111 protein-coding genes, 2 tRNA genes, 1 pseudogene and 1 riboswitch (2 of these 115 only partly in view) are annotated in these 113,880 nt (G+C 69.2%); of the genes and pseudogenes, 57 read left to right on the top strand and 57 right to left on the bottom strand.

The annotated features are described in order from the left end of the window. The 8 genes from AB0B58_RS20905 to AB0B58_RS20870 form a co-directional block, all read right to left on the bottom strand. Positions 1 to 197, bottom strand: partial view of a hypothetical protein gene (locus AB0B58_RS20905; RefSeq protein ID WP_360225714.1) — the 5' portion only. 121 nt of this gene lie to the left of the window's left edge; only the first 197 of its 318 coding nucleotides appear in the window; its start codon is at positions 195 to 197; its stop codon lies beyond the left edge, outside the window. Next, positions 178 to 876, bottom strand: a complete 699-nt coding sequence (locus tag AB0B58_RS20900) for a hypothetical protein (RefSeq protein WP_360225711.1) — start codon at positions 874 to 876, stop codon at positions 178 to 180. Before AB0B58_RS20900 ends, AB0B58_RS20905 begins: the two co-directional genes overlap by 20 nt. A 64-nt stretch (positions 877 to 940) precedes the next feature. Further along, complete coding sequence (locus AB0B58_RS20895; RefSeq protein ID WP_360225708.1) at positions 941 to 1,387, bottom strand: hypothetical protein; 447 nt, start codon at positions 1,385 to 1,387, stop codon at positions 941 to 943. A 14-nt stretch (positions 1,388 to 1,401) separates the two neighbouring features. Next, the gene (locus tag AB0B58_RS20890; protein ID WP_360225705.1) at positions 1,402 to 2,433 is read right to left on the bottom strand and encodes a major capsid protein; all 1,032 of its coding nucleotides are present in this window, start codon (positions 2,431 to 2,433) and stop codon (positions 1,402 to 1,404) included. A 15-nt stretch (positions 2,434 to 2,448) separates the two neighbouring features. Beyond that, positions 2,449 to 2,850 carry a head decoration protein gene (locus AB0B58_RS20885; RefSeq protein WP_360225702.1) on the bottom strand — a complete coding sequence of 134 codons (402 nt, stop codon included), beginning with the start codon at positions 2,848 to 2,850 and terminating at the stop codon, positions 2,449 to 2,451. A gap of 60 nt (positions 2,851 to 2,910) precedes the next feature. Next, positions 2,911 to 3,552 (bottom strand): hypothetical protein, encoded by a 642-nt coding sequence (locus AB0B58_RS20880; protein WP_360225699.1) that lies wholly within the window; start codon positions 3,550 to 3,552, stop codon positions 2,911 to 2,913. A gap of 426 nt (positions 3,553 to 3,978) precedes the next feature. After that, positions 3,979 to 4,986, bottom strand: a complete 1,008-nt coding sequence (locus tag AB0B58_RS20875) for a hypothetical protein (protein ID WP_360225696.1) — start codon at positions 4,984 to 4,986, stop codon at positions 3,979 to 3,981. A 1-nt stretch (position 4,987) separates the two neighbouring features. Continuing rightward, positions 4,988 to 6,472 (bottom strand): phage portal protein, encoded by a 1,485-nt coding sequence (locus tag AB0B58_RS20870; RefSeq protein ID WP_360225693.1) that lies wholly within the window; start codon positions 6,470 to 6,472, stop codon positions 4,988 to 4,990. A 357-nt stretch (positions 6,473 to 6,829) separates the two neighbouring features. On the opposite strand from AB0B58_RS20870, the gene AB0B58_RS20865 reads away from it, so the two are divergent. Then, a complete protein-coding gene (locus AB0B58_RS20865; RefSeq protein ID WP_360225690.1) occupies positions 6,830 to 7,231 on the top strand; it encodes a hypothetical protein in 402 nt (133 codons plus the stop codon). Positions 7,232 to 7,379: 148 nt separating this feature from the next. Here AB0B58_RS20865 and AB0B58_RS20860 read toward each other — a convergent pair whose 3' ends face one another. The 8 genes from AB0B58_RS20860 to AB0B58_RS20825 all read right to left on the bottom strand — a co-directional run bounded on the left by AB0B58_RS20860 (position 7,380) and on the right by AB0B58_RS20825 (position 12,453). Beyond that, positions 7,380 to 9,068: a hypothetical protein gene (locus tag AB0B58_RS20860; protein WP_360225687.1), complete on the bottom strand. Its 1,689-nt coding sequence runs from the start codon at positions 9,066 to 9,068 to the stop codon at positions 7,380 to 7,382. 6 nt (positions 9,069 to 9,074) lie between these two features. Continuing rightward, entirely contained in the window at positions 9,075 to 9,479 is a 405-nt protein-coding gene (locus AB0B58_RS20855) for a hypothetical protein (RefSeq protein ID WP_360225684.1), read from the bottom strand. Between the two features lie 212 nt (positions 9,480 to 9,691). Further along, the gene (locus AB0B58_RS20850) at positions 9,692 to 10,075 is read right to left on the bottom strand and encodes a hypothetical protein (protein WP_360225681.1); all 384 of its coding nucleotides are present in this window, start codon (positions 10,073 to 10,075) and stop codon (positions 9,692 to 9,694) included. Then, positions 10,072 to 10,899 carry an N-acetylmuramoyl-L-alanine amidase gene (locus AB0B58_RS20845; RefSeq protein ID WP_360225678.1) on the bottom strand — a complete coding sequence of 276 codons (828 nt, stop codon included), beginning with the start codon at positions 10,897 to 10,899 and terminating at the stop codon, positions 10,072 to 10,074. The genes AB0B58_RS20850 and AB0B58_RS20845 overlap by 4 nt, the downstream gene beginning before the upstream one ends. Before the next feature lie 518 nt (positions 10,900 to 11,417). After that, positions 11,418 to 11,606: a hypothetical protein gene (locus AB0B58_RS20840; protein ID WP_360225675.1), complete on the bottom strand. Its 189-nt coding sequence runs from the start codon at positions 11,604 to 11,606 to the stop codon at positions 11,418 to 11,420. After that, positions 11,603 to 11,767, bottom strand: coding sequence for a hypothetical protein (locus AB0B58_RS20835; protein WP_360225672.1), 165 nt, complete (start codon positions 11,765 to 11,767; stop codon positions 11,603 to 11,605). The genes AB0B58_RS20840 and AB0B58_RS20835 overlap by 4 nt, the downstream gene beginning before the upstream one ends. 52 nt (positions 11,768 to 11,819) lie before the next feature. After that, on the bottom strand, positions 11,820 to 12,161 hold the full coding sequence (locus AB0B58_RS20830; RefSeq protein WP_360225669.1) for a hypothetical protein: 342 nt from the start codon (positions 12,159 to 12,161) through the stop codon (positions 11,820 to 11,822). Beyond that, the gene (locus AB0B58_RS20825; RefSeq protein WP_360225666.1) at positions 12,154 to 12,453 is read right to left on the bottom strand and encodes a hypothetical protein; all 300 of its coding nucleotides are present in this window, start codon (positions 12,451 to 12,453) and stop codon (positions 12,154 to 12,156) included. The genes AB0B58_RS20830 and AB0B58_RS20825 overlap by 8 nt, the downstream gene beginning before the upstream one ends. A 270-nt stretch (positions 12,454 to 12,723) precedes the next feature. Here AB0B58_RS20825 and AB0B58_RS20820 point away from each other — a divergent pair, with 270 nt between their 5' ends. The 17 genes from AB0B58_RS20820 (at position 12,724) to AB0B58_RS20740 (ending at position 32,007) form a co-directional block, all read left to right on the top strand. Further along, positions 12,724 to 13,293, top strand: a complete 570-nt coding sequence (locus AB0B58_RS20820) for a hypothetical protein (RefSeq protein ID WP_360225663.1) — start codon at positions 12,724 to 12,726, stop codon at positions 13,291 to 13,293. Positions 13,294 to 13,322: 29 nt separating this feature from the next. Then, positions 13,323 to 14,717 (top strand): hypothetical protein, encoded by a 1,395-nt coding sequence (locus AB0B58_RS20815; RefSeq protein ID WP_360225660.1) that lies wholly within the window; start codon positions 13,323 to 13,325, stop codon positions 14,715 to 14,717. A gap of 481 nt (positions 14,718 to 15,198) precedes the next feature. Beyond that, entirely contained in the window at positions 15,199 to 16,110 is a 912-nt protein-coding gene (locus tag AB0B58_RS20810) for a hypothetical protein (protein WP_360225657.1), read from the top strand. A gap of 1,003 nt (positions 16,111 to 17,113) precedes the next feature. Then, on the top strand, positions 17,114 to 17,563 hold the full coding sequence (locus tag AB0B58_RS20805; RefSeq protein WP_360225654.1) for a hypothetical protein: 450 nt from the start codon (positions 17,114 to 17,116) through the stop codon (positions 17,561 to 17,563). Positions 17,564 to 17,695: 132 nt separating this feature from the next. Beyond that, positions 17,696 to 20,665, top strand: coding sequence for a DNA polymerase III subunit beta (dnaN, locus tag AB0B58_RS20800; RefSeq protein ID WP_360225651.1), 2,970 nt, complete (start codon positions 17,696 to 17,698; stop codon positions 20,663 to 20,665). A 91-nt stretch (positions 20,666 to 20,756) separates the two neighbouring features. Next, positions 20,757 to 22,694, top strand: coding sequence for a hypothetical protein (locus tag AB0B58_RS20795; RefSeq protein WP_360225648.1), 1,938 nt, complete (start codon positions 20,757 to 20,759; stop codon positions 22,692 to 22,694). A 263-nt stretch (positions 22,695 to 22,957) separates the two neighbouring features. After that, on the top strand, positions 22,958 to 23,425 hold the full coding sequence (locus AB0B58_RS20790; protein WP_360225645.1) for a hypothetical protein: 468 nt from the start codon (positions 22,958 to 22,960) through the stop codon (positions 23,423 to 23,425). 111 nt (positions 23,426 to 23,536) lie between these two features. Beyond that, a complete protein-coding gene (locus tag AB0B58_RS20785) occupies positions 23,537 to 23,995 on the top strand; it encodes a hypothetical protein (RefSeq protein WP_360225642.1) in 459 nt (152 codons plus the stop codon). Between the two features lie 88 nt (positions 23,996 to 24,083). Beyond that, positions 24,084 to 24,551: a hypothetical protein gene (locus AB0B58_RS20780; RefSeq protein WP_360225639.1), complete on the top strand. Its 468-nt coding sequence runs from the start codon at positions 24,084 to 24,086 to the stop codon at positions 24,549 to 24,551. Positions 24,552 to 24,564: 13 nt separating this feature from the next. Continuing rightward, positions 24,565 to 25,704 (top strand): hypothetical protein, encoded by a 1,140-nt coding sequence (locus AB0B58_RS20775; RefSeq protein WP_360225636.1) that lies wholly within the window; start codon positions 24,565 to 24,567, stop codon positions 25,702 to 25,704. A gap of 107 nt (positions 25,705 to 25,811) precedes the next feature. Next, positions 25,812 to 26,063 (top strand): hypothetical protein, encoded by a 252-nt coding sequence (locus tag AB0B58_RS20770; RefSeq protein ID WP_360225634.1) that lies wholly within the window; start codon positions 25,812 to 25,814, stop codon positions 26,061 to 26,063. Between the two features lie 201 nt (positions 26,064 to 26,264). After that, positions 26,265 to 26,672, top strand: coding sequence for a hypothetical protein (locus AB0B58_RS20765; RefSeq protein WP_360225632.1), 408 nt, complete (start codon positions 26,265 to 26,267; stop codon positions 26,670 to 26,672). Further along, positions 26,669 to 26,830: a hypothetical protein gene (locus tag AB0B58_RS20760; protein WP_360225630.1), complete on the top strand. Its 162-nt coding sequence runs from the start codon at positions 26,669 to 26,671 to the stop codon at positions 26,828 to 26,830. Before AB0B58_RS20765 ends, AB0B58_RS20760 begins: the two co-directional genes overlap by 4 nt. A 154-nt stretch (positions 26,831 to 26,984) precedes the next feature. Next, complete coding sequence (locus tag AB0B58_RS20755) at positions 26,985 to 28,475, top strand: class I SAM-dependent methyltransferase (RefSeq protein WP_360225628.1); 1,491 nt, start codon at positions 26,985 to 26,987, stop codon at positions 28,473 to 28,475. Positions 28,476 to 28,742: 267 nt separating this feature from the next. Further along, the gene (locus AB0B58_RS20750; protein WP_360225626.1) at positions 28,743 to 29,276 is read left to right on the top strand and encodes a hypothetical protein; all 534 of its coding nucleotides are present in this window, start codon (positions 28,743 to 28,745) and stop codon (positions 29,274 to 29,276) included. Between the two features lie 125 nt (positions 29,277 to 29,401). Beyond that, positions 29,402 to 31,405, top strand: coding sequence for a DNA cytosine methyltransferase (locus AB0B58_RS20745; RefSeq protein WP_360225624.1), 2,004 nt, complete (start codon positions 29,402 to 29,404; stop codon positions 31,403 to 31,405). Positions 31,406 to 31,584: 179 nt separating this feature from the next. Then, a complete protein-coding gene (locus AB0B58_RS20740) occupies positions 31,585 to 32,007 on the top strand; it encodes a hypothetical protein (protein WP_360225622.1) in 423 nt (140 codons plus the stop codon). A gap of 51 nt (positions 32,008 to 32,058) precedes the next feature. Here AB0B58_RS20740 and AB0B58_RS20735 read toward each other — a convergent pair whose 3' ends face one another. Then, entirely contained in the window at positions 32,059 to 32,742 is a 684-nt protein-coding gene (locus tag AB0B58_RS20735; protein WP_360225620.1) for a TIGR02391 family protein, read from the bottom strand. Positions 32,743 to 33,046: 304 nt separating this feature from the next. Here AB0B58_RS20735 and AB0B58_RS20730 point away from each other — a divergent pair, with 304 nt between their 5' ends. From AB0B58_RS20730 to AB0B58_RS20700, 7 genes and pseudogenes are all read left to right on the top strand, one after another. Then, a complete protein-coding gene (locus AB0B58_RS20730; RefSeq protein ID WP_360225618.1) occupies positions 33,047 to 34,360 on the top strand; it encodes a DUF6884 domain-containing protein in 1,314 nt (437 codons plus the stop codon). A gap of 284 nt (positions 34,361 to 34,644) precedes the next feature. Continuing rightward, complete coding sequence (locus AB0B58_RS20725; protein WP_360225616.1) at positions 34,645 to 36,456, top strand: DUF3560 domain-containing protein; 1,812 nt, start codon at positions 34,645 to 34,647, stop codon at positions 36,454 to 36,456. Positions 36,457 to 36,535: 79 nt separating this feature from the next. Next, positions 36,536 to 36,904: a hypothetical protein gene (locus AB0B58_RS20720; RefSeq protein ID WP_360225614.1), complete on the top strand. Its 369-nt coding sequence runs from the start codon at positions 36,536 to 36,538 to the stop codon at positions 36,902 to 36,904. 133 nt (positions 36,905 to 37,037) lie between these two features. Continuing rightward, a complete protein-coding gene (locus AB0B58_RS20715; protein WP_360225612.1) occupies positions 37,038 to 37,277 on the top strand; it encodes a hypothetical protein in 240 nt (79 codons plus the stop codon). A gap of 1,159 nt (positions 37,278 to 38,436) precedes the next feature. Continuing rightward, positions 38,437 to 39,558 (top strand): hypothetical protein, encoded by a 1,122-nt coding sequence (locus AB0B58_RS20710; protein ID WP_360225610.1) that lies wholly within the window; start codon positions 38,437 to 38,439, stop codon positions 39,556 to 39,558. 384 nt (positions 39,559 to 39,942) lie between these two features. Next, positions 39,943 to 40,287, top strand: coding sequence for an Lsr2 family protein (locus AB0B58_RS20705; RefSeq protein ID WP_360225608.1), 345 nt, complete (start codon positions 39,943 to 39,945; stop codon positions 40,285 to 40,287). Between the two features lie 312 nt (positions 40,288 to 40,599). Further along, positions 40,600 to 40,707: pseudogene (locus AB0B58_RS20700) on the top strand (HAD hydrolase family protein); the annotation flags it as partial. 24 nt (positions 40,708 to 40,731) lie between these two features. Here the strand turns inward: AB0B58_RS20700 and AB0B58_RS20695 are convergent. From AB0B58_RS20695 to AB0B58_RS20685, 3 genes are read right to left on the bottom strand one after another with little or no spacing between them, the layout of a single operon-like run. After that, a complete protein-coding gene (locus tag AB0B58_RS20695; RefSeq protein WP_360225606.1) occupies positions 40,732 to 43,866 on the bottom strand; it encodes a DEAD/DEAH box helicase family protein in 3,135 nt (1,044 codons plus the stop codon). After that, on the bottom strand, positions 43,866 to 45,080 hold the full coding sequence (locus AB0B58_RS20690; protein ID WP_360225604.1) for a restriction endonuclease subunit S: 1,215 nt from the start codon (positions 45,078 to 45,080) through the stop codon (positions 43,866 to 43,868). Before AB0B58_RS20690 ends, AB0B58_RS20695 begins: the two co-directional genes overlap by 1 nt. Further along, positions 45,077 to 46,822, bottom strand: a complete 1,746-nt coding sequence (locus AB0B58_RS20685) for a class I SAM-dependent DNA methyltransferase (protein WP_360225602.1) — start codon at positions 46,820 to 46,822, stop codon at positions 45,077 to 45,079. The genes AB0B58_RS20690 and AB0B58_RS20685 overlap by 4 nt, the downstream gene beginning before the upstream one ends. A 284-nt stretch (positions 46,823 to 47,106) precedes the next feature. On the opposite strand from AB0B58_RS20685, the gene AB0B58_RS20680 reads away from it, so the two are divergent. Further along, entirely contained in the window at positions 47,107 to 47,430 is a 324-nt protein-coding gene (locus AB0B58_RS20680; RefSeq protein WP_360225600.1) for a hypothetical protein, read from the top strand. Positions 47,431 to 48,168: 738 nt separating this feature from the next. Here AB0B58_RS20680 and leuS read toward each other — a convergent pair. From leuS to AB0B58_RS20660, 4 genes are all read right to left on the bottom strand, one after another. Further along, positions 48,169 to 50,712 carry a leucine--tRNA ligase gene (leuS, locus tag AB0B58_RS20675; RefSeq protein ID WP_360225598.1) on the bottom strand — a complete coding sequence of 848 codons (2,544 nt, stop codon included), beginning with the start codon at positions 50,710 to 50,712 and terminating at the stop codon, positions 48,169 to 48,171. Between the two features lie 189 nt (positions 50,713 to 50,901). After that, a complete protein-coding gene (locus AB0B58_RS20670; RefSeq protein WP_360225596.1) occupies positions 50,902 to 51,966 on the bottom strand; it encodes a hypothetical protein in 1,065 nt (354 codons plus the stop codon). 26 nt (positions 51,967 to 51,992) lie between these two features. Beyond that, positions 51,993 to 52,733 carry a class I SAM-dependent methyltransferase gene (locus tag AB0B58_RS20665; protein ID WP_360225594.1) on the bottom strand — a complete coding sequence of 247 codons (741 nt, stop codon included), beginning with the start codon at positions 52,731 to 52,733 and terminating at the stop codon, positions 51,993 to 51,995. An 86-nt stretch (positions 52,734 to 52,819) separates the two neighbouring features. Then, positions 52,820 to 54,247 carry a radical SAM protein gene (locus AB0B58_RS20660; RefSeq protein WP_360225592.1) on the bottom strand — a complete coding sequence of 476 codons (1,428 nt, stop codon included), beginning with the start codon at positions 54,245 to 54,247 and terminating at the stop codon, positions 52,820 to 52,822. Between the two features lie 809 nt (positions 54,248 to 55,056). Between AB0B58_RS20660 and AB0B58_RS20655 the strand changes: the two genes are divergently transcribed. Beyond that, positions 55,057 to 56,445: a helix-turn-helix transcriptional regulator gene (locus AB0B58_RS20655; protein ID WP_360225590.1), complete on the top strand. Its 1,389-nt coding sequence runs from the start codon at positions 55,057 to 55,059 to the stop codon at positions 56,443 to 56,445. Between the two features lie 3 nt (positions 56,446 to 56,448). Here the strand turns inward: AB0B58_RS20655 and AB0B58_RS20650 are convergent, their stop codons facing one another. Further along, entirely contained in the window at positions 56,449 to 58,242 is a 1,794-nt protein-coding gene (locus AB0B58_RS20650; RefSeq protein WP_360225588.1) for a prolyl oligopeptidase family serine peptidase, read from the bottom strand. A gap of 839 nt (positions 58,243 to 59,081) precedes the next feature. Between AB0B58_RS20650 and AB0B58_RS20645 the strand changes: the two genes are divergently transcribed. Genes AB0B58_RS20645 through AB0B58_RS20630 form a run of 4 tightly spaced genes read left to right on the top strand, consistent with a single transcriptional unit; the run spans position 59,082 to position 62,330 of the window. Next, positions 59,082 to 60,407 carry an APC family permease gene (locus tag AB0B58_RS20645; protein ID WP_360225586.1) on the top strand — a complete coding sequence of 442 codons (1,326 nt, stop codon included), beginning with the start codon at positions 59,082 to 59,084 and terminating at the stop codon, positions 60,405 to 60,407. Further along, entirely contained in the window at positions 60,400 to 61,425 is a 1,026-nt protein-coding gene (locus tag AB0B58_RS20640; protein ID WP_360225584.1) for an acetamidase/formamidase family protein, read from the top strand. Before AB0B58_RS20645 ends, AB0B58_RS20640 begins: the two co-directional genes overlap by 8 nt. A 16-nt stretch (positions 61,426 to 61,441) precedes the next feature. Further along, positions 61,442 to 62,131 (top strand): GPP34 family phosphoprotein, encoded by a 690-nt coding sequence (locus tag AB0B58_RS20635; protein ID WP_360225582.1) that lies wholly within the window; start codon positions 61,442 to 61,444, stop codon positions 62,129 to 62,131. Positions 62,132 to 62,159: 28 nt separating this feature from the next. Beyond that, complete coding sequence (locus AB0B58_RS20630; protein ID WP_360225580.1) at positions 62,160 to 62,330, top strand: hypothetical protein; 171 nt, start codon at positions 62,160 to 62,162, stop codon at positions 62,328 to 62,330. An 824-nt stretch (positions 62,331 to 63,154) separates the two neighbouring features. Here the strand turns inward: AB0B58_RS20630 and AB0B58_RS20625 are convergent. Continuing rightward, positions 63,155 to 64,120 carry a DUF808 domain-containing protein gene (locus AB0B58_RS20625; RefSeq protein ID WP_360225578.1) on the bottom strand — a complete coding sequence of 322 codons (966 nt, stop codon included), beginning with the start codon at positions 64,118 to 64,120 and terminating at the stop codon, positions 63,155 to 63,157. Positions 64,121 to 64,717: 597 nt separating this feature from the next. Here AB0B58_RS20625 and AB0B58_RS20620 point away from each other — a divergent pair. Further along, positions 64,718 to 65,173: a hypothetical protein gene (locus tag AB0B58_RS20620; RefSeq protein WP_360225576.1), complete on the top strand. Its 456-nt coding sequence runs from the start codon at positions 64,718 to 64,720 to the stop codon at positions 65,171 to 65,173. Positions 65,174 to 65,659: 486 nt separating this feature from the next. Then, a complete protein-coding gene (locus tag AB0B58_RS20615) occupies positions 65,660 to 65,995 on the top strand; it encodes a hypothetical protein (protein WP_360225574.1) in 336 nt (111 codons plus the stop codon). 982 nt (positions 65,996 to 66,977) lie between these two features. Here AB0B58_RS20615 and AB0B58_RS20610 read toward each other — a convergent pair. From AB0B58_RS20610 to AB0B58_RS20575, 8 genes are all read right to left on the bottom strand, one after another. Next, positions 66,978 to 68,192, bottom strand: coding sequence for a cytochrome P450 (locus tag AB0B58_RS20610; RefSeq protein WP_360225572.1), 1,215 nt, complete (start codon positions 68,190 to 68,192; stop codon positions 66,978 to 66,980). Between the two features lie 11 nt (positions 68,193 to 68,203). Further along, entirely contained in the window at positions 68,204 to 69,439 is a 1,236-nt protein-coding gene (locus AB0B58_RS20605; protein WP_360225570.1) for an MAB_1171c family putative transporter, read from the bottom strand. A gap of 16 nt (positions 69,440 to 69,455) precedes the next feature. Then, positions 69,456 to 69,965, bottom strand: a complete 510-nt coding sequence (locus AB0B58_RS20600) for a hypothetical protein (protein WP_360225568.1) — start codon at positions 69,963 to 69,965, stop codon at positions 69,456 to 69,458. 108 nt (positions 69,966 to 70,073) lie between these two features. Continuing rightward, entirely contained in the window at positions 70,074 to 70,514 is a 441-nt protein-coding gene (locus AB0B58_RS20595) for an XRE family transcriptional regulator (protein ID WP_360225566.1), read from the bottom strand. A 286-nt stretch (positions 70,515 to 70,800) separates the two neighbouring features. Continuing rightward, complete coding sequence (locus AB0B58_RS20590; RefSeq protein WP_360225564.1) at positions 70,801 to 70,944, bottom strand: hypothetical protein; 144 nt, start codon at positions 70,942 to 70,944, stop codon at positions 70,801 to 70,803. A gap of 1,034 nt (positions 70,945 to 71,978) precedes the next feature. Further along, a tRNA-Ile gene (locus AB0B58_RS20585) sits at positions 71,979 to 72,052 on the bottom strand. Positions 72,053 to 72,099: 47 nt separating this feature from the next. After that, positions 72,100 to 73,368: an FAD-dependent oxidoreductase gene (locus AB0B58_RS20580; protein ID WP_360225562.1), complete on the bottom strand. Its 1,269-nt coding sequence runs from the start codon at positions 73,366 to 73,368 to the stop codon at positions 72,100 to 72,102. Positions 73,369 to 73,406: 38 nt separating this feature from the next. Continuing rightward, positions 73,407 to 74,198, bottom strand: a complete 792-nt coding sequence (locus AB0B58_RS20575; RefSeq protein ID WP_360225560.1) for a hypothetical protein — start codon at positions 74,196 to 74,198, stop codon at positions 73,407 to 73,409. Between the two features lie 143 nt (positions 74,199 to 74,341). On the opposite strand from AB0B58_RS20575, the gene AB0B58_RS20570 reads away from it, so the two are divergent. Continuing rightward, positions 74,342 to 74,797: a hypothetical protein gene (locus tag AB0B58_RS20570; RefSeq protein ID WP_360225558.1), complete on the top strand. Its 456-nt coding sequence runs from the start codon at positions 74,342 to 74,344 to the stop codon at positions 74,795 to 74,797. Between the two features lie 29 nt (positions 74,798 to 74,826). Further along, the gene (locus AB0B58_RS20565) at positions 74,827 to 75,552 is read left to right on the top strand and encodes a nucleotidyltransferase domain-containing protein (RefSeq protein ID WP_360225556.1); all 726 of its coding nucleotides are present in this window, start codon (positions 74,827 to 74,829) and stop codon (positions 75,550 to 75,552) included. Positions 75,553 to 75,664: 112 nt separating this feature from the next. On the opposite strand, the gene AB0B58_RS20560 is transcribed toward AB0B58_RS20565, so the two are convergent. Continuing rightward, positions 75,665 to 75,737 (bottom strand) — tRNA-Asn (locus AB0B58_RS20560). A 208-nt stretch (positions 75,738 to 75,945) separates the two neighbouring features. On the opposite strand from AB0B58_RS20560, the gene AB0B58_RS20555 reads away from it, so the two are divergent. Beyond that, entirely contained in the window at positions 75,946 to 76,248 is a 303-nt protein-coding gene (locus AB0B58_RS20555; protein WP_360225554.1) for a hypothetical protein, read from the top strand. A gap of 61 nt (positions 76,249 to 76,309) precedes the next feature. On the opposite strand, the gene AB0B58_RS20550 is transcribed toward AB0B58_RS20555, so the two are convergent. The 14 genes from AB0B58_RS20550 to AB0B58_RS20485 all read right to left on the bottom strand — a co-directional run bounded on the left by AB0B58_RS20550 (position 76,310) and on the right by AB0B58_RS20485 (position 93,102). Then, the gene (locus AB0B58_RS20550) at positions 76,310 to 77,317 is read right to left on the bottom strand and encodes a sugar phosphate isomerase/epimerase family protein (RefSeq protein WP_360225552.1); all 1,008 of its coding nucleotides are present in this window, start codon (positions 77,315 to 77,317) and stop codon (positions 76,310 to 76,312) included. Between the two features lie 198 nt (positions 77,318 to 77,515). Then, positions 77,516 to 78,607: a xylose isomerase gene (locus AB0B58_RS20545; RefSeq protein WP_360225550.1), complete on the bottom strand. Its 1,092-nt coding sequence runs from the start codon at positions 78,605 to 78,607 to the stop codon at positions 77,516 to 77,518. Between the two features lie 512 nt (positions 78,608 to 79,119). Further along, positions 79,120 to 80,304, bottom strand: coding sequence for a Gfo/Idh/MocA family oxidoreductase (locus AB0B58_RS20540; protein WP_360225548.1), 1,185 nt, complete (start codon positions 80,302 to 80,304; stop codon positions 79,120 to 79,122). A gap of 34 nt (positions 80,305 to 80,338) precedes the next feature. Next, on the bottom strand, positions 80,339 to 81,382 hold the full coding sequence (locus AB0B58_RS20535; protein ID WP_360225546.1) for a substrate-binding domain-containing protein: 1,044 nt from the start codon (positions 81,380 to 81,382) through the stop codon (positions 80,339 to 80,341). A 61-nt stretch (positions 81,383 to 81,443) separates the two neighbouring features. After that, the gene (locus AB0B58_RS20530; protein WP_360225919.1) at positions 81,444 to 82,406 is read right to left on the bottom strand and encodes an ABC transporter permease; all 963 of its coding nucleotides are present in this window, start codon (positions 82,404 to 82,406) and stop codon (positions 81,444 to 81,446) included. Between the two features lie 128 nt (positions 82,407 to 82,534). Continuing rightward, positions 82,535 to 84,169, bottom strand: coding sequence for a sugar ABC transporter ATP-binding protein (locus AB0B58_RS20525; protein WP_360225544.1), 1,635 nt, complete (start codon positions 84,167 to 84,169; stop codon positions 82,535 to 82,537). Then, the gene (locus AB0B58_RS20520) at positions 84,166 to 85,344 is read right to left on the bottom strand and encodes an ROK family transcriptional regulator (RefSeq protein ID WP_360225542.1); all 1,179 of its coding nucleotides are present in this window, start codon (positions 85,342 to 85,344) and stop codon (positions 84,166 to 84,168) included. Before AB0B58_RS20520 ends, AB0B58_RS20525 begins: the two co-directional genes overlap by 4 nt. A gap of 275 nt (positions 85,345 to 85,619) precedes the next feature. Next, entirely contained in the window at positions 85,620 to 86,786 is a 1,167-nt protein-coding gene (locus AB0B58_RS20515) for a YihY/virulence factor BrkB family protein (RefSeq protein ID WP_360225540.1), read from the bottom strand. A 168-nt stretch (positions 86,787 to 86,954) separates the two neighbouring features. Then, entirely contained in the window at positions 86,955 to 87,764 is an 810-nt protein-coding gene (locus AB0B58_RS20510; protein WP_360225538.1) for an ABC transporter permease, read from the bottom strand. A 13-nt stretch (positions 87,765 to 87,777) separates the two neighbouring features. Continuing rightward, entirely contained in the window at positions 87,778 to 88,530 is a 753-nt protein-coding gene (locus AB0B58_RS20505) for an ABC transporter permease (RefSeq protein WP_360225536.1), read from the bottom strand. Position 88,531: 1 nt separating this feature from the next. Beyond that, positions 88,532 to 89,452 (bottom strand): ABC transporter ATP-binding protein, encoded by a 921-nt coding sequence (locus AB0B58_RS20500; protein WP_360225534.1) that lies wholly within the window; start codon positions 89,450 to 89,452, stop codon positions 88,532 to 88,534. Between the two features lie 32 nt (positions 89,453 to 89,484). Continuing rightward, on the bottom strand, positions 89,485 to 90,015 hold the full coding sequence (locus AB0B58_RS20495; protein ID WP_360225532.1) for a hypothetical protein: 531 nt from the start codon (positions 90,013 to 90,015) through the stop codon (positions 89,485 to 89,487). Next, complete coding sequence (dnaG, locus tag AB0B58_RS20490) at positions 90,012 to 91,862, bottom strand: DNA primase (protein WP_360225530.1); 1,851 nt, start codon at positions 91,860 to 91,862, stop codon at positions 90,012 to 90,014. Before dnaG ends, AB0B58_RS20495 begins: the two co-directional genes overlap by 4 nt. Positions 91,863 to 91,881: 19 nt before the next feature. Further along, positions 91,882 to 93,102 carry a deoxyguanosinetriphosphate triphosphohydrolase gene (locus tag AB0B58_RS20485; protein ID WP_360225528.1) on the bottom strand — a complete coding sequence of 407 codons (1,221 nt, stop codon included), beginning with the start codon at positions 93,100 to 93,102 and terminating at the stop codon, positions 91,882 to 91,884. A 44-nt stretch (positions 93,103 to 93,146) separates the two neighbouring features. Between AB0B58_RS20485 and AB0B58_RS20480 the strand changes: the two genes are divergently transcribed. Then, the gene (locus tag AB0B58_RS20480) at positions 93,147 to 94,736 is read left to right on the top strand and encodes a methyl-accepting chemotaxis protein (RefSeq protein ID WP_360225526.1); all 1,590 of its coding nucleotides are present in this window, start codon (positions 93,147 to 93,149) and stop codon (positions 94,734 to 94,736) included. Here AB0B58_RS20480 and AB0B58_RS20475 read toward each other — a convergent pair. After that, on the bottom strand, positions 94,730 to 95,095 hold the full coding sequence (locus AB0B58_RS20475) for a VOC family protein (protein WP_360225524.1): 366 nt from the start codon (positions 95,093 to 95,095) through the stop codon (positions 94,730 to 94,732). The two genes, AB0B58_RS20480 and AB0B58_RS20475, sit on opposite strands and share 7 nt — an antisense overlap. A gap of 159 nt (positions 95,096 to 95,254) precedes the next feature. Here AB0B58_RS20475 and AB0B58_RS20470 point away from each other — a divergent pair, with 159 nt between their 5' ends. From AB0B58_RS20470 to AB0B58_RS20450, 5 genes are all read left to right on the top strand, one after another. Continuing rightward, positions 95,255 to 95,752 (top strand): DUF4388 domain-containing protein, encoded by a 498-nt coding sequence (locus tag AB0B58_RS20470; RefSeq protein WP_360225522.1) that lies wholly within the window; start codon positions 95,255 to 95,257, stop codon positions 95,750 to 95,752. 201 nt (positions 95,753 to 95,953) lie between these two features. After that, positions 95,954 to 96,334 (top strand): hypothetical protein, encoded by a 381-nt coding sequence (locus tag AB0B58_RS20465; protein WP_360225520.1) that lies wholly within the window; start codon positions 95,954 to 95,956, stop codon positions 96,332 to 96,334. Between the two features lie 15 nt (positions 96,335 to 96,349). Then, entirely contained in the window at positions 96,350 to 97,366 is a 1,017-nt protein-coding gene (locus AB0B58_RS20460) for a helix-turn-helix domain-containing protein (RefSeq protein ID WP_360225518.1), read from the top strand. Between the two features lie 54 nt (positions 97,367 to 97,420). After that, positions 97,421 to 97,897, top strand: coding sequence for a roadblock/LC7 domain-containing protein (locus AB0B58_RS20455; protein WP_360225516.1), 477 nt, complete (start codon positions 97,421 to 97,423; stop codon positions 97,895 to 97,897). Positions 97,898 to 97,961: 64 nt separating this feature from the next. Beyond that, positions 97,962 to 98,333, top strand: coding sequence for a hypothetical protein (locus AB0B58_RS20450; protein ID WP_360225514.1), 372 nt, complete (start codon positions 97,962 to 97,964; stop codon positions 98,331 to 98,333). A 61-nt stretch (positions 98,334 to 98,394) separates the two neighbouring features. On the opposite strand, the gene dusB is transcribed toward AB0B58_RS20450, so the two are convergent. The 4 genes from dusB to AB0B58_RS20430 form a co-directional block, all read right to left on the bottom strand. Then, complete coding sequence (gene dusB, locus AB0B58_RS20445; RefSeq protein WP_360225512.1) at positions 98,395 to 99,537, bottom strand: tRNA dihydrouridine synthase DusB; 1,143 nt, start codon at positions 99,535 to 99,537, stop codon at positions 98,395 to 98,397. An 11-nt stretch (positions 99,538 to 99,548) separates the two neighbouring features. Then, the gene (locus AB0B58_RS20440) at positions 99,549 to 100,928 is read right to left on the bottom strand and encodes a glycine--tRNA ligase (RefSeq protein ID WP_360225510.1); all 1,380 of its coding nucleotides are present in this window, start codon (positions 100,926 to 100,928) and stop codon (positions 99,549 to 99,551) included. A gap of 61 nt (positions 100,929 to 100,989) precedes the next feature. Beyond that, on the bottom strand, positions 100,990 to 101,490 hold the full coding sequence (locus tag AB0B58_RS20435; protein ID WP_360225508.1) for a hypothetical protein: 501 nt from the start codon (positions 101,488 to 101,490) through the stop codon (positions 100,990 to 100,992). Positions 101,491 to 101,507: 17 nt separating this feature from the next. Continuing rightward, positions 101,508 to 101,849, bottom strand: a complete 342-nt coding sequence (locus AB0B58_RS20430; RefSeq protein ID WP_360225506.1) for an antibiotic biosynthesis monooxygenase — start codon at positions 101,847 to 101,849, stop codon at positions 101,508 to 101,510. A gap of 3 nt (positions 101,850 to 101,852) precedes the next feature. Here AB0B58_RS20430 and AB0B58_RS20425 point away from each other — a divergent pair, with 3 nt between their 5' ends. Genes AB0B58_RS20425 through AB0B58_RS20395 form a run of 7 tightly spaced genes read left to right on the top strand, consistent with a single transcriptional unit; the run spans position 101,853 to position 106,163 of the window. Further along, positions 101,853 to 102,143: a DUF6703 family protein gene (locus AB0B58_RS20425; RefSeq protein ID WP_360225504.1), complete on the top strand. Its 291-nt coding sequence runs from the start codon at positions 101,853 to 101,855 to the stop codon at positions 102,141 to 102,143. 49 nt (positions 102,144 to 102,192) lie between these two features. Beyond that, complete coding sequence (locus AB0B58_RS20420; protein WP_360225502.1) at positions 102,193 to 103,128, top strand: metal ABC transporter substrate-binding protein; 936 nt, start codon at positions 102,193 to 102,195, stop codon at positions 103,126 to 103,128. After that, the gene (locus tag AB0B58_RS20415) at positions 103,125 to 103,904 is read left to right on the top strand and encodes a metal ABC transporter ATP-binding protein (protein ID WP_360225500.1); all 780 of its coding nucleotides are present in this window, start codon (positions 103,125 to 103,127) and stop codon (positions 103,902 to 103,904) included. The genes AB0B58_RS20420 and AB0B58_RS20415 overlap by 4 nt, the downstream gene beginning before the upstream one ends. Beyond that, on the top strand, positions 103,904 to 104,794 hold the full coding sequence (locus tag AB0B58_RS20410) for a metal ABC transporter permease (RefSeq protein WP_360225498.1): 891 nt from the start codon (positions 103,904 to 103,906) through the stop codon (positions 104,792 to 104,794). Before AB0B58_RS20415 ends, AB0B58_RS20410 begins: the two co-directional genes overlap by 1 nt. Then, the gene (locus tag AB0B58_RS20405) at positions 104,791 to 105,108 is read left to right on the top strand and encodes a metalloregulator ArsR/SmtB family transcription factor (protein WP_360225496.1); all 318 of its coding nucleotides are present in this window, start codon (positions 104,791 to 104,793) and stop codon (positions 105,106 to 105,108) included. Before AB0B58_RS20410 ends, AB0B58_RS20405 begins: the two co-directional genes overlap by 4 nt. Before the next feature lie 11 nt (positions 105,109 to 105,119). After that, entirely contained in the window at positions 105,120 to 105,527 is a 408-nt protein-coding gene (locus tag AB0B58_RS20400; RefSeq protein WP_360225916.1) for a Fur family transcriptional regulator, read from the top strand. Between the two features lie 30 nt (positions 105,528 to 105,557). Next, positions 105,558 to 106,163, top strand: a complete 606-nt coding sequence (locus AB0B58_RS20395) for a hypothetical protein (protein WP_360225913.1) — start codon at positions 105,558 to 105,560, stop codon at positions 106,161 to 106,163. 4 nt (positions 106,164 to 106,167) lie between these two features. On the opposite strand, the gene AB0B58_RS20390 is transcribed toward AB0B58_RS20395, so the two are convergent. Together AB0B58_RS20390 and AB0B58_RS20385 are read right to left on the bottom strand one after the other, a co-directional pair. After that, positions 106,168 to 106,668: a DUF6328 family protein gene (locus AB0B58_RS20390; RefSeq protein ID WP_360225494.1), complete on the bottom strand. Its 501-nt coding sequence runs from the start codon at positions 106,666 to 106,668 to the stop codon at positions 106,168 to 106,170. Positions 106,669 to 106,700: 32 nt separating this feature from the next. Next, the gene (locus AB0B58_RS20385; RefSeq protein WP_360225492.1) at positions 106,701 to 107,516 is read right to left on the bottom strand and encodes an alpha/beta fold hydrolase; all 816 of its coding nucleotides are present in this window, start codon (positions 107,514 to 107,516) and stop codon (positions 106,701 to 106,703) included. A gap of 137 nt (positions 107,517 to 107,653) precedes the next feature. Further along, a riboswitch (TPP riboswitch) is annotated at positions 107,654 to 107,758 on the top strand. 68 nt (positions 107,759 to 107,826) lie between these two features. Here AB0B58_RS20385 and AB0B58_RS20380 point away from each other — a divergent pair. From AB0B58_RS20380 to AB0B58_RS20360, 5 genes are all read left to right on the top strand, one after another. Next, positions 107,827 to 108,405 carry an ECF transporter S component gene (locus tag AB0B58_RS20380; protein WP_360225490.1) on the top strand — a complete coding sequence of 193 codons (579 nt, stop codon included), beginning with the start codon at positions 107,827 to 107,829 and terminating at the stop codon, positions 108,403 to 108,405. Positions 108,406 to 108,407: 2 nt separating this feature from the next. Beyond that, the gene (locus tag AB0B58_RS20375) at positions 108,408 to 109,799 is read left to right on the top strand and encodes an ATP-binding cassette domain-containing protein (protein WP_360225488.1); all 1,392 of its coding nucleotides are present in this window, start codon (positions 108,408 to 108,410) and stop codon (positions 109,797 to 109,799) included. Continuing rightward, positions 109,796 to 110,599 carry an energy-coupling factor transporter transmembrane component T gene (locus tag AB0B58_RS20370; RefSeq protein WP_360225486.1) on the top strand — a complete coding sequence of 268 codons (804 nt, stop codon included), beginning with the start codon at positions 109,796 to 109,798 and terminating at the stop codon, positions 110,597 to 110,599. The genes AB0B58_RS20375 and AB0B58_RS20370 overlap by 4 nt, the downstream gene beginning before the upstream one ends. 81 nt (positions 110,600 to 110,680) lie before the next feature. Continuing rightward, on the top strand, positions 110,681 to 110,836 hold the full coding sequence (locus AB0B58_RS20365; protein WP_360225484.1) for a hypothetical protein: 156 nt from the start codon (positions 110,681 to 110,683) through the stop codon (positions 110,834 to 110,836). A gap of 22 nt (positions 110,837 to 110,858) precedes the next feature. After that, the gene (locus AB0B58_RS20360) at positions 110,859 to 111,725 is read left to right on the top strand and encodes an alpha/beta hydrolase (protein ID WP_360225482.1); all 867 of its coding nucleotides are present in this window, start codon (positions 110,859 to 110,861) and stop codon (positions 111,723 to 111,725) included. On the opposite strand, the gene AB0B58_RS20355 is transcribed toward AB0B58_RS20360, so the two are convergent. Continuing rightward, entirely contained in the window at positions 111,709 to 112,227 is a 519-nt protein-coding gene (locus AB0B58_RS20355; RefSeq protein ID WP_360225480.1) for a GNAT family N-acetyltransferase, read from the bottom strand. The genes AB0B58_RS20360 and AB0B58_RS20355 overlap by 17 nt on opposite strands. Before the next feature lie 268 nt (positions 112,228 to 112,495). Here AB0B58_RS20355 and AB0B58_RS20350 point away from each other — a divergent pair, with 268 nt between their 5' ends. The 3 genes in view from AB0B58_RS20350 to AB0B58_RS20340 are tightly spaced (at most 40 nt apart) and all read left to right on the top strand, a layout consistent with a single transcriptional unit that may run on beyond the window. Further along, entirely contained in the window at positions 112,496 to 113,137 is a 642-nt protein-coding gene (locus tag AB0B58_RS20350; protein ID WP_360225478.1) for a hypothetical protein, read from the top strand. 40 nt (positions 113,138 to 113,177) lie between these two features. Next, positions 113,178 to 113,474 carry an MTH1187 family thiamine-binding protein gene (locus tag AB0B58_RS20345; protein ID WP_360225476.1) on the top strand — a complete coding sequence of 99 codons (297 nt, stop codon included), beginning with the start codon at positions 113,178 to 113,180 and terminating at the stop codon, positions 113,472 to 113,474. Next, positions 113,471 to 113,880: the 5' portion of an HAD family hydrolase gene (locus AB0B58_RS20340; RefSeq protein ID WP_360225474.1), read on the top strand. The gene runs 265 nt beyond the window's last position; only the first 410 of its 675 coding nucleotides appear in the window; it begins with the start codon at positions 113,471 to 113,473; its stop codon lies beyond the right edge, outside the window. Before AB0B58_RS20345 ends, AB0B58_RS20340 begins: the two co-directional genes overlap by 4 nt.

Here is a 113,880-nt window from a genome sequence, read left to right as displayed (position 1 = left end):
CCGGGCGGGGCGTACACGGTGGCGTCGGCCTGCACGGTGTTGGCGTTGACCTCCAGCTCCCGCGTAGCGCCGGGAGCGAACAGGCAGTCGGGCACCACGGTTTCGGCGCCGGTGCCGGGGATCGGATCGCCGAACCCGTCCTTACGCGGCGGGTGCACGATCACGACCGGCTCGGTGTCACCGCCTGCGGCGAACATCGCGCAGGTGGGCGAGAAGGCGGAGATGGTCCAAGTAGCGAAGGTCGACGGTGTGTCCGGGCCGCGTCCAGATGGTCCCGGCCCGGCGCCGGTTGCGGCGGACGCCGGCCAGCAGCGTCGTGTCCGCGGCGGTCAGCGCAAGCAAGCCACTGGCCAGGTCCGGGTCGTAGGAGCGGGAGAACGGGCCGGTCGTCTGCGCGCGCAGCCCGTCCGGGTTGCGCATGACCCGCACCGTCATGTTGAGTACGGCCAGCCCGACGCTGTCACCTGGCAGCTGCCCGGACGCGATCCGCTCGCCCAGCGTGGGATAGGTGTCGCGGACCAGCTGCGACGCCCGGCGCAGCAACGCCCGCACGAGGGCTTCGCGGGCCGGGGACAGCGCCCCGAACAGTTCGGTGTACTCCTCGACGGTGGCCAGCGGCGGCGGCCCGTCGATGGTGCGGAACCGCACGTGGTACGCCTCGCTCTGCGCGGCCGTGCCGGTGCTGCGGAACACCGCGCGCCACAGTCCCGGCTGATCGCCGATGAACGTCGCCGGGTACTGCCCCGGCGCCGACGGTGACTCGACGACCGGCGCGGCGTCGATGACGACGGTGCCGTCCGGCCGCGACCAGGTCGCAGTGACCGTCGCACCGGGAGTGGTGGTGAAGATCAGTTCGACGGCGTCGCCGACGTCCACGGCTCACCTCCGTCGCAGTGCGCCTGGTGCACGTCGGCGACGCGACATCGGGGTTGCGGCGCCATCAGTCGGCGTCGTCGGTGGTGCGCAGGTGCCCGGCCCGGACGCAGGCGGCGATGATGTCGCCGCGGTCGGCGTCATCGGCCACCGTGACGTGCACCGCCGCCGCGTATGCCCGCCACGCCTCGGCACCGGAGCCCTTACCGGAGCGCGGCGGCGGCACTACGGCCGGCGAGCCACCGCCGTCTCCGTCGCTTGCCGGGTCGCTGTCCGGGGGCACCACCACCGGCGCCGGTTCCGATTCCGGTTCGGGCGCCGGTGTGGCGTCGAGGGTCCAAGTCGGCGCCGCCAAGCCGGCGAAGACGGGCTCGGGCTCCGGCGGGCCGGCGTGCTCGGGTGGCCAGGCGCGCGGGTTGGTGATCCGTGCGGCGATGTCGGCGGGCAGGTCGTGGTCCGGGCCATAGGCCCGACCGTCGATGATCACCCAGGCGGCGAGGCGGCGTTGCTGCATGTCGGCCACCTCGCTTACAGAACCTTGGCGGTGAGCAGCCGCTGCGGTTGGCCGATGACGGGCATACCGACGCCGCCGACCTTGGTCCACGTCCTGGTCGGGTCGCCTTCCTTCATCACCACGCCGATCAGGCCTGGAAGCTCCTCGAAGGCGAGCTGCGGGTTGGTGCCGCCGACCAGTTCGAGCGCTTCGGCAGTGATGCCCCAAATGGTGCGGCCCAGGGTGCGCGGATCCTGCGGCAGGTACACCATCCGGTCGGCGGGGATCGGGCGGGTGGAGACCCCGTCGACGTCGACGAGGGTGTTATATGAGACCAGCTGCGGCAGCTCGAACGACTCGAGCAGGGTGTTGAGCTGCGCCCGGCTGATCATCGACGGGGTCACGCCGTTGCCGGCGGCGAGCCGGCGCACGCGTTCGTTGCGCAGCATGTGCCCGATGACGGTCCGGGAGGTGACCGCCCAGGCGGGCGGTTCACCGGCGTCGTCGGTGAAGATGTCGGCCCAGCCGCGCATCTCGTCGAACGGGTCGGAGTCGGCGTGGTTGGTCCAGGAGATCGCGGCGACGGGCAGGTGCGACGGCGGCACCCCGAAGTCCGCCTCCAAGGTCAAACCGTTCTCGCCGCGCAAAGTGAACCGCCCGTCGGTCAGCACGTCACCGCGGGCCAGTTCCTGGCGGGCGTGGACTGCACTGGTGTTGATCTCGGCGTCGTTGTAGACCGCGTCGACCATCGCGCTAGTGATGTCGCCGCCGGAGCGTGCCCGCTCCAGCTTGAGCCGCTCCTCCTCCCCGATCGGGGTCTTCTGCCCCAATGGCGGGAGAGCGACCCGCTTGCGTTCCAGTCCCGGCCTGGAGCCCACCGGGGTCTCAGCGTCGAAGGCCCTGAACTTCGCCGCCCTGTTGGTCCGAATGAGGGTGTCGAAGGCGGCCTCGATGTCGGGAATCGTCTCGTCGGGCAGCCACTGGTTCAGGGTGTAGTTCGCCGGAGACGGGATCCAGCGCACGTAGCCGGTGAGGACGGCCGGCTCCACCAGGTCGTAGTTGATCATCGTGTGGGGGTGTCCTTACCGGTAGCGGAGGGAGCCGGGGGCGGCGGCGATGCCGGCGGGGCCGAGGCCGTGGCCGGCGGGCAGCCGGGCGATGACGATCGCGCCGTGCCAGAGCAGGGCGGCGCCGACGTTCGCGCCGTTGTCGGGGACCCGGATCGAGGAGAAGAGGTGGCCGGCTAGGTGCTGTTGGCCGTTGGTCTCCGTCGGGCCGTAGGGGCCGTAGAGGCCCGCCTTGTCGCCGGAGGTGATCAGCGCGACCGGCATCCCGGACGGGATGGCGCCGTTCGGGTAGTGCGTGGTCCGGGTGAATTCGCTGGTGGCGACGGTGATGGATTCGGTGCAGTCGGTGCCGTGGGCCGAGCCGAGCCAGGCGCGGTCCTCGACCGGGTAGGAGATGGTCTTGACGGAGATGTCCATTGGGGGCGTTGCCCTCCTTGCAAGACGGGGCGGGGACGGGCTGACGCCCGAGAGGGAAGGTCAGGCCGGGGTGTCGGGCCGTGGCTGCTGGCGGCTGGCGAAGCGGGCCTGCGCGGCGGCGCGTCCGGCGGCGAGGCCGGTCAGCGTGGTGGTGCCGGGGTTGCCCTGCCCGTAGTCGGGCAGCTGCCGGGGAAGGCCGACGCTCGCCGGTGACGTCGCGGGTGTTCCGGGTACGGCCCCGGGCAGCGCCGGGGCGGCTGCGGCCGAGGCGGCGGGCACCGCAGTGACCACGGGTGCGGCGGGCGCGGATGCCGCTGACGGTAGGACGGCGTTGACGAAAGCGCCGATCTTGTCGGTGTCGACGCCGATGCCGTCCGCGGTGAGGAACCCGGCGGTGTTGACCCCGGCGATCAGCGCGGTGACCTGATCGGGCTGCAACCGGGCACCGACCGCGGCCCGTAGGTGCGCGTCGACCAGGACGGCGCCTGCCTGCTGCATGGCCTCGGCCCGGCCGGCGTCGCGGGCCGCGGTCACGGCCTTCTCGTGTTCGGTCTGGTTCGCGGCGATGAGGTCGTCGTGGGCGGCGGCCTTGGCGCGTAGCTGCTCGTAGTCGCCCATCGCCTTGAGGCGGTCCTCGTTGCGGCGCGCGTAGTGCCGCCAGTACGCCTCCCGCTGCTCGCCGGTCATCTGTTCCAGGGGCAACCCGGCCGGATATCCCGCTTCCCCGCCCGACGGCGGGGTCGGGCCGGGCAGCGGACTCGCTGGGCCCGGCGCGGGCGGTGGCGTGCCCGGCGGCGCAGGGGGTGCGGGCGGGGTGCCGGTGCCAGGGGCGCCGGTCGGTGCCGCGCCGGGTTCACCGACCGGTTGCGAGCCGCCCCTGACGGGCCAGATCGGCTTACCGGCACGGGTGAGACCGAGCGCGCGCATCGGTTCACCGGTGTGTGGATCTTGCAGACGGGGATGCCCGGGAAGCTCGACGGTCGCGGTGGGCACGGTGGTGGGCAAGGCGATGCGCATGTGGTGTCCCCATGTCGGGTGAAGGTGAACGCGGGCCCCTGACGGGCGCGCGACGAAGCAGCCGACCGGCGTGCGCCGGACAGCAGGTGGTGCGGGATCGACCGGGTGCGGCTACGCGGCGACGCGGTCGGCGTCGGCCGGGGCGGCGTCGCGGCGCGTAGTGCGGGCGACGTCGCGCGGGCTGCGGAAGTGCTGATCGGCGTTGATGAGGATCGGTCCGAGTTCACCGTGTTCGGTGACCTGCACACGGATCTGGCGCAGCGCCTCGCGGGTGTTGCCACCGGCGGCGGCGTAGATGGCCGCGAGGTCGTCGGCGTTGATGGAGAAGCCGGGGTCGGCCGTGTCGCCGACGGCGATGACGCCGCAGCGGCAGCCCGGATGGATCGGCTGCAACTGCTCGTAGGAGTAGACGCGGTCGGCGGCGACCACGCAGATCCCGCACGGCGGACCGCCGCTGCCGAGTTCCGGGCGCAGCACCCTGCGGTAGCCGCCGCGCACCTGGCGGACGCGCATGAACCGGTGGGCCTGGGCGCGGTGCGCGAGGCTGATGTCGGTGTCGACCACCATGGCGGCGCGTTGCAGGACCGTCTGCAGGGCGACCGTGTCGGGCTGGCCCTCGGCGATCTGGTAGCGGTAGAAGCTGGCCAGCCGTTCATACGGCACGCCCGGATCCAGCGGCCGGGTGTCGGCGCGGGCGCCGTCGCCGGTGGCGCGGTCGGCCTGCCCGGCGGGCAGGGCCGGGTCCGCGCCGAGGCTTGCGGTGAGCGCCGCGGCGAGAACCTGTTCGGTGAGCGGGGACAGCACCCGGCGCAGGGCGGTGATGTCGATGAGCCCGACCGGGCCGACCCTGCGGCCGAGGATCACCGACGTGCTGCGGGCGAGGTAGGCGTCAGTGAGCCGCGCCATGCGCCGCTGCGACGGCTGCACCAGGCGCCGAATCTCCGCGATCAGCGCGGCGACCTCGCCGGGGCGCCACCAGCCGCGGAACGTCCGCAGCCGGGACCGGGTGCCGTTCACGGCAGTGCGGGTCACCTGTTCCCGGGCGGCGGCCTGGGCGTTGATCAGCGCGACGAGCTGGGCGAGTTCGGCCTTGGTGAGCTGCCCGTCAGGGCCCGGCATGTCAGATCAGCCCCTCCCCTTCGTCGGTGACGGCAGGCGCGGCGAGCCCGTCCAGCGACGGCAGTACCGGCGGCGCGGCCGGGGCCGGGGCGGTCGGGTCGGGGGTTTGCGCGGCGGCGGCGATCTGCGCCTCACGCAGCTCCTGCTCGTCCCACTCGGACTCCAGCTCGTCGGCACGCTCGGGGGTGTAGCCCCAGATGTCGATGAGCCGGATCCGCCGCGGAATGTCGTTGCCCGCCTTGGACGCGGCATCGGCGCGCTCGGACAGTGACAGCCGGGCCGGCGACGCCCACAGCGTCTCGAGCCTCGACAGATCCGCCCGGGCCGGCTCCCCCGCCTGCAAGAAGCTCAGGGCCATGACCTGCGACCACGGCAGACTGGTCCGGTCGATCCGGTCCTGCGTCTTGAAGATCAAGCCCTCGCGTTGCAGCGACGCCCCCTCCGCGGACTGGTTCACGCCAGAGGGCTGGAGCATCGTCATCGGCGTGCGGGTGACCGCGCCGAACTCCTGCACGTCCGCTTTGACGCCGTCGAGGATCGGGCGCAGGTCGACCGTGGCGGACTCCCACATCTCCGCCCCGGCCGGCAGCTGCCACAGCGCCGCAGGGTCCATCACGAACAGATCGGAGTAGTCGATCTCCTCGCCGGTCTCCTCATCGACGTCGTCCAGGCCCTTGACCGCGCGCTGCCGGAAAGCCTGCATCGTGGCGATGACCAGGCGCTGCAACGTCTGGTGATTGATGCGCGCGAGCAGATCCTGGTGGGCCTCGTACTCCCCCATCTGGTCCTTGTTCAGGAACCGGACCACAGGCAGCCGGTTGAAGCCGAGCGCTCCGGAACGCTCAGGCGCCCAGTCCCATGCCCGAGGGCTCCAGGTGACGCCGATGCTGCCGAGACTGCGGGCGGCGTAGGTGGCAGTGCGGCGGGCGACCCACACCTCACCGGGCAGGTACAGGTAGGCGCGGTCCTCACCCTCGATGTCGTCACGCACCACCTTCAGCGCCGCCCGCAACCGCATCGGGTTCACCGGATGTGGCTCGCCGATGATGGTCCGCGGGTCTTCGGCGGTGACGACCGGCGCGCCCGTCTCCTCATCGACCGGGCCGACGATGACGTACGCCTCGCCGAGATTGAGCATCATGTCGTGCACGTCCGCCGCAGTGACCGGCATCCCGGACCGCTTCCAGATCTGCGCGGCGAGCTTGTCCCCAACCGCACCACCGTCGGCCGCGGTCCGGAACCCCACCGGGGTCATCCGCTCCGACACCGCCGCGACCGCGAGCTGCGCATAGTTCGAGCGGGCCAGCTTCTGGAACGCGATGTACATCTCGCGGACGTTCTCCGCGCCGATCGGCAGCGGCGGGTTACCGCAATAGATGTCGGCCAGCAACCGCAGTCGCTGCTGCCGGCGGCGCTGGTAGAGCTTGGTGAACAAGCGGTCCATCCACCAGCCCGGCGAGTAGCGGGTCTGCACGTCGATCGGCACGCAGGCTCACCCCCGACCGCCGTACGGGGGCACACATCACAGCAACCCAGGGCGAATCGGGTCGACGATGCATCGATCAAGGAATATCGTTGATCAGGTACGGCCCGCCGGTGTCCCCCGTGAATCGGCGGGCCGCACTCATATCCGCATCCCCTTGCGGCCGACCACTGTGTCCACACGCTGTGGATAGGCGGATGCGGCCGGAGCCAGGTACGTGAGAACGGCCGCGTACGGGGCCATTGCTCTCGCGCGGGGCGCCAAGAGCCAACGGGTGGGCGTCTGTCCTTGATCTGTCACCCGGGCTCCGGGGCGCGGCAGGCATGCTGAGTGCCGACCGTCGATGAAAGAGGTTCAGCCTTGCCTGGAAATGCTGTCGCGTTCCTCGCCTACGGCTACGACCTGCCGACCGGCTTGGACGTCGACGAGACCCGGCAGTTGCTGCTCACCGCGGCGGAGATCGACGCACGCACGCACGAGGCGAGCGCCGAAGGCCTGCTCGACGACCCCGAGGCGGATGCGCAGTACCGGCTGTCCGTCATCGGGCTGCACGTCGAGGAATGGGGCGACGCGTACTCCGAGAACCTCTTCCTCGCGGCCAGGGTCAAGATCGTCGAGGACGACGTGCTGCACCCCCTCGAGGACGACGAGTGGGTGACGTTCCCCGACGAACGCCAGCGCCTCGAATGGGCGATGAAGACCCTCGGCGCCGAGGCCGACCAGCCGCCGCGGTGGCAGCTCGGCATGCGGACCTTCGGGTGACGCCGTACACCGGGGCCTGACTCGACATCGAACGGCACCCGCGGGACGGCGGTACAGGTCTGCGCCGCCCCGCGGGTTCACAGCCAGGCAGGTACCCCGGCCACGATGCCCGGCTGAGCCCAGCCCGAGCCAGTTCACGGTCCGGCGATCAGCGGATGCGCCGGGCCCGATACCGGCGCTTCGGCTTCGGGTTGACCCCACCGGCGATGGCGTCCGCCCGGCATTCGTAGGCGAGCACCGCGGCGACCGCGGCGTCGATGAGATCCGGGCTCTTCGGGAACCGCTTGCCGATCTGCAGACCCGCCCGCGACGGGCGCCGCCGGGCGTTGAGGACGTGCCGGCGCAGGACCACCGCCAGGCCCTCACCGCCCTCGATCTGCTCCGGCGCCGGGGTGTAGGAGATGCTCTTGCCCCGGACCGCCTCGTAGAAGCGTTCCAGCGCGGAGACCATCGACCGGCCCCGCGCCGTCCACCATTCCAGGGGCCGAGCCTGCGACGCGCGGACCTTCAGCTTGTCGCCGAACTCGGCCGTCCACTTGTCGAGGTAGTCCTGGATGTGCGGCGGGTCGGCGTAGAAGCCGACCACCCGGAACCGGGCCATCGCCGCGGCGACAGCGGCGTCGACTGCGACCCGGTCCAGGCGGCCGTCGTCGCTGTCGGCGGGCAGCCAGTACCCGAGCAGTTCCAGGTGCCCATCGGACAGCCGGCACGCCACCAGGCAGGTGGAGTCGCCGGAGATGCTCGCGTCCAGGCCCAGCGTGACGACGTCGCGGTCGGCGAGGTGCTTGTCCGGGTCGGCGAGCGCGTCCCATTCCTTCGCCGCGATCCACGCATCGCTGCTCGAGGTTTCGGCGTTGAGGAAGAACCTGCGGCTGTTGGACGGGATGGCGCGCAGGGAGTAGATCTGGTCGACGATGCCGTCCAGGTCGTTCCACGCCATCGCGTCGCCGAAGGCCTCGACGATCGCCGCCCGCAGAGCGGGCTCGTCGGTGAGGTCGGCGCATTCGCCCCACCGGTGATCGAACAGCTGCCGGACCCGGCCGCGTTTGCGGCCGGTGCGGATGAGTTCGGCCTCGCGGTAGGTGACCTCGGCGACCGAGTCCTCGCCCGGCGCGAACATCGTCGTGGTCTCCAAGAACCACGTTCCGCTGAGTTTGCGCTTGACCAGGTTCTGCGTGACGGTCGCGTACATGTCCCGCAGGACCGGCGTGTTGTAGCGGTGCGTCTCGTCGAAGCAGCACCAGGTCTCGCGACCACCGTCCTTGCTGGACGCGGACGCGGTTGACGGCAGCACTTCCCCGCCGCCGGGCAGGTAGATCCGGGTCCGGCCGGCATCGACACCGGGCACCCCATACAGCGGGGCGGTTTCCTCGGTGAGGTTGTAGTAGATGGTGTCGAAGACGTTGCCGGTCTGGCCCTCTTCGGTGGCCATGATCCGCAGGACCGGCACGTGCACGGGCTGGCCCATCGGCTCGCCCGGCTCGTACGTATAGGCGAATCCGAGGCCCCACGGGTCGCGGTAGACCTCACCACCGCGTGCGAAACCCAGGAAACGCGCCGGGCCGAGTGCCTCGAACAGGCCGATCATCCCGGCGAGGCCGCTCTTCGCCGACCCCTTCGGGCGGCTGATGAAGGTGGCGTCGTAGAGGCGGCGGCCCGCCGTGTCGAGGGCGTAGCAGTCGAGGACGAATCCGGCGAACTCGTCAACGAGGTGCACCCGCTGGCCCTGCACCGCGCCGGGCCCCTGGAGCACCAGGAATTCAATCCAGGCGAGGGCCAGCCAGCCGAGCGAGCGGGTTCGGTCGTGGCCGGGGGCGCGCACCAGCGTGCGCGGCATGGCGGGTTACCCGGCGGCGAGCCGCCGACGCCGCGACGGCGCGTCAGCCAGGTCCGTCACGTTCTCGGCCCCGCCAGGTGCGCCGCCCGGGTCGGGGTCGGGCGTACCGGCCGCCCCGGTGAGCTCGTCACCCGGCGGCGGCTCGGTGGTGGCGGGGGCGAGTTTCGGGTCGGTGTAGCGGATCAGCAGTTTGCGGCGGGCCTCGCGGGTCACGCCCATCTGGTCCTCGCGCCGGCGGATCTCGGTCGCCTTCGTCGCGTGGAGCTCACCGGAGAAGTAGCTCGTCCAGAAGTCCTGCTTCAGGTAGGCCGTCTCGATCGCGAACAGCCAGTCCGTCGGCGCCCACAGCACGCAATGCGGCATGATGCGCAGCTGCTCCCACCACGCGGTGACCTGCGGAAACCAGTTCATCCCCGGCACCATCGGCAGATCGAGTTCACTGCCCGGCCCGGCGTAGGGGCTGTCGGGGACCTCAGTGAATTCGGCGCCGCCGTGCCCGCTTCTGCGGTTGTTCGGTGCCGGTCCCGGCCGAGCCATGCTCACCACCCACCGTTCCCATGTCGGGGTGCTGCCGGCACGCCCATGACGGGCGTGCCGGCAGCGGCGGGGCGGGATGCAGAAAGCTAGGCGGACGGAGCAGGCGGGACGGACGGGGTGGGGTCGCTCTCGGCCGTCTCCGGCAGGTCGTCACCTTCGACGAGCACCATGACGGCGTTCGGGTCCGGCGGCGCGTACACGAAGACGACCTGGTGCGACTGCGGCAGGCCGAGCAGCTGGTGCAGCTGCGACGGCCGCAACACGATCTTGATCCGGCGCCGCCGTCCTGCCGTCGGGGCGTTCACGGCGGCGCGGATCGCCGCGCACTGCGCGCAGTCGCGGTGCGCGGCGGCCAGGGCGGGCCGCCGGGCGATGGCGGCCGCGGTGCGGGCGTAGTCGGCGCTCAGGTCGGCGTGCAGCCGGTCGGGGTCGCCGACGTCGTACCACACCTGCTCGGTCCCGCCGCTCACGTAACCGGCTTGGTCCAGGCCGCCGCCCACGTCCGCGGGCCGACCTTCCCATCCGGGTCGAGACGCTTCTCGCGCTGGAACGCGACCGCGACGTCCCTCGACTTCGGGCCGTAGTCGCCGTCGACGCCGATGGTCCAGCCGCGGCGGCGCATCTGGGTCTGCCAGCGCCGGATGTCCTCGCCGTGCATCACCGCCCGACCAGCCACATAGACGAACGTGCGGCCCGGAAACGCGGGCGCGGACGGAGGCGGCGCCGGCGGCTTGGGCTTGCCCTTCAGGTCCGTGATCCCCTTGTTGACCGCGGCGAACAGCTTGTCCCAAGGGAAGGATGGGCCGGGATCGGTGTGGGTGGTGCCGCCCCACGCCCGGCGCATGTCGTCGTGGGAGTAGAACGCGCGGACCTTCGGGTTGCGGCGCATCTCGGCCACGCTCGCCCGGCGGACCTGGAAACCCTTGAAATCGGAGTCGTTGACGATCAGCCAGGCCAGGGCGCGGCCGAGCTTGTCCCACGCGACGTGGGCCAGCCACCAGGCGCGGGACTTGCCGTTGGTTCCCGTGATCTCAACCGAGATCGCGTTCTCGTTGCCCTGCCGGCTGCCGGCGTGCCCGGCACGGGCCTCGGTGTCGAGGGACTGGGTGACGCTGTCGCCATCGACGTAGAGATGCGAGGAGACGCCGTCCGGGCGGTGCTTGGCCCAGTTCGCCTCGCCCTCGTCGCTCGCGTCGTTGCTGGTGTTGTGGATCGCGATGCCGTACTTACGGCCGTCGCCGTCCTTGTAAACGTTGCGGCCGGCCACGAACCGGACGCCAGGAATCTTCGCCATAGGGGTGCTCCCTCGAGGACACGGAGATGGGCAGGAGAGGGCCGCTCAGCGCGCGTGGGCGGCGGGCGAAACACGGAACTCGCGAGATGGGTGGGGTTGCCAGGGCCGCGTTCCGGGCCAGCGCAGGGCGCTGGGTCGGAGGGCCGGGCATGAAGAAGCCCGCCATGCGCGAGCGCAGGCGGGCGATAGACAGCGAGCCGAACGGCACGCAGGTTGTCCCAGGGGCAGCGGGTCAGACGATCCCGGGATGACGTTCCGGCGGCCGATGCAGCGGCACCCGCGCCTGCGCACCCTCACGGGCGCTCTTCACCGCGTGGTGCGGCCCGCACAACCACTGCAGGTTCGCGTACGAGTGATCGTTGCCGGGGCGGACGTGGTCGCAGTCCGTACCCGGGGCCGGGCAGCGCACTCCCCGCTCCACGGCCTCGCACCGGCCGGCCGCGCGGCCGCGCACGACCATGCGGCGTTGCGGCCAGTCGGGGGGCAGATCCTGGCGCCGGTGCGACCCGGCCCAGGGTTCACGACCAGGCGGACGCGACGCCATGACACAACCAGCCCAGCACGATCAACAGCGCCGCGACGATCGCGGCCGCCACCGCGAGAACCACGAACACGACCAGGAGGCCGAGGACCACGACGATGGCCTTCGCGACCGGATGAAGCTCACCGAAAGCCGGACGCGAACGCGGCACATGCAGCGGCGTCACGAGTCGTCGCCGTCGCGGGGCAGCTGCAGACCGCGGCGGACGCCCTCGCGGACCGCCGCCTCGAAACGGCGGGTGACCTCGTCGGCGAGCTCGGCCAGAGCCTCGCGGTCCAGGGTCGGCGTGACGAGCATGGGCGCACTCGCCTGCTGCGCAGAAGGCATAGGGGTATCCCTCGATCAGAAGAGCAGTTAGGGGGAAGTGGCGCGAAGGCGCCTAGAGGTGCGCCGACCCGCGATCCGGGCTGGGCGCGGCGGCCATCTCCGCCGGGCTCGACCAGTCCGACAGCTGCGTGTCGGCGTGGCCGGTGTCGAAGCCGATCGGCAGGCGGCGCGCGAATACGGCGGTACGCCGGATCAGGTCGTACGCCAGGTCGGCGACGTCCTCCATCGAGCGGTGCGCCTCGACGACGACCGTGTGGCCCGCGATCGTGATGTCGATCTTCGTGAGCGGGCCTGGATCATCGGCGGTGACTTCGGGAACAACCGGCGCCGTGATCACGGGCTCGACCGGGATGTGGGTCAACCTGTGGAGATCTTCACTCGCTGCGTCAGCCACCGGCATCTCCTGGCACAGCGGCACGTGCGGGTGATCTCGGGCGTTGACCAGATGCACGGCAGCGCGATGTACCGCGGCGGGAGTGGCCGGACATGCGGGTGTCGCGCTCGGCCTCGAGGATGTCCCCGAGGCGATACCGCAGGGTGCCGTCGCCGCAGCGCCGCACCCGCAGGTGCCGTCGGGCGCCGTCGGGAGGCAGCCAGCCGCGGGCCCGCCACTTCCCGATCGCGTCCGGGCTGACCCCGGTGACCATGGCGGCCTGTGCCCGGGTGAGGAAGGCGTCGAGGTCCACGACCACCCCCTACATCCGCGATGCGCTGTCGGCGGATACAGAAAACGCCCCGACCAGGTGGGGCGGGGCGTGGCGACGGACAGACTTCTGCCGTGCAGCAACGATGACACGGGCAGACAAGATCCACAAGTGAGATGGCGATCACAGGCCCTCACCGGCGAGCACGGACGACAGGAGCGTGACCCCCACTCCCAGAATCAGCCATTCGGGCAAAAGATGATCACGGTGGGTCTAATTCGCGGCCACGCAGTGCCACCGTACGCTGTGGACATGGTAGCTGAGGGCGCCCACATGGACGGGCTTGTGGGTGTCAAGTACGCACAGCAGTACCTCGAGAGCACGACCCACATCACGCTGCCGTTCAACGTGTACGAGGACATGAACCAGACGACATTCGTGCGGCTGGACAAGAGGCTGAAGCGCTACGACCTCGTTGGGCACTTCCTGGGGGAGCGCCGGCGACCGCTCGCCGTTGAGAACAAGGCTTACACCGGGGTCGGCAAGCAGCCGGAGGACTACACCGAATACCTGGCCAACGCATACAGCATCACGGCACGTGAATGCGAAGACGGTGTCGACACCGAACGCGAGTTCATGTGGCTCACGACGCACCCCTTCGCTCAGACCAAGTGGGCCCGCCTTCGCAGCCCGGAGGAGATTGCTGAGGCGCTGGCCAAGCATCCCGAGGCCCTCGCCGACCGAAAGCTTGACAACGATCTGCTGGCCAGGGTCGCGTCGCGGCTGTGGTTGATCCCGCTCCACGACCGGCACCGCGAGCTCCTCCTGGAGCGCAAAGAACTCTTCAAGATCCACGAGGCGCTCAACCGGAGGGGCTACTAGCGATGACCAGCGCGAATATGCAAGCAGCCGTGGAGACCGCACTCGGCCACGCTCTGGCTCAGGACGTCATCGATGGCGTCAAAGCAGCCGTGGTTATGGAACTCGAAGGCCTCGACTCGGCAGCCGACATCCGCACGACGGAATACTTCAACCACAGCTACGCGCCTGACATCGTCCTGACCTGGCGGGAGAACGGCCGCGAGTCCGTCCGGAACATCTTCCTGCGCTACAGCCTCGGATCTGCAGCAGCAGGACGAGACATCGAGGCCCTAGGTGAGTTCGGCCCTGTCCTGCTCGGGCTCCGGGAAGAGCACGATCCCGGGATCATCAACGAAGTACGCGCCGAGGTGGCCGAGGCTCCCCGTGTTCTGGCCACCGATATCCGCTCGTTGGACGACATCACTGACCATGGCGCCAACGGCGGTTCTCGGGCGTTGGCCGCCGTCGGTTCCGCCCGCGAACCTCTACTACGCCTGGTTCGCGGAAGTGTTATGCGCGGCGGACGTGGGCTCTTCATCTCCGAGTCGGACGATGTAGCGGCACTCACCGGAGCCAGCGGCGAGGCCCACGATGAGGTTGCTGGACTCGACGCATTCAACGCTGTCGTCCGAAACCTGTTCGTCGAGGACGCGGCAGCGCGCCTCATTCGGGCCGGCCAGATGTTGCGCATGGGTATCAGTGGAGATACCGCCGACCTGAGCCCATCCCCCGGGGACGATCCTGACGAACCATCCGGCGTAGTGCGCGGTAGCTTGTCGGAAGCTGAGCTCATGGTAGTGCTGCCCTACCTGCTTTCCCGCGACGACGTGACCGACGACCCCCGCTACTGGGCCTACGTAGGTTCGATGATCTCCCTCAAGCGGCTCGAGGACATGGCTGCTGGGCTGCTCGGACTCAACCTGACCCGGCTCGTCGTCCCCAACCTCGAACACTGGTCCGCAGCCAGAGCCAGCGCCGGGCTAAACGTCGATTCACTCGATGAGGCACCGACGGACTGGCGCGATGGATGGTACGTCCGCGCAGGCATGCTCGCCCTCAACGCCGGTGCCCACCTCATTTCCCTAACCAGCGATCGACGAAAGATCTCCGGGCGGAAGGACTCAGCAGCTGCCCGCTGGGAGGATCTGGCGGAGCCTTTGAGCCGCTTCGCGCTCAACGCAGTGACACTGCAAGGACTGCTCCGCCGCGTCCGGGTGCAAGCCGAGCGCTCCGACGACGTCTACCGCGACGTGGACACCATCACCTCGAACCTGGACGACACCTTCCGAGTCCCAGATGTCGAGGTGCGAGTACCCACCGATCCAACAGGATCGGTGATCACGGCGGACTTCACTCGAATGATCGCTGAGTCCGCGACAAGCGCGCCGGCATCGACCCTCGTACGCGTGGCACGAGAGCTATTGGCCCACACCCGCTCGGGCTAATGTCCCGGCCCCGGCCGGGGCCGAGAGGACGCGACGATGTGCCGTCGAAGCTGGCCCATGCTCTACACCTAGTAGAACCCGAGCGCCCTGCCTTCCGCGGACACCCGTCCGATTTTTCCGATTCGCGCGCGACCCGAAAGTTTTGGAACTCGGCGAGATCGCGAGGCCCAGAACATGCCGGTGCCCTTCTCGCACGCGGGGGCGGGGGTGCCCCCGTGGGGGGCGCACGCGCGCGGACATGCGCAGGCGCGTAGGCACCCGGCCGCGTACGTACGCAGGCGAGCGCGTACGCACGTACACAGGCAGGCGCGGGCAGGCGCGCGCCTCAGACCTCCCATTCGGCTCCATTGATGTGACGTGGGACACATATCCATGGCGATGACTTGACACGGGCCGGGTCCTTTGGGGAGCGTCTGAGCCGCACCGCTGCTGTCCGGTCAGACCGGACAGCAGCACTACCCACACGACTCGGAGGCACACGATGTCGAACACCGCTACCGCTACCGCTACCGCTATCGCCAACCGTCCGGCCGCTCAGGCTGCGAAGATCCCCACGCTCTACAAGCTCACGGACGGACGCTTTGTCCTGGTCGACGTGCCGTTCATGATCGCCGACGTTGACGGCGCGCGCTTGCAGTCGCGTCGCGTGCTCGGCGGACAGGGGCTCGGCTTGCAGTTCCGCAATTACGAGCACGTGGGCGGATGGGTTGCGGACACTCGCAAGCTCGGCCGTGACGCGGTTGACGCACTCGCCGCGTATGACGTGGCCGTGGTGGACCTGTCGGGCAAGAAGTCACCCGCGATCGAGTCGGGCGCGGAGGTGGCGCGGCAGGCGCGGCCGGTCCGTGCCGGTGCCGCTCGCACGGGAGCCTCTCCGGTCACGGTGACTCGCGGTACGCCGAAGGCCGTTCCGGCGGTCGCGAAGGCGCCCCGAAAGGGCGTGAACAGCGGCGCGGTTACGCGCAACGGCCTTGCGGCCAAGATCACGGCGGCGCTTGTCGGTGAGGACATCGAGCCGGAGATCATCGCCGAGGCGATCCGCGCGGCGGTCGCGAAGGCGGACGAACGTGCGAAGGCGGCGACCGCCACGGTGTCGGCTCCCGCGAAGGCTGCGCGTGGCAAGGCCGCGCCCGCGAAGGCTCCGCGCGGCAGTGCTGCGGCGGCCGCTGCGGTTTCACCTGCGTCGGACGGTAGCCGCGCGTTCACGCTGGCACAGGGTGTGCCGGTTGCGGACGCTGCGACTGCTGCGCGTCGGGCGCTGCCCCGGGCGGGTTTCTCGGGTGTGAGCATCCGCAAGAGCGGGCGGACGCTTACCGCGTACCGGGCGGATGGCGCGGCCGTCTCCGCCGACGTGGACAGCGTGATTCTCGCGGCGGTCGCCACGATCGCGTGAGGGATCGAGCCGGGGCGTGCGCGTAGGCGCGCGCCCCGGCTCCGTATGTGCGCACGGGCGCACCCCCATCCGGGGGTGCGCCCGTTTTCGTATGCCCGAACGGGTGCACCGGACGGGCACCTCAGCGCGCGCGAGACGCGCTCATTGCGCAACTTGTCGTCCGGTCTGCCCGGACGGACTGAACGGCCGCTTATGACCGATCGCGCAACGGTGATGCCGTGCCAGACAGCGCGTGCGGCCGCGCCCGACGGGGCGTCTCAGCGCGACTGTGAGGCGCTCGCATTCCATAGGCTGTCCGGGCTACCCGGACGCCATGAACGGAGGTCTGTGGCCCTCTCAGGGGCGCACGCGGGCCACACCGGGGCGAGGCGCGCGCCCGCGCGGAAGTGATCTTGATTGGTGCTGCCACGTGCGCTGGGGCAGGCGTACGCGCGGGCTCGCGCGCTGCGGGTGTGTATGCGCTCGCGTGTCATGCGCCGTGGCACGGCTCGCGCCCATCGGGTCTGTGCGGGCGAATCCGTTGCGCACGCGGGTATCCGCGCGTGCGGGTGCCGTTGCGCGTTCGTAGCTGTCGGCGGCGCGCGCACTGGGGCGTGTCGGTCCCGTGGTCGAACGACTCGCGCGGATGTTCGGGCGCGTGAGCGCGATCCGCGCCCGGGGCGCTCGGTGGCGCGCGGGCCGGCGGCCGGCTGCGGGCGCGCGGGCTTCATCGTCGGATGTGGACGGCGCCGGTGCGGACGCGTGCGGGCTGCGCACGCGGCGTGCGTGCGTTGCGCGTGGACGCGCGTCGCACGGTTGCGCGGTGGCTTGGTCCTGGATTGACAACTTCCGGGGTCTGTGGTCTGATCCCTGCCACTCGATCTGTCCGGTCCGACCGGACAGCATGGCGGTGCGCAGCACGCAACACGCGTGGCCCGCGCCGAGATCCCGCATCCCACACCCACACGAAACGCCCTCCGGCCAGGCACGGCCGGAGGGCGTCGCTCATCCCTGGAGGTTCCCCATGCCCAGCGTGACCGTGTCCGCCCCTGCGTGGACGGCCACTCTCATCAGCCCGCACACCAACCCGCGTCTGCACGTGAGCATCGGCTCCACCACGCTGCGGCTGCGCCTGGATCTCGGTCGCCTGCAAGCCCGGCAGCGGCGCAGCAGTTCGCTCGTGGGTGCGGCCATCACCGAGGCCGTGCTGCTGCTGCGACGCCACACCGGGTGCGCGCCGACCGGGCGTTGGGCCCGCGAGACCGAGGACCGCAACGCCTTCACGGTCGCGATCGAGGAGATGCCGGGACGCTGCGAGACGTGCGTGCACGGATGCGGTTGCCGGGTCGGTCACGACGGCTGCGGGCACCTCGGCTGCCCCGGTGTGCGGGCGCGCGAGCTGGCTGACTCCTGTCCTGGCATCGCGGTGCTGATGGCGCGGCCGCGAGCACGGGACCTGCGCACTCGCCGCTGACCGGCGCTGCCCGGCGACAACCGGCCCGCGCACGGGCCGGCGGTCGTCGAGTGGTGCCGGACAACCCCTGTCCGACATCCGAACTGCCCGGTCAGGCACGGCCGGGCACGATCATGCGGAGGTTCCCCAACCATGTCCACCAGCGAAGATCAGGCCCACGCGCAGACCTTGATGTTCACCGTCGGTCAGCCGGAGTTGCTGGCCGCGCTCACGTTCGTGGGTAGGGCGCTGCCGAAGCGGCCGAACGTTCCCGTGCTCACCGGCGTGGTGCTCGCCGGAGACGGGCAGACCGTCACCATCGAGGCGTTCGACTACGAGCAGGCGCGACGGGTGGTACTCCCGGGTGCAACTTGCACCCGGCCGGGCAGCGTGCTCGTGGCCGCGTCGAAGCTGACCGAGATGGTCAAGGCCCTGCCGAAGGCCCGGCCGGTGACGCTCGCCGGCGAGTGCGTGAAGGTGCGCCTGTCCAACGGCAAGACCACGTACACGATCCCGACGATGCCGATCGAGGACTACCCCGCCCGGCCGGACATGCCGCCGACCGTCGGCATGATCGGGAGTTCGGTGCTGGCAGGCCAGGTCGCGCAGGTGGCGAAGTTCGCGGGCACCGACGAGACGCTGCCGATGATGACCGCCGTCCGGGTGAGCTCCGAAGGCGGGCGCCTGTCGCTGGAGGCCACGGACCGGTACCGCCTTGCCGTGCGCGACTTCGATTGGGCGAACGAGGTCGACAAGTTCGCCGCGCTGGTGCCGGGCAAGCTGCTCGCGGAGGTCGCGAAGGCGTTCGGCAAGACCCCGGGCGTGGTGGTCACGCTCGGGTACGACCTCGACGGCGGGTACAACGCGACGTTCGGACTCGAAACCGACCACGTCCGGGTGGTCACGCGCACGATCGACGGGGCGAACTACCCGCCGGTGCGGTCGCTGATCCCCAAGCACGCGGTGCTGGAGGTCGACCTGGACACGGCCGCGCTGGTGGCGGCGGTCAAGCGGGTCGAGGTGACGGCCGAGCGAAGCACTCCGGTGGTGCTGCGGTTCGCCGATGACGTGCTCACGCTCGAGGCCGGCACGAGCGACGACGCCCGCGCGAGCGAGGTACTCGACGAAGAGTGCACGTTCGTCACGATGACGAGCGCGGCCCGCGCGGAGGCGGTGAACACGCTGATGAAGGAGGCTGCGGCCCAGGCGCGCAAGCGCCATGCCCGTGATCCCAAGGAGGTGCGAGACCAGCGGGTCGTCGAGGCGCGACAGCAGGCCTGCGAGGAGTTCGAGCGGGCCACCGGCATGACCTTGGGCGTGAACCCGAGCTACCTGCTCGACGTGCTCAACGTCGGTGCGGCGAGGGTGCGGATGCGGTTGGTGCACCCGTACAAGCCGTTCTTGATCGTGCCCCTGGACGCGGACGGCGCGCCGGTGCCTGGCGTCACAAACCTGCTCATGACGATCCGGATCACGGGCGGGGCAAGCGAGGCGCCAGAGCAGCCCGCACCGCCCTCGGCCGCGAGTGCATCGGCCACCGATGCGCAAGCGGAGCGTCCGGCTGAGACGGGCAGCCAATCCGGCGGTACGGACGGGGCCGCGGAAGCCCGGCAGGCGCGGGAGGCGCCCGTCCCAGCGGTGATCGGCCAGACGGCGACAGCCGCCGCCGAGGCGGTCCTCGATCCGGAGGAGCCGCACATCTTCCGGCGGGCGGTCGAGGACGGCACCAAGCCGAACCCGTTCACCAAGTGCACGTGCGGCCGCATCCGCAACGCGAAGGTCCACGGCGGCAGGCAGGCGGCCGCGAAGGCGGCTGCAGCGGCGGGTGTGAGCGGGCAGGTCCCGGCGGCGGTACCGGAGGGGCCGATCTGGATGGCGGTGCTCCAGCTGGCCGCGCGGGTCGACGGTCGGATGGTCACGGAGGCGACCGAGGACGGCGCGCGGAAGGCGGTCGAGCAGTTCGGCCGGGCCGTGGTCGTACTCGTTTCTGGCGACGGCAACGGCAAGCGGATGTATGTCGGTGCCCGCTCGCGTGAGGACGCGGATCTGATGCAGCGGGTGGCGTGCGCGTTCGGGATTCCGGCGCACACGGCACAGGGCGTGTGGCCGCCGCAGGGCGGAAACGGGCCGGACGGCGCGCAGGCGAGGGCGGTCGAGCGGCCGCCGGTGATCGTGGATGGAGAGCCGACGTTCGACCCACGGGCGACGTCGCTGGAGGCGTTCATGAAGCTGGGTACTGGGGACTTCGACGGTGCACTGGCGCTCATCGCGACGGCGATGGAGGTGGCGCCGGAGCATCGGTTCCACGACCGGCAGCACGACCGCACGTACGGGTGGGCCGAGATCGAGCGGGCGATCCTCGCGAAGCAGGCGGAGGCGGAGATCCAGGCCGAGGCCGAGCGCGATGCGCTGGCCGACATCGCAGCCGAAACACCCACGCAGACGGCGCCCGTCGCCGCCGGCCCGAGCGCGGACGGCCCCGAGCCGGACACCGAGCGCGAACAGCCGCAGGTGCCCACGGGCATGGCACCGGACGTGGACGACGAGCCGGAGCCCCAGGCGGTGGCAGCGCCGCGCGAGAACACGGTGATCACGCGGCTGCGGGAGGCGCTGGCCGGGCAGCCAGACGATGTGATCGAGGCGGCGGTCGACGCGGCCATGGCGAAGATGCAGACGAAGTCCGTCGCAGCGGCACCCGCACCGCGGCCACAGCCGGAAGCACCGGCGGTGAAGCGGTCCACCTCGAAGACCTCCCCGGCCGCTGCCACGGTGAAGCCGCAGGCCGTGCCGACGCAGGTCACGGCCCCCGCCGATGAGGTCGCCCGGTGGCAGGCGTTCGGGATGGTCCCGCCGATCACCCTCACCGGCGAACGGGTGTTCGTCCTGCCCGCCGGGACGCGGCTGCGGGCGCTGCGCAAGGCCGTGGTGGACGCGATGACCGAGGCCAAGCGCAACGCCACGATCGCGACGGTGCCCACCGTCGAGGCGGACAAGAGCGCCCGGCCGTACCGGCTGCGCATCCGGTTCGCCGAGCCGGGCGCGCTGACGGCGGCGTCGGCACTGGTCAACGACGCCGTGGCGGCCGCATTGCCGGACGTTCTTCCGGCCCGCGCCGCCGCCTGACCGGGCACGACAGCCGAACCCCATCCCCGTGGCGTGCCCGGCCGGGCACGCCACGGGGCGCCTTACCCACAAGCACACGAAGGGACGAACCATGGCCAAGCCAGCCCGGCAACGGGTGAACCTCGACATCAACGAGCGGCGGTACACGAAGAGCGTCCGATGGACAGTCCGCGACAGCGGCGTCGTTGTCGCCGACGTCCGCGCGGAATTTGTCGACGGCAGATGCGACAGCGGGCCGCTGACGGCGGCCATCGCGGCACACTTCCACGTCGACGAGAACGCGATCCACTACACGGCACCGGAAGTCTCGCCCGAGCGGTTCGTGCCCGGCCACGCCTGGGTGAAGTTGCCGCCGGAGCAGCCGGAACCGCCGACCTGCGAGCACCTGGTGGGTGACGACGCATGCGAGTTGGCGACCTGTGTCGGCACTCCGGCGGTGACGACGCCGTTGGACCGCGATGTCGTGCCCATCCCCGCCGAGGCCTCGACCGGAGAGTTCGGCGTTGTCACCCAGGGCCGGGAGGTGATGCAACGGGTCGCCCGCGACACGGGGATACCGGCGAAGGACGGCTTCATCGGCAGCACCGCGTGGTCGCAGCTGCCGGGGGTGCGCCGGGTCGACGGATCATGGTTCACCGTCGGCCCCTTCGCGGTACGGCAGCTGTCGTACGAGTCCCGCGACTCGCTGCTCTCCGGCCGCGACGGCTACACGGCCGTCTACGTGGATCAGGACTGCGTGATGCGCCAGCGGTATGCCCGCCAAGGCCAGATCGTCCGGGCGATCGTGGAAGCTGTCCAAGCCCGGCACGACGAGCGGGCGCTGACCAAGGTGCCGAAAGCCGGTTGGTGGCCCTTGAAGAACCCACCGGTCGGGTTCAACGTGCAGCACCCCGAGCACGGGATCGTCGAGGTGCACGAGAAGTCCACGAACGACGGCTGCACCCTACGAGTGGTCAACGCAGCCGGGACGGCGCATTTCATCGACCGGCGCCGAGACGACTTCTGGGTGGCCGCATACGGCGGCGCGGCGATCGGCGGCCGCGACACCTGGGAGCGCTATCAGCGGCGGGTCGCCTACTCAAGGATGGTGATCGCCTACCGGCACCGCTCGATCCAGCACGGCGGCGAGGCGGAAGACTGCCAGCTGTGCCCCGGCGAGGTCGCTGGTCCCCGGGTCGGCGCGACCGGGCACTGGTGGGGAAACTACGTCATGCTGCCGTTCTGCCCGCAGTGCGGACTCCCGCACGGCGAGTGGGGGAAGACGACCGAGGTCGGTCACTGCGCTGGGGCGCCGCGCTATCCCGACGCGAGCCCGGACGATGAGTCGGCCGCCAGCGGGCACACGGCACAGTCTTCCGACGCGCAGGTGCGCGAGCCGGGAACACCGGGCAGCCGGTTCCACGTCCGGGCGGGGTACCCGGTGCCCGTCGACCTTGGCGGCGGGCGGCAAGGACTGACCAACCCTTGCTGGTGCGGGCGGATCGACCTGCCCGAGGGCGACAAGTCGTCGCACGTGTACGGGCTCAAACCGGATCAGGTCACCTGCCCGGTCTGCTACCACCTGTTCACCTGCCCATGGGCAGGGCTGAAGGACAGCGCGGACCGGGCCGCGCATTGCCCGATCTGCGCGCACATCGACTCGTGCGTGGACCCGCAGTGCAACCCGAAGGACCACCCGGGGATCGTGCCGGAGCCGGACGCGGACTTCGACTACACGACCGGCGCGGCCGTGCTGGTCGAGCGCATCCACCAGTCGATCCGTGACGCAGACCTGGAGCTGGCCGAGAAGCTGGTCCGGGCGGGCGAGGATTACAAGCCCGACCACACGATCGCGGGTTACCCCGACGGCTGGGACGGGCTGAGCCTTCACGTGTGGCGCCTGCGCCGACCCGCCCAGCAGATCGCGCCGTCCGGCGCCCCGCCGAGCGCGGCGGATGACCTCGCCGACATCTCGCCGGCGAGCGCCGTCGACCCGGTCGACGACGCCTTCGCGGGCTGGTCGGGCCTGTTCGCGGAACTCGGCATCTGAGCCAAGCCCGTGAGCCCGTCCCCGCAGACACGCACCAGCGCCCAACACGCGGCGTGCGCACAGCGCGCGCCACGCAGGGCAAACCTCTCCTGACCTGGGGTTCTTGGTCCTGGGACCAGCCTGCCCTAGGTTTTGTCCGGTCCAACCGGACATCCTTTGCGGTGTCCACGGCTCCGGCGCACCTGCGCCACCCACCCCTGTACGCATCACCCGGCGGATCGCCGGGCGCTCCACCACGCCCACCTGCCGAAAGGACGTTCGCCATGTCGATCACCACCGCCCCCGCCAGCACGCTCGACGCCGCGTTCACGGTCACCGCCGAGATCGATGTCCCCCGCTACGGTGACCCGATCCTGCGGGTCACCGTCGACGGCGAGGCCGTCACCATCCGGATCAACCCGCATCTGCTGCGGCTGCACGGGCAGAGCGTCACCGACGAGGCCGACCGGCTGCTGCAGCGGCACGCCGGGTACCGGACCACGACCGGGTGGGCCACCGACGAGCGCGGCCGCATGACAGCGACCGTCGCGGAGATCTCCGGCCGGTGCGTCACCTGCGTCCACGGCTGCGGCTGCTCGATCGACGCCATCGGCTGCGGGCACTACCAGTGCCTGGCCGCCAGCGCCGAGATCGCCCATACCTGCGACGGCGCCGCCCTGGCCGTTGATGCCAAGCGGCCCGCCCTGCCGCGCCGTCCCCGCAACACCCTCCGGCGCGGTGGCAAGCGCTGAGCAGCACAAACGTCCCCCACCGCGACATCCGGCGTCCGGCCGCGACCTCACCTGAGGCCGCGGCCGGTCCGCTTTCACCCTCAGCCTCCGTGTGCAGAAAGGGCCACCGCCTTGCCGGACACCATGCAGGTGCTGCCGTACCTGACCGCCGACCAGATCAGGATCGTCCTCGACTGGGCCTACCGAGACGTGATCCTCGTCCCCGATGAGGTCGCCCGCGAGATCAACCGCCAGGTCAACGACGGTTGGCGCGAGTACGTCAGCGACGCGTGGGGCGAATCCCGGCCGTTTCGCGTCGGCACGTGGATGTTCCAGGTCGTCCACACCCTGATGGCCGCGTTCGCCGCCAGCGACGTGCACGACAGCCTCACCGGTAAGGACCGCACCCGCGCCGTCGGCGAGCGCCTCGCCGCCGCCGAGCGCTGGCACCTGTGGCCCCGCATCGTCAGCGTCAGCGACTGGGGCCACGAGGCCCGCACATGGCGCGACCGCTCGGCTAGCCACGACCTGCACGTCAGGGGCACCCCGAGCGCCTGCGTGAACGACAACGCGTTTCAGTTCGCCGGTTGACCGCCGTGAACTCCGCCGCCGACAGCCCGCCAACCGGCCGGGCCTGCGCCAGCACACCCACCGTCCACGAGCGAACGGAGACACTACCTTGACGCTCAAGACCCGGCTGACCGGCACGTTGGCGGCCCTGGGCGACGCTCTCGCCGAGCGGCTCGGCGGCCGCCGTCACATCGCCGCTCTCGACCTCGCGGAGACCATCGCCCGGGTCGACGCAGGCGACGGATTCGCCTACGGGGCACTCTTCTGCGACGAGGCGGACGCGCTGGCCCGGTATCTGGCCGCGTTCGCCTTCCACCGCATTGGGGTCGACGTGCTCCTCGGGCACAGCGACGGCTACCACTCCGACGGCAACCACGGCGAGATCCGCGACTGGCTGACAGCCGAGGCGTACCTCAACGGGCTCATCGGTGACCGCAAGGCGCAGACCCGAGAGGCAGCCGACACTCTCGCCGCCCTCGATGACGACGGCGACCTCGATGGAGCGCAGGTCCGGCCGCTCCTGGAACTCGGCGTGCACCCCGGCGGCGAGCCGATAGCCGAGAACGACTGCCGCTGATCGGTGCTGCCCGGTGCCCGCCACCCCGCCGGCGCGGGGTGGCGGGTCGCCGAGTGGCGCCGAGCAGCCGTGCTCGCGCCGAGGAGAGGAGAACCCCATCAGCGACAACGCGATCCGCAGCGACTACATCACGGCGTTCTACCGGGAGGGCGACACGCTGCTCGACGGCCGGATCGTCGGGTTTCGACGGGCAGGCGTGCGGCTGGCCGGAGATGTCGAACTGACCGGCTACCCGGAGGAACTGGCGAACGTGGGGCAGGCCCTCGTCGACCGGTTCCGCACCGAGCAGTACGTGCTGGTCACCGGAACCCTGAGCAGCGGATTCACGTTCCACGGTCCGACTGCGGCCGGCGAGGACGCCGCCGAGGAGAAGATCCTCGACCTGCACGCCGAGAACTGGGACTTCCACACCCTCACGCCACTCACGGGCACACCCGCCACCAGCGAGAGCAGCGCCAGGCCCGCCGCGTTCGCGGACCTGATCACCAGGTTCCTGACCGCAGCGGCCACGGTGATGGCAGCGCGGGACGAGGAGGCCGCCGAGCCGCACGACACGGCGGACGAGACCAGGAGCACGAACAGCGAGGCCGAAGCGCGCCAGCAGGCCAGCGATTCGGCGCGGGACGCGGTGGGGCTGGCCTACCGGATCATCACCGGCGAGCACCTGGACGCGGTAAGCGAGGCGTCCGAGGCCGTGACGCTGCGCCATCGGGTGGCCGGAGCGATGTCCGCGACGCTCAACATCTGGCAGTCCCAGTTCGCGTCCGCGCTGCACGGGATCGTCACGGCGCTGACCGGAGGGGAGTTGACCGAACAGGCCCTGGCCGACTACCCGGGCGACCACCACTCGCTGCGGTCGTCGCACGCAATCGCCCGGGCAGCCGGTCTGGCCTATGCCACCGAGGAGGCCGCGTACGACGGTGGCGGCCTCCGCATCGACGTCACCGCCGAGCACGTGGGAGCGGCCATCGATGCGCTGCGAGCGATCCCGGCCGGGGACGCCGACATCGAGAACGGCACGTGGTCCTTCCACGAGGACATGCTCACGCTTCACGGCCTGTCTATCGGCCAGGTGCACGAGGTCATGCGCACCCACACGACCGTGACCGAGGCGGCACATCTCGTCCTCGCCGCCTTCGCGGTACCCCGCTGACCGTCCCGGCGCCCGCACCGGTGGCAGCCCGGCACCTGAGCCGGGCTGCTGCCGTGCCGGCGCCGGGCATCCCCGCCCGGCCCGCAGACAGGAAGGCGCACACATCAGTGGATCTCAACCGGTTGACCTGGGAACCCGTACCCGCACAGTCCGACCCCACGGTGCCGACGAAGGCGCAGATCGCCGCCGCCCTGACCGCCCGCCGGGGCCAGTCGGCGATCGTCGCCCGGCACGACCGAGCTGCCCGGGCCGCCGCCCAGGTCGAGCGCATCAACGAGGGACGCGAATTCGGCACCGGATTCGCGGCCGCCGCCCGACAGATCGGCCCCGAACACCGGGTCTACGCCTGGGCGCTCTAACAACCGCGGTCCCCTCCACCAGCAGCTGAGCTGCCCCGCGGCGGCTGGCACACGGCGGACCACCGATGCCAGCCGCCGCTCGACCATCCAGACCTTGACCTCGCGGGGCAACCGCTCGGGCCACCGGACCGGCACCCCGCCTGCCCACAGAGATCGCAGGGACCGTCCCCGGGCGGTCCCTGCGCCATGGAAGGACCCATGATGACCGCACCCGAGCACCACACCTCCGAGCACGACACCGCGTCGCTGCCGGGCGAGCCGGACGACCAAACCGCCTGTCAGGACACCCTGGGCAACATCTACCTCGTCGAGTTGCACGAACGCGCCGCCGAGGTCGTCTTCGCCACCGCCGGCGGCCAGCGCGTGCGCAGCTACAGCTTCGGCACGTTCGCCGGCGTCAACGATGCGCTCGCGCTGGACCTGGGGCGCGGCCTCGTCATCGACGCGACCACCGTCGCCGCGCTACAGCAGTGGGCCAACCTCGATGAGTTCGGCCTGCGAGAGCGCCTTCGGCAGGAGCGCGGCGTGGTGGCGTCCGGCGACATCGACCCGGACACCGCAGCGCACCTCGCGAGCGCGCTCGCGGACCTCGAGGGGCGTCGCCCATGAGCAGATGCCCCTGGTGCGCCGGAAACCTCACCGATGACATCGACCCGGAGGCGCTTTGCCGAGCGCACGCGGCCGAGTACGACGGCCTGACCGAAAGCGAGCTGGACCGGATGGAGGCGGAGCAGGCCGCCGAGTACGCGGACGCCTTCGACCAGTGATTTCAGCGCGGCCGGGCCATGCGGGGAGGCACCCCCTGGGCCCGGCCGCGCTTTCCAAGACGGTTCCCCAACACATCCTGGAGACCCCATCTTGCATCAGGCAGACCAGCGCACGCGAACTGCCCTGACCGAAGCCGATATCCGCCCTAATCAGGTGCACATCACCCAGCGGCTCGACCCGGACCTGTGGAATGCCGTCGCCAAGGTCCTCACCACGCTCGGCGGCTCCTACCAGGCCCGCCACAGCGCATTCACGTTCGGCTACGACTGCCGACCGGCGGTCCGTCAGGTGATCAAGACCGGCGAGTACCGCAGCCCGGCGCAAGCCGAGGGCTACGTGCCCACCCCGGAGGTGCTCGCCGAGGAACTGACCACGGAGCCATTCAGCGACCTCGCGCGGATGCCGGCCGGGTCACGGGTGCTGGAGCCGTCCGCCGGTGACGGGCAACTCGTGCGGGCGATCCTGGAGGCCAACGACGAGATCCAGGTCGTCGCGATCGAGCCGAACACCGAGCGGGCCGCGCTGGTGGGTGGTCACGGCGGCCGGGTCACCGTCGTCAACACCAGCTTCGAGGAGTACGCCGCAAGCGCGGGCAAGGACGCCCGGTTCGACGCGGTGGTGATGAATCCGCCGTTCACCTTGCCGGGTCAGCGGGCCGCGGTCTGGATCGACCACGTCATGCTGGCGTGGAACATGCTGGAACCCGGCGGGCGCCTGGTCGCCGTCGTGCCGGCCGGACTCGCGTTCCGCGAAGACCAGCGGCACCGCGATATGCGGCAGCTGGCCGACGACTTCGGTGGATGGGCGAAGCTACCGAACGACACCTCTCCCGGCGGGCAGCAGACGTGCGTGATCTGGCTGGCCCGGCCGGTGCCCGGGCAGGAAGGGCGGCCGCCGTGGCTGTTCCGGCACTACCCGGACGCGATCGAACCGGTCCGGGTGAAGGTTCCGTGGCTGACCACGCGGGCGGTGCAGCAAGCCCCGGTGCAGGTGTGGCACGACACCTGGTCGAACGAAGATCGGGTGTTCCGGTACCGGGCGCAGTGCTGGCGGTGCGGGTGGCTGCTGTGGGAATTCGACGGGGCCGACGACCAGGCCCTCGGCAATCACGCTGCCCACTCCTGCCTGCGAGCGGAGGAGCACGACAAGGCCGGATTGACGGTGGGTCTGTGCTTCAACTGCTTCAACGACCGTGAGTCGAACGACGGTGCGTTCACCGTCGCCCAGCACCTGTGGCGCCAGCCGCCGACTAAGGCGGCCGCGACCTCGGTGTGGAGCCTGCTGCTGAGCCGAGGCGGGATGATCCCCGTCGACAGCCTGGAACGCGAGCGGTACACCCGCGTGCAAGCGGCCCTGCGGGTGGTCGCCGGCGTCGACGACGCCGCCACCGAGGTGGAACTGATTGAGGCGCGGCAGGCCGGAGCGCTGCGCGGCGGCCCGGACCGGATCGCCGCGGCGTACCTCCGGGCGTACGCCGACCGGCTCGACCCGGTCGCGGACCTCGACGACGCCGACCGCGCCGCGCTGCTGTGGCGCACCGACCCGGACGCGCCCGCCATCGCGGTGACCGGCGAACCGGACCCGTGGGGCGCCGTCCTCGCCGAGATCGAGCATCTGGAGTGGGAACTCAACATGGTGTCGTAACCGCGCGTAGGCCGCGCCTGCGGGTACGCACCCCCGCAGGCCGCGTGTCCTGCGCAGCGCCCATGCCCGCTGCGTGCACTGCGCCAGGCAAACCCCTCTTGACCTGCGGTGTTTAACCCGGCCAGCATTCCACCGTACCGTCCTGCCCGGTCCACCAGACAGCTGCTGCGCCGTCCGGAACCCCTGCGCACATGCGCCGTACCCACGTCCACGCCCATGCCGCCCGGCCTGCCCGGGCGGCATCTCGCATTTGGAGGCACCACGCCCATGACCAGCATCGACACAGCCCATCGCACCCCACCTCGTGTAACCACCGACGACGAGAACGACCCGCAGCCCGCGTCCGCGACCTACATCGACCGGGCCGAGCGCCGTTGCTCCGACACCTGCGGCCAAAGCCCTGCTCGCCAGGACCTAGACACCATCTGGGCGTTCGTCCTCAAGCAAGGCAGCACCACCTACCCGCTGTTCCGCGAAACGCACGTCAGCGAGTCGTTCCACCGCCTCACCATCAAGCCGCAGCCGGACCCGATCATGAAGGTCGAGAGGCTTGAGCAGGTCCCGGGCTGGCGGTACGCCTCGACCCGTGTCGGGTGTGCCGTGCCGGCCGCGTGCGGATGGTCGACACCGCTCGTAGCGGTCAAGCGCCGCGCGCTCTCTGACGCCACCATGGCCCGAATCAAGGCCGGGCTTCGCCGGTACCAGGATCTGCCTCCCGAACCCGGCCATCGCCCCCTGTCTTCGGAGCTGGCGGCCCTGCTGCGGGTCTTCGTCGACCGGCTCAGGCACGACGACAGCTGAGCGCGCCGCGCCCTGTGCTGGCGCTGTGCCTCTGCTGATCCTGCCGGTTCCCCACCCTTGCCGAGGTTCACCCTTTCGCCGCCCGGGGTCGTCCGGGCGGCGTTCTTGTTGGAGGCACCCAACACTTGTCTGCTACCGCGCTCGCCGCCAAGCCCGTCAGCAAGACCGCCACCCGCCGCGCCGAAGCCAACCAGGTCAACCCCAAGGCCACTAACGACAGGTTCCGCGCCGCCCAGGCCAAGGCCCGCCGCGAACAGCAACGCCTCAACTACATCACCACCGGCGGGCGGTTGTGGGCGCCGAAGCGCAGCAACGGCTTGAAGTTCGTCGACATCTTTTGCGGCGCGGGCGGCTCGTCCATCGGCCTGGCAGCCGCCGGGTACGAGCTGCTGCTGGCCGCGAATCATTGGGCGACCGCGATCGACACGCACGCGGCGAACTTCGCCGACGCCGAGCATCTGTGCGCCGACGTCAACAACTACGACTTCCGGTACCTGCCGCGCGGCGCGGACGTGCTCTGGGCCTCGCCGATCTGTACGGAGCTCAGTCCCGCAGGCGGCAACGGCGGCCCGAAGCGTTCCGACGACGGCTTCGACACGGTGGAGATGCTCGGTCATGTCAGCGAGAAGGGCCGCGAACGCACCCGGGCGACGTTCATGGACGTCATCCGCGCCACCGAAGTGTGGCGGTTCAAAGCCGTCCTGATCGAGAACGTGCCCGACGTGGCCGAGCGGTGGGAACTGTTCGACTGGTGGCTGGCCGGAATGGCACGCCTGGGCTACCACTACCAGCTGGTGAGCGTGAACAGCGCGCACGTCGGCGGTGACGGCATCCCATACGCCCCGCAGTGGCGCGATCGGCTCTACATCGTGTTCGTCCGCAAGGATATCGGCCGTACCCCCGACATCGAACCCCGTCCGATCTCGCGGTGCTTCACCTGCGAGCGCGACGTTCACGGCGTGCAGACATGGCTGCCGAAGATGCACAACCGGAAATTCCGGGTCGGCCGCTACCGGCGCAACCCGAACTCCTCCTACGGGCAATACTGGTACACCTGCCCGAACAGCGGCTGCGGACTGCGTGTCGAGCCGTACGTCCTGCCCGCGGCGACCGCGATCGACTGGTCCGACCTCGGGGTTCGCATCGGCGACCTGCCCCGCACCGACCGCAAGCCGGAAGGGCTCGCGCCCAAGACGATGGCCCGTATCCGGGCCGGGATGCGCAAGTACGGCAACCGGCGGATGGTCGCCACCATCGCCGGGAACACCTACGAGCGTCCCGGCTACCTGCGGGCGTGGCCGGCCGACCAGGCCCCGATGGCCACCGCCCAGTGCTCGCCCACGCTCGGCGCCGTCGTCCCGCCCGGCGCGTTCTACGTCAAGAACTTCACCGACGACCAAGACCCCGGCCGCATGTGCACGGGCGTCGGCGACGAACCGTTCGGCACCGTCATTACGATCGACCACCACGGCCTGCTCACCCCGCCGCCGACGGGGGCGTTCCGAGTCAACAGCAACCACGACAACGACCGCATCCACCCCCTCGACAGCTATCCTCTCGCGGCGTGCACCACCAAGATGGGCGACGGCATCGTCATCCCGCCCATGTCCGTGCCGGTCGGCGGCACCTGGGCCGAGGACCCGATCGACCTGACCGCCGGGCCGGGCCGCACCGTGATGGCCAACGAGAAGGGATGCGAAGCCCTGGTCACCCCGTACCCCGGCGCGTTCATCGACGTGCAGCGCAACCACGCCGAGGCCCTACCGATCGAGGGCCCGCTGGCGACCGTCACGACCGCCCGCCACAACGCCCTGGTCGTCCCGTACTACTCGACGGGCGCGGCCAGCACCACCGGCGAGCCGATCGGGACCGTCTCCACCCGCGACCGGTTCGCCATGGTCACCGCCGAGGAACTGGCCGCCCGCGCCGACGCCGACGTCTTCGACGCCTTCTACCGGATGCTCAAGTCCCGCGAAAGCCTGCGCGCCCAGACCTTCCCCGACGACTACCTCGTCCTCGGCGGCAGCGGCGAACAGACGATGCAGGCCGGGAACGCCGTGAGCTGCAACGTCGCCCAGTGGATCGGCGAGCGCGTCGCCGAGGTCCTCATCCCACACCCGATTTTCTGATGCCCCTCGACCCGAACCCGCGGTCCGCGCACAGCCGGCGCGCGGACCGCCTATCCCCCGCCGCGAGGAATTCATGACCATGCTCGGCTGGTGCAACGGCGACATGGTCGACCAGCTGCTTCACGACGCGATCTGACATCCGCCACCCGATCAGGAAAGAAACCACGATTCAGGCAAAGGTGCGTGACCTGCTGTTCATGCCTCGCCCACCCCGTAGCCACGGCTGCCCCGGCGGGCGCACTGTGGTCCTGCTACCCGACAGCATTTCCACCATGGCGGTGGGCTGCTGCGAAGACCAGCGGTGGCGCAGCTGGAATGGCATCACCATCGATCTCTGGGCCACCCTCATCGGCCCCGCCGCGACGCTCGACGCCAGTGACATCTTCACCCAGATCCCCGGATGCCACTCCATGGCCCACATCATCGGCCAGCCAGACAGGCGGCTCCTCGGCTTCCACCACGACACCACGCTCACCCTGGTCCGCGCGATGCCGCATTCGTGCGGCGCCGCGCCCGGCCGGATATGCAATCTGCCCTGGCACAAGGGTTCCTGCACCGCGCCGACGGCGTCGCCCATGGACCTTGCCGTCCCGGCGCCGTGACGCCCCACGCCGCCGCCACAAGCACTCCTAAGCCGGCCTCGAACACGATTCCTAGATCTTGTCGAGCAACCGCAACAGCAAGTCAGCCAACAGCACGATCTCCGCAGCCTCCGTGGCGTCACTGAAGTCCACCCGCCGATGGCTCGACGGATTCTTGAACAGCCCGATCGCACCTTGGAACAGGTTCATCTGCGCGGTCGACTCACCACCCTCCAGATCCTCGCGGAACAACGGGCCGCCCTGCCGAAACGCCTTCGTCATAAGTTTGACCCCGACCTCGTCCGGCCCAGTGCCGAGCCCGGCTTTCGCTCGAACTTGGACCTCGACTTCCTTCATCGCCGCGAACGCGGCAGTCTCAAAGTCACCTCGAAGGAACTGCGGGCGCGCGACGTGCTCGAGCGCTGGAACCAGCTCAACGTCCAACCGCTCCACCGCACGCAGCCACTGCAGGCCATCCTGCAGCAATTGCCGTCCCTTACGACTGATCTCGAAGCCCTTGTCGACGTCATTGGTCAAGCTCCATACGACCAAGCCGTGACGATCCAACCAGTTCCAAGCCTCACTCAACGCCAGCGCGGCATCCGGGCGCTTCACCCCGGCCTGCCTCGCCTCAAGCAGCCAGCTGCGCCAGTTCCATGCGTTGGTTCTGTCGGCATCACGCAAGATCAGCAACGCCAACTCGTCCAGCGGCAGCGCAACGATCTGATCATCAGTCAGGTTCAATCCATTAGGCACCGTTGCATTGTCGTGGTCGCCGGAGCACTCGGCCCACTAGGTTTCCCCTCGCTCTGCAGCCAGCGACCGGATCCAGGATGCCTCGATCAGGCCACCGCCATCCGATCGGGTGAAGTGCAGATAAGCACCTCGGATTTCAAACGCGGCCCCGGCCAGCGGCTGCTCACCACCCTGACCCGGGAGCTCGGTCTCGGCGACCCGGCCCGAATCCTCTACGGGTCCTTGCCGAGATCATTCCGGCCATGCAGACGGGACCGATCCGCTCGACCACCCATGGGGGCACGTCTTGAAAGCCGGTGGACCTATGACCGCAACACTCGAATTGGGGTGCCCAGCGCCGCTGTATCAGGGCGTCACGTATGTGATTCCCTGCGGTCGTGCCAAATGGGACCGGCCCGCCCGGGCTAGGGACCTCTACCGGGGACAGATGTTTCGGCACACGCTGGAGAACGCGGAATTGGCCGCGCAGCACGGGCCGGCTCGGGTGCTGCTGCTGTCCGGCAAATTCGGCCTGGTGGAGCTGGATCGGGTGCTGGCACCGTACGACCAGCGCATCGACGCGCCGGGATCGGTGACGGTTGCCACCCTGGCCACGCAGGCGAAAGCGTTCGGGATCGGGTGGCGGTCGCAGGTGGTCGCGTTGCTGCCACAGGCCTACCTCCGGCCGCTGAACGAGGCGCTGCGCACGCTGCACGTATATCCGATGGATGCCTACGAGGGGTGCCGAGGCAACGGCGAGCAGCGGCGGGTCAACGCGTTCGTCGGCGGCCGCCCTGACCACAGTCCTCGCAGCGGCAGCGCGTCCGGCGCGGGGCTGGCCGTATGGATCGGCGCGGACGTCAACGCGTTCTGGTGGAGCACCCCGGCACCGGTGCTGGTGTCATACGACCGGCTCCGCGACCTCGTCGGGCTGCCCGTGGCGGCCGCGCCGTGGGTGCTTGACTCGGGCGGCTACCGGGAGCTGGTGAAGCACCGAGGGTGGACGGTGTCGGGCAGCCAGTACACCGCCGACATCCGCCGGTATCGCACCGAGGTCGGTCGGTTGGTGTGGGCGGCGGCGCAGGACTGGCCGGCGAGCCCGACGGCGTTGCGGGCGACCGGGCTGACCGAGTTCGATCATCAGATTCGCACCACCGTCTCGGCCGCGCAGTTACGGGCGGCGGACACCGGCGTGCAGATTCTGACCGTGGTCACCGGAACGACACCGGCCGGGTACCTGCGGCACCTGGACATATACCGGCGAGCCGGCATCGACCTGCACTCCGAGCCGTTGGTCGGGGTGGGCGCGCTACTCGGTCGGCCACCGGGCGAGGCGGCCCAGATCGTCGAGATGCTGCACGCGGCCGGGCTGCACCGGCTACATCTGTTCGGCGGCAAGGGCCGCCTGTTGGAAGCGGTTGGGGATCTCGTCACCTCGATCGACTCGGCGGGTTGGTCCGACGACATGCGCCGCCGCGCGGACTTGTGCCCGCACGGCCTCGTCAAATGGGAGCGCAACTGCCCGCAGGCCGCCCGCGAGTGGGCGCACCGGCAACGCGCGCTCGCCGCACGTGCCCCGTCCGGGCCACGGTCGGACCCGTGGGCGTATCTGCTGGAAGACCTGCCAGCCGCCGTCTGACCTGCTCATTTGGCGACCCGGTCCCGATCAACTACCTTGTCCCGACCCGACCAGCCGCCGCCACCTCTCCACACCTCTGACCTGCACGAACGCACACCAGGGCGCACGTCTCGGCGCAACCTGCTCCGTGACAGGAACATCGAGAAATCCCGCCGAACCCTGCGCACCTGACCGATCCCCATCCCTTCCGACGAACGCCCGTTCCGGCATCCCGCCGGGGCGGGCGTTCGCGTTCCCAGCCCTTTGCCTGAACAGTCACGTACGCCATCGGAGGCACCCGAGTAATGGCACACCTGACCATCACGCACACTCACCAGGACGGCACCAAGCTCACCGGCTCGCAGAAGAAGGACGGCGTCTACGAGATCGTTCGCAGGAACGGCTTCACCTGGCGCCGCGGCCAGGGAATCCACATCCGGCCGAGCCGCGACCTCGATGCCAAGACCTGGATCATCAACCGTGCCGCGAGCGCACTGCGCGACGCTGGGCACGAGGTCACCATCGAGATCGACAACACGCCGCGTCCGACCGCGGTCGTCGAAGCCGAGCGACAGGAACGAGCGGAAGATCGTGCCGAGCGCTACGCCGTGCGAGCCGGGAAGGCGGACGCTGCCGGCGACGCCCGCCTCGATGCGGCCCGGTCCATCACCGACGGCATCCCCTTCGGGCAGCCCATCTTGGTCGATCACTATTCGGCCGGCAGGCACCGCCGCGACCTCAGCCGCGCCGACAACCACCGCGGCAAGGCCGTCGAACTGTGGAAGAAGGGCGAGCACCTCGCCGACCGTGCGCGCGGCGCGGTCGCCCATCAGAAGCAGCGGGAGAACCCGCGCACCACGATGCGCCGCATCGAGAAGCTGGAGGCCGACAAGCGGCGCTACCAGCGCGAACTCGACGGCTACGAACGGAACTTCCGCAACGGCAGCGGCGATGTCGCATTCGTGGAGACACACGAGCCGGCCACGAGTAGGCGGAGCGAGGATCTGCAACGCTGGATCGCTCACGCCGACGAGCAGATCACCTACTGGCGTGCCCAACTGGCCGCGCACGAGGAGTCTGGCAAGTTCGTGCTCTGGGCCCGGGAGCACTTCGTCAAGGGCGACTCGGTGCGGCACCACGGCTTCGGCGACTGGTACGAGGTGACCCGTGTCAACACGAAGTCGATCAGCGTCACCGGCAGCAGCTGGGGCTGGCCGCGCACCATCCCCTGGGACAAGGTTGCCGGGCGGCGCCGCGACGGCATGCAGTGGGACACACCAAACGGCGAGCCGTGGCCGGTGGAGCTAGCCCGCAAAATCGCACGCTGGCGCAGTCTCGAACGAGACCTGGCCGACAACGACTCCAGTACGGAGGCGCTGTTCAAACGCGGCAGGATCGAGCTCGCACGCAACATCGCGCTCGGCCTCGACATGCACGCCAGCGACGCCGAGGCCGCTGCGTGCCTGGAAGGCGTGACCGACACGGCGACCGACCGGAACGTGAAGGCCGCCTTCGTCGACGTCTACGACCGGCTCGCCGCGGGAGAGACAGCTGCCGAAGTGAAGGCCTCCTACGAGCCGATAGAACTGGCCGCGGCGTGGCGGATGCCCGACCGGGAGCCGGTGCGCCGGGCCGCCGTGAAGTCGTTCTTCAAACGGGACCGTGACGACATCATCGCCGTACAGCCCGGCGACCTGATCGTCGGCTTCTACGACCGGGGCTACGGCAAGGACCACCTGGTGCGGGGCTTCTGCGGCCCGGTCGCGGCGGTGTCAGCGGTCAACGACCGGCGCGAGTCCGGCGAGTTCGTGACCATCACACTCGCTAGTGGGCAGGAGCGTACGTTCAAGCTGCCCTTGTGGTTCGCGGTGCACCCGGCAGGCACCTGGGAACAGGAAACCCCGCCTGCGGCTGCAGCCGCGTTGGCCGTAGCCAAGGTAAGCAAGGCAGAGACAATGACGGTCGCTGCGGCCGCCGACCCGGAACCCCAACCGTCGGCGGTCGACAGCGCGGTCGAACAGCGGACCGCAATTGGCGGGGCCAGCGACGATGACGGCGACGACCCGTGGGGACCACTGTTGGCAGAACTCAGGATGCTGGCTGACCAGCGACAGTAGGAGTTTGCGGCCCTGGCCCCAATCCGATAGCATCGTCCGGCTGGACCGGACAGCCTGAGATGCGATCGGTGGAGGCGTCATGGCCAGATACGGCCACTGGGTTCTGTTCGCCGAGGACATCGCGGCGATCTGGACTGAGGAGCGTCGCAGGACTGAAGGGCCCGACGCGCCCGCCGTCCCTGTCGACCGGGTCTGGGACTTCCTCCGCTGGTCGAAGCCAACTCCGGAAGGCGCAAAGCGCCCCCACCGGTACGAAAACCACCCCATGCCCTATCCCCGGGAAGCGCGAGGTCCCAACTTCGCGCTTTGGGGCGCCGAGCAAGTAGACGACCTGCGCACGTTTTGGCACGACCGGCTTCCGAACGCGGAGCGCGACCCTGGGCGCATCGAGCAGCGCAAGACTGAATGGGAGCAGGATCTAAAAGGGGTGAAAGTACGTACGCGGTAATCACTCATCTGCGGAGGCACCCGAGATGAACGACCCTGACCTAGAGCAGCGGGATCCGAGCACAGGTTGCCCGGAGTGGTGCGAGATGCACGTCGATGGGCGGCACGTCGGAGCCCTGAACTTGGACGGCTCCGTGAAAGGCTCCAACGTCTACACCCGGCTGGTCGGCTACGACGACGGTGGGGTCGGCATCGAGGTCGTCGTGGCGCAGGTCGATGGCAGCAAGAAGCCCGCCCGAATCGAGCTGACACCCGACGACATCGCCCAGCACGCCCTGGTCACGCAAGCCATGGAAACGGACCTGCGGAACTCACTCGCGGCATTCGAGAACGGCACGCCGGTCGACGACAACGGCGACCACCCGAACCGGTAGTAGACGCCGCGAACAGTCGGCGCCGCAGAGCACCACAACTCGCAGGCCCCTACCGACCCCCGTCCGGGGGCGGCTACACCACCAATGGCAAACCCCCTGCAGTCGAAGGCCAGCAACGCGCCGGCGGGCCGCGGCCGTGTTGAACCCGCGCACCTGGTGCACTTCGCCCGAAGTCCACGAACCGCCGACGGCACCCGGCAGCGGATCCTTGCCCGGGTCGCAGGCGTACGACCACGGCGAGCTGGCCGTATGGGTGATCGCCCGGATTCCAGCGTCGTACGGGCCCAACATCACGCGGTTGACCGCCGTCACAGGCTGACCTCGCTCGTCCTCATGAGGCTCACCAGCGGCTACGAGCCGTGACCCGTGGTGCTACTTCCGCACCGACGTCGGCCCTATCCGGTGGCCGACGCAGAGCCATTCCCATTGGAGCCCGTGGGCGGGCCCAAGCCTGCAGCGCAAACCCGCCCCCGGTGCTCCCTGCCACAGGGAGTACCAACAGTGTCCAGCTATCCGCACCATCTCACCAAGCGATTGCACTCTCACCGCCACCGCGCTGATGATATCGCCGACCAACTGCGGCACTCGGTCGTGCGGACCCTCGCTCGCGCAGTCCTCGTGGCTCTGGTGGTGCTCGTCGCCGTCGCAGCGGTCGGCGGGTTCGTGACTGGGTTCGTCGGGGTGCTCGTCGTCAAGGTATTGACCCATCGACAGGCAGTCGCCCGCAGCCGGCAGGCCGCCGCCGCACGAGCGCGGCGACGATGCCCAGCCGCCAGACAGCGTCCCGCCGCGAGGCGACGTGCTACCCGAACAGCGGTGCGGCGATGAGCACCCCGACCGCAACGGAGCCGGGCGAGGCGACAACAGCCCTCGCGGATGGCGGAGTGCAGGCATCGGTAGCCCAAGCCGACAAACGGGCGGCCCGCATCGTTGCCCGCGGCATGCGCAGGGAGGCCAAGTCCCGGGCAGCGGCCCAAGAGCGGAAGGCCGAACAAGCTGCGGCCCAGGGCGGGAGGCCGCTCGCGCCCAACAGGCGACCGCGAAGGCACAGGCCCGCGATGCCCGATGGGCCGCCCGCCGCGCCACGGTCGTTGCGGTGGCCCATCGGATGGGCCGCCTGGCCGCGGCGGCCCGCCGGGAAGCCGCAGCGGTGTACTCCATGAGCGTCTACGCCACCGTGGTGTACGTGGCCGCCTCGTCGCAAACGCAGGTGTTCCACGAGCAGCTGCACTGGGTATGGCCACGCGCGGTCGGGGCCGCGGCCTTCATCGAGGGCACCAGCCTGGCGTTCGCGCTGACCGCGCATCGGCTGCGCCTCGAGGGTGAGCGTGCCTGCATCGCCAGGGTGCTGACCTGGGTCGCGGCGTTGTTTGGGGCAGGGATCAACTACTTCGCCCACGCGTTCGACCCGGCCTTGCCGTGGTGGCTGGCCCAACTGCATGGCATCGCGGTAGGTGTGTCTTCGCTGGTCGGGATCATTTTGTGGGAGATCCGCTCGAGCGCCCGCAGCCGCAAGGCGATGCGCCTGGCGGAGAAGAAGAAGTCCTTGCCAAAGGCGCAGCTAGGCCTGGACTTCTGGATCCGGTACCCGCGACGGGCCTACTGGGCATGGACGGCGATGGTCGCCAAGCCTCAGGTACGGACCCGTGAGGCCGCCATCAACCAAGGAGATCAGCTCTACGACCAGTACCGGGCACGCCGGGCCCTTGCCCAGGCCCGGCGCAAGGCAGTGAAGGCCGACAAGGTATTCCTGGCGGCGGCGCGGAAGGCCGCGATGCGGGCCGCGGCGAAGGGTGAGCCCGGACCGGCCCTGTACTACCTGTGCCTGCTGGCCCAGCGGGGCCCGTCCGTGCTCGCCGCGCGCCCAAAACTGGGTGCCGCACCCGATGGGGCCGATACCGCGCCGAACCCCGGGCGCGCGCCTGGGGAACCGGACAACAGGCAGGGAGGTGAGTGTGCGCAGACGACGCCCGACCTGATCGCGGCCCTGCAGGCCCTGACCGGGCAGATCGCGGCCCTGACCGGCGATGGCCGCTGGCCCCTGGCCGAGCCGGTCATCACACCGGAGCGGGAGTGGCGGGAACGCCTCGACGAACTCGACGCCGCGTACCGCACCGACGACGGCGGAGAGGTGCCGATCCCGGGCCGGCGCAGCGTCATCGTCCACATGGCCGCGCGCAGGACCCGGAACCGGTACGCGTGGACCTCACACAAAGTGGTCGATCAAGCGATCCACGACCTCCGCGCTCGAAGGAACCCATCACCAGCTCCGGCATCGTGACGCGGAGGCGACCCGGCGCGCTGCGGGCTACTGCCCCGGCGGGCCCGCCGGCCGGCATCTGGCCTGCATAAGGCCCAAGACGTGCAGGGACATGTACCCAGTCCCGGGCCGGACATACAACGCCGCCTGGCAGAACGAACCAGGAATAGAGATGCAAATGCTCACGCGATCTCCGACGAGGACACATGGGTCCGCTCGCACATCTGCCACCAAGACACAGACCACCATTGAAAAGTGATACGGTTCTCAGCCGTCTACCCTGCACTCAATCTGCGGAGCGCCGCGCTGAGACAGCCGCTAGCTTGTGGATGCACAGAACCGAAATTCGAAGATTTCTCGCCCACGTAACGACCATTCACATACCTGATATCGGGAGCAATCTTCATGGCCAAGCAAGTGGTTACCCTCATCACCGATGACATCGACGGAAGCGAAGCCGACCGTACGGTGGAATTCGCCGTGGACGGCGTCACCTACACCATAGACCTCTCCGACAAGAACATCGGCAAACTCCGTAAGGCCCTCGACCCCTACATCGCGGCCGGCACCCGAGTGACCCGCACGAACAGTCACCCCCGCGGCGCAGGGCGAACCACGGCCGCGCCCGCACGTGTGGACCGTCAGCAGAACCAGGCCATCCGGGAGTGGGCAGCCAAGAACGGCTACGAGATCAGCGACCGCGGCCGCATTCCGGCCGCCGTTATGGAGGCGTTCCACAACCAGCGATAAGGCCCGATGGGCTCGCCAGAGGCGACGTAGCCGGTCAGCTTGCCCGTCAGATCGGACAGGGGTGGCCAGCTAGTCACCGGGCGCGGCGGGCCGCGCATCATGGCGGGGCATCCCAGCGCAACAGGCTGGCTCCGCCCCCGCGCATTGCCACCCTGGTGGCGTCGCGCCGCCCAAGCCTGGCGTAAGCGGGTGACTGCGTGGTCTTTGATGAGTGCCGCGAAGGTGGCAACAGCTCGCCTGTTTGCGCCTTGTACTCGGCGGTGAAGCTACGCCGGGTCGGACGCGGGGCCGGATTGACCGGCGATGATGCGCTGGGCTGGTCACTCTGTCGCAGTGGCCAACGCGCATCCGTTAGCGCGGGCGGCGGCAACGGAGACCACCCTTGCCAACGTCGATGACGGTGTAGCCGCGTACTTGGAGAATCCCCTTCCGGGGCCGGCCTGCTCACACTTCCGTCCGCTGATCGATCGCTGCCTCGTAGAAGGCGTCCGCGAGCGCCATGATGACAGCGCTGATGCCAGGGCCGTCGCTGAAGAAGTAGTCGGCCATGGTGTTGTGGGCCTCCTGGTTGTCGACGACCGCCTCAGTGACCGCCGCCTGGAAGTCCTGCGATTCCATGAACTGCTTCTTCGAGTTCACCTTGGCCTGGTTGACCAGATCCGGGTAGGCGAGCAGCCGCTGCACCAGTCCTTGCACGAACTCACGAACCTGAGACGCCGAGAAAGACTCGGCACCGAAGAGGTCGTTCATCTTGTCGATGACGACCTGCAGTGCGACGTACTTCGGCTCCTTCCGGGTGCCGGTGCCCGCGGCGCCGATGCCCTTGAGCTCGCCGTCACCGGTCAGCGAGATGTCGACCGCGGTCCCCTTGTTGTGCTTGACCCCGACCAGGACCACGTCGGAAAGGTCGACCTCCGCGGCCCAGGAGGAGTCTGCGATGACCTTTTCCAGGAGCCGCAGGAAGATCGACAGCATCTCCATGTACGGGTCGCCGTAGTCGACGATCTGGCTCATGAAGTCGTAGAGCCGGACGTAGGTGGAGACGTCCTTACGGAACAGGTCGAGGGTGTTGAGGGTGACCTTGTCGTCGGCCTCGATCGCCGCCGCGTATCGGCGGGCGAAGTCGTTCTTGGCTGGGCTGATCGCTGCCGAGAGCGCGTTGTTGCCCTTGCGGGTGACCCACAGTTCGGCGACCTCGCGCACCTGCGCTGGCGTGTAGATGCCGGACTGAGCGAGCTTATTTCCGAGGTGGACGACGATGTACGGGTCGGTCTCGGTCTCTATGGTGGCGTTGGTGAAGTACGGCTCAAACGCAGTCCGGATGTCCTCAGGCTTGTTCACGAAGTCGATGACGAACGTCTTGCGCTTCTGTTCCCCGCCCGCAGTGCGGTGGGTGCGGTTGAGCCGGGACAGTGTCTGTACGGCAGTGACCCCGGAGAGCTTCTTATCGACGTACATGGCCGAGAGTAGCGGCTGGTCGAATCCTGTCTGGAATTTATTGGCGACTAGCATGATCTTGTATGTCGTGCCCTTGAAGGCGGCGGCCAGGTCCGAGCCGGCGCCGGGGTTGAGGTTGGCCTCGGTGAACTCGTCGTCCTTGCTTGGCTGTGGCCCCCAGTCCGAAGCCCACTCCTCGTTCTCGGCCATGGTCACCGAGCCGGAGAAGGCGACCAGGGTGCGGTAGTTGTACGAGGCGTCCTTGGCGGCACGCTTGGCGATGTAGGCGTCGATCGCCTTCTTGTACTTCACCGCGGCCTTGCGCGAGTCGGTCACAACCATCGCCTTCGCCTTGCTCTCCAGCAGGTGGGCGACGTTGGCGTGGAAGTGCTCGACGATGATCTGCACCTTCTGACTGATGTTGGTCGGGTGCAGCTTCACCCACCGCATCAGCCCCTTACGCGCCGCGGCCTCCTCTACCTCGCCACCGTCGCCGCGCTCAGCCTTGCCGGCGATCTTCAGCGCGGTGTCGTAGGACTGGTAGCCCCTGAGCACGTCGAGGATGTAGCCCTCCTCGATCGCCTGCCGCATCGAATAGAGGTGGAACTCGACCGGCTTCCCGTCAGGGCCCTTGCGGCCGAAGAGGTCCAGGGTCTTGTTCTTCGGCGTTGCCGTGAACGCGAGGTAGGAGATGTTCTCCGACTCGGCCCGCTCAGTCATCTCCGAGGCCAGGATCGCCTCGATGTCGACCTCACCGCCTTCCTCGATCTCCTTGACCTCCTCCGCGGTCAGCACGGCCTTGAGCTTGGAAGAGATCTGGCCGGACTGCGAGGAGTGCGCCTCGTCGGCGATCACCGCGAACCGTCGTCCCTTCAGCGAGGAGTCGGCCCGGATCTCGTCGAGGGCGAAGGGGAAGGTCTGCACCGTCACTGCGATAATCAGCTCCCCGTTCTTCAAGGCGGTCGCCAGCAGCCCGGATTTCGACTTCGCCCCCGCCTTGCGGACGTCCTGCGGGCTGATCGTGGCCACGATCTTCCCCGACCCGTCGATCTGCCGGATCGCCTCCTGGAGCTGCCCGTCGAGTACGGTGCGGTCCACGACCACGATCACTGAGTCGAAGACCTTCTCGTCGTTCACGTGCAGCCGCGCCAGTCGGTGCGCGGTCCAGGCGATGGTGTTCGTCTTCCCTGAGCCTGCCGAGTGCTCGATCAGGTAGCGATGCCCCACCCCCTCCTCGCGCACTGCGGCCACGACGTTCGTCACGGCCTCCCATTGGTGGAACCGTGGGAAAAGCATGCTCGTACGCCGCACGGACGTCCCGGTCGCGACATCCCATTCCTCCTTGGTCTCCACGATCATCAGCCGGCCGATGATGTTGAGCCAGGCGTCCTTCTCCCAGACCCTCTCCCATAGGTATGCCGTCGCCGACCGCCCGCCCTCAGCCGGCGGATTCCCCGCGCCACTCTCGTGGCCCATGTTGAACGGCAGGAAGTGCGTCTTCTCGCCCTCCAGCCTGGTGGTCATCGCGGCTAGGTCGTTGGAGACCGCGAAGTGCACCAGCGCCCGATGCCCGAACGACAACAGCGGCTCCGGCCGCCCATTGGTCAACGGATGCCGGCCTTTGCGGTACTGGTTGATCGCCTCATCGAGGGACTGCGTAAAGTCGGTCTTCAGCTCGACGGTGGCCACCGGGAGCCCGTTGACGAATAAGACCAGGTCGATGCTTCGCTGGTCAGCGGTGGAGAAGTGCACCTGCCGCATCACCCGCACCCGCATCGCCGCGTACTGCTCACTGGTGGTCGCGTTCAAGCTGGTCTCGGGGCGGAACTGCGCCATCTTCAACCGGCCACCACCGATGTACTGCACCCCGTTGCGCAGGATGTTCAACGTCCCGCCACCATGCTCGAGAGGCTTGTCGAGCGCCGTCGCCAGCACATCGAGGAATTTCGCCTCCGACCCCGCAGCCTTCAAAGCCTTCGCGTACGCCAGCTTCTGGGTCTCCTCCAGCCAGGCGAACAGGTCCTCGGAGAACAGGGCACGTTCGCGGTCGTATCCGGTGTCGCTCACCGAGTGGAGCCACCCCTGGGACTCCAGGTACGCGCAAATCTCGGACTCGAAGACGACCTCGTTGTGATCGGCCATCACGCCATCTCCCGTATGTCGATCTGACCAGTTACGGATGCGGTGATGAGCGCAGCACGGCGTTCGCGAGCGAGTTCGATGAACCGCTCCGTCTCAGCAATCAACGCGTCGAGCTTCGCCGTCTGCCCGTCGAGGTACGCGGCAACGTGGCGCTGCTCACCCAAAGCCGGCAATCGCACGCGAAGCTCTCGAATGTCCCGCTGAGAGATCTTCTGCATCGAGTGGCTCATCCCCTTGGACGCAGCACTGATCTGTACACGCATGCCAGGAGACCCGAGCGCATACGCCACGAACGCGGGATCCGCGTCGTCCGTAAGCGAGAGACCGTACGTGAGATCGGAGAGAAGCAATCGCGGGTAGCTACCGTCGACCACAGCAGCAGCACCCACTAGATCTTTCGTGTTCGAGCGAGACATTACGAGTTCTCCCTGACGAACCGCGAGCTCCGGCCGCGGAGTCTCTTCGTCTGGTAGTCGTTTGTTCTCGGCAGGATCGAATCGGCCAGTGTTTGCGCACCCGACCTTCAGGACTCCCCACTCTGCCACCCCATCGGCGGGCCAACTCTCGCAGTTGGGGCTCCACCCCTGACGAAGCACCGCGATAACTCGCCGCAGTTCTACGTCCGCTCCCTGCGACGTCGCATGCGCGATGACGGCTGTGCGTCGCTCGCGGAGCATCTCGATCAGGCGCTGCTGCTCCTCGATGAGCGTGTCGATGCGGGCGACCTCGCGGTCGAGATAGTCGGCGATAGCACGCTGCTCCGAGAGGGGCGGCACCGGCACCGGAAGTGCATTAATCTGTGCAGTTCCGATACCTGGCTGCGCGGCCGTCTGTGAGTACTGGCCAAGGTTCATCACATGCAGGAGGTAGGCAAGCCAGCGAGAATCGACCGCGTCTGCAGCGCGGGCGACGATCGCATGTTCAGAAGCCCAGAACTCGCCGAAGACGAGGTGCACGTTGCCGCACAAGGCGCCTTGGCGCCCGATGAGGATTCGAGTGCCGTGATGAGTCTTTGCTTCGGTGTAGCCACGCAGCCCGTTGCCGCCGTACACGGGATAGGTGCCGACTGGCTCGATCGATTCGGCAGTGATCGCTTCACCAGCTTGCATACCAGGCGCAACGTATTTCACTTTCGACTCACTCCAATTGGAGGGAAGCGAAAGTCCCTGCAACCAAGCGATCTTTGCTGGGCTCGTCGAGTGCAAAGACGTCACCCCTCCACCTCCCGCAGCAGGTCGAGGATCTTGGCGACCTGCTTTTCCAGGTCGGCGTCGATCTCGGCGAGGGGGCGGGGTGGGACGTACTTGTAGAAGTGGCGGGTGAAGGGAATCTCGTAGCCGGTTTTGACTTTTGTCCATTCGATCCAGGCGTCGGGGACGTGCGGCTTCACCTCGGCGTCGAAGTACGTCTGGATGACCTCGACCTTGCCAGCCGTGCCGGCGGTCGAGCCGCCGTAGGTGAACGGGACGTTCTCATTGTCGCGCTTCTTCGGATCCGGCTTGGGATGGCCCCTGCGGTCGAGCACCGGCTGGCCGGACTCGTCGAGGAGGGGGCGCTCGACGGTGATGGTCCAGTAGCCGAACTCGTCGTTGCGCAATACCTTGGCGTAGTCTGGGTCGGCCTCGGTGCAGTCGGCGTACAACTGGACGGCCTTGGCGCGGTCCTCCTCGGTGAGTTCACGGTTCTTGGAGCCGAGGTTCTTACGCATCTTGGTCCAAAACGACGTGCCGTCGATAAGCTGGACTACGCCCTTGCGGTCTGGGTGCTTGGTGTTGTCGAGGATCCAAATGTAGGTGCCGATGCCGGTATTGAAGAACATGTTGGTCGGCAGCGCGACGATGGCATCGACCAAGTCGTTCTCCAGCAGCCACTTGCGGATATTGGAGGGGCCGGACTCGGCGCCGCCGCTAAAGAGCGGCGAGCCGTTCATCACGATCCCGGCCCGACCGCCGCCGTCCTCCGGCGCCCGCATCTTGTGAACGAGGTGCAGCAGGAAGAGCATCTGCCCGTCCGAAGTCGACGGGAGGTCGGGGGCGAACCGGCCATAGGGGCCCGCTTCGTCGCGCTCTTTCGTGACCGCCTTGGCGTACTGCTTCCAGTCGACGCCATAGGGCGGGTTGGACATGCAGAAGTCGAACTGGCGGCCCTTGAACGCGTCGTCGGTGAGCGTATTGCCGAAGGCGATGTTGGTCGCGTCGTGGCCCTTGGCCAGCAGATCGGACTTGCAGATTGCGTACGACTGCGGGTTGTACTCCTGGCCGTACAGGCTCAGCTTCGCGTCGGGATTCTGCGCAAGCAGGTGCTCCTCGGCCAGAGCGAGCATGCCGCCGGTGCCCGCGGTCGGGTCGTACAGCGTGCGGATGATGTCGGCCTCGGTCAGGTCGGCGTCCTTTTCGGCGAAGAGCAGGTCGACCAGCAGCCGGATCGCGTCTCGTGGGGTGTAGTGGTCACCGGAGGTCTCGTTCGCGGCCTCGTTGAACTTACGGATGATGTACTCGAACGCATCGCCCATGTCGGCGTTGGAGACGACGTCCGGATGCAGGTCGACGGCCTTGAAGGACGTGATGACCTCGCGCAGCAGCTCCGCCTTCTCCAGGGCGAGGATCTCCTTCTTGAACTCGAAGTACTGGAACACGTCGACATCGGGTGAGAACCGGTCGATGTAATCGACCAGGTTGTCCGCCAATCCATCGGCGTCAGCCAGCAGGTTGGCGAAGGAGTAGTTCGAGGTGTTGTAGAACGGCCTGCCGGTCGCCTTCTTGACCTCGATCTTGAGCCGGTTGGGGTTGTCGTACTTCGCCGCCAGCGCGCGCACCGTCTCCCGGTCGGGCTCAAGGATGCAGTCGAGGCGTCGCAGGATTGTGAGCGGGAGGATCACGTTGCCGTACTGGTTGGGGCGGTAGGGGCCCCGAAGTTGGTCGGCGATCGACCAGATGAAACTACCGAGGGCGCTCACAAGGCTCCTTACGAGGATCACTCGACGAAAGATGCTGGACGCCCAGCGCAAGCCCGTGCGTGCCGTCAGAGCAGGTGGCCGCGCACAGTCTGCAGCAGCCGGTGCGTCATGAGAACATCATCGCGCATCTCGACACCCCGCGTGCCACGAGGTCGGCAGCAGTGACCGGCTTGAGATTCGGCCCGAATCGTCAGTATCCCGCACGCTATGGGCGTCGATGGTGACCATGGTCCGCCGGTTGACCGGCACCAGCACCCCGGACCTGGCGACACCGGTAGACCGCCGTGCACCTCGACACGATCCTCGGCCTGATCACCGAACGCGAAGCCGCTGGACGCCGGACCGCCGATCAGATCCGCGCCGAAATCACCACGCTCGCCAGCGAACTCACCCGTATCGACGCCGACCTGGCCGACCTGGCGACCACGCGCGGCACTCTGCGCGCCCTGGCCGCGACCGAGTTCACCGCCGAGGACCCAACCGTGATCAGCTCCGCCTACCAGCAGATCCTCGCCGCACACGAGCCATCTCCTGGCCGCTCGGGTCCAGTTTTTGACCGAGATGCTCCTCGTCGAAGTGCTCGACCCGCCCATCACTCGCCCGCGTAACGCGGCCTTGAACGACGTGCCACTGCTTACCTTCGGATAGCTGTCGATGCACGCAATTTGAGTGGCTGACCGCAGCCTGCGTGCCATGGCAATGCGAGGAGCTGGGCCTTCACCTCGTGGAACAGAGCGACCACCAGGCTGTAGACCGGAAGCTGCCGTTTGCATGGCTTGGCCGCCTACATCCGGAGCGGAGTTGTCGGCGTCGTGTTGGCAGGGTCCGCGGACAAGGGACAGGATGGTCCTCGACAGACACGCGCCCATAGTGGGATCGTCAGGGGCACTGATCGAGAAGGCAACCTATCGGCGCAAACCCTTCGGGCCGTGGGATGGTCCTCCCGCCGTGAATCGGCCGGCATCAGGACCCTCGCGGTGTCCATGAGCCCGGCCGTCGCCAGGTCCTGACCACTATGCGAGCGCCCTTGCTCACAGGCAATGCCGAGGGCGCCATCTCTCCATCACGGTCTACGGCTGTACCCCGCCATCGCGTGGTCGCGTATGCCAATGGCCAAGTCCTGATCCAGACACTCGACGATCTTCACCCCGGGGTCCGTACGGATGGCATAGATCGCGTGCGGCAGGCAAGAGTCCGCGTATCCCGCGAGCGGGTGGCAAAGCCTCACGAGCCAAAACGACCCTAGGCATTCGATCTTTGGGTGCCATGTCTTCACTCGACAGGTGGTCGGTCCTGCGGGCGAAGGAAAATCATTTGTCATCATAGCTCTCGCATCCGGCCTCTAATTAGACAACGACATTTACGAGCTTTCCAGGAACGACGATCACCTTTCGGGGATCCCTGCCCTCGAGGTAGCGACGGACTTCCTCGCTACCGAGTGCAGCCTGTCGTATGGTGGCCTCGTCAGCATCCGCAGGGACAGTGACCCGTCCCCGTACCTTCCCGTTGACCTGGCACACAAGAACAATCTCGCTCGTTTGTAGAAGGTCCGCCGCGGCCTCGGGCCAGGGTGCCTTCCACACGAAGTCGCCCGTGAGTTGGAAGTATGTCTCGCTCGCGACGTGAGGCGCGAACGGCAGTAGGAGTGAGGTAAGTGTGACTAGGGCGTCACGCGCAACCTCGGTGGAAATTCCTTCCTGGAGTGCCCTGCTGATCTCGTTGGACAGCTTCATCAGCGCGGCGATCGCCGTGTTGAATCCGAACGAGTCGGTCATGTCGTTGGTAATCTGCTGTGTCGCGATGGCTGCGGCGCGACGCAACGCATGGTCTCGGCTTGGGTCGATGGAGTCGCCGATGGTTTCGCTCGTCGCGTTCAGGACGTCGGCCGTGAGGCGCCAGACCCGCTTAAGGAACCTGGACACTCCCTCAAGGCCGTTGTCTGACCAATCCGCGCCCTGGTCGGGCGGTCCCATAAACAAGACATAGCAGCGGGCGGTGTCAGCGCCGTACTTTTCGACGATCGCGCTTGGTGACACGGTGTTGCCCTTGGACTTGGACATCTTCGCGCCATCTTTGGTAATCATGCCCTGGGTAAAGAGCTTGGCAAACGGTTCTCGCACGGGAACGTGTTTGAGGTCGTACAAGACCTTGACAAGGAACCGAGCGTAGAGCAGGTGCAGAATGGCGTGTTCGATTCCACCGATGTACTGGTCGACTGGCATCCATGCGGAGAGGACGTCGCGGTCCCATGCGGCCTTGTCGTTACGAGGGTCGCAGTAGCGCAGGAAGTACCACGATGAGTCGACAAAGGTGTCCATGGTGTCGGTCTCACGCCGGGCTGGACCGTAACACTGAGGACAGGACGTGTTGACCCAGTCTGTCGCGGTTGCCAGCGGCGATTTACCCTTCGGGGCGTAGTCCTCGACGTCGGGAAGGATGACCGGAAGCTGGTCTTCGGGGACGGGACTCGCGCCACACGTATCGCAGTAGATGATCGGGATAGGGCATCCCCAGTAGCGCTGTCGGGAGAGCAGCCAGTCCCGCAGCTTGTACGAGGTGGTCTGTTCGCCAAGCCCATGCTTCGAGAGCCACTCAACAACTTCTGCTTTGGCTGTGTCCGAAGACAAGCCATTGAGATCCAGTGCGCCAGAGCCGCTCCTGCTGTTGATCGTCTGCCCCGGCCCGGTGTAGGGACCGCCGTCCCACCCTTCCGGTGCCTGGATCGTCTGGACCGCAGGAAGTCCGAATGTCTCGGCGAAGGCGCTGTCGCGTTCGTCGTGCGCCGGAACTGCCATGATGGCCCCGGTTCCATAGCCGGCCAGCACATAGTCTGCAAGGAAGATCGGAACTTCGGCGCCGTTGACGGGGTTGGTCGCGAACGCGCCGGTGAAGACTCCGGTCTTCTGCTTGCCTCCGGTCTGCCGGTCGAGCTCTGACTTCGTCAAGGTTTGGGCACGGTATGCGGCGACCGCTTCGGCCGGCACGGCATACCCGTTGGTCCACCGCTGGTCAGTCTGCGGGGGCCATGCGTCAGCGACGATCTTGTCGACTAGAGCGTGCTCGGGGGCCAGAACCATGTAGGTCGCACCGAACAAGGTGTCAGGCCGCGTCGTGAAAACCTTCATCGGTCCGGCCTCCGTCGCGAAGTCGACGTAGGCGCCTTCGGAGCGTCCAATCCAGTTTCGCTGCATGGTTTTGACATGCTCGGGCCAGACAAGCGGGTCGAGGTCCTCAAGTAGACGGTCCGCATATTCGGTGATCTTGAAGAACCACTGCTCGAGCTGCCGGAGTTCGACGACTTCGCCGCACCGCTCGCATCGCCCTCCGACAACCTGTTCATTCGCGAGGACGGTGGCGTCCTTGGGGCACCAGTTGACTGCTCCGTTCTTGCGGTACGCCAGTCCAGCCTTGTAGAGCTGAAGGAAGATCCATTGGGTCCAGCGGTAGTACTCGGGCTGATGCGTTGCGATCTCGCGTGACCAGTCGATCGAGATGCCCCATTGCTTGAACTGCTCGCGGAAAGAGGAGATCGACTCATTGGTGGATATCCGCGGGTGTTTTCCGGTTCGGATTGCATGGTTTTCGGCGGGCAAGCCGAATGCGTCGTACCCCATGGGGTGCAGGACGTACTTTCCCTGACGGCGCAGAAAGTGCGCGACCGCATCACCCACCGCGTAGTTCTTTAGATGCCCAACGTGAGGCTCCCCGCTCGTGTAGGGCAGCATCTCCAACACATACATCGGCTCACGGCTGGCGGCATCGTCGTTGTCCACTTCCCAGGACCGCTCGGAGGCCCAGACCTGCTGCCACCGGGAATCGATCTGCCTCGGGTCGAAGTCGCCGAACATCGGGAAGCCCGCGGTTCCGGACGCTTCCTGAACTGTCATCATTTCCCCTGGGATCATCGTTGGTTGCCGCCGAAAACGAAAAGACCCCTCACACAGGAGGGGTCCGCCGTGCTGCCGCGACTTACTGCCGCGTCAGCACGGCCCGAGAAGAAGCAGGCGCGGCCAGGCCATGGGCGCCAGTCTAGCGCGCCCGGGCGCAGCCTTAGATTGGGCAACGGCATAGCTTCAGGCTCAGCTCTCATCTGCAACACTCAGCAAGGCATGGAGCAATCCGGCTCCGTACTGCCGCGCGTGAACGGGGCTCACCGGCCGGCCATGGACGACGGCGTTCGGGTACTCGATCGTGAGCGCGACTCGTGTACGAGGCAGACTCCTGAGCCAGGCCGCGCACCCGCGCTGTCCTACTGCCTCTGGTTGATTCCACCGGTGAGAAAGACGAAGCAGGTCGGTATCCGGGGTCAGTGCGGCGGCCAGGGCCTTCGCGCCACTATGGTCACCGACACCCGAAGTCACGACATATGGGCGCTCCTCGATGCTGCCGCGCAAGCCGGGCGTGTGAAGGTCCAGTGCAAACAACGGGCTGATGCTCGACTCGATCAGGTCGCGAAGCGCGGCCGTGGAGCGGTAGCGAGAGCCCTGCCGTCCATAGTCACGGTTGTGGTCCCAAGGGTGACGTGCCTTGCCTTGGTCGCCTCGCTCGACGCCCTCCAGGTCCACGAACGGCACGGCTAATAGCTTGGTTTCTTGGGTTGCTGGATGACCAGAGGCCTGCATGGCGAGGAAGGCCAAAATGGCGCCCTCAAGCACATAAGACGCCATCGCTTCGCAAGCGTGATGGCGGGCCGTTAGCAGTACCGTTCGTTGTTCCGGCCGGCTGTTCGATTGGTACGAAGTTCCGACCACGCTGGTCCGGCCGGATGCCGTGCGGGCGAGAGAACTCCATCGCATGGCATTCCCAAGCCGTCTCGCGAAGTAAGTGTAGTTCTCGTAGCCGTAGGGAATTGTGGCGCAGAGGTCGACAGTTTCACCCGGTCTGACATCTACTGTGAACCCTTCATCGGGTACAGGGTGAGCAGAGAGCCATCCGACTTCCTTCCGGCCCTTCCTCCAAGGCCCGAACTGTCCGACCAGGTTGGGGCGCGCCATGGCGACGTGGATCGACTGTCTGGCGCTCGCCTTAAGACGAATTCGCCAGTACCATCGGTCGCCAGCCGAATCCCGAATGTCGCGGTCAATCACAACTCGCGCAGCGCATTTATCGACCACCACTCCGTTGCCTGTCGGGAAGTCGGTCACGGTCTGAAAATCTGAGGATGACGCGTTCATGGGCGTTGCGCAACAAGAATGAGGTGGCCCCGTCCGCTTGATGCGGGCCGCGTTTTTCTGAAGCTGCCGAAGCTATCGGAAACGACAAACCCTGCATCCTGCAGATATCTGGTGACCTCCGGAGCTGTGAGGACCATTTGATCGAAGAAGTTTTCGTACATTCGTGTGACTCCGTCGGCGTCGCGCACAATAATGGTCTCCTCGTGCCTCCAATTCGCCTGATGTGGGTCGACGCGGTGCGCGATGAGTCGGGTGATGAGGATGTTCCCTTGCTTGTGGTGGGCGACAATGTATGGCTGGTAGTTGTCGGCAAAATTAAGCATGTGGCCGATGTCGACAACGAAGTAGCCACCCGGCTTCAACATGTGGTGGACGTTCTCGAGCAAGGGGCGAAGTTCCTCGCGTTTCAGGTAATTCATGGTGACGAACACGCTGAAGGCAAGGTCGAATTTTTCGTCGCTGCGATAGTCGGCAGTGCGGGTATGGATGAGTCTTATGTCTTTTGAGCTGACCTCTCGGGCATAGTTGATGAAGGCGGCGCTTTGGTCGATTCCGACGCAGCGATGGCCGATCTTTTGTAGAGCGCGCAGATTTGTTGCCGTGCCGCATCCCACGTCTAGCAAACTGCCACCAGGCGGCAGGTACGAGTCGAAGAATGCAGTCTCCGCGTCGATGTCGCGGAAATCCTGGCGGATGATCTCGTAGTACTCGCCGGGGAACTCGAAGCTCTGGCTCATGCACACCCTCCGTAAGTCCGACCCCGGCCGCCCCCCGCGACAATCGAGGAAGGCGGCCGGAGGTGCACAATTGGCTGTTGATGGAACTAGCCCATGAATTCGTGACTGGAGCGCAGGAGTCGGTAGTCCAAGCTGTGGATTCGGCCACCCGCACCGAGCTCGCGGAGTTGAACGAGGTTGGGGCTGTGATCCCAGACCTGTTCCACCTCGCAGGAGGTCAGGTTGAAGCCACCCGCGTAGTCGGAACCCTTCAGTTTGCCGGCCGTGTATGACGAACCCGTGGGATCCAGGCGAAGCCGGCTAAACGGCCATTCGGTCAGGTACGGCATCCGGTCCACGAGAGTCGCAAGATCATTGAAAGGCTGGTCACTATCGGCCCGTCGGAGGTAGTGCGAATGTGACGGCACGTAGTCCCCGGCCCGGATTCCCTCCAGGTAGAGATCAAGAGCTTCTCGGGTTTGGCTGCCGTCCAGGACCAGGTCCTGAAGCTGGACGCCTCGTCCGACTGGAGACAGGAACCCGATATCGAACCATTTCGCACCGAATGAAACCGCGGCCTGCCCGATTTTGCGCACGGACGCGTAGTTTCCTCGATGCAGGGTGGCGCCTACTGAGACGTCAATTCCTGCTGCGGCAAGGATCTCGACGCGCTTCTGCAAGGTTGAAAAAGCGCCTTTTCCTCTCATCCAGTCATGTGACGTGGCGTCGGCGCCGTCCATGCTGGTGCCCACGTGCCACAGGCCGGGCAAGTCCTTGAGCCGGCGGACGTTCGCCGGGCTGAGGGCGGCCGTGTCGCTTCGGACGTACACGCTCATCCCAGCATCGCTAGCAGCTTGGACGATGTCGAACGAGTCATCCCGGAACAGCGGGTCGCCGCCGGTCAACTGAACGATGAGGACTCCGGCAGCAGCCAGTTTGCGGAAAATCTCGGCCCACTGTGGCGCCGTCAGCTCATCGGGTCGGCGAGCGTCAGGGGACGACTCGTAGGCGCAGTGCTTGCAGGTCCTGAAACAGCCGTAGGTGACTTCGACCTCGACGATGATAGGGCTCTGGAGGTAGGCGAGAGATAGATCCCTCGCACCGAATACCTCCATGTCGGGGACCTCGGCCGAGGCCGCAATAAGGCCGGCGCCGACTAGATGTTGTAGCGTCTCCTCGCCGCGGTCGTGGTCCAGTTGGCCGATCAGGTGGTGGCCGGGGCGTGCCTCCTCCCCAAACTGCTTGAAGACGTGGAATGCCTCATGGTTGAGCATGTAGTGGCGGTGGTTCACGCAGTCGTACAGGATGCCGCCGAAGAATTCCTCGCGGAGCTTTGCCCTGAACGGAACTGAGAACATTTGATCGAGAAGTCCAGACTTGCCGGTGACGCCGAAGCGAATCCACGGTTCGGGCGCACACGCACAGTCAAGCATTGGATGAAGATCCTGAACTTGATACAGCGGGCCTGCCTGAACAAAGTTCGACTCAAGGACTCTCTCCTGGTCCGGAGTGAGACCCTTCGTTACGAGCTGCATCGTGGCTCCAATTCTGATCTTGTCTAGGTGCCGTCAATTGGCTATCGTGGACGGATTCCATTTCGTGAACGCGCCGCGTAGTCGGTGTACACCTGTGACGAACTGCCCAGTCGGAAGAACTTCTCCGCGCTCTTGATCAGCGCAAGGCTCTCGACCGCACGGCGGCCCCACCCGTGGGGCCGAGATCGCGTCTACTGGCAGTCCTCCCTTCTGCTCTATCGGTGGCGCCTGGGTTGTCGGGCCGTCACGGCCCGGAGGAAGGTGGGTACGTCTCTGCTTCGTTCACGATCACGGTGTAGATCTGGCGCACCCGTGCCCTGTGCGTCGCGCATGTCCCACCCCACTCGAGCGGCGTTCCTCTGCCGGCTGTTGGCGCGTGGCGGCGAGTCTCTTTTGTCCAGGTCGATCACCAGTGTCAGATCGATTCGACATGGTGATAGAACTGGATCGGCGACCGCGGACGTGGCCAGGGCCGTAGCAATGCCGATGTCGGATACGTCGGGCAGCGGTGCGCCCGCGGCGGCCGCTGCACGCCGCTCGGCGAGGTGCAAGTGAACCCGCTGGACCTGAAGACCGTCGGCAGGTCAACCACAGCCGGTGCAGCGGCGGTTCGGACGCCACAGGAGGTGAAGCTAGAGCAGACACAGAATTCTCCACTCAGATCCGGTGAATCTGGCGCGACTATTCGTCGCGACCTGCGATCTAATTGAGCCAGGTCTCAAGCGTCAGAAGCGAGAAGCGCATGCGGACAGTCGTAGTTGTCCGCATGCGGGGCAGTGGGACATTCGTACGTCAGAGGGCGGTGGATCATGGGCCAGGCGTCGCGCGAGCTGACGGCGTCGGCGTCGCCGCGCCACTTCTTCGGCGCCGAGCTGCGACGGTTGCGCGAGCACGCCACTCTCTCTCAGGCGCAACTCGGAGCCCTGATTCGCTTCAGCGGCGACATGGTTCGCCGGGTGGAGACGGCGGAGCGGTTTCCGTCGTGGCAGTTCGCGGAGGCCTGCGATGGGGTCCTGGAGGCTCGAGGGACGCTCGCGCGACTGTGGCCGTTGTTGCAACAGCAGCGCTCCACTGAGCGAGCTGTTACGACCGCTCCGGAGATCCGGATGGCCGAGACGCAGGCGCCGGACGTGCCTGGGCGCGACGATGCTGTCGAGATTCCGAAACTCGTCAGGCGAGTGCCGTTTCAACCAGGTGTGCTCGATCGCGCCGCCCTGGACTGGCTGACCACCGCAGCCGCCCCTGGACCACGAGCGGCACGAGTGTTGGCTAGCTCGGCCTGGGCGTCGGAGGCGGACCTTCGACCGGTGGAGTCCGCACTGGCGATGTTCCGGGAACAAGACCACACCCTTGGTGCCGGGCATGTCCATGTCGAGGTGCAGCGCTATGTCGAGGATGAGCTCAACCGTCTACTCGCCGCAGCGCCGGCTTCCGGCGCGTTCGGCGATCGCCTCCACAGTGTCGCGGCGGAATTCTTCGAACTCTGCGGGTATCAAGCGGTGGACACCGGCGCGAACGGGCTGGCCCAACGCCGCTACCTACGGGCTCTCCGACTCGCCCAATCCGCCGGAGACCGCGTCTACGGCGGATACCTCCTCGCGGTCAACATCGCCCACCTGACACTGCACTGCGACCACCCGGAACCCGCACTTCGGATGGCGCTCGCGGCGGTGGCTGGCTGCGACGCCCACGCCACACCGGCCGTTCGGGCTGCGTTGCACGCTGTCGTGGCCCGGGCCCACGCTCGCCTCGGACGTGAGGCCGAGTGCACCTCCCATCTCCGCGTCGCGGAGCGCCACCTCGACCGCAGCCGGCCGGGTGAGGAGCCGACCTGGATCCGGTACTTCAGTGCGGCCTACCTGGCCGACGAGATGGCCCATTGCTTCCACGACCTCGGCCACCCAGAGCAGACGCAGCGGTATCTCGGCGACGCTCTCGCTGGGCTACGTCCGTCACATGTGCGTCGGCTCGCGATCGACACCGCATTGATGGCTTCGTCACTGGCGACGTCCGGGGCCATCGACGAGGCGTGTGCCAAGGCGCGCACGGCTGTCGACCACGCGGCCGCGACCATGTCGTACCGGTGTGTGCAGCGCATCGTCGATGTCCAGGTCGACCTCGACCCGTACCGGGGCGAGCCTGAGGTCCGTGAGCTCGGTGAGTATGTGCGACACCGGCTCCCGGCGGCGGCGGTGTAGTCGTCAGCCGGCCACGACGGCGGTGATCGCCGTCCTGTAGTGCGCCAGCTCAGCCTCCAACGCCGCGGCGGCCCGGGTGGAGGACGCGACGTAGTGGCCGACACCGTCGAGTAACAACAACTCGTGGGGTGCGCCGCGTTGGGCCAGCTCCGCAGTCAGTTCGCGTACGTCGTCGATGGTTGCCACGTCGTCGGCGCTGCCGTGAATCATCAGTACCGGCTGGCGGATGTCTGCGGCGCGAACCGGGCCTGCGCCACCGCGCAGCCGAGCAGCGTGGGCGCGCTGAAAACGCGGCACGGTCGCAGTCCACCGATCGGGGTCCACGATCGCCGACACCGCCGTCGCCGCCGCGAACGGCCCATCCTGGGCCACCGCCTGTAGCGCGGTGTATCCGCCTGCGCTGGCTCCCCGGACGAACACCTGCCCGCCGATCGCGTGGCCCTCGCCGAGAAGGTGCTCGGCAACGGCACGGCAGTCGGCGACGTCAGCGACGCCCCACCGTCCGTAGAGCGCCTCTCGGAACGCCCGCCCGTAGCCGGTGCTGCCCGTGTAGTCCACGTCCACCACCGCGAAGCCGCGACTTGTGAAAAACTGCGCCTGCCAATCCAGACGTAGCAGGCTGGAGGCGGTCGGCCCCGGATGCGCCCGTACGATCACCGGCGCTCGCCAGTCGGATCCTGCGCCGGTCGGCGGGTACACCAGCGCAAGCACCTCCCGGCCGTCCTGCACCGGCACCCACAGCTCGATCGGGACGGAGACCGCCACCCCATCCAGCTCGGCGTGCTCGGCACGGGCCAACACCTGCACCCGTGGCTCGGCGCCATCGAGGTGCACCACCGCGATCTGCGGCGCCACAGTCGGCGACGACCCGACGAGAGCTACCGACCTTTCCCGCGCGGCGAGGTACGGCTTGATCGACGTGTACCGCAGCGGCACCTCCTGCACGTTACCCGCTGAGCCGACGACGACCAGGGCGTGGCGCGGACCCTGTTGCACCGCCATCACGATGCGCCCGTCGCCCAGGAAGTCGTACGAGGTATAGCCGAGTTCCCACGGCTCGGCCGCGCACTCCCCGGCCATCGGTGCGACCGGCTCGATGCAACGCCCGTCCCACCGATACAGGTTCCACCAACCGCTACGGTCGCTGACAAAGTACAGCGCGCCTTCCGGACCCCACCGCGGCTCCACCACCGACTCATCCGGTCCGCCCGCAAGTTTGACCGGATCACTGATGAGACCACCAGGTTCGTAGGACGCCACCCAAAGCTCGCACGCGTCCCACGGCATGTCGTGTTCTCCCCACGAGGACCACGCCAGCAGGCCTGGCCCGGGCCGAGGTGCGCTGAGAAAGCCCGGTGCCTGCGTCAACACTCTGGGCTCCGACTTGGCCTGTCCGAGGGAAACAGCCACGATCGCATCCCCGTCGGCGGACTCCCGTACGCAGAGCAACTCGCCGTCACCGACCACGAGATCTCCGAGCGCAGCCGCGCTGACCACTGCCTCGCCCTTGTCGACGAGGTGGAGGCCATCCCCGGTAATACACCACACCTGATCATCAGCAACCGCGTAGGCGCCGCCGCCATAAGCATGGACACCGCTAGCCACATCGAATCCGGGCCGCGTCAGGTCGACTGACCCAACACTTTGGTGCCATCGCACCAACGTCACGCCACCGGAACTCGGCCGCGACTCCAGCCAGTAGAGCGCATCACCGACGGCACGCAGTTGGTCATAGCCGACCGATGCGCGGACGGCCTCCCGTGAGGGAACAGCGACTGCCTTGGACTCCAGCCTCACCGGCTCATCTCCTGCTCAGTTGGTCTCTCGCGGGCCGACACATGGCGGCGAACCCGGAGATGCCGCTTGCTGATCGAGGTGCGGCATGTCCTTTTGCGCTGACGTAGATGGCGAACATGCGGCGCTCCAATGCAATCGCCGAACTTTGATCGGCGCGCGGTGATCAATCCACGACCTCATCGTCGCATGACGTCCGCATGGTAGGTCGGTCCGAGGTGCGGGGACCTGCTGCGGCGCAGACCATCGATGCGGACAACACCGTCTGTCCGCATGACCGGGATCGACACAAGCGTAGGCAACGGCGATGGTCGATGTATCGGGACGGAATGCCAGGGAGTGGTTGCGAGCCCGTCGCCTGTCTGCCGTCACGGGCGGCAGACAAGGTGGTCGAACTAGGCCCGGGGCGGCCGTGGCAGCAGACGGTGTTGATTTCCCCAACGCACCGGATGTTGAGGCACCCGTCCGCCTCGGCGCCTCACACACCTAACTACGCGGAGGTTGGCCAAAACATGACAGTGATCATCGTTGCCTCTGTCGCTCTCATGGCCGGGCTACTCGGTGGCTTCGTTCTGGGAAAGAAGGCGAGCACCTGGTGCCCCGGCTGTGGCCAGGTCATCCACCCCATTGAGGTGGAGACCTCCGTAGGCGCTCCAGCTCCTACGACTCACTGACCATTCGGCATTCGTGGGCTTTCCCATCAATAGTGCCCATTAAGGAAGGAACAGACGGTGGCTGCACACACCCGCGACGACGGTCCCGGCATCGAAAGGTTCGGATACCGCCAGGAACTTAGCCGGGCCTTGCAATTCCGTGACCTCGTCATCTATGGCTTGATCTTCATGGTGGTGATTGCGCCGTTCGGGATCTTCGGCGGCGTGTTTCAGGCGTCCGGCGGGATGGTCGCCCTGGCCTATCTGATCGGCATGGTCGCGATGATGTTCACCGCCTCGTCGTACGCGGTGATGGTCCAGGCATACCCGACCGCCGGTTCCGTGTACACCTACGCTGGGCGGGCGATCTCCCCGTCGGTCGGGTTCATCACCGGGTGGACGATCCTGCTGGACTACGTCCTCATCCCGGGGCTGCTCGGGTTGATCGCCGCCGTGAGCATGGCGTCGGTACTGCCGGCAATACCGGTTTGGGGCTGGATCGTGGTGTTCGTGATCGTCAACACCATCCTGAACCTGCTCGGTATCAAGGCCACGAAGCGGGCCATGCGGGTGTTCCTGGTCGGGGAACTGGCCGTCCTTGGGATCTACCTCGTGATCGGGATCAAGGCGCTGGCCGGCGGGGCGGGCCGGGGCTTCTCCTGGGAGCCGTTCTTCAACGCGCACACGTTCTCCCTGTCGGTCGCGGCCGGGGCGGTGTCGGTGGCCGCGTTGAGCTACCTGGGCTTCGACGCGATCTCGATGCTGGCCGAGGAGACCCGCGGCGGGGTCCGGCAGATCGGCCGGGCCATGTACGCGGTCCTCGGGCTGACCGGGCTGCTGTTCATCGTGCAGACGTTCGTCGCCGCGCTGCTCGTGACCGATCCCGCCAGGTTGATCGCCGACGGAGACCCGGCCGGGACGGCGTTCTACGACACCGCCCGTGTTGCCGGTGGCCCGTGGCTGGCCACGTTGACGGCGGTCGCGACGGCGTTGGCGTGGGGTATAGCGAACAACATGGTCGCCCAGCTCGCCACGTCCAGGCTGCTGTATGCGATGGGCCGTGACCGGCAGCTTCCCGCCGTGTTGGCCGGGGTGAGCCGTGGCCGGTCGGTGCCGGTGAACGCGGTGCTGTTCACCGCGGTGATCTCGCTGGTGCTGAGCCTGTATATGGCGTCGCGCGCCGATGGCATCGCCCTGCTGGTGAGCCTGGTGAATTTCGGTGCGATGACCTCGTTCACCGTGCTGCACGTCGCGGTCGTCTGGCGGTGGTTCGCCACCGGGTCTACCGGCGGCGTGTGGCGCAACCTTGTGGTCCCGGTGATCGGCGCCGGGATTCTGCTCACGGTCATCATCAACGCGAACATCGCCGCGCAGAAGGTCGGCCTCGCCTGGATCAGCGCCGGTCTGCTCATCCTCGCCGTTCTGCACCTGCTGGGCCGGCGCCCGCGCCTGTCCGGCCTCGACGACACCACCGCCGGCACCGACGAGCCGGTCATGGCAGGCCGCCATGCCTGAGAAAAGTGGCGGGGGCCGCGGCGTCGACGTCCTGCACGACCTGACCGATGAATCCGTCGGGTACACGTTCGGCGGCCGGCAGGCGGTCGGCGAGCTGAGGCCTGGTGACCGGCTGCACCTGCAAACCCGGGACTGTTTCGGCGGTGCCGTGCAGTCGGTCGACGACCTGCCCAGCAAGGTCTGCCAGTTCCCCTATCTGAACCCGGTGACCGGCCCGTTCCATGTCGTCGGCGCCCGGCCGGGGGACACCCTGGCCGTGCACCTCGTCTCGCTGCGCCCGAGCCTGCCGTTCGGGTGGTCGTCGACGTTCCCGCACTTCGGCGCCCTCACCTCCACCGTCCAGACGCCGACGCTGCAACCCGCCCTCGAGGAACGGGTGTGGCGCTACGGCATCGACCTCGACGCCGGCACGGTCCGCTACACGGCCCGCAACAGCGATCTTGAGGTCGATCTGCCGTTGGAGCCGATGCTCGGCACCATCGGTGTCGCCCCCGCCGCCGGGGAGGTGCGCATGTCGATCGTCCCTGACCGGCACGGCGGGAACCTCGACACGCCGCTGCTGCGGGAGGGCACCACCCTGTACTTGGGTGTGAACGAGCCCGGGGCGATGCTGTCGCTCGGTGACGGCCACGCCCGCCAAGGTGACGGCGAGGTGTCCGGCGTCGCCGTCGAGGTGGCCATGGACGTGGTCCTGGCCGTCGACGTCATCCCCGGCGTCTACGCGCCGCTACCGCGGCTGGAGACCGATGACGCGCTGATGTCGATCGGGCTGGGCCGGCCGCTCGAGGACGCCTTCCGGGTCGGCCAGCACGATCTGGTCCACCAGGTCGCTGCCATGACCGGCCTGGACCTGCTCGACGCGCTCCAGCTGGTCGCGCAGGCAGGCCAGACCCGTGTCGGCAACGTCGTCGACGCCAACTACTCGATGGTGGCGAGCCTGGCTAAGCGCTACCTCGACGGCGCGTCCCCCTACCCCGGCGTGCACGCCAATCTCCGTACGTCTATGCCGGCCCTGTGAGCACGGAGACGAGACGATGACGACCCGCCACCGCGACGACCTGCCTTCGCTGCGCGAGCAGCTGTTCGTCCTCGCGCACGACGAAACCCGCAGCCTCAAACCCCACCTGCACGTCCCCGCCATCGGCGTCGGGCTCGCCGGAGCCGCGGTGATCGATCTGCTGATCGCCAAACGCATCCACATCGCGCAGGGCAGCCCCTACCTGCACCGCTCCTACGAACAAGGCCCCGCCGGTGATCCCGTCACTCACCAGGTCCTGGCCATGATCGGGAACCTGCGGCACACGCCCGGACTGCACCTGCTGCTGCGCGAGCTCGGCCCCGACCTCTACGACCAGACCCTGACCGCGCTGATCGCCAAGGACGTCATCACCCGCGACCGCCGATGGGGCCGCACCCGCTACGAACTGACCCGGATCACGCCGGCGGCTAGGGTTCGGCAGAAGGTTCGCTACCGCATCGAGGGCCGCCAACGTCCCGACCCGCACGTCGACGCGCTCTGCGCACTCACCTGGGCGCTGAACCTGCAGCACTGCCTGGTCATGGACCTCAGCGAAGCCGACATCGACGAGTTACTGCGCGGCGTCATGCACCGGATCCCGGAACTGGTGCGCTGGAACGACCCCGACGCGCCCGCCGCCGCCATCCCCGAGGTCGCCGACGCCGCGCGGACCGCGGTCGGCGCCATGGCCACCTCCCCCTACTAACCCGTACCCACAACGAGAGGAGCGGGATGTGCCCGGCCACAACGTCGCCGTGCTCGACCCTGACGCGACGACCACCATAGAGCAGGCCCACCACGCCATGCAGGAACATCTGACCTGCGAGACCGCCCATTGCCCGCACCGCCGGACCGCCCTGCAGGTACTCGTCCGCCACGGCCGATACGTCCTCGCCACGGCATGACAACCGTCAGGTCCGTGGATCGGTGCAGCGCATGGACCTGACGGATGCGGCGCCGCCGGCCCGAATGACGGCGTCGCGGACTGTGTGCCACCGCGAACCCCCGACCGGTGACACACCGCCCACCCCCACCAACTCCCACGACCGGGCCGCGCTGGAGCAGCATCGATGCCAGGAAGGACAGTCGTTGTTTCCTCACCTGCCATCAGGCCGTGGCCTGGCACCCGGCGGGACGGGACGCGATCGGGTTCACCCGCGCCCCACACCGCTCCGCATCCGCCGGCCTATCGCCGATGGCCGCGGCGGCTCCGGCACGCCCACCACCAGAGCAACAGCGCACCTAGGCCCAGGCGAGCGATAGCGGGCGTCGCGGTTCACGGCACAACTGGGATGCGCCGGCCCATCGCAGCGCCGGGTTGAGTCCGTTCTCTGGTGGCGGCACCCCGGGCACAGATGGAGGGAAATGTGGTGGGGCGCCTCAGAGGACTCGGCTCTGGGCGGCATCCTGCCCCGGTATCAGCGCCCGCTCCATCCACCCTGCCCAATGCCGCCATGGTCGCGAACAATGCAGCCGCAGTAGCAGCGTTTTCCCAGGTAGATGGTTCTGCCAACCCCGACTTGGATCGTTTCGAGATGCGGCCAGGCCGATCAGGCGGCGAGGATCTTGGGCGGTGCGGCCTGCTGGGTCTTCGTGCAGGCTAGTCGCGGGTCGCATGCAGGTGATATTTGCCCAGGCGATGTGGGCTTCGGAGTGCTGGGGCGGAGCGTGGGCACGGATGGTCCCGTTGTGCCCCGGAACTTCTGTTGGCGGTGACGGCTACGACGCGTTACCGGCTGGGCGCTGCACCAGGTGCGCCACTCGCGGCCTCGGGCTTCCGGTGGCGGTGGAGCGTGAGGGTGATGACCAGCACGATCAGCGCGCCGACGATCAGGCCTAGGATCGCGCTGGCCGCGGTGTTGACGAGCCAGCCGATAAGTCCGCCGAGAGCGCCGGTGGCGTCGTGGGCTGCTTCCTCGAGGTGGTGCACGGCGTCGTACAGCACGTGCAGGCCCAGCTCGTCCGCGCCTACCAACAGGATGTGCCCGCCCACCCACAGCATCGCGGCGGTGCCGAGCACCGTCAGTACCGTGAGAACCATGGGCATCGCCGTCACCAGACCTCGGCCGAACGTGGCGGCGGCGCCGGAGCGTTGCGCCAGGCGCAGCCCGGCATCGTCCATCCGGACGATCAGGGCCACCGCGCCGTACACCAGGACGGTCATGACCAGAGCGACGACGGCTAGGATCGCCAGTCGGGACCAGAACGCCTCGTCGATCACCTCGTTGAGGGTGATGACCATGATCTCCGCCGAGAGGATCAGGTCGGTGCGTACCGCCCCGGCCACCAGCGTCTTCTCGTCCTGCACCTTCTCCTCGCCCGCACCGTGGGCGTCGTGATGGGCGATCCTGGCCCACACCTTTTCCGCGCCTTCGTAACACAGGTAGGCGCCGCCGAGCATAAGGATGGGGGTGAGCAGCCAGGGTGCGAACTGGCTGAGCAGCAGCACCGCCGGCAGGATGATGAGGAACTTGTTACGCAGTGACCCCACGGCGATGCGTTTGATGATCGGCAACTCGCGCTCGGACGCCAGGCTCCGCACGTACTGCGGTGTGACGGCGGCGTCGTCGATGACGACGCCCGCGGCCTTGGCCCCGGCCTTCGCGGCGGCCGCCCCGATGTCGTCGACTGACGCGGCGGCGGCGCGAGCTATTACCGCCACGTCGTCCAACAGGGCTACGAGTCCACCGGCCACGAGAGGGTTCCTTCCACGGTTGAGCGGGTCCGTGCCGGTCCATTCTTACTCAAAGCGTGTCGGCGATAGGCCTCGACCTGGCCCAGCACGCGATGGCGGCACTGGACGACGCCCGGCCGGCGCTCGGCGCGCTGACCATGGCACACTCCGCCGCGAACGCCGGGCGGGTTACGCAGCCGGCCGCCGCTGTCCGCCCGGATCGACGCGGTCGACGTCGTCCACGGCCGGCCCTGATCGATGTCACCGTGTCCCTGGTCGGTCCTCGGGCCCGGCTGCGTGACCCGCACGCATTACCGGCCGCCGATGTCGCCCATGGGGTGATCGCCGCCCGTGCGGGGCGCCTGGCGCGCGGAGATGACCACCCGCGGCGACCGCATCCTCGCCCGGCCCCGGCACCGCCGACCGGCCCTGCCTGCACCTGACACGTGCACTACGAAACGCGAGCCATGCACTTGTCGCGACCTAGGGCAGGGGCGACGCGCTCAGCGGGTGCGGTGTGGCGGGTCGAAGCCGACGGACGCCTGGGCACCGAAGCCTTGACGTGTTCTTGACGGCGCGTGGAGTCCACGTTGAGGTTCCCGGCCGATTGAGCCCGGTATGACTATCCGAACCTTCGTTAACAAGAAGCGAACCCGCATGGCAACCATTTCGACCCTTGCGGCAGCACTGGTCGTTTCCGCTGTAGTTCTTCCGGCATCTCCGGCATCGGCGCGGCCCAAAGACTGCAGCCTTGCCGTGCGAATCAGTCCTGATCAAGGAGCGATGTACGCCCGCGCCGACGTGAACTGTAAGAATGTCGAAAAGTTCGAAGTTGAAGTCCACATCGAGCGACTGGACTCTATACTAGGCATCGATTCTTGGAAGCCCGTCGCCAGGGGATTCAAGGGCTTCAATAAGTCGGGATACTCCTGGGTTTCGACCACCGAGCCGTGCTCCGATGTGCAGACCACCAAGAAGTACAGGGCCCATGCAGTTCTGTACGACAAGCGCCTGCCCGGGCCGGGCATCGAGGTCAAGGACGAGTTGAGCGGCCAAATCCGCGGACACTGCTGACAATCAACGACCTAGCTGTTTGGCTTACGCGTTACCTCTAGCGCCTCCCGGTAGGGTTTCCGGCCAAAAACAACACCAGCGCTAGTAAGCCGAATCTTACGGAACGAGAACGTGCTGGCCAGGCGGATCTTAACAGACCCTATGGGATTGATGATCAGGCGTGGATTTGCGGCGCTTGGCCCATCGGTTGCGGAGGCGTTTGTAGCCATTCGACCAGCAGTTGGTTGGTGAGGTCGTCCAGCGGCGGATCGGGCCGGCGATACGAGTCGTCGGTTGCCGCGGCCCACGTTCTCTGGGTGATTGCGTTGAACGCGGGTTGATCGATTTTCGGTCAGCCCGCGTTCGCGCGTCTGAGTGGTTTGACGGGCGGTCCAGCGTAGGATTCTTGGTTGCGTCGCACCCGGCCGGTATTGGACGGGTGACAACGTCGGTGCCACTTCCGTCACATCCTTCACGGCTGCCGCATCCATAGAGAGAGATATTGCTATGCGCATCATCAAATGGGGTGAACAGCCGTTCGCTCTACTCGTCGAGACCGACGCTGGCAGGTATCTCCTCCCGCCACTCGTGCTGGATGTAACAGGCGCGCCGATCGCGGGCGCGGACGGTCTCCAAGTCATAGATCAGTGCGGAGAACACGTCGACCTCCCCACCGTCCGCGACGCCACGCCGGCAGACGTGGCCGTCATCGATCAGAGGATGGCGGCGCTCAGCGAACTGATCGGCGTACCGATCGGCTCGAGCACAGGTCATTACTGTTTACCGGCGCGTTCGGGTTGGGTACGGAGCCTCCGGCGACTCCTGCCGCGGCCGTGGTCGTAGTTCTGACGAACTCGCTGACTCCATGGTCACTGCGTACAGGGGTCTGCAACGCCCAGGTGCCGGCCGTACCGCCTCGAGGGTCCTTTGCATGCTCAGGTTGAGGTCGTGGAGAGCGTTCCTGCGCGAAGGCTGCACCAGGCGGCGGAATCTGCAGGTCGCGTTCGGGGCCGGTGAGCGACTCGGGGGGAGGGTCACGGTGGCGGTCCCGCAGCCCGGCCGCGCCCGGCCGCTCGCACCGTGAGCTGCTGCCGCTTCAGGCGACCGCGGCGAGCGGCAGGGTGGAGCCGCCGCTGGGCGCTGACCGGCGCAGCGACCGGACTCGACGTGAGCGCCGAACTGTGGCGCCGAGGCAGGGGCAGTCAGCGGGACAGATCCTGCGTCCGCAACTTCGTGATACCGCTGCGCGCGCCAACTATCCCGACAAGGAGAAAGAGTCCCGACAGAAGGAGTTTCCACCAGCGAGGGTCGTCCTTGGCGACTTCCAAGGCCAAGATCAAGAGGTTTAACGTCGCCAGTAGCGCATGGCCCACGGTGCTGGACCATGCAGCAGCACGCTTGCTCTTCGGCACAGCTTCTCCCCGTGACTGTCGGCGCCCAGTTGCTCACCTATCGGCAGACCTGGAACGCTCTGGAGGGGGTTGCGGGTGGGCAAGAACACCCGCCGGGGGCCGAAGGATCAGGCTGCCGGGATCGGGTAGCCCAGGATGATCAGGCGACGAGGTGCTCGGACGACGCGATCTGCTGGCTCTTGGCGCGGGTGAGGCGCCTGTCTACCTCCGCGCGGTGGGCCGCTTCGACACGCCTAGCCAGCCGTGCTGTTCATGAAGCTGATATCGCCCGGCTGAACCTTGTGCCGTACGACGGTGACGACTGTCGGCGGCCAGTGAATGATCCCCATATGTGGGGGAGATCTGACTGGCCATTGACAGACGACCCTGCCTGCCGGGCTGGGACCTGCGCGCGCACCCTGGCAGCCAACCCTTCAGAACGTCACGGGCAGCTCCTGTAGACCACGGCTGCGGAACGACGGACGCCAGGCGAGCTGGTCGGCCGGGGTGGCGAGCGCCAGGTCCGGAAGCCGGCTCACCAGGGTGCCTACAGCGATCTCGGTCTCCAACCGGGCTAGGGCGCTGCCGAGGCAGTGATGGATGCCGTGCCCGAATGCCAGATGGGCGTTGTTCTCACGCTCCAAGTCGAACCGGTCGGGGTCGGGAAAGCGGTCGGGGTCGCGGTGCGCGGCGGCCAAGCACAGCAAGACGGTGTCGCCGGCCGGGATGGTGTGCTCACCGACCTTGATGTCCTCGATGGGGAAGCGGCGGATAGCGAAGGGATTCGGCCCGGCGAACCGCAGCATTTCCTCCACCGCCGAGGGCATCAGGCCTGGCTGCGCGCGTAGGCGGGCGAGCTGGTCGGGGTGAGTGAGCAGCGCCAGGACGCCGTTGCCGATCAGGTGAACGGTCGTCTCGTAGCCGGCCCACAGGATCAGGAAGGCGAGCGAGGACAGCTCATCCTCGCTGAGTCGGTCTCCGTCCTCGTCGCGCATGCTGATCAACGCGGAGATCAGGTCGTCACCGGGCTTGGCCCGCTTGCCCGCGACCATGTCGATCAGGAGGTGGTGAAGGCCGGCGACGGCTTCCTTGGCTCGTTCCGGGGGCTGGCCAGGCTTGGGCGCGAGCAGTGTGGAGGTCCAGGTGCGGAACCGCTCTCCCTCGCTGTTTGGCACGCCTAGGAGTTCACCGATGACCGTCAGCGGCAGTGGCAACGCCAGCGCGGTCATCAGATCGGCGTGGCCTTGACCGGCGACGCGATCGAGCAGCTGACTGGTCAGGGTTTGGATGAATGGACGGAGCTCCTCCACCCGGCGAGCGGTGAACTCCCGCGATACCAGGCGCCGGACGCGGGTGTGGTCGGGAGGGTCGATGTTGGCCAGGTTCTCATCCAGCGACGGTGGCAACGCGAATCCGCGATAGCCCCCGCCAGAGGAGTTGCGTTTGCTGATCGACAGCCGCGGTTCGTTGAGCAGGGGGCGCACGTCGGCGTAGCGGGTGACGAGCCACACCGGCGATCCGTCCGGCGTAGTGGCCCGGCGCACTGGCCCGGACGCCCTGAGCGATGCGTACGCCGGGTAGGGGTCGGCCATGAATCCGGGGTCGTTCACCAGCGCGAAGGGTTCTTGCTCGTTCAGCACCGTTGCCATGTGATCACGTCCTAGGCGGCTTGGGGGGCGGATTGCGGGGCGTCCGCGGCCAGGGCGGCGACGACAGGTGAGCGGTCGAAGGCCAGCGACACCTCCACCAGCCACTTCACCTCGGTGGCCATGTCCGTGCGGTCACCGTCGCGATCCACATCGAGTAGGGCAGGCTCCATCGGCAGCTCGTCGCGTTGCATGGCGCGGATCGCGCCGGCGAGCACGGCGGCTTCCACCACGGTCGACAGCTGTGAGTCGTCGAGATTGCGCTCCGTGGCCGCCTGCCGGGCGGCCCGCTCGACCTGCGCGTCGAAGTGGTCGCGAAGCGCCAGGCGTCCATCGCGGATTTCGACGGCGCGGCGGGTGAGCTTGAACTTCACGTCGCGTACCGCGTAGCGGTAGAGCCACTCGAAGCGCGGTGGCGGGTCCAAGGCGATGCCCGGAACGGCACGGTGCAACGCGGACCAGAGCGGGTACAGCTGCCGGTAGGCGCGCTGGCGGCCGAACCATTCGGCGACGCGTGACAGGTAGGGGCCCCAGCCGGGAATGGTGAGGCCGGTCATCGTGAAGATCACGCCGATGCCGACGCCGAGGCGCGCCACGTTCTCCCACCGGGTCGGGTCCCATCCCACGACCCCGGCGATGACATCTGTGATGCGGGCCGCGGCGTAGATCAGCCCGCAGATGGCGCCGATCCCGAAGATGCGCAGGCCTCGCCGCAGCCAGGGTGCGCCGGCGACGGGTGCGTAGCGCCAGGACATGCGCAGGATGTCGATGCGGGTGATCGTGTAGGTGGCCAGGTACACCAGCAGGTACACGGAGTAGGTGGGGATGTGTGCGTGGGTGGCGACGAAGTCCCGGCTGTGCTCGGTGGGGGCCGGCGTCATGAAGAACAGGGTGATCATCACGAGCAGCACCCCGGTGAGCAGGGCCGAGCGGAATCGGATCTTGCGCCAGGCGTCGGTGCGGGGGTACAGCCAGAACAGCATCAGAGCCTGCAGACATGCCGAGTTCACGATGACGACGCTTTGTGTGACCAACGCCGCTAGGTTCGGCACGCCCAGCGCGTGGTCGAAGGCCGCCCACACGGTGGGCGTAGAGAGGGTGTAGATGACCGCGAGGAGACCGAAGGAGATGCAGAGGGTCACCGAGGCGGCGTCCCGGTTCTTCCTCAAGCCGATGAGCGTGAACATCATGGCTACAGCGGCGAGCGCGGCATCGATGGGGTAGAGGACGTCGTTGATCGTGGTGTTCATCTGCTCCGGTTCCGCGTCAGGGGTATGAGCGGCTGATGCGGCCGACGACGTCGGCTACCTCAGCGGGCACCTCGGAGGTCTGCTCCGGTGCGAAGCGGCTGACCTCTCCGAGGATCAGGGTGGCGACGGTTTCGGCCTCGTGTTCGGACTCCTGTGAGTAGTGGCTTCGACCCAGCATGGATTTGATCAAGGCTGGGTCCAGGTCTGGGGCCAGCAGGGTAGAGAGCTCATCACTGAGGACGGGACCAATCCGGTGGTCGCAGAGCAGGTGGCCGATTTCGTGCAGGATGATCAGCAGTTGGTGCGGTCCGCTGGTGGCCTTTTGATAGAACACATAGTCCTGTCGTTCCGTGGACATCCACAGCCCGCACGGACTGTCAGGCGGTAGGTCCATCGGCAGCAGCAGGATCGGCCGGCCACGCTTGTCACCGAGGCGTCGGCAGAACTCGTGGACGTCGAACGGTGACGGAATGTCAAGATCGCGGACGATGTCCCGGCATCGTTGCCGCTTCCCCCGCCACTTCATGTCACTCCCCCGGTCCGGCACTCTTCACAGCGCCGTCCTGATGCGGCAACCCGCTTTTTCGTGCGCGACCCGCCTCACAAGAAGCCCATGCTGCCCTCCACCTGCAAGTCAGCTCGGCTCCTCTTCGAGACCCTCCAACTCGCGGACCCGCCTGATCATCTCGGCCACCAGGTCGATGCTCTTGGGGGACAAGCCGTTCAGGCGCAACGCCAGCTGCTGCGCCTGGGTGTCCCGCAACCCCGCCACGACATCCAGCTGCTCGTTGTGCTGCTGCTCGACGGCCTCGTCGAAGAAGTACGCGACCGGGACCTTGAAGAACCCCGCCAGCAGCGTCAGGGTGGCCTGCTGCGGGTTGGCGCTGCGCCCCGAACATAGGTCGGCGATCTGGGTGTGCGAGATGGTTCGCTCACCGGGTCGCTGTTTGCGGATCTCGTCGGCGATCTCCCGGAAGGAGAACGGGCCTCGGCCGGGCGGGTGAACCGTGTCGACCAGATGGCGAAGTTTATCCGCGAGCGTCCGCGGCGGTGGTGGTTCGCCCGCGGGAGCCATTGCGCCTCCTCCGATGTGGAGCATAGATCTTACACTGTGGATCTCACTCCTGCGAGGCCAGGCCCTCGGCGTAAGAAGTAGTTGCCAAATCCTTCGGAAACCTGGCTACCATAGCCGCATGGGGGATTCATCTTACAGCGCGGAGGCTGAGAGTAAGGTGCGCCGTACATCGACTCCGGCACTACTGGGAATCTGCGGCATCGCCGCCGGGGTGCTGGCCCTCGGCACTGAGGCCATGCCGGCACTGGACCTTGATCAGACCACTCAAGCGGCGTCGTTTCGCGTCCTACTCGGACTGGCAGTCATCCTGCTCCTGACGGCCGGCTTTCTCTCCACCGCCCGTCTCGCGCGGAACATCGAGGCACAGCCGATAGTCGAAGCCTTCCTTTTGGGGCGTGCCAGCCGCGGCATGACAGATGCGGGCGGGCATGGGGAGGACGGTGACACGGCGGCCGGTGGACGCATTCCAGACACTCAGCCAGGGAGGCCAGCGTCTCCAGACACGGACGAAACCGACCAATAGATCAACTCATTCCAGAGTCGCGCAGGAAATTGGCCTCCCACCGCATGGTGGGAGGCCAATTTCAGCAAACCTCGGAAGACCTGAACTGCCCGGCGACATCAGGCAATCGCCGACAGCGGTCCGGGCGCAAACGCGTGAAACCGTTCACCGTTGCGGCCATCGAACCGGTGGCGCCACAGTCTCCCGCCTGCGCTGAAACGCCCGTGCGTGGCGCGTTGCCGAGGGGAATTGGCGTGCCGCCTGGCGGGCGGACCGTCGGTACGGACGCCGAGGTACCGCTCCACGCCGGCGGGCTCGAGGCGACCCCCGAACCCCCCTCCGAGCCGACCGCCCATGCCCCGCCAAGCCACCTGCGGGCACCGAAGGCAGACCGTCTGGGCGCGTCGACACGCCCGGCGGCGTCAGAAAATTGAAGATCATCAGTTCCGTTTGTCCCCACCGCGTCCCCGTACCCTGGGTGACGGGCCATGGAGATCAACTTCTGCACTGCCCGTGGACATGCGAAACAGCCTCCCACCTGCGGCGGAAGGCCGTTCATTGTTATGCGCCCGAAGGGACTCGAAACCCTAACCTTCTGATCCGTAGGTATATCCACAAGGTCATGCCAAAGTCATCCCCCGTCAGCGCGGACCACACCCCCGGTGACTCCTGTTGCCAGGAGATCTCGTTCGACCGGTTCGCGCCCACAGCCAAGCACCGGCGTGAAGTGCGTCTGCGCCGCAGCCACTCATCCGACTCCGACAGCTGCAGCCGGTAGGAACTCATCCACATCTCGACCTTCGCGCAACCGCAACTGCGGTCGGCATCGACTCCCGAGCTAGGTCACGAATCCGTAACAGAAAGGAGCAGTCCTCGCTTGAAGACCGCAGCACGTCCCCCGAATGTCCCCCAGAGGCCCGTTACATAGAAACTAGTCGATTGAAAATGCTGTTTGACCTGGGTGGGGCGGGCGGGACTCGAACCCGCGACCGAGGGATTATGAGTCCCCTGCTCTAACCCACTGAGCTACCGCCCCGTACCGGCGGCGATCCTATCCCGACCCGCCAGGGGCAGGCTAGTGATCTACAAACCCGCGCCGGTCAGGGCGTCGAGGGATGCCAGGACCGCGCCGGCCGTACGCCAACCGCCGGCCAGCGCGCCCTGTATGGACGGGCTGTCGCGGTGGTCGCCCGCCACGAAGAGACCGTCTCCCAGCGCCACCGGTTTGCGCAAGCGGGATTGCGGGACGGTCGCCGCCGGTAGGGCTTCCGGTATTGAGACCACGCTCAGTAACTCCCAGTCGTCGGTCGGGGTGCCGTAGATCCGGGCGAGTTCTACCCGGACCACCGCCTCCGAGGCGCCCGAGGGGGCCGCGACGCCCACCGACGACGCCGCGATCAGGGATTTTCCTCCCGGGGCGTACTCGGGTGCGGCGTTGGACACCACGGTGGTGTTCGCCACGATCTCGCGGCGGTCGCCGTCCAGTAGCAGGGTCGGCTCGTCGATCGGGGCATGGTCGGCGCCGAAGTAGAAGGTTGTGAGGCCGCGCATGTCCGGCTTCGGCAGTTGGGGCAGCAGGGTCGCCGCGGTCGACGGGTCGGTGGCGACGATTACGGCGCGGCAGCGGATCTCGCCGCCCTCGGTGACCACCGAGCCCGGCGAGACGAGCAGGGTACGGGCGCCGACCAGCAGTTGGGGGTATGGCAGGGGGCCGGCGACCGCCGCGGGAAGAGCGGCCATGCCGGCCGCCGGTACGCCGATGCGGCCGCGGGCGAACGAGCGCAGCACCATCGCCAGCATGTGGCTCGAGGTGTCGAGGGCCCGGTCGGCGAAGACGCCCGACAGGAAGGGCCGCAGCACCTCCTCGATCATGCGGTGCGAGAGTCCCGCCCGGCGCAGCGCCTGCTGGGTCGTCACCTCGGGGGCGTCCAGCAGCCGGCTCGGCGCGTATGTGGCGCAGCGGGTGGCCAGCGCCGCGAACTTCAGGCGGTCGGCGAGGGAGCCGACGCCCGAGCTCAGCGACTGTGCCACCGCCTTCGGGTCGCGCAGCGGGTTCTCCAGGCGGTGCAGCGACGTGCCGCGGCGCACCAGCACGCCCGGGGTGAAGTAGCGCATGTCCAGGGTTTCGATGTCGACAAGCGCGGACAGCCGCGGGTACGCCGTGTTGACCACCTGGAAGCCGCGGTCCAGCCGCCAGCCGTCGACGACGTCGGTGGCGACCCGGCCGCCGAGGCGGTCGGCGGCCTCCACCAGCAGCCAGTCGACGCCGGCCCGGTCGAGGCGCCGGGCGGCGGCGAGGCCGGCGAGGCCGCCGCCGACGATGACGACGTCCACCGTCACGGGATGCGACACAGGCACCTCACAGGAGGACGAACTACGCAGGCCTCAGCCTAGCGGCGGGCGCGGCCACGGGTAGGAGAAAGCGCCAGCCCGCCGGGAAGGGCGGCCAGCCGCTCGCGGGCGGTGGCGATCGGCCAGCCGAACGCGCGGGACAGCTCGGCCGGCGTCGCCTCGATCATGGTGTCGGCGAACCGGGCGGTGGCGTAGCCGTGGTCGGTGCCGCCGCCGACGTCGAAGAGCCGGCAGGTCAGGTCCACCACCGTGGCCGGCCAGCCGGCGCGGTGCACCTGCACGCCGGCCGAGGTGACCAGCAGGTGCCGTTGCAGGGCGGACATCGCCCGGTCGTAGCGGCCGCGGTCGCCGACGAGCTCGCGCAGCGCGGCGGTGGGCAACGGGCCGGTCAGCAGCGCCTCGGCGATGCGGTGGGCCTGGTCGGGCAGGTCGAGCGCGGCGTGATCGGTCGGCTCGCCGTCGCCCGGGTACAGCGCGGTCAGCATGGCCGGGGAGAGCAGCGATGCCCGTTTGTGGATGAGCTTGCCGTACCAAGCCGCGCCGGTGCGGGGCAGCTCGTCCTTCCAGCTCCAGACCCGCTCCTCGAGCGGGCCCATGCCGTTGGCGAACGGGGCGGCGTCCGGGCCGGCGACCGCCTCCCACAGCGACGGCGCGGTGACCTTGTCGGCGGGGAACAGCACCGCGAAGCCGACCCGGTCGATGAATGCGCCGGCCTCCTCGACGGCGGTGAGCGGGGGGTCCGGCAGCCAGCGGTCGCCGCGGGCCCGGGCGAGCTCGTCGTGCGCGGGCATCGGGCGGGTCGAGGGGTCGGCGGCGCGGTCAGACGGCATGCCGGGACGGTACCGCCCGGCTACGACATTCGGCGCCGGCATACCCGGGGGAGGAATTGGTGACCACTTCGCCACCTACTGCGCTGGTCCGCTTCCTGATTTGGTGTTCCCGGCCTTTCCCACGAAGAACGGACGTCTCAAGGATGCGAAACATCTTCCGTACCCGCGCCGCCGCGCTGCTCGGCGCCGCCGCGCTGACCACGAGTGGCCTGGTAGGACTCTCGGCCTCCCCGGCCAGCGCCATACCCCGGACGAACCACTGCGGCAGCGCCTACGGGTTCCTGAAGTCGTGGCAGATCCTGTGGCGGGGCCAGTCCGGCGGCTTCATCGACGTGTACTACAACAACTCGAACGGCTACAACTGCGTGATGGCCCGCGGCAACGACAACGTGCTCAGCAACGTCTGGGACCTCGTCGTCGCGGCACGCAGGAGCGGCGGCACCTGGCAGGTCGACGGCGACAAGCCGGGCCAGAACTTCACCAAGTACGCGGGGCCGCTCTACGTCTACGCCCCGAACAGCTGCATCGACATCACCGGCAGCTTCGACGCGTCCGGCGGGGGCGGTGCCTCCGGATACGACAACGTCCACTGCGGCTGAGCCGGCCCGCTGATCCCTAGACTGTCGTCATGGTGATCTCGCCTCCGGTCGTCGCCGAGTTCGGCCGGCGGCTGGAGGCGCTGGGGTGGGTCGGCGATCTGCTGGTGGCGGGGTCCCTGGCGACCGGTGACTACCTTCCCGGCGTCAGCGACCTCGACCTGGTCGCGCTCGTCGACGGCCCGGTGTGCGACTCCCGCCGGGCCGCGCTTGTGACGCTGCACCGGCAGCTCGATGCGGACGCCGGCCCGGCGGCGAACCTCGGCTGCGTGTACGTCGACGCCGGCCGGCTCGCCGACGTCGCGGCGCGGCATCCAACGTGGACTCACGGGCTGCTCGTCCAGCGCATCCTTTCGGGGATCTCACGGGCGGAGCTGGTGCGGCACGGGTTCGCCGTGTTCGGCCGCCCGCCGCGGGACGTGTTGCCGGCGATGGGCGACGACGCCGTCCGGGAGGCCGCCCGCGCCGAGCTGACCGGGTACTGGGCCTGGGCGGCCCGGCGTCCCTGGATCTGGTGGGATCCCGTCATGGCCGATCTCGGTCTCACGTCGATGGCCCGCGGCCGCCATGCCCTGCGCAGCGGCGAGCTGCTAACCAAGAGCGCGGCCGTCGAGCAGGCCGCCGCCCCGGCGTGGCTCCGGGACCAGCTGCGCGCCCGGCGGCGGGGCGGGAGCGTCCGGTCACCCCGCCTGCGGACGGCCCTCATCGCGTGGCGCGATGCCCGCCGGACCACCAGGCAGGCCCGCGGCCCGGCCTGAGCCGGCAGGGCGGACCGATCAAGGGAAACGCGAAGAGTGTCCGGTTCGACGGCCCGGAAATGAAGCGAGGCACGGTCACCGGACTCGTGATCATGCCTCTGAGCTGGGAAAGCTCCCCCGATTGGACTCGAACCAATAACCTGCCGGTTAACAGCCGGCTGCTCTGCCAATTGAGCTACAGGGGATTGCTGCGCCCCGGCTTCCCGCGTACGCGGTTGTCGTGGCGACCGGAACGACAATACATGACCGCGCCGCCCACACGGGAGGCGGGTGACCCTGGCGCGCCGCGTGGTGCGTAAGAGGTGATGAATCAGCTCACAGTGAATGACGGAGCGGCAGGATGGGTATGCAGCGGGTCAGACGCACGAGCGTCATCTAACGGAAGGAGCCGCCATGCGCGGAAAGCTCATGTTCATCACGGGTCTCGCGGCGGGCTTCGTCCTGGGCAGCCGGGCCGGCCGGGAGAAGTACGAAGAGATCGCCGCCAACGCCAAGAAGGTGTGGGAGCACCCCACGGTCCAGGAGGCCGCAGGCGTCGCCCAGGCGCAGGCCAACAAGCTCTACACCGAGGGCAAGGACAAGCTGAATCAGTCCAAGCTCGGTGAGAAGCTGCACGCCGCCGGCAGCACGTCGGACAGCGGCCTCTCGAGCACCGGCGCCGCGTCGGTGTCGAACAGCACCGGCGCCAAGTACTGACGTACCGCAGTTCAAGGCCCGGCCCGTCATGGGCCGGGCCTTTGCGCTGGGTAGGAGCGGATCAGGACGAGGACGAGAAGGCGGCATCGAACGCCGCCGACGGCGGGTCGAACGCCAGCCGGCGGACGAACCGCAGCGCCTCGGGCGCACCGACGAGCCGGTCCATGCCGGCGTCCTCCCACTCGATGGAGAGCGGGCCGGCGTAGCCGATCGCGTTGAGCGCCCGGAAGCAGTCCTCCCACGGCACGTCGCCGTGGCCGGTCGAGACGAAGTCCCAGCCCCGGCGCAGGTCGGCCCAGGGCAGGTGCGACGACATCCGGCCGCGGCGGCCGTCGCCGGTGCGGACCTTCGCGTCCTTGCAGTCGACGTGGTAGATCCGGTCGGCGAACTCGAGGATGAAGTTGACCGGGTCGAGGTCCTGCCAGACGAAGTGCGACGGGTCCCAATTGAGCCCGAACGCCGGCCGGTGCCCGATCGCGTCCAGGGTGCGGCGGGTCGTCCAGTAGTCGTACGCGATCTCGCTGGGGTGGACCTCGTGCGCGAAGCGGACGCCCTCGGCGTCGAAGACGTCGAGGATCGGGTTCCACCGGTCGGCGAAGTCCTGGTAGCCGCGCTCGATCATCGACTCGGGCACGGGCGGGAACATCGCGACGGTGTGCCAGATCGAGGAGCCGGTGAAGCCGATCACGGTGTCGACGCCGAACCGGGCGGCCGCCCGGGCGGTGTCCTTCATCCGCTCGGCGGCCCGCTGCCGGACCTGCTCGGCGTCGCCGTCGCCCCAGATCGCGGCGGGCAGGATGCCCTGGTGCCGCTCGTCGATCGGGTGGTCGCAGACCGCCTGGCCGACCAGGTGGTTGGAGATCGCGAAGACCTGCAGGTTGTGCTTCGCGAGCTGCTCGCGCTTGCGGTCGAGGTAGTCGTTCTCGGCCAGCGCCCGGTCCACCTCGAAGTGGTCGCCCCAGCAGGCGATCTCCAGGCCGTCGTAGCCCCACTCGGAGGCCAGCCGGCAGACCTCTTCGAACGGCAGGTCGGCCCACTGGCCGGTGAAGAGCGTTATGGGTCGGGCCATGTCATCTCCCTGTCCGCGGTCGCATCCGTCGCGACCGCACGAAAGGGGTTCCGGCGGCCTGCGTGAGGCGGCAGGCCGGTTGGCACGCCGAGGGGACGTCGTGGCCGGGCCGGGTTTGCGCCTCCCGGCCGGCCCGCCCGTCGCGGCGGTGCCTGCACCGACTCTAGAGCCGCGGCCGCGGCCGCGAAAGACCCGCGATCAGTGCACGGCGTAGGCCTCGGCGGGCGGCGAGAGGCCGAGCTCACCGAGGGCGCTCTTCGCGTACGCGATCTGCGCGGCGGCGTCGTCGCGGCCTGAGGTCTCCACGTCCAGGTGTTCGGTGCCGGCGGAGCCCGCGCCCGTCAGGTGCCGCAGCGCCGTGCGCCAGACCTCCGTGGTCGCCGTGAGCGGCGCGGGCGGCGGGGCGTGCAACGGTACGGCGCAGCGCACGCGCCAGGGGCCGGGCGGCGGGTCGCCGAGCGCCTCGGCCAGGTCGCCGGCGTAGCCGCCCTCGGGGTTGGTGACGGGGTGCCGCCGCCCCGGTTCCACGTACCCGCGCAGCCGCTCGGTGGCCGCGACCGGATCGGCGGCCTCGAGCGCCGCGGCGACCTGCACCCGGATGATCGAGATGCCGGCGGCGGCGAGCCGGTCGAGCACCTCGGCGGGGTCCTCCCAGGTGCAGGCGAGGTTGGCCAGGTCCAGGCAGACGCCGAGGCGCTCGCGGTCGAGCCGGGCGAACGCGGCGACGACCGACTCGACGCCGTCGAGCACGAGGCCGGGCCCGGGCTGGAAGCCGACCCGGACGGCCCGTCCCCGGTGCCAGGCGACCTCGGCGAGGCCGGCGGAGAGCCGGGACAGGATCCGGTCGGCCGCCTTCTGCTTGGCGGCGTCCCAGCCGTCCCGCGGGCCGAGGCCGGTCGTCGTGACCGCGCCGCGGACGGCGTCCTCCGGCAACAGGTCGGTGAGGATGCGGGCGAGGTCGAGGGTGTATTCCAGCCGGGCCGGGTGGCTCCAGTCGGGGTCCTCGTCGCCGCCCTCGGAGTAGGGCACTCCGCTCAACGTGACGATCTCGAGCCCGCGGGCCTCGATCTCGGCACGCAGCCGGGTACGGGAGCGGCCGTCGATCGCGAGGGCGGCGGCGAGGGTGGGCGGGAGCCAGAGGCTCACCCCGAGAGTCTCCACGGCGAGTCGATCACGGACGGCGGCGTACGCGTCGAGGTGTTCGACGACGGCCGGGAGATCCCGGGCGGGCCGCACGTTCGCGCCGTGGCTCAAGTGGACGATCCGGCCCGAGTGGTGGCGCAGACGCATCAGAATCCCTCCTGGAGCGGAGCGTCACTCGTGCATTCGCACGTGCATCGGTTCGTGCTGCGTCCAGTATGGATCATTTGGCCGCGGGTTTTCGACGCTGTCGTGGCGGACCGACGGGGTGCCATGACGCCTCCATCCGTGGTTTGTCTGCCCTCGGATACGAGACTCGACCGCCTGCCGGATCAGCGGCGTACGCGCCGTGCGACGCCGTGACCGGCACAGACATGATCCACAAAGGGCGGTCCCATCGGCTTCCGCCGATGGACCCGCCCCGATGAGCTGCCCATGCGTTCCCCTCGAGGCAAGTCGACACACCCGCGAAGAGAGCGTTATCCGTTCATCAATTGCACACTTGGACACGCACGGAACGACCACACGTGCGGACGTCCCGCGGCTGCCCGGCACCGATCGGGAACCCGGTCGGTCGATGCCGGACAGCCGCTCCGTCGTACGCCCGACGGCACGGGGCGCAACCGTGCCGTCCCTCACGGCGTACGGCGGAGGTTCGGCCCTCAGACGACCGCCAGGGCGGCCTCCACGGGTACCCAGGCCGACGCCGCGGCCGAGCGCTCGACCGCGCCGAGCACGAGCTGCACCTGTAGCGCGTCGGCGAACGACGGGGTCGGGTCCTCGCCCGCCGCGACCGCCGCGATCAGGTCCCGCATCTCGTGGGTGAAGGAGTGTTCGTAGCCGATCGGGTGCCCCGGCGGCCACCACGCCGCCAGGTACGGGTGGTCCGGCTCGGTCACCAGGATCCGGCTGAAGCCCTGCTCGGCGGAGGGCAGGGTGGCGTCGTAGAACTCGAGCTCGTTCATCCGCTCGAAGTCGAACGCCACCGAGCCCAGCGACCCGTTCAGCTCCACCCGCAGCCCGTTCTTGCGGCCGGTGGCGAAGCGGGTCGCCTCGTAGGTGGCGACAGCTCCCCCGTCGAGCCGGGCCAGGAACAGCGCGGCGTCGTCGACGGTCACCTCCCCGAAGCCCGCGCTCCCATCGCCCGCGGCCGACAACCCGGCGGCCGCGCTCGGCAGTGGACGCTCGCGGACGAACGTCTCGGTAAGGGCGCTGACCTCGGTGATCGCCTGACCGGTGACGTACTGGGTGAGGTCGACGATGTGCGCGCCGATGTCGCCAAGCGCCCCCGATCCCGCCACCTCCCTGCGCAGCCGCCAGACCAGCGGGAACTCCGGGTCGACGATCCAGTCCTGCAGGTAGACCGCCCGCACGTGGCGGATCTTCCCGATCCGGCCGGCGGCCACCAGCTGCCGCATCAGCGCGACCGCGGGAACCCGGCGATAGTTGAAGCCGCACATGGCCCGTACCCCGCGTGTCTGGGCCTGTGCCGCGGCCTCGGCCATCTCGCGGGCCTCGGCCACCGAGTTGGCCAGGGGTTTCTCGCAGAGCACGTGCTTGCCCGCGGCGAGCGCGGCGAGCGCGATCTCCCGGTGGGTGTCACCCGGCGTGCAGATGTCCACCAGATCGATGTCGTCGCGCTCGATCAACTCCCGCCAGTCGGTGGAGTGCCCCTCCCACCCGAACTTGGCGGCCGCGGCCGCGACCTTGTCCTCGTCGCGGCCGCAGACCACCGACATCCGTGCCGACAGCGGCAGGTCGAACGCGCGGTTGACGGTGCGCCAAGCCTGTGAGTGCGCGGCGCCCATGAACGCGTAGCCGACCATGCCGACCCGCAGCTGCCCCATCAGATCTCCTTTTACCACGAAATAGAAGGACCGCTCAGAAGCCGAGCTTGGCGTACTTGGCCGCGTTCTCCTTGGTGATCGTCTCGGAGGCGAGGGTGATCTCCTTGGGTACCTGGAGCTCGACCAGGTCGGACATGCCCTTGCCCTGGCCGATCAGGCGGGCCAGCGAGATCGCCGAGGAGGCCATCGACGGGCTGTAGGTGACCGTCGCCTTGAGGACGCTGTTGTCGGCCGCGATCTGGTCGATGGCCGCCTTGGAACCGGCGCCGCCGACCATGAAGAACTCCTTGCGGCCGGCCTGGTTGATCGCGGCGAGCACGCCGATGCCCTGGTCGTCGTCGTGGTTCCAGAGCGCGTCCATCTTCGGCAGCGCCTGCAGCAGATCGGTCGCGGCCCGCTGACCCCCGTCGGCGGTGAAGTCCGCCGGACGGCGGTTGGCAACCTTGAACCCGTTCTGGGCGAGCGCCGCGTTGAAGCCCGCCGAGCGCTCCTGGGTCAGCTCGAGCGAGTCGATGCCGGGGATCTCGCCGATGATCGGGTTGGTGACGCCCTTGAGCTTGAGCTGGGCGGCGACGTAGGTGCCGGCGGCCAGGCCCATGCCGAAGTTGTCGCCCTTGATCTGCAGGCGGTACGCGGCCTGGTCGGGGAACGCCCGGTCCAGGTTGACGACCGGGATGCCGGCCTTCATGGCCTCCAGACCGACCGCGTTGAGCTCCTTGCCGTCGTGCGGCAGCAGGACGATCACGGTCGGCTTCTGCGCGATGAGCGTGGAGATCGCGGCGCGCTGGGCGGCGGCGTCAGTGCCGGCCTCGACGCTCTTGAACTCCACATCGGAGTACGCCTCGGCCTGCGCCTTGGCGTTGTTGGTGATGGCGGCGATCCAGCCGTGGTCGGCGCCCGGCGCGGAGAACCCGATGACGACCTTGGTGCCGGGTGCGGCGTTCGGGTTGCTGTCGGTGTCCTCGGCCTTGATCTGGGTGTTCTCACCCGGGTCGTTGCTGGTGCACGCGGTGAGCAGGGCTCCGGCGCCGAGGGCGGCGCCACCGAAGAGGATGCGGCGACGGGACAGATCTTTCATCGGATTTCTCCCAGGGGTGACCGGGCGGCCGTTGCCGGTCGCCTGTATGTGGGGGGCTTGCTCAGGAGGTGGGCTTGCGCCCGAGGAGTTGGGTCACGGAGCGGAAACGGAACTGCTGGATCAACACGGCGGCGACGATGATGCCGCCCTTGACCATGTTCTGGACCTCGGTGGAGAGATTGTTGATCGCAAAGAGGTTGGTGATGGTGGAGAAGACCAGCACCCCGAACAGGGCGCCGATGATGGTGCCGCGGCCGCCGCTGAGCAGCGTGCCACCGATGATCGCCGCGGCGATCGCGTCGAGCTCGTACAGGTTCGCCATCGCGGCCTGTGCGCTGGTCGCCTGCGAGGTGAGCATGATGGCCGCGATGCCGCAGCACAGCCCCGAGAGGGCGTAGAGCAGCACGGTGTGCCAGCGCACGTTGATGCCGGCCAGCCGCGCCGCCTCGGTGTTGCCGCCCACCGCGACGGTGCGCCGGCCGAAGGTGGTGCGGTTGAGCAGGACCCAGCCCAGCGTCACCACCACGCCCAGGATGATGACCAGCAGCGGGATGCCGGCGATCTTCGTGGTGGCGATGGCGTTGATCGTCGAGTTCGTCGAGACCTGCGTCTGCTTGCCGGAGATCTGCGCCGCCAGGCCGCGGGCCGCGACCATCATGGCCAGCGTCGCGATGAACGGGACCAGCCGCCCGTACGAGATGAGCACGCCGTTGACCAGCCCGACCGCGACGCCGACGACGAGCGCGGTGAAGATCATGCCGGCGGCGCCGTAGCTCTGGGTGGCGAGTGTGGTCGACCAGACGCCGGCGAGCGCGATGATCGCGCCGACCGAGAGATCGATGCCGCCGCCGATGATCACGAAGGTCATGCCGACGGTCACGACGCCGATCGCCGAGGCCTGCTGCAGGATGGTGAACACGTTGTTCTTGACCCAGGTCGGGTCGCCGTACAGCTCGGGCCTGGTGACGATCCCGATGATCACCAGGATGACGAGCACGCCGACCAGGCCGAGGTTGCGCCGCAGCGGCTCCGCGCCCTCGCCCTTGAGCCAGTCGGCCCGTGGCCTACCCCGGCCCGCCTTGTGCGCACCGTCCTGCGGGCCCTGCGCCGGCGGGTTCTGCGCCGGCAGGCTCGGCTTCGTGCTCTGATCCGTCACGCCGGCTCCCCTTCCATGAGGGACCCCGCCATCACGAGGTCCAGAACAGTGGCTTCGTCGATCTCGTCGGCGGGCGCCTCGTGGATCAGGTGCCCCTCGCGCATGACCAGGACCCGGTCCGCGAGGCCGAGGACCTCGGGGACCTCGCTGGAGACCAGCAGCACGCCGACGCCGCGAGCGGCGAGGTCGTGGATCACCTGGTAGAGCTCGGCCCGGGCGCCGACGTCCACGCCCCGGGTCGGCTCGTCGAGCAGCAGCAGCCTGGTGCCGCCGAGCAGCCACCGCCCGACGACGACCTTCTGCTGGTTTCCGCCGGAGAGCGTGCGCACCGCGCGGCCCACGTCGCGGGGGCGCAGCTCCAGCAGGTCGGCGGTCTGCGACGCGGCGGCCAACTCCTTGCGGGTGTCGGTGAAACCGCCGTGCGCGTACCCGGTGAAGGACGAGAGCGTCATGTTCCGGTAGATCGGGAGGTCCAGCAGCAGCGCCTGGCTCTTGCGCTCCTCGGGCGCCATGCCCATGCCGTGCTTGACCGCGGCGCCGATCGTGGTGATCCGTCTGCCGTCGAGGGTGACCGTGCCGCTGTCGGCCCGGCGCGCCCCGAAGATCGTCTCCAGCAGCTCCGACCGGCCCGAGCCGACCAGCCCGGCGATGCCGACGATCTCCCCCGCTCCCACGGTGAGCGACGCGTCCGCGAACTCACCGTCGCGGGTGAGCCCGTCGACGACGAGCAGCGGCTCCCTGGGCGTGGCCTCGACCCGGGGCGGGAAGACGTACTCGATGGTGCGGCCGGTCATCCGGCTGACCAGCTCCCGGGTCGGCGTGCCGCGCGCCGGCAGGTTCGCGGCCGTGGTCCGGCCGTCCTTGAGCACGGTGACCCGGTCGCCGATGTCGCGGATCTCCTCGAGCCGGTGCGAGATGTAGATGACCGCGATGCCGTGCGAGGTCAGGTCGCGGATGATCCGGAAGAGGTTCTCGACCTCGTCGTGTGCGAGCACGGCGCTGGGCTCGTCCATGACGATCAGCCGGGCGTCGTGCGAGAGCGCCCGGGCCATGCTGACGATCTGCTTGCCGGCCGCGGGCAACGAACGGACCAGACTGCGCGGGGAGATGTGCGCGTGCCCGAGCCGGCCGAGGATCTCCCTCGTCTTGTACGCGGTGGAGCGCCGGCGCAGGAAGCCGCCCCGGCTCTCCTCGTGGCCGAGGAAGGCGTTCTCGGCAACCGAGAGGTCGTCGACGAGGTCGAGCTCCTGGTAGATGGTGGCGATGCCGGCGCGCATGGCGGCCTGCGGGCTGGCGGGGGCGAAGGACTCGCCCAGCCAGGTGACGCTGCCCTCGTCGGCGTGGTGTACGCCGGCGAGCACCTTGATGAGGGTGGACTTGCCGGCGCCGTTCTGGCCGAGCAGGCAGTGCACCTCGCCGGCCCGTACCTCCAGCTCGACGCCGTCGAGCGCCCGCACGCCGGGGAAGGTCTTGACGACGCCCTCGAGCCTGAGCACCACCTCGCCGGTGCGCTCGGCGGCGGGCCCGGCGTCCTGGCGGGGAATCGCGGCCGTGCCCGGCGCGCCCGTGGTCTCGGCCCCGGCGGGGGTCGTGCCGGCCGTGGGGTCGACCCGGTCGTCCGGGGCCGTCATGACGCCTGCTCGAAGGCCGTGTCGCTGGCCAGGACCGCCGCGCCGCTCACGCCCGCCCGGGCGCCCAGCTCGCTGAGCACCACCGGGAGGTTGCCGGTAGCGAGCGGGAGCGACCTGCGGTAGACCACGCTGCGGATCTCCGCCAGCAGGATGTGACCGAGCTGGGCGAGCCCGCCCCCGATGACGATCATCGACGGGTTCGCGAAGCTCACCAGCGTGGCGAGGGTCGCGCCGAGCCGGCGGCCCCCGTCGCGGATCAGCCGGATGCAGGTGACGTCGCCCTCCGCGGCGCCCTCGGCGACGTCGCGGGCGCCGATCTCGCCGCCCGCCGCGAGGCGTTCCGCCAGGGCCGGCGACTCACCGCTGCGTGCGGCGGCGAGCGCGTCCCGGGCCAGGGCGGCGCCGCTGAAGAGCGCCTCGAGGCAGCCGGCGTTGCCGCACGAGCACATCGGACCGTGCGCGTCGACCTGGATGTGGCCGATGTCGCCGGCGCAGCCGTCCACCCCGCGGTAGACGCCGCCGCCCAGGTGGATGCCGCAGCCGATGCCCGTGCCGATCTTGACGAAGAGGAAGTCGTCGACCGAGTGGGCGACCCCGCCGTGCCGCTCCCCGATCGCCATGATGTTGACGTCGTTGTCCACGACGGCCGGGCAGCCGTGCTCGCGGGCCAGCAGTTCCCGGACCGGATAACGGTCCCAGCCCGGCATGATCGGCGGCGAGACCGGTACGCCGTCGCGGAAGCTGACCGGGCCCGGAACCCCGATGCCGACGGCGTCGAGCCGCTCGAAGGCACCGTCGCTGCGGGCCTTGGCGAGCAACTCGTTGACCCGGTGCAGGATCACCTTGGGCCCGGACCGGATGTCGGCGGCCTCCTGGTACGTCGCGACGGGCTCGAGCCGGCCGTTGGTGACCTCGATGTCGATGGAGCTGGCGCCGAGGTCGACGGCGGCGAAGCGCAGCTGCGGCTGCAACTCGACCAGGGTGGAGCGCCGGCCGCCGCGAGAGGCGGCCATGCCGGCCTCGGCGATGTAGCCGGCGGCGACGAGCCGCTCGACCTCCGCGAGCAGGCGGGGACGGGTCAGATCGAGCCGATCGCCGAGCTCGGCACGCGAGATCGGCCCCTCGTCCCGCAGCAGGCGCAACAGGCGCAGATGGGGAGCATCGATGACGTGCACTGGCACCTCCGGCCGTTCACACCGCTGAAACAGTGCGGTGTCACGCCCGTCACACTAGGGCCCTTCCGCCGCACACGTCCATACCTTCTCGTTGATTCTGGCAAACTTTTGTCGCCTGATTCAAAAGTCGCCGTCAGGGGTTCACCCACCGCACGAACCGCCGCATGTCACGGCCTCCCGTCGGCGCGGCGCCGGGGCCGTGCGGGCCGGAGAAAAGGCCGACGGCCGCGTACCCGGATCGGGTGCGCGGCCGCCGGCGGGCGGGGGAGGAACGACTAGGAGGTGCTCAAGCCCTTCTCGCTGCCCTTCTTGAGCTTCCGGTCGTCGCGAAGCTGCAGGAACGGCTCGTCATCGGCGGGGTGGCCGGCCGCGATGGCCCGGCCGCGCTCCAGTTCCGCGTCCAGTTCGGCGCCGAGCAGGATGGCGATGTTCGAGATCCACAGCCAGACCAGGAAGGCGATGAGGCCACCGACCGTGCCGTAGGTCTTGTTGTAGTTGGCGAAGTTGGCCAGGTAGAGGACGAACGCGCCGGAGGCGGCGAGCCACACCAGCACCGCGAAGATGCCGCCGGGGCTGACCCAGCGGAAGCCACCGGTCTTCGCGTTCGGCGAGGCCCAGTAGAGGATCGCGAACATCAGGCTGACGATCAGTATCAGGACCGGCCATTTCGCGATGCCCCAGGTGGCAACCGCGGCGGAGCCCAGGCCGATCGCGTCGCCGGTCACCCTGGCGACGTCGCCGGTGAACACGACGATGAAGACCGAGGCGATCAGCATGAGGCCGATGACCGCGGTGACCGCGAGCCGGATGGGCAGGGTCTTCCAGACCGGCCGGCCCTCCGGCACGTCGTAGATGGAGTTCGAGGCGCGCATGAAGGCGCCGGTGTATCCGGACGCCGACCAGAAGGCCACGACGATACCGATGAGGGCCGCCAGCCCGGCCGAGCCCGGATCCGCCACCTGGCCGAGCACCTGGTCCAGCAGGCTCTGGATCGCGGGAGGAGCGATCTCCTTCACGCTGTCCTGCACGGTCTTCTGGCCGTCGTCGCCCAGCATGCCGAGTATCGACACGAGCACCAGGACACCCGGGAAGATCGACAGCACGCCGTAGTAGGTCAGCGCCGCCGCCCAGTCGGTGACGTTGTCCTCGGAGAACTGCTTGAACGTGCGCTTGAGCGCGCCGACAATGCCCTTCCCGCCGAGCCCCGACGGCCCGTTCGGGCCCGCATCGGGGCCGGGAGCCGGCCGGGCCCCGCCCGCGGCGTCATCGAGGCCGATGCCGCTTTTTTCGGTGTCCCGGGCCCCGGCGGCGCGCGCCTCGTCGGGACTCTCCGGGGTACCCGTCGCGGCGCCGGTCCCGGAGGGCGCGGCGGCCGTCGGGCCGTCGGCCGGACGATCGGCCTTGTCGTCGGCCGAGTGATCGGCCTTACCGAGAAGCCTCATCGCGGGCACACCTCCAGGCGGGCATTCGTGGTCTACCGCGGTCCGGCGCCTGCCGCCCTCGAGGGCGGCCCGCACAGTGCGGTCGAGCACTGAAAATGCCCACCGGATGGCGGTCCTAACCTCTCGGCTCCCAGCGGCCGCACAGCACACCCGCAGGGCGGGCCGCGGCTACCGGCAGAGCAGCCTGCCCATGCGGCGGCCCGCGACGATCAGACCCACCACGAACAGGACGAGCAGGTAGAGCACGTCCACCAGCTGGACCCAGCCCACCGCACCCGTAGTGATCGCCCGGATCAGGTCGACCGAGCGGTAGAGCGGCGTCGCCTCCACCACCCAGCGCAGCACCGACGGGTAGGACTGGGCCGGCACGAAGGTGCCCGAGAACAGGAAGAGCGCGAACTGGGCCGATGCGATCAGGTCGAAGTCCTGCCAGCTGCGCATGAACGTGGACAGCGCCATGCCGAGGCCGCCGAAGGCGAAGCCGACCAGCACCGCCGCCGCGAACGCGCCGAGCGCCAGGCCCGCCGTGGTCAGGTCCATCGCCACCATGATCACCAGGAAGGCGGCCGCGTAGATGTTGCCGCGGATCATCGCCCAGGCCAGCTCGCCCAGGGCGATCTCGATCGGCCGCACCGGGGTCGCCAGGATCCCGTCGTAGAGCTTCATGAACTTCATCTTGCTGAAGAAGTTGAAGGTGGTCTCCGACAGCGCACCCGCCATGGCCGACGCGGCCAGCATCGCCGGGGCCACGAACGCCGCGTACTCGATCACCCGGCCGTCCGGCAGCGTCAGGTCGCCGACCAGCGAGCCCACCCCGACCCCGATCGAGAAGAGGTAGAGGACCGGTTCGAGAAACCCCGACGCCATCACCAGCCAGTAGGCCGTGCGGAGGGTCGACGCGTTGCGCTCGACCACGGACGCCGAACGACGGGCGACGCCCTCGAACGAGATCAGCCGCGGCAGGAGCAGGGTCACCATGGGGGAAGTCCTCTCACACCACGAGCCGGCGGCCGAACTGCCGGTATGCCAGGAGCCAGCCGAGAACGGCCCAGAGGGCCAGGTAGAGCAGGTGCCCGGTCGCCGACCAGGCGGGAGCGACGCCCAGCGTGGCGGCCCGACTCAGGTCGACGCCGTGCCAGAGCGGCAGGACGTACGCGATCCAGCGCAGCAGCACCGGCAGCGACTCGACCGGGAAGAAGACGCCGGAGAAGAGCGACATCGGGATCATCCCGAGCCGGAAGAGAATCGCCAGGTAGCTGTCGGTGCGGATCGTCGCCGAGTAGGCGAAGGTCGGGGTGGCCACCGCCAGGCCGACCAGCGCCGCGATCGGCAGCGTCGCGAGCGCCCACCAGGAGTGCAGCGTGCCGAACGCCGTCGCGATCAGCAGGAACGCCGCGCAGCTGGTCAGCGTGCGGAAGACGATGAAGGCCAGGTGCCCGTCGAGGATGTCGGCGACGCGCAGCGGCGCGGCCGCCTGGCCGAAGTAGAACCGCTGCCATTCGAAGCCGCCGAGCACCGGCCACGTGGAGTCGCCCATCGCGACCTGCACGGCGGTCGAGGCGATCAGGCCCGGGACCATCCAGTCCAGATAGGGCACGCCCTCGACGCCGCCCGTCACGTAGGCACCGACGCCGACCCCGAAGCCGAGCATGGTCAGCAGCGGCAGCACGAACGACGAGAGCACGCTCGATCGCCAGATCCGCCGATAGCTGACGAGGTGGTATTCCAGGACGTAGCGTGTCATCTCAGTCCACCAGGGTCCGGCCGGTGAGGTGCAGGAAGACGTCCTCCAGGCTGCTGCGGCGCACCAGCACGCTGGCCGGGCTGAGCGACCGGCGGTGCACCTCGGCGACCGCGCCGTCGCCGTCGGCGACGTAGAGCAGGATCCGGTCGGGCAGCACCTCGACCCGCTCCCCCACACCGTCCAGCTTGCCGGCGAAGACCTCCTGGGACTCCGCGTGGAAGCGCAGCTCGACCACCTCGCGCGTCGAATGCCGCTCGATCAGGGCGCGGGGTGAGCCCTCCGCGACGATCTTTCCGCCGTCCATCACCACCAGGCGGTCGCAGAGCTGCTCGGCCTCGTCCATGTAGTGGGTGGTGAGCACGAGCGTCACGCCCTGGCGCTTGAGCCGGAACAGCCGCTCCCAGACCAGGTGCCGGGCCTGCGGGTCGAGGCCGGTCGTCGGCTCGTCGAGCAGCACGATCTCGGGCTCGTTGACCAGGGCGCGGGCGATGGTGAGCCGGCGTTTCATGCCGCCGGACAGCGTGTCGACCTTGCTGTCGGCCCGCTCGGTGAGCTGGACGAAGTCGAGCAGCTCCGCGGCGCGGGCCCGGGCCACCTTGCGCGGGATGCCGAAGAAGCGGCCGTAGGTGGTGAGGTTCTCCCGGACGGTCAGCTCGAGGTCGAGGTTGTCGAGCTGCGGGCAGACGCCCAGCTTGGCCCGGATCCGCGGCCCGTCGCGGAGCGGATCCATGCCGAGGATGCTCAGCGTGCCGTCGGTCGGCGGGGAGACGCAGCCGATCATCCGCATGGTGGAGCTCTTGCCGGCCCCGTTGGGGCCGAGGAAGCCGAACGCCTCACCGCGCTGCACATCGACGTCGATGCCGTCGACCGCGGTGAAGCCGTCGAAGCGTTTGACCAGCCCCCGGGCGTGAATGAGTGTCACCCGGCAGACCCTAGTGAACGGGTCCGACAAGTTTAGCCAGGCGGGGTGTTGGCCTCCCGGGCCGAGTCCACGAGCTGGTCGGTGACCTCGACGATCGGGTCCGCGTCGACGGCCGTCCGCGCGTCGTAGCGGACCGCCCAGGTCAGGCCGTCGACGCCGCTGACCCGGCGGCCGACGACGCGTACGCCGCCGCTCGGCGGCAGCGGGTGGTGCGAGGTGTATGCGACCGAGCGGGTCACCCGCGTGCGTACCTGATCGGGCAGCTCGCCGGGCTCGAGGAGCAGGAAGCCGACGACGGGCGCGTCGATCTGGACCGTGTAGCCGTCCCGCTCCCGGGCCGTCTCGGCGGGCGTGATCAGCAGCTCGCGGCCGGACCAGGCGACCTTGTGTATCTCGTGCCAGCCGAGCCGCCCGCCCTCCGGCAGCCAGAGCCCCCGGTTGGTGGCCACCAGCACCCGTTCGCCCGGCTCGCCGACGTACGCCCAGGCCAGGATCCGCTCCTCGGCCTCGAGGGCGGGGCTCAGGGCCGCGGGAAGCTTCGGGCTCCGACGAAAGAAACTCACAGTCCACCTGCCGCCTGGTCGCGCAGTGCGCGAGCGTGCTGTTCGAGAGAGAAGAGCTCCCCGGCCAGTGCCAGGTACTCGTCCTTGTGCGCGACGGGATTGATCCGCTGCACCTTGGACTTCAGTTCCTTGATCCGGGTGGTGACCGCGCCGACCTGCAGCCGGGCGAGCGTCACCTGGACGTAGCGCAGATCGGCCTCGCCGTCGACGTGCAGCGGCACCACCGCGAGCTCGCCGACCAGCGCCTTGCCGCCCAGGTCGTCGCAGGCATCGCGGACGGCCTCGATCCAGCTGGCGCCGCCGGTCGCGGCGGCGGTGCCGCCCGCGGCCGCCACGGCCTTGCGGATGCCCTGCAGGACCGGGTCGCCGTAGGTCTCCGGGCCGAGCGCGTCGAACATCGGGCCGGCGAGCACCGGGTGCTGCAGGGCCAGCTTCAGCGCCTCGCGCTCGACGAGCCGCTGCGGGCTGTCGGCGGCCCGGCGCGGCGCGGCCGCTCCGGGCGACGACTCGGGCGACGACGCCGACGCCACGGCCCGCTGCACCGGTTCGAGGTCCATGCCGAGGTCGGCGGCGAGCTTGCGGGCGTACTCGGGGCGCTTCTCCCGGTCTTTGATCTTGGCAACCAGCGGCGCCGCGCGGCGCATGGCCTCGACCCGGCCCTCGACGGTGTCCAGGTCGAAACGGGACAGCGTCTGCCGCAGCGCGAAGTCGACAAGCGGCTCCCGGCTCGCGATCATGTCGCGGACCGCCAGGTCGCCCTTGGCCAGCCGCAGCTCGCAGGGGTCCATGTTGTCCGGGCTGACCGCGATGAAGGTGCGCCCGACGAAGCGCTGGTCCTCCTCGAACGCGCGCAGGGCCGCCTTCTGACCGGCCGCGTCCCCGTCGAAGGTGTAGATGATCTCGCCGGTGAAGCTGTCGCTGTCCATCAGCAGCCGGCGCAGCACGCCGATGTGGTCGATGCCGAACGAGGTGCCGCAGGTCGCGACGGCCGTCGGCTCGCCGGCCTCGTGACAGGCCATCACGTCGGTGTAGCCCTCGACGATTACCGCCCGGCCCCGCTTGGCCATCTCCCGCTTGGCGTGGTCGATGCCGTAGAGCACGTGCGACTTCTTGTAGAGCGGCGACTCGGGGGTGTTCAGGTACTTCGGGCCGTCGTCGTCCTCGAACAGCTTGCGCGCGCCGAAGCCGATGACGTCGCCGGTGAGGTCGCGGATCGGCCAGAGCAGCCGGCGGCGGAAGCGGTCGATGAGCGAGCCGGAGCGGGCGGGCTTGGCCAGGCCGCCGGCCGTCAGCTCCTCGGCCGTGAAGCCCTTCTGCCGCAGGTGCTTGGTGAGGTGGTCCCAGCCGTCGGGCGCGAAGCCGCAGCCGTAGCGTTCGGCGGCGGCGCGGCCGAAGCCGCGCTGCGCGAGGAACTCGCGGGCGCTGCGCGCGCCGGGCGTGGTCAGTTGATCCTGGTAGAACTCGGCCGCGGCCGCGTGGGCGGCGATCAGCCGTTGCTTCTGACCCGGCTGCTGGCGCGGGCCGTCGTTCTTGAACCCGGACTCGTCGTACCGCAGCTGGATGCCGGCCCTGCCGGCCAGCCGCTCGACCGACTCGATGAACGTCAGATGCTCGGCGTCCATCAGGAACTTGATGGCATCGCCGCCCGCACCACAACCGTGGCAGAAATATACATTTCGGGCGGGAGACACGGTGAACGACGGCGTCTTCTCGTCGTGGAACGGGCACAGCCCCTTGAGGTTGCCGCCGCCCGCCGACCGCAGCGTCACGGTCTCGTTGATCACTTCCGCGATCGAGGTCCGGTCGCGGACCAGCGCGATGTCCTCGTCCTTGACCCTGCCCGCCACGGCTACATACTGCCTCGCGCTAGCGATCGGCCGCCACGAGGGTCCGGTGCCAGGCCACCGCCGCCGGATCGGTCAGCGAGGCGACCTGGTCGATCACCACCCGCAGTCGCGCGGCGTCGGTCTCCGCGGCCTTCCACAGCTCCGCGAACATCGGGTCGAGGTGCTCGGGCGCCCGCTCACTGAGCACCGCGACCAGGTCGATGAGGATGGCGCGCTGCCGCTCGTACCACTCCTCAGCGGCCCGCGCGCGCATCACGTAGCGCAACGCCATGCCTTTCAGCAGTGCGCACTGGTTACGGACGGTACGCGGGACGATCAGGTCTACGTCGTACCGGCGTACCGGGTCCGAGCCGTGGCGGCTGTTGGTCGCACCGACCGCCGAGGACACGAACCGGCCGGTCAGCACGCTCGTCATGCGTTTGAGTGCGACCTGCGAGCGGCGCCCGCCGTCGTAGTCGGCCACGGCGGTCACCACCTCGTCGGCCAGCAGCAGCCGCAGCGCCTCGCCGAGCGCCTCGGTGCCCTCCTCGGAGTAGGTGGCCGCCACGTCGGCGCAGAGCTCGGCGCGCTCGTCGGCGTCCAGCAGCAGCGGCCGCAGCGAGAGGTAGCCGCCGTGCACGCCGTCCTCGACGTCGTGCACGGAGTAGGCCACGTCGTCGGCCCAGTCCATGACCTGGGCCTCGAGACACTTCCGCTCGCCGGCCGGCGCCGTTTCGCGGATCCAGTCGAAAACCGGGCGGTCGTCGTCGTACACTCCGAACTTGCGCCGGTCGGGGCGCCGCGGCCAGGGGTACTTGCAGCTCGCGTCGAGCGAGGCCCGGGTCAGGTTGAGCCCGGCGCCGTCGACCTTGGCCTCCAGCCGGGTGAGGATCCGCAGGGTTTGCGCGTTGCCCTCGAAGCCGCCGCAGGGCTGCGCGGCCTCGTCCAGGGCGGCCTCGCCGTTGTGCCCGAACGGCGGGTGGCCGATGTCGTGTGCGAGGCCCGCAACGTCAACCACGTCGGGGTCGCAGCCCAGCCGGGTGCCCATCTCGCGGGAGATCTGGGCGACCTCGAGCGAGTGCGTCAGCCGCGTACGCAGGAAGTCGTCCGACCCGGCGGTGTGCACCTGGGTCTTGGCGGCGAGCCGGCGGAACCCGGCCGAGTGCAGGACCCGGGCCCGGTCGCGCTCGAACTGGGAGCGCCCGTACCCGCTGTCCTTGGCGGGCTCGCGCACCCACCGCAGGGCATCGCCGTCCGTCATGTCCACACCCTAAGGCGTCCGTCCGGACCGCCGATGCGTTTGGTGTGGAGTCCGATTCGCACACCCGGTCCCGTCTCACCATCGTCGCGCGCCTCGTCCTGATGGCCGCGATCGGCATGGTCTCGGTGGCCCTGGTCGTCGTGGCGGCCATCTGGGCTTCCGCCAACCAGGCCGACGCCACCGAGAACATCGCCGCGATCAGCGACGGCATGAGCAACCAGTGGAACGCCGACATGATGCACGACGCCCTGCGCGGCGACGTGATGTCGGCGATGTACGCCACGACGGAGGAGCAGCGCGAGGCGTACGCCGTGGCTGAGGTGTCCGAACACGCCGACACGCTGGTGGCCAAGTACGACGCCGCCGCCACCGCCGCGCCGGACTCGCTCGCCGACGAGTACGCCCGGGTCCGCCCGGCCGTCGTCGCGTACGGGGAGGCCGCCAAGAACCTGGTCGCGCTCGCCGCGACCGATCACGAGGCCGCGGTGGCCGAGCTGCCGGAGTTCCTCGAGGCCTTCGCCGCGCTGGAGGAGCAGATGGGTGCGATCGACGAGGCGATGCTGCAGGGGGTGCAGGATGCAGAAGGCATGGGCGTCGACTCGGGACGCACCAGTGACTGGCTCATCCTGGCCGCCGGCCTCGCCGGCGCGGTGCTGACCGGCGCCGCGGCCTTCTTCACCATCCGCGCGGTCCGCCGGCCGCTGCGCCGGATGCTCGCGGCCCTGCGCGCCGCCGCCGGCCGGGACCTGACCGTCGAGGCCGAGGTGATCCGCGGCGACGAACTCGGCGAGATGGCCAGGGCCCTCAACGCGGCGCTGGCCGCGATCCGGACGACGGTGGCGGCCACCGCCGCCAGCGCCGGCGCGCTCACCGTCGCCAGCGGCGACCTCCGCGAGCTGGCCGGCGCGCTCGACACGACGGCGGAGCAGACCTCCACGCAGGCGCGCAGCGCCGACACCGCGGCCCACCAGGTCTCACTCTCGGTCACCGACATGATGGCCGCGACCGAGGAGATGTCCGCGTCCAGCCGCGAGATCGCCCGGCAGACCAGCGACGCCGCGGTCACCACGGCCGCCGCCGGCGAGAGCGCGGCCTCCACCACGGCGCTGGTGGGCTCGCTCAGCGAGGCGAGCCGGGAGATCGGCACGATCGTCCAGCTGATCACCACCATCGCCGAACAGACGAACCTGCTGGCCCTCAACGCGACGATCGAGGCCGCCCGGGCCGGGGCCGCCGGCAAGGGCTTCGCGGTCGTCGCCTCGGAGGTCAAGGACCTCGCGCAGGAGACCGCGCAGGCGACCAGCGACATCACCGGCCGGATCGCCGCGATCCAGGACATGACCTCCCGCACGGCCGAGGCGATCGACGCCGTCTCCGTGGTCATCACCCGCATCGACGACGGACAGCGCACGATCGCCGCGGCCGTCGAGGAGCAGTCGGCCACGACCGAGCTCATGGCCCGCAACGTCAGCGAGGTGTCGACCGCCGCCACCCAGATCAGCGGCACGCTCACCCACATCACGGAGTCCACCGGGTCCACCGCCGACAGCGCGAACACGACCCGGCAGTCGGCCGAGCGGGTCAGCGCGGCCGCCGGCGAGATCCAGGGCCTGATCGATCAGTTCACCTACTGACCCGCGACCGCCCCACGGGACGACAGCACGCAGAACTCGTTGCCCTCCGGGTCGGCGAGCACCACCCAGCTCACGTCGTGCTGGCCGATGTCGACCGGCCGGGCGCCCATGTCGACGAGGCGCTCGACCTCGGCCTCCTGGTCATCCGGGCGCAGGTCGATGTGCAGCCGGTTCTTCACCGCCTTCGGGTCCGGCGCCGCGCCGAACAGCAGGCCGGGCAGGGCTTCCGGGGTACGCCGGATCTCCACCTCGTCCGGCTCCTCGTGCACGATCTGGTAGCCGAGCGCCGCCGCCCACCAGCGGGCCAACCGTGCCGGGTCCTCCGCGTCGACAACGATCTGCTCCCACTGGCTCGGCATCGGCAAACCTCCACGAAACGCCATCGAAAAGTGGCGATCATGTTACGCGCACGGGGCCCGCGCGCCACGGTGTCGGCGACGCACCGTCCGTGCGACCTCACGCCGCGCGGCGATCGAGACTCATAGGAAGGTCGATGCCCGTTCCGCCGAGGAGCCACCGTGAACTCACTACGCCGTCTGCTGGTCAACCTGGCCGAGGCCGGGCGCACCGGCGCGCTGCACATCGACGGCTCCCCCGGCGGCGTGCTCTACCTGGTCGCCGGCCGGCTGACCTATGCCGAGTCGCCGGCCTGCCCGGGCATCGGCGAGCGGCTGGTCGCCTGCGGGCGGTTGTCGGAGGCGGCCTGGCTTTCCGCGTACGAGTCGGGAGTGGACAGCCGAGCCGTCGGGCGGGTGCTGCTCCGCGAAGGCCACCTGGGCCACCACGAGCTGGCCTGCCGGGTCGTCGCCGCCATCACCGCGGCCACGCACGCGCTGCTGCAGAGCGACGCACCGGTGCGCTTCGTCCCTGACGAGCGGCACTGGTTCGGCACGGTCGCACAGGTCGAGCTCGGCGGGCTCGGACACGAGACGGCGAAGCGGCTGCTGACCCGCCCGGCACCGCATCGACCGAGCACCGTTTCCCGCGTCCGGAAGCCCGCGCAGGCAACGAAATGAGCACGGAAAAGATGACGCACACGGGGTGCGACCCGAGATCGCAGCGTGGCCGCAGGATGGCTCATTGTGACGGCGCGCAGGACACGATCTGTGCGCCCCAGCAGGAGGAACACCCCGGCCGACCGTGGCAACAAAGCCTCGCCGTCCCGCCAGCGGCCGGGCGTGGCGAGTGGCGGGAGCATCGCTCGGCTGAGGAGAGATGTGCCCGGGGTTGAGAACTGTCTGCAAGAGGCCATGGCGATTCCTGGCGCGGTGGGGGCCAGCATCGTCGACTACACAACGGGGTTCCCGGTCGCAACGACGGGGGCCGCGCCCAACGAGGACCACCAGGCCGCTGCGGCGGGCACGGCTGACGTCGTGCAGGCCGCGCAGAGCCGGTCACTGTTCGTCTCGGCGGTACCACACGACCTGCTCGAGGATCTGATCATCACGACCGCGGGGGGCTATCACCTGTTGCGGCTCGTCCGTACCGATTTCGACAGCCGGCTGGTGCTCTACGTCTGGCTCGACCGGATCCACGGCAACCTCGCCGTCGCCCGGCGCCGCATGCAGACCCTGGCCGATGAACTCGTAGCGACCTAGCAGTGAGGAGTCAAGGTGAAGCCCTCGAAGACCGCTACACCCGGGCGCCTGCTGACGCAGGTCGCGGGCGAGCGGCAGACGGGCGCCCTGATCGTCGGCGGCCATCCCGGCGGCACGGTCTTTCTCATCGAGGGGCAGGTGGCGTACGCGGAGTCACCGGCCGCGCCGGGCGTCGGCGAACTACTGACGGCGTCCGGCCGACTGGCCGCCCGGACCTGGCAGGCGGCGCTCGACGCCGGGACCTCGCGGGCCCAGGTCGGGCGGCTGCTGCTCGAACAGGGTCATCTGACGCAGGGGGAACTGGAGCTGTGCGTGCTCGGCGCCACCTACGACGCCGCGTACTTCGCGCTCTCACCCGCCTCCGCGCCGGTCGACTTCCTGGACGGCGCCACGCACTGGCTCGGCCAGGTGGTCCGCGTCGACCCGGCCGCGGTCACCCGCGAGGCCCGCCGCCGGGCCCGGCTACTGGACGAGATCTACCCGCACCCGGAGATCGACACCGCGGTGGTGATCCCGGTGCCACGGCCCCCGGTGGAACGGATCACGCTCACCGCCCCGCAGTGGGAGCTGCTGGTCAGCGCCGACGGCCAGCGCACACCGGCGGACCTGGCACAGCTGCTCGGCCGGGCCGGCTACGCGACGATCCAGGAGCTGCGCCGGCTGGCGGCGCTCGGCCTGATCGAGCGGCCCATTCCCCGCGAGCACCCGACCGAGAACCCCGATTTCGTACGGCTACCGCGCGCGCGTGGCACCGCCGTGGACGTACAACGGCCGTCCGCCGCCGTGACCGACGGCCCGACCGTGCCCGTCGTCACGGGGGCGCGCCCGACCTCGGGCGACCCGCCGCCGAACGTGCTGGAACACGACCCCGCCACGGCGAACGGCACCGTCTACCGCCCGCCGCGGCTGGCCCGGCGCAAGCCGGGCGCCAAGCTGCCGAAAGACATCGCCGCGGACACCGAGCACACCCATCCCGGCACCGACGAAGTTCTGCTCAAACGCATACGTACCGCATTGAGAGCGCTGCGGTGACCCGCGCCCCACCGACCCGCTGAGACGGGCCTGACCAGAAAGGAGAGACCGAGGATGACGGTGGATCCGGCGGTACTGACGGAACTCGGCAACCTCCGCAACAGGGTGCCCGAGCTCTCCGGCAGTGTCCTCGCCACCGCCGACGGCATGGTGGTCGCGCACGACGCGCACGGCATCGAGCCGGACAGTCTTGCGGCCCTCGCCGCCGCCCACCTCGCCCTCGCCCGTCGATTCGCGCACGCCGTCAACCACGGCGACCTGCGCGAGTCGGTGGTGGAGTGCGACCGCGGATACATCACCTCGTACACCGCGGGCCCGAACGCCCTGCTGACCCTCGTCACGTCCGGCGACGCCAACCTGGCCATGGTGCACCTCGAGGCCCGCCGAACCGTCAGGCGGCTCGTGAAACTGCTCGCCCTCGAGGCGCAGGGCCCCAACCGCTCGGAGATACCGACCCAGATGGGGCCGAGTACGCCGCTGGCACGGCGTACGCCGATGGCCACCCTGCAGAACACGTTCCGCGGCCGCTAGGCCGGCTGAGCACGCCACCACTGAAACGCCTCACCCACCATCCCGAAGACGGAGGAACCATCCCATGGCTGACATGGACACCGCGCTCAAGGAAATCATGGACATCGACGGCGCCATCGGCGTCGCGCTGGTCGACCACACGAGCGGCATGGCCCTCGGCACGGCCGGCGGCGGCAAGGAGATCGACCTTACGGTCGCCGCCGCCGGCAACACCGACGTGGTCCGCGCCAAACTCCGCGCGATGGAGATGCTCAACATCACGGAGAAGATCGAGGACATCCTCATCACGCTGGACACCCAGTACCACATGATCCGGCCGCTCACGAGCCGCTCCGGCAAGGGCCTGTTCCTGTACGTGGCGCTGCGCCGGGACCGCTCGAACCTCGCCATGGCCCGTCACAACCTGAAGCGCATCGAGAACGACCTGGACGTCTGATCCGGTCGGACAACACGAGGACGGGGAGGGCGGAAACGCCCTCCCCGTTCCGTCGGGTGGTTCAGCCGCCGCTGTTCTCCATCTCGGCGCCCTCCGGGACGGTCTCGTCGTCGCGGCTGTCCAGCCAGCCGTACGGCAGCGACACCTTGCCGGGCGCGTTGATGCGGCCGCGGGGCTGGCCCAGCGACTCACGCGGGAACGGTTCGGCGCCGTCGAGCCTCGCCAGCAGGCCGTCCAGGTCCGCCAGCGATGTCACCATCGCCAGGGAGCGGCGCAGTTCGCCGCCGACCGGGAAGCCCTTCAGATACCACGCCACGTGCTTGCGGAAGTCCGCGCAGCCGTGCCGCTCGTCGCCCAGCGCGTCCACCAGCAGGTGGGCGTGCCGGGACATGATCGCCGCGACCTGGCCCAGGTCGGGCAGCTCCTGCGACGACCCGCCGGCGAACGCCGCCTCGAGATCCTTGAACAGCCAGGGCCGGCCCAGGCAGCCGCGGCCGACGACCACGCCGTCGACGCCGGTGTGCTCGACCATGCGGAGCGCGTCCGAGGCCTCCCAGATGTCGCCGTTGCCCAGCACCGGCACGTCGAGGGCCTGCTTGAGGGTCGCGATCGCGTCCCAGTCCGCGGTGCCCGAGTAGCGCTGTTCCGCCGTGCGGGCGTGCAGTGCGACCGCCGCGACGCCGGCCTCCTGCGCGATCAGGCCGGCCTCGACGTAGGTCAGGTGGTCGTCGTCGATGCCTTTGCGCATCTTGATCGTCAGCGGGATGCCGGCCGGCGCCGCCGCCTCGACCGCCTGCCGCACGATCCGGCCGAAGAGCCGGCGCCGCCACGGCAGCGCGCTGCCGCCGCCGCGCCGGGTGACCTTGGGCACCGGGCAGCCGAAGTTCAGGTCGATGTGGTCCGCCCAGCCCTCCTCGGCGACCATCCGCACGGCGGCGGCGGTCACGTCGGGGTCGACGCCGTACAGCTGCAGGCTGCGGAACTTCTCGTCCGGGCCGAACTCGATCATCTTGAGCGTCTTGGGGATCCGCTCGACCAGTGCGCGGGTCGTGATCATCTCGCACACGTAGACGCCGCCGCCCTGCTCGCGGCACAGCCGGCGGAACGCGACATTGGTGATGCCGGCCATCGGTGCGAGCACGACCGGCGGCCACACCTCGTGGTCACCCAGGGTAAGCGGCGCGGTGGAGAGTGCGGATGTCACGTCGACGCCCCCTAACAACCGGGCAGGTGTTTGATCAGGTAGTCCTCGATCCGGTCGAGGCCGACCCGCTCCTGCTTCATGGTGTCACGGTCGCGGACCGTCACCGCGTCGTCGGTGAGGGTGTCGAAGTCGACCGTGACGCAGAACGGCGTGCCGATCTCGTCCTGGCGCCGGTAGCGGCGCCCGATCGCCTGCGAGTCGTCGAACTCGACCATCCAGCGCCTGCGCAGCAGGTCCGCGAGGCCGCGGGCCTTCGGCGAGAGCTCCGGGTTGCGCGAGAGCGGCAGCACCGCGACCTTGATCGGCGCGAGCCGCGGGTCGAAGCGCATCACCGTGCGCTTGTCGACGCCGCCCTTGGTGTTCGGTGCCTCGTCCTCGTCGTACGCCTCGAGCAGGAACGCCAGGACGGCGCGGGTCAGGCCGGCGGCGGGCTCGATCACGTACGGCACCCAGCGCTCCTGCTTCTCCTGGTCGAAGTACGACAAGTCGACGCCGGAGTGCTTGGAGTGGGTGTTCAGGTCGAAGTCGGTGCGGTTGGCGATGCCCTCGAGCTCGGCGAACTCGGTGCCGCCGAACTGGAAGCGGTACTCGATGTCGACGGTGCGCTTCGAGTAGTGCGAGAGCTTCTCCTTGGGGTGCTCGAAGAAGCGCAGGTTGTTCTCGGCGAGGCCGAGGTCGCGGTACCAGTTCCAGCGCTGCTCGAGCCAGTACTCGTGCCACTTCTCATCGGTGCCCGGCTCGACGAAGAACTCCATCTCCATCTGCTCGAACTCGCGGGTCCGGAAGATGAAGTTGCCCGGGGTGATCTCGTTGCGGAACGACTTGCCGACCTGCGCGATGCCGAACGGCGGCTTCTTGCGCGCCGCGGTCGCCACGTTGTTGTAGTTGACGAAGATGCCCTGCGCGGTCTCGGGCCGCAGGTAGTGCAGCCCCTCCGCGCTCTCGGTCGGTCCGAGGTAGGTCTTCATCAGGCCGTTGAACATCTTCGGCTCGGTGAAGGTGCCCTTGTTGCCGCAGTTGGGGCAGTTCAGCTCGTTCAGCGACGCGGGCGGCGTGCCGTGCTTGTGCTCGTACGCCTCCTCCAGGTGGTCGGCGCGGAACCGCTTGTGACACGACTGACACTCGGTCAGCGGGTCGACGAACGCGTCGAGGTGGCCGGAGGCGGCCCAGACGTCGCGGGCGAGGATGACGGCGGAGTCCAGGCCGACGATGTCGTCGCGCTGCTGGACCATGGTCCGCCACCACTGCCGGCGGACGTTCTCCTTCAGCTCGACGCCCAGCGGACCGTAGTCCCACGCCGAGCGGCTGCCTCCGTAGATCTCGCTGGATCCGAACACGAAGCCCCGGCGCTTGGCCAGGCTGACGACGGCGTCGATGCGATCGGCGGGCATGTTCCTCCTACGCCGGCTGGTTGTCGGCGGGGATCGAGAGAGGTCGGACAAAATCAGGAGATTACTCCTCGACGCTGCACACCTCGAAGCCGCCCGTCTCGCGGTTCTGCCCCAGGTAGGCGCGCAGTTCGGCGGTGTCACCGTCGGTGTAGGTGACATCGACCGGGGTGGAGAGCTGCACCAGCTCGACGTCGCCCACCTCGTAGGTGGCGATCGGCTTATCGCTGGAGACCCGGCCGATGAACTCGGACTCCGTCTCGCTGTCCTTCGCCTTCTGGCAGAGCATGTCGTAGGCCTGCGCCCACTCGCGGTCCTGCAGGGCGTCGAAGTAGTCGCCGACGACCACCTCGGCCTGTTCACTCAGGGCGCTGCCCATGACGGTGACGAGCCCGGCCGCCGCGGCGACTCCGCCGCCGCAGGCCAGCACGAGCACCGTCACCCCGATGCCGAAACCCATGCCGAGGCGCCGGCCCCGCCCTTCGACCGGCGGCGCCGGGAACGGCGGGAACACGCCGGGGCCCCGCGGCGGTGGCGGTGGCTGCTGCTCCCCGATGAGGGTCATGGGATCAAGCGTACGGCTCAGCGCCAGGGTTCGGCGGCCCGGTCGCTGGCGGTGGCCACGACCTCACCACCGGGCGGGGCGCTGGCCAGGGTCTCGAACGCCGACGGCTCGTCCACCGACTCGGAGAGCAGCGGGGTCGCGTGCACCTTGACGTCGAAACCGCCGAGCGCGCGCCGGTAGGCTCCCACGGACTCCCATTCGGTGACCAGGGTCCAGTAGGCGGGGTCGTCCAGCGCGCGGGTGAGCCGGCCGGAGAGGTAGCCGGGCCGTTCCGCGAGGGCGGCGAGGGCGGCATGCGCCCGTTCGGTGAACGAATCCTGCGTGTCCGGGGGGACGACGAAGCGGTTGAGCACCAGCATGACGTGAGCGTACGCACACCCGGGAAGGCCGACGTGACCACACCCAAGTCCGAGAATCTGCTGCGCCGGCTGGCGCGGGTGAGCCCGACGGCGGCGTTCGTCGCCGCGCTCGCGGTGCTGCTGGCGGGCCTGTTCCTGCCCGGCATCATCGGCGCCGCGCTGCTCTTCGTGCTGTGGGCGGCGCTGTTGGCGCTCACCTTCACGACCTGGCCGGTGCAGTCGACGCCGGTGCGGGCGGTCCGGGTCACGCTGCTGGCCCTGCTGCTGGCCGCGGTGGTCGCGAAGATGATCTGAACACATGCGCTTTTGACAATCATTACCAATAGAGCGCACAGTTGGTGGCATGATGCAGCCCCGTCGCCTGCTCGCCGCCGCCGCGATCGCCCTGCTGGCCGGCACCGGCGCGGCGTGCGGCGACAAGGCGAGCGGCTTCGCGGCCGACGGCCGGCTCGACGTGGTGACCGCGTTCTATCCGCTGCGGTTCCTCGGCGAGCGGATCGGCGGCGACGCGGTGGCGGTCACCGAGCTCACCAAGCCGGGTGCCGAGCCGCACGACGTCGAGCTCTACCCGCGCCAGGTCGGCGAGATCAGCGACGCCGGGCTCGTCGTCTACCTCAAGGGCTTCCAGCCCGCGGTGGACCAGGCCGTCGCGCAGGAGGCGGCCGGCCGGGCCCTCGACGCCGGCTCGGTGGTCGAACTGCTCGCCGCCGACGCGCACGAGCACGAGCACCAGCCGGGCGAGGAGGAGCACGCCGGGGGCGGCACCGACCCGCACGTCTGGCTGGACCCGCTGCGCTTCGCCACCGTCGCCGACCGGCTCTCCGAGCGCCTCGCACAGGCCGACCCGGCCCGCGCGGACGCGTACCGGTCCCGGGCCGCGGCGCTGCACGCCCAGCTCGACGGCCTCGACTCCGAGTTCGCGGCGCGGCTCGGTACCTGCGCGCGTCGCGAGTTCGTCACCAGCCACACCGCGTTCCGCTACCTCGCCGACCGGTACGGGCTCACCGAGGTCGGCATCACCGGCGTCTCCCCCGACTCGGAGCCGTCGCCGCGGCACCTGGCGCACGTGGCGGAGGAGGCACGGGCGACCGGCGCCACCACGATCTTCTTCGAGACGCTGGTGAGCCCGAAGGTCGCCGACACCATCGCCCGGGAGGTCGGCGCGCGAACCGCCGTCCTCGATCCCCTCGAAGGGCTCACCGAGCCGGATGCGGACTACTTCTCAGTCATGCGCAACAACCTGACCGCCCTGACCGCGGCCCTGGGGTGCACCTCATGAGCGTCGTCTCCGTAAAGCACGCCGCGGTCTCCTACGGCGGCCGCGCGGTGCTGCACGACGTCACCCTGGACGTCCCCGCGGGCCAGGTCGTCGCGATCCTGGGAGCCAACGGCTCCGGCAAGTCCACCCTGATCCGCACGATCCTCGGCCTGGTGCCGCTGGACGCGGGCGCGATCGAGCTCTTCGGCACCCCACAGCGCCGGTTCCGGCAGTGGGCCCGGATCGGCTACGTCCCGCAGCGGATCGGCGCCGGCAGCGGCGTGCCGGCGACGGTCGGCGAGGTCGTGGCGTCCGGCCGCCTCGCCCGCCGGGGCATCTTCCGCCCGTCCGGCGCCGCCGACCGGGCCGCCGTCCGCGCCGCGCTCGAGGACGTCGGCCTGCTGGACCGCATCGACGACCCGGTGAGCACCCTCTCGGGCGGCCAGCAGCAGCGCACGCTCATCGCCCGCGCCCTGGCCGGGCGGCCCGACCTGCTCGTGCTCGACGAGCCGACGGCCGGCGTCGACGCGGCCAGCCAGGACGCGTTCGCCGCCGCGCTGCGCCACTTCGGGGGCGCCGGCGGCACGATCCTGCTGGTCGCGCACGAGCTCGGCCCGATCGAGCCGCTCGTCGACCGGGCCGTCGTGGTGCACGCCGGCCGGATCGCGTACGAGGGCGCGGTGCCCGAGCCCGCCGGCCACCACGCCGAGCCCGGCCACGACCACGTCCACCCGCACGCCGAGGCCGAACGCGCCGGCATCTGCGTGGCCCCCACGGATCGGATGCCCTCCATCTAATGGATCTCTACCAGTACGAATTCATGGTCCGGGCGCTGGTCGGCGCGCTGATCATCGGTCTGGTCGCGCCGGCGCTCGGCATCTACCTGGTGCAGCGGCGGCTGTCGCTGATCGGCGACGGCATCGGGCACGTGGCGCTGACCGGCGTCGGCGTCGGCCTGCTGCTGCAGCAGTCCCCCGTGCTCACCGCCGTGATCGTCTCGGTCGTCGGCGCCATCGGCGTGGAGCTGGTGCGCGAGCGCGGGCGTACCTCCGGCGACCTGGCCCTGGCCCTGCTCTTCTACGGCGGCATCGCGGGCGGCGTGGTGCTGGTCGGGCTCTCCGACAACAGCAGCAACGCCAGCCTGATGCAGTTCCTCTTCGGCTCGCTGACCACCACGTCGCAAGAGGACCTGGCGGTCATCGCGGTGCTCGGCGTCGGCGTGCTGATCGCGATGCTCGGGCTGCGGCAGGCGCTCTTCGCGGTCTGCAACGACGAGGAGTACGCCCGCGTCTCCGGGCTTCCCGTGCGTACCCTCAATCTCCTGATGGCCGTGACCACGGCCGTGACCGTCACGATCGCCATGCGCACCGTCGGGCTGCTGCTGGTCAGCGCCCTGATGGTGGTCCCGGTCGCCGCCGCCCAGCAGGTCACCCGGGGCTTTCGCAGCACGATGACCGCGGCCATGCTGATCGGGGTCGGCGCGGCCGCCGCGGGCATCACGCTGGCCGGCGAGGTGAACACGGCGCCCGGCGCCACGATCGTCATCCTGGCCATCGCGGTCTTCGTCGCGCTCACCGTCGGCAGCGCGACCTGGCGGGTGCTGCGCCGGCGGCCCGCACCGGGCCAGGCACGGGCCGGGGTGGAGGCGGAGCCACCGGACGTCGTTCTTCAGGTCGGGGCCCGATGAGCAGTAACGTTGCCCCGGTGACGACGAGCGGCTACGAGGCGTACGAGGCGGCCGGCGAGTTGCTCCGGGCGCTCTCCGCGCCGATCCGGGTCGCGATCGTCGCCGAGCTCGGTGCCGGCGAACGCTGCGTGCACGAACTGGTCGAGAAGCTGGGCGCGCCCCAACCGCTGGTCTCCCAGCACCTGCGGGTTCTGCGCGGCGCCGGCGTGGTGCGAAGTGCACGCCGGGGGCGGGAGATCGCATACTCACTCGTGGACGAACACGTAGCCCACATCGTCGCCGACGCGGTGAGCCATGCGAGGGAGGGATCATGACCGAACAGGGCATGGGCGACGAGGGCACCGTTGTCAGGAACACGAAGCAGCGGACCGCGGTGAGCGCGGCCCTCGCCGAGGCCGAGGGCTTCAACAGCGCGCAGGATCTGCACGCCATGCTGCGCAACCGGGGCGAACGGGTCGGCCTCACCACCGTCTACCGGACCCTGCAGGGCCTCGCCGACGCCGGCGAGATAGACGTGATGCGCCCGCCGGGCGGCGAGCACCTCTACCGCCGGTGCAGCCAGGGTCACCACCACCACCTGGTCTGCCGCTCCTGCGGGCGGGCCGTCGAGGTCGAGGGCCCGGCCGTCGAGACCTGGGCCGAAAAGGTCGCCGCCAACCACGGCTTCGTCGACGTCTCGCACACCATGGAGATCTTCGGAACCTGCCCGGAGTGCGCCGACAAGCGTTCCTAGCCGGGCCGTGGGACGCTGGCCCGCGTGAAGATGTACGCCGATCGGCTGCCCACCGCCGTACGCCAGCTCCTTACCGACCTGCTCGTCGTGTTCTGGGTCTACGCGTGGATCCGGGCCGGGATCTGGGTCAACGACACGGTGGAGAAGCTGGGCGTGCCCGGCCAGAAGCTGCAGGAGGCGGGCACCGGCATCGCCGGCAACCTGGGCGACATCTCGAGCAAGGTCGGCCGGGTCCCGGTGGTCGGCGACGACCTGACCACGCCGTTCACCAGGGCCGCGGACGCCGCCAACTCGCTCGCCGAGGCCGGCCGCCAGCAGCAGGAGATGGTGGACAACCTGGCGCTGGCCATCTCCCTGCTGATCGTCGCGGCGCCGCTGGCGCTGGTGCTCTTCGTCTGGCTGCCGCTGCGGCTACGCTGGATGCGCCGGGCCGGGGTGGCGAGCAAGGTCCGCGACGAGCCGGCCGGACAGGACCTGCTGGCATTGCGGGCCCTGGCCACCCGGCCGCTGAACGAGCTGACGAAGCTGGGCCCGGACATCGCACAGTCGTGGCGCAACGGCGACGCGGCGGCGGTTCAGGCGCTGGCGGCGCTCGAGCTCAGGGACATGGGGCTCAAGCCCGCGAAGCCCCGGTAGGCGGCTACTCCTCCTCCTCTTCCTCCTCGTAGTCCATCCAGGCGCGCCGCACGAACGGGATGGCCGCCCAGAACGTCAGGAAGTACGCGGCGGTGACCGCCGCCAGGACGCTCGCGACCCAGATGTTCAGCATGAAGTCGGTGACCAGCAGGACGCTGCTGACCATCGAGACCAGCAGGAAGGCCAGGCCACCGGTGGCCATCCGGTGCGCGTAGCGGACCAGTTCCGGCTTGCGTCCCTTGCGGAACAGCGCCCGGTGGAACGCCACCGGCGAAATGATCATCGCGGCGGCGAACGCGGCCGACATCAGCGCGACGATGTAGGTGTCCTGCTGGAACTGGGTGGTCTTGGGAAAGCCGCTGCTGAACGGCAGGGTCAGCAGAAATGCGAAGAGGACCTGCACGCCGGTCTGGGTGACCCGCAACTCCTGCAGCAGGTCGGCGAAGTTGCGGTTCCAGCGCTGCCGCTCGGTCTCGTGACCGGTCGGTTGCCGCTCCGGGGCCATCGAGCCTCCTCGTGATGACGCGGGGAACGCCGTCAGACGCCGATGCGGGCCAGAGTCACCTCGGCCAGCGCCTGCGGCGCCTCCTCGGGCACCCAGTGGCCGATCCCGCGCAGGGTGACGAACCGGTAGTCCGCCTCGACCCAGGCGGCGGTGGACAGGGCCGCCGGCCTGCCGACGGCCGGGTCGCCGTCGCTCCATACGTAGGTGGTGGGCACGGTGATCTTGCCAACCTTGGCCAGATTACCCGTGGTGAGAGCGCGGTACCAGTTCAGGGCGCCGGTCAGCCGGCCCCGGTCGTGCATCGCGGTGGCGTACTGGCCGGCGCGGGCGCCGATCGGGCGCATCATCGATCGCAGCACCTTCGCGTCGGCGGCGAGCAGCAGCCGCTCGGCGATCCGGGAGCGGAACACACCCATGTAGGCGAACCGCAGCTTCTGCGAGGGCTGGTTGTGCAGCGCGACGCCGAGACCGCGCGGGTGCGGCACCGAGACGGCCGTGAGCGTGCTGACCCGCTCGGGATGCAGGTCGGCCAGCATCCAGCCGACCTGCGCACCCCAGTCGTGGCCGACGACGTGCGCCTTGGGTACGCCGAGCGCGTCGAGCACCGCGACCGCGTCGGCCGTCGGCTCGTCGAGACGGTAGTCGGCGACCGCGGCGGGCCGGGCACCGCGCGAATAGCCGCGCTGGTCCAGCGCGTACGTGCGTAATCCGGCGGCGTGCAACCGGGGAAGGATAAGATCGAACTCGCGGTGATCCTGCGGGAAGCCGTGCAGCAGGAGCACCGGCGGGCCGTCGACCGGGCCACCTTCGTGCACGTCGAAGGTCAGCCCTCTCGCCTTGATCTCCATGTGACGCCTCCTACCCTGTTCCGTACGTCTGTACGGTGTTAGCGTCATCGAAACACATGCACTGAGGATTGTTCGCGACGGCGGAGACGCGGTGCGTCGCCTACGCGATGCGCCGGTCCAGGCAGGTCGCGAACAAACTTCACCGACAGGGGAGCGCACAGCGCTGAGAGTGCGGGTCACCCCGCAGACCCTCGAACCTGATCTGGGTAATGCCAGCGCAGGGAGCTCGGTCTTTCTCCAGCCGCGCCGCGTCCGGGCGACACCCGGGTGTGGCGCCGCGTCTCCTCCCGGTATGAGCTGGGAGGCACGAATGAATTTCCGCTGGCGCACCATCGACATCATCGTCGCATCGATCATCGCCGTAGCCTTCGGCGTGATCTTCTGGGCCTGGAACCTGGTCTGGAGCGCCACCGACGGCGCGTTCGCCTTCTTCCCGCCCGCGCAGGCGCTGCTCTACGGCGTCTGGCTGATGCCGGCCGTGCTGGCCGGGCTGATCATCCGCAAGCCGGGTGCCGCGCTCTACACCGAGACGGTCGCGGCCGTCATCTCCGCGCTGCTGGGTGCGGCCTGGGGCGCCACGGTCATCCCGCAGGGCCTGGTGCAGGGCCTCGGCGCGGAGCTGGCGTTCGCGCTGCTGCTGTACCGCTCGTGGAAGCTGCCGGCGGCGCTGCTCGCCGGCCTGCTGACCGGGCTCAGCGCGGCGGTGTTCGACTTCTTCGCCTGGAACGCGGCCTACGACCTGTGGGACTACCGGATCCCGTACGCGCTGCTCACGATCGTCAGCAGCACGATCATCGCGGGGGCCGGTTCCTGGGCGCTGACCCGGGCGCTGGCGCCGACCGGCGTGCTGGACCGCTTCGCCGCGGGCCGCGACCGAGCCCTGGTCTAACCGTGCCCGAGGTCGTGCTGCGCGGGTTCGGCTGGCGCCACGCCGGGCGCCGGGCCTGGGCCGTGCGCGGCGTCGACCTGCGCATCTCACACGGCGAGCGGGTGCTCCTGCTGGGTCCCTCCGGGGCCGGCAAGAGCACCCTGCTCGCCGCGCTCGCCGGCCTGCTGCCCGAGGACTCCGGCGAGTCCGAGGGCACGGTCGAGATCGACGGGCTGGAACCGGCAAAGGCCCGCGAACGCGTCGGCATCGTCTTCCAGGACCCGCAGACCCAGCTCGTGATGGCCCGCAGCGGCGACGACGTGGCGTTCGGCCTCGAGAACCGGGGCGTGCCCGCGGAGGAGATCTGGCCGCGGGTGTCCGTCGCGCTCGACCGCGTCGGATTCCCGTACCCGATCGACCGCAGGACCGCCGCCCTGTCCGGCGGCGAGCAGCAGCGCCTGGCCCTCGCCGGGGTCCTGGCGCCGCGGCCGGGCCTGCTGCTGCTCGACGAGCCGACCGCGAACCTCGACCCGGCGGGCGGCGCGCTGATCCGCTCGGCGATCGCCCGCTCGCACGACCCGGACACCACGCTGATCCTGGTCGAGCACCGGATCGCCGAGGCGCTCACCCTGGTCGACCGGGTGGTCGTGCTGGAGCCGGGCGGCGGCGTCCGCGCCGACGGCACGCCCTCGGCCGTCTTCTCCCTCCTCGGCGATCAGCTCGCCGAACAGGGCGTCTGGGTGCCGGGCCGGCCGCTGCCCGCGCACCGGGCCGTCGCGCCGCCGGCCGACACCCTGGTACGCGCGGAGCACGTCACCGTGCGGCACCGGCTTCCGGCGACAAGCATCCGGGTACGGGCCGGCGAGGCACTGGCCGTGACGGGCCCGAACGGCGCCGGCAAATCCACGCTGGCCCTGGTGCTCGGCGGACTGCTCGCCCCCACCTCGGGCTCGGTCGACGCGGCGCCGGGCGGTGCGCCGCACAGGTGGCGGGCCGCGGCGCTCACCCAGCGCATCGGATCGGTCTTCCAGTCACCGGAACACCAGTTCGTCACGTCCCGGGTGGCCGACGAACTCGCGCTCGGGCCCCGGCAGCTGGGGCGCCCGGACGTCTCCGCCATCGTGGACGAACTGCTCGACCGGCTGCGGCTGACGAAGCTGGCGGGCGCGAACCCGTACACCCTCTCCGGGGGCGAGGCCCGGCGGCTCAGCGTCGCGACGGCCCTGGCCACCGCGCCCCGGCTGCTCGTACTCGACGAGCCGACCTTCGGCCAGGACCGGCGCACCTGGATCGAGCTGGTCGAGCTGCTGGCCAGGCTGCGCGACGACGGGTGCGGCATCGTCGCGGTAACCCACGACGAGGACTTCGTCACCGCGCTCGCCGACCGCACCGTCGTCCTGGGCCGGCCCGGATGACCCTCGTCCTGGAACCGGTCGCCGACGCCACCGCCGTCCTGGCCCGGCGCAATCCGGTCGCCAAGCTGGGGGCGGCGCTGCTGTTCTCACTGCCGCTGGTGGCGACCCTCGACCCGCTGACGCCCGGCCTGGCGCTCGTGATCGAGCTGGCGCTGCTGCCGCTCTTCGGCGTCCGCTACCGCGTGCTGGCCCGGCGGGCGTGGCCGCTCGCGCTGGCCGCCGCCGGCGTCCTGATCACCATGGTGCTGTTCGCGGCCGACCGCACCGGCGCGCTGCTGTTCTCGCTCGGCCCGTTCGACATCACCACCGGCGTGGTCATGGGCGCGCTGGGCCTGGTGCTGCGCCTCTTCGCGGTCGCGCTGCCCGGCATCATCGTCTTCGCCACCACCGACCCGACCGATCTCGCGGACGCCCTGGTGCAGAACGCGAAGGCACCCGCCCGCTTCGCCATCGGCGCGCTCGCGGCCTTCCGGATGATCCCGCTGCTCGGCGAGGAGTGGCAGATGCTCGGCCTGGCCCGCCGGGCCCGCGGCATCGACGCCGGCCGCAACCCGATCGCGCGGCTGCGGCTGTTCGGGTCCACCGCGTTCGCCCTGCTGGTCGGCGCCCTGCGCCGCGGCGCCCGGCTGGCGCTGGCGATGGACGCCCGCGGCTTCGACTCCGGAATCCCCCGCACCTGCGCCCGCCGCCAGGTCTTCGGCCGCGCGGACGCGGCCCTGCTGATCGGCGCGGCCGTGCTCTCGGCGGCGATCCTGACGACAAGCGTCCAGGCCGGGCTCTTCCGCCCGATCATCGGCTGAGACCGTCGGATTCGCGGTTTGCGCTCCTGTTCGCCGCGGGGTCACCCGGCTGACACCTCACGTTGGACAGCCGCCACGAGATTGACGCGGACATCCCTGTCGATCTTCGGCTCCGACGGCCAGTACCGGGTCATCGACCAGGCCGGGCACGGGCACCCCGACACCGCAACGGCGGTGCACTGGCTGCGACGTACCGGATACCGCCCCCGGCAGACCTGGCGCTCCGGGCCGAACTGAGAGTCCGGGTATGTTCGCGGGTGTGGCTTGGACGACTGCCGTTGACGGGTTCCGGCTTGCGTACGAGCGGACCGGCGCCGGCCCCGCCGTGGTGTTGCTGCACGGGTGGCCGAGCGACCGAACCGAGTACCGCGACGTTGTTCCGCTCCTGCCGGCGGCCGACGTGGTGGTGCCCGACCTGCGCGGCTTCGGCGCGTCCGACAGGCATTCGGCCGACCCGGCGAGGTACAGCGCCGGCGCGCAGGCGCGCAGCGTCATCGGGCTGATCGAGGAGCTCGGGCTGGACCGGCCGGTCCTCGGCGGGCACGACATCGGCAGCCGCGTCGCGCAGGCCGTGGCCCGGCACCGCCCCGACCTGATCCGGGCGCTGGTGCTCACGCCACCGCTGCCGGGGATCGGCGAGCGGATCCTGACCCCGGCGGCGCAGCAGGAGTTCTGGTACGTGGCCTTCCACCGGCTTGGGCTCGCGGACGAACTCATCGACGGCCGGCCCGACGCCGTGCGCCGCTACCTGCGCCACTTCTGGACGCACTGGTCCGGGCCCGGGTTCACCCTCGCCGAGGACCACCTCGACCATCTCGTCGCGCTGTACTCCGAGCCGGGCGCGTTCGCCGCGTCCATCGGCTGGTACCGCTACGGCGCCAGCGGGCTCGCGCGGGTTGCGGCCGAACCGGTGCCGCAGCCGGCGGAGCGGATCACCGTGCCGACCACGGTGCTGTGGCCCGAGCACGACCCGCTGTTTCCCACCGGCTGGTCCGACCGGCTCGACCGGTTCTTCGCCGACGTCCGGCTGCGGCACGTCGACGGCGGGCACTTCCTGCCGCTGGAGTGCCCGCGAGAGTTCGCCGCGGCCGTGGCCACCGCGACGACGGTCACCGGTTCAGCGTGATCCAGTAGCGCCGCACCGATACGTGCTCGAGGCGGCGGACGCCCTCCAGGACACCGCCGTTGCGTTCGATCGTCCGGGCCGAGGCGACGTTGTCCGCCAGGCACGGGATGAGCACCTGCTCCAGGCCGAGAGCGCGGGCCTCGCCGAGCATCTCGGCCAGCGCCCAGCTCGCCAGGCCGCGGCGGCGCGCGGACGGGCGTACGCCGTAGCCGACGTGGCCGATGCCGTCGTCGAACTTGTGCCGCAGGTCGATTCCTCCGAGGACCCGGCCGTCCTCGACGATCCAGCGCGGTGAGACGTGCTTCTCGTCCGGGCAGGGCTCCCCGGCCCGGTGGGTCAGGTGGAGGCGTCGGTGCACCCAGCCGGCGAAGCCCTCCGGCGAGTCCAGGTCGTCGCCGGCCTTGATGCCGAATCCGTCCTCGTGCAGACCGGGACCCCATTCGTCGCGGCATTCCAGGAAGGCGGTGTGCAGGAGAACGGTCGGCAGAATCAGTTCAGGCATGCGGCGACGGTAGCCACCACCCGACCGGACAGGCGAATTCGCATTGAGGCATCCACAGTCCAAATTGCGCCACAAACCGGAAAGGCGTTCAGGGGTGTGCATGAAGGCCGCTTTCGGCTGTCCACGGCCGGTTCAGGGTCATCGCCGGGCCACTCACGCCCGAGCTCGCGCTCGACAATAAACGAGCAGTGCAGCCGAAAGTGACCTTGGCCATTGTCTTTGCCGCGGACTGGCGATAGCGGTTGTCCGGGGTACGAGAATGGCGTGCATGGGCACCTGGCTGGCGACCATCCGCTTCCCCGACGGCACGTGCAAATACGCGAGATACAGCACGGTCGTGGAGGAGATGTACCACCCGCTGTACGCCGAGTGCTCGATAGGAGGAGACCGCGGCGAAGTCGCCGGCGAACCACTACCCGGCCGTCCCGAGCTGCCGCGGTCGGCGGCGGCGGACCTCGTGCCCGTGGTGATCGACGTGGAGTCGTACAACGACGCGTGGCACGCGCTGTACTGCCCGCGCCGCGCGCTGCTGGCCGGCCCGTTCTCCGGCTTCCATCGCGACCGGATGCAGGCGGAGTTCGAGCTGGCCCGCGACGAGCACGGGGTGCGGCACCTCGGCTGGTCGGAGTCGACGAGCCTGTGCGGAAGGCCGCTGACCGGTGAGCCGCTCGTCTTCCACGACCACCTGGCCGACTGGGGACCGATGGAGCCACCCGAGCCGATCGAGCCGGTGGAGGTGATCGACCTGTACGCCGACTGGGACGAGCCCGACATGTGCCGCGCGTGCCTGCTCACCACGGTGGCCGTGCTGCCCGAGCGTGACGTGGTCCGCCCGGACATGACGCTGACCATGCCGGACCGGGCCCGCACGGCGGGCGCGGGTTGGTGGCGCCGCCTGCTCGGCCGCTGACCTCGGACCGCCGTTCATATCTCCCTGTCAGGATGGGTGCATGCTTGTCGCCTTCTCCATCACCCCGCTCGGCGCGGGCGAGTCCGTCGGCGACCTGGTGGCCGAGGCCGTCCGGGTCGTGCGGGCCTCCGGGTTGCCCAATCGCACCGACGCCATGTTCACCACCGTCGAGGGCGAGTGGGACGAGGTCATGGCCGTGGTCAAGCAGGCGGTCGACGCCGTCGCCGCGCACGCACCGCGGGTGTCCGTCTCGCTCAAGGCCGACATCCGGCCCGGCGTCACCGACGCGCTGCACGCCAAGGTCGAGCACGTCGAGCGCCGGCTGGCGGAGCAGTGAGACGCCTGGTCATGTGGGACATCGACTACACGTTGCTGCGGGGCGGCGGGGTCGCGGCGCAGGCCTGGCGCGCCGCGTTCACCGCGGTCACCGGGGTCGCCTGGCGGGCCATGCCGATCTTCGGCGGGCGCACCGACCTCGACATCTGTGCCGAGGTCTTCGCCGCGCACGGCGTCACCGACTGCACGCCGGAGCGGTTCTTCGCCCGCTACGTCGAGGAGGTGCACGGCTCGCGGCATCTCTTCGCCGAGCAGGGCGAGCTGCTGCCGGGCGTGCGGGACGTGCTCGACGAGCTGGGTGCGCGCGGCGACGTGGTGCAGACGCTTGTCACCGGGAACGTGCCGCAGGTCGCCGCCGCCAAGGTCGCCGCGTTCGATCTCGCCGCGGCGTTCGATGCCGAGATCGG

The sequence above is a fragment of the Actinoplanes sp. NPDC049118 genome (assembly GCF_040648555.1).
In the GTDB taxonomy this organism is placed as follows: domain Bacteria; phylum Actinomycetota; class Actinomycetes; order Mycobacteriales; family Micromonosporaceae; genus Actinoplanes.
The sequence above is the reverse complement of the archived record's forward strand: the minus strand, read 5'-3'. Positions and strand labels throughout refer to the sequence as shown.

Bases quoted from the DNA above. Each gene is read 5' to 3' on its own strand.
- AB0B58_RS20895 (WP_360225708.1), bottom strand. From the start codon at position 1,387: ATGCAGCAACGCCGCCTCGCCGCCTGGGTGATCATCGACGGTCGGGCC.
- AB0B58_RS20890 (WP_360225705.1), bottom strand. From the start codon at position 2,433: ATGATCAACTACGACCTGGTGGAGCCGGCCGTCCTCACCGGCTACGTG.
- AB0B58_RS20885 (WP_360225702.1), bottom strand. From the start codon at position 2,850: ATGGACATCTCCGTCAAGACCATCTCCTACCCGGTCGAGGACCGCGCC.
- AB0B58_RS20875 (WP_360225696.1), bottom strand. From the start codon at position 4,986: ATGCCGGGCCCTGACGGGCAGCTCACCAAGGCCGAACTCGCCCAGCTC.
- AB0B58_RS20860 (WP_360225687.1), bottom strand. From the start codon at position 9,068: ATGCCGCGCACGCTGGTGCGCGCCCCCGGCCACGACCGAACCCGCTCG.
- AB0B58_RS20855 (WP_360225684.1), bottom strand. From the start codon at position 9,479: ATGAACTGGTTTCCGCAGGTCACCGCGTGGTGGGAGCAGCTGCGCATC.
- AB0B58_RS20845 (WP_360225678.1), bottom strand. From the start codon at position 10,899: ATGGCGAAGATTCCTGGCGTCCGGTTCGTGGCCGGCCGCAACGTTTAC.
- AB0B58_RS20835 (WP_360225672.1), bottom strand. From the start codon at position 11,767: ATGCCTTCTGCGCAGCAGGCGAGTGCGCCCATGCTCGTCACGCCGACC.
- AB0B58_RS20820 (WP_360225663.1), top strand. From the start codon at position 12,724: ATGGTAGCTGAGGGCGCCCACATGGACGGGCTTGTGGGTGTCAAGTAC.
- AB0B58_RS20810 (WP_360225657.1), top strand. From the start codon at position 15,199: ATGTCGAACACCGCTACCGCTACCGCTACCGCTATCGCCAACCGTCCG.
- AB0B58_RS20805 (WP_360225654.1), top strand. From the start codon at position 17,114: ATGCCCAGCGTGACCGTGTCCGCCCCTGCGTGGACGGCCACTCTCATC.
- dnaN (WP_360225651.1), top strand. From the start codon at position 17,696: ATGTCCACCAGCGAAGATCAGGCCCACGCGCAGACCTTGATGTTCACC.
- AB0B58_RS20795 (WP_360225648.1), top strand. From the start codon at position 20,757: ATGGCCAAGCCAGCCCGGCAACGGGTGAACCTCGACATCAACGAGCGG.
- AB0B58_RS20790 (WP_360225645.1), top strand. From the start codon at position 22,958: ATGTCGATCACCACCGCCCCCGCCAGCACGCTCGACGCCGCGTTCACG.
- AB0B58_RS20765 (WP_360225632.1), top strand. From the start codon at position 26,265: ATGACCGCACCCGAGCACCACACCTCCGAGCACGACACCGCGTCGCTG.
- AB0B58_RS20760 (WP_360225630.1), top strand. From the start codon at position 26,669: ATGAGCAGATGCCCCTGGTGCGCCGGAAACCTCACCGATGACATCGAC.
- AB0B58_RS20750 (WP_360225626.1), top strand. From the start codon at position 28,743: ATGACCAGCATCGACACAGCCCATCGCACCCCACCTCGTGTAACCACC.
- AB0B58_RS20730 (WP_360225618.1), top strand. From the start codon at position 33,047: ATGACCGCAACACTCGAATTGGGGTGCCCAGCGCCGCTGTATCAGGGC.
- AB0B58_RS20725 (WP_360225616.1), top strand. From the start codon at position 34,645: ATGGCACACCTGACCATCACGCACACTCACCAGGACGGCACCAAGCTC.
- AB0B58_RS20720 (WP_360225614.1), top strand. From the start codon at position 36,536: ATGGCCAGATACGGCCACTGGGTTCTGTTCGCCGAGGACATCGCGGCG.
- AB0B58_RS20710 (WP_360225610.1), top strand. From the start codon at position 38,437: ATGAGCGTCTACGCCACCGTGGTGTACGTGGCCGCCTCGTCGCAAACG.
- AB0B58_RS20705 (WP_360225608.1), top strand. From the start codon at position 39,943: ATGGCCAAGCAAGTGGTTACCCTCATCACCGATGACATCGACGGAAGC.
- AB0B58_RS20695 (WP_360225606.1), bottom strand. From the start codon at position 43,866: ATGGCCGATCACAACGAGGTCGTCTTCGAGTCCGAGATTTGCGCGTAC.
- leuS (WP_360225598.1), bottom strand. From the start codon at position 50,712: ATGATGACAGTTCAGGAAGCGTCCGGAACCGCGGGCTTCCCGATGTTC.
- AB0B58_RS20665 (WP_360225594.1), bottom strand. From the start codon at position 52,733: ATGAGCCAGAGCTTCGAGTTCCCCGGCGAGTACTACGAGATCATCCGC.
- AB0B58_RS20660 (WP_360225592.1), bottom strand. From the start codon at position 54,247: ATGCAGCTCGTAACGAAGGGTCTCACTCCGGACCAGGAGAGAGTCCTT.
- AB0B58_RS20655 (WP_360225590.1), top strand. From the start codon at position 55,057: ATGGGCCAGGCGTCGCGCGAGCTGACGGCGTCGGCGTCGCCGCGCCAC.
- AB0B58_RS20645 (WP_360225586.1), top strand. From the start codon at position 59,082: ATGGTGGTGATTGCGCCGTTCGGGATCTTCGGCGGCGTGTTTCAGGCG.
- AB0B58_RS20640 (WP_360225584.1), top strand. From the start codon at position 60,400: ATGCCTGAGAAAAGTGGCGGGGGCCGCGGCGTCGACGTCCTGCACGAC.
- AB0B58_RS20635 (WP_360225582.1), top strand. From the start codon at position 61,442: ATGACGACCCGCCACCGCGACGACCTGCCTTCGCTGCGCGAGCAGCTG.
- AB0B58_RS20620 (WP_360225576.1), top strand. From the start codon at position 64,718: ATGACTATCCGAACCTTCGTTAACAAGAAGCGAACCCGCATGGCAACC.
- AB0B58_RS20615 (WP_360225574.1), top strand. From the start codon at position 65,660: ATGCGCATCATCAAATGGGGTGAACAGCCGTTCGCTCTACTCGTCGAG.
- AB0B58_RS20610 (WP_360225572.1), bottom strand. From the start codon at position 68,192: ATGGCAACGGTGCTGAACGAGCAAGAACCCTTCGCGCTGGTGAACGAC.
- AB0B58_RS20605 (WP_360225570.1), bottom strand. From the start codon at position 69,439: ATGAACACCACGATCAACGACGTCCTCTACCCCATCGATGCCGCGCTC.
- AB0B58_RS20600 (WP_360225568.1), bottom strand. From the start codon at position 69,965: ATGAAGTGGCGGGGGAAGCGGCAACGATGCCGGGACATCGTCCGCGAT.
- AB0B58_RS20595 (WP_360225566.1), bottom strand. From the start codon at position 70,514: ATGGCTCCCGCGGGCGAACCACCACCGCCGCGGACGCTCGCGGATAAA.
- AB0B58_RS20590 (WP_360225564.1), bottom strand. From the start codon at position 70,944: ATGCCCGCCCGCATCTGTCATGCCGCGGCTGGCACGCCCCAAAAGGAA.
- AB0B58_RS20575 (WP_360225560.1), bottom strand. From the start codon at position 74,198: ATGCCGTCTGACCGCGCCGCCGACCCCTCGACCCGCCCGATGCCCGCG.
- AB0B58_RS20570 (WP_360225558.1), top strand. From the start codon at position 74,342: ATGCGAAACATCTTCCGTACCCGCGCCGCCGCGCTGCTCGGCGCCGCC.
- AB0B58_RS20565 (WP_360225556.1), top strand. From the start codon at position 74,827: ATGGTGATCTCGCCTCCGGTCGTCGCCGAGTTCGGCCGGCGGCTGGAG.
- AB0B58_RS20555 (WP_360225554.1), top strand. From the start codon at position 75,946: ATGCGCGGAAAGCTCATGTTCATCACGGGTCTCGCGGCGGGCTTCGTC.
- AB0B58_RS20550 (WP_360225552.1), bottom strand. From the start codon at position 77,317: ATGGCCCGACCCATAACGCTCTTCACCGGCCAGTGGGCCGACCTGCCG.
- AB0B58_RS20545 (WP_360225550.1), bottom strand. From the start codon at position 78,607: ATGCGTCTGCGCCACCACTCGGGCCGGATCGTCCACTTGAGCCACGGC.
- AB0B58_RS20540 (WP_360225548.1), bottom strand. From the start codon at position 80,304: ATGGGGCAGCTGCGGGTCGGCATGGTCGGCTACGCGTTCATGGGCGCC.
- AB0B58_RS20535 (WP_360225546.1), bottom strand. From the start codon at position 81,382: ATGAAAGATCTGTCCCGTCGCCGCATCCTCTTCGGTGGCGCCGCCCTC.
- AB0B58_RS20525 (WP_360225544.1), bottom strand. From the start codon at position 84,169: ATGACGGCCCCGGACGACCGGGTCGACCCCACGGCCGGCACGACCCCC.
- AB0B58_RS20515 (WP_360225540.1), bottom strand. From the start codon at position 86,786: ATGAGGCTTCTCGGTAAGGCCGATCACTCGGCCGACGACAAGGCCGAT.
- AB0B58_RS20510 (WP_360225538.1), bottom strand. From the start codon at position 87,764: ATGGTGACCCTGCTCCTGCCGCGGCTGATCTCGTTCGAGGGCGTCGCC.
- AB0B58_RS20505 (WP_360225536.1), bottom strand. From the start codon at position 88,530: ATGACACGCTACGTCCTGGAATACCACCTCGTCAGCTATCGGCGGATC.
- AB0B58_RS20485 (WP_360225528.1), bottom strand. From the start codon at position 93,102: ATGACGGACGGCGATGCCCTGCGGTGGGTGCGCGAGCCCGCCAAGGAC.
- AB0B58_RS20475 (WP_360225524.1), bottom strand. From the start codon at position 95,095: ATGCCGAGCCAGTGGGAGCAGATCGTTGTCGACGCGGAGGACCCGGCA.
- AB0B58_RS20455 (WP_360225516.1), top strand. From the start codon at position 97,421: ATGACGGTGGATCCGGCGGTACTGACGGAACTCGGCAACCTCCGCAAC.
- AB0B58_RS20450 (WP_360225514.1), top strand. From the start codon at position 97,962: ATGGCTGACATGGACACCGCGCTCAAGGAAATCATGGACATCGACGGC.
- AB0B58_RS20440 (WP_360225510.1), bottom strand. From the start codon at position 100,928: ATGCCCGCCGATCGCATCGACGCCGTCGTCAGCCTGGCCAAGCGCCGG.
- AB0B58_RS20435 (WP_360225508.1), bottom strand. From the start codon at position 101,490: ATGACCCTCATCGGGGAGCAGCAGCCACCGCCACCGCCGCGGGGCCCC.
- AB0B58_RS20430 (WP_360225506.1), bottom strand. From the start codon at position 101,849: ATGCTGGTGCTCAACCGCTTCGTCGTCCCCCCGGACACGCAGGATTCG.
- AB0B58_RS20420 (WP_360225502.1), top strand. From the start codon at position 102,193: ATGATGCAGCCCCGTCGCCTGCTCGCCGCCGCCGCGATCGCCCTGCTG.
- AB0B58_RS20415 (WP_360225500.1), top strand. From the start codon at position 103,125: ATGAGCGTCGTCTCCGTAAAGCACGCCGCGGTCTCCTACGGCGGCCGC.
- AB0B58_RS20410 (WP_360225498.1), top strand. From the start codon at position 103,904: ATGGATCTCTACCAGTACGAATTCATGGTCCGGGCGCTGGTCGGCGCG.
- AB0B58_RS20405 (WP_360225496.1), top strand. From the start codon at position 104,791: ATGAGCAGTAACGTTGCCCCGGTGACGACGAGCGGCTACGAGGCGTAC.
- AB0B58_RS20400 (WP_360225916.1), top strand. From the start codon at position 105,120: ATGGGCGACGAGGGCACCGTTGTCAGGAACACGAAGCAGCGGACCGCG.
- AB0B58_RS20395 (WP_360225913.1), top strand. From the start codon at position 105,558: ATGTACGCCGATCGGCTGCCCACCGCCGTACGCCAGCTCCTTACCGAC.
- AB0B58_RS20390 (WP_360225494.1), bottom strand. From the start codon at position 106,668: ATGGCCCCGGAGCGGCAACCGACCGGTCACGAGACCGAGCGGCAGCGC.
- AB0B58_RS20385 (WP_360225492.1), bottom strand. From the start codon at position 107,516: ATGGAGATCAAGGCGAGAGGGCTGACCTTCGACGTGCACGAAGGTGGC.
- AB0B58_RS20380 (WP_360225490.1), top strand. From the start codon at position 107,827: ATGAATTTCCGCTGGCGCACCATCGACATCATCGTCGCATCGATCATC.
- AB0B58_RS20370 (WP_360225486.1), top strand. From the start codon at position 109,796: ATGACCCTCGTCCTGGAACCGGTCGCCGACGCCACCGCCGTCCTGGCC.
- AB0B58_RS20355 (WP_360225480.1), bottom strand. From the start codon at position 112,227: ATGCCTGAACTGATTCTGCCGACCGTTCTCCTGCACACCGCCTTCCTG.
- AB0B58_RS20350 (WP_360225478.1), top strand. From the start codon at position 112,496: ATGGGCACCTGGCTGGCGACCATCCGCTTCCCCGACGGCACGTGCAAA.
- AB0B58_RS20345 (WP_360225476.1), top strand. From the start codon at position 113,178: ATGCTTGTCGCCTTCTCCATCACCCCGCTCGGCGCGGGCGAGTCCGTC.